Source organism: Rivibacter subsaxonicus (genome assembly GCF_004217215.1).
Lineage (GTDB): Bacteria > Pseudomonadota > Gammaproteobacteria > Burkholderiales > Burkholderiaceae_C > Rivibacter > Rivibacter subsaxonicus.
This window is the reverse complement of record NZ_SHKP01000004.1, coordinates 1,004,229-1,113,026: the sequence shown is the minus strand read 5'-3', so window position 1 is coordinate 1,113,026 and position 108,798 is coordinate 1,004,229. Positions and strand designations below refer to the sequence as shown.

Here is a 108,798-nt window from a genome sequence, read left to right as displayed (position 1 = left end):
GGGTCAAGGCCCCGGCCAGCAGTCGAAACAGCACCGCCTGTGAGCCTTCCTCAGGCCGAGACCGGGCTGTGGATCAGGCCGTGCAGCGCATCGACCACGTCCTGCACCGTGCGCACCGACTTGAAGGCCTCGGGCTGCAGCCGCTTGCCGACCAGCGGCTTGAGCTGAACGATCAGGTCGACCGCATCGATGCTGTCGATGTCGAGGTCGTCGTAGAGCTTCGCCTGCGGCTGCACGCGTGCCGGCTCGATGTCGAAGGTGTCCTGCAGGATCTGCGTCATCCGGGCCAGGATCTCGTCTTGGGTCATGGCGGGTCCTTGGAAGATTCAGCGGGTGCGCTGCGCGGCGACGAAGGCCGCCAGCGCGTTGACCGAGGCGAAGTGCTTGCGGGTTTCCTGGGCGTCGGCGCTCATCGCGACGCCGTAGCGCTTCTGCAGCGCCAGGCCGAGTTCGAGCGCATCGATCGAATCGAGGCCGAGCCCTTCGACGAACAGCGCTTGCGCGGCATCGATGTCTTCGGGCGCCAGGTCCTCGAGCGCGAGCGACGAGACGATCAGTGCCTTGATCTCGGTTTCGAGTTCAGGCGCGTGCAGGACGGTTGAGTTCATGGCTGAAGTAGTTGCGCAGGTGATCGTTGAAGAGGCGCGCCGCCTGGGCGTCGCTGGGTGCGGAAGCGGTTACGGCGGCGGTGTCGATGTCGCCCTGCACCTCGAGCCGGTAGTGGGCGCGGCGCACCGGCACCTGCCACCAGCGCTCGCCCTTGCGCAGCATCGGTGGCTCGGAGCGGATCAGCACCGGCGTCACCGGCAATCCCCCACGCACCGCGATGTTGGCCGCGCCGCGCTGCCAGCGCGGGCCCTCGCCCTGCACCGGCGTGCGAGTGCCCTCGGGAAAGATGATCAGGTTGCTGCCGCCGCGCACCGAGGCGATCGCCTCGTCCACCAGCGCCGGGCCACCGTCGTTGGTGATGAAGTCGGCGGTCTCGACCGGGCCGCGCATGAAGGGGTTGCGTCGCAGCGCCGCCTTGACCACGCAGTTGTGGTCGGGCACCAGCGCGATCAGCAGCACCACGTCGATCAGCGAGGGATGGTTGGCCAGCACCAGCAGCCCGCTGCGCTCCAGGCGCTCGGCACCATGGACCTCGACGCTGATCACGCCAACCGTGCGCATCAGCCACACGAAGGCGCGCATCGAGTGCCGGATCAGGGCCCGCGCCAATGCCACCCGCAGCCGCTGCTCGTGCACCGCCAGCGCGATCAGCGGAAACACCGCGAGGCGCAGCAGCAGGCCGCCAAGGCCGAAGCAGGCAAAGCAGAAGGCGGTGGCGACGGTGCGCCAGGCGCGATCAAGCAAGGACAGCATCGCGAGTCCTTGCGCTCTGTTGCACGCGCTCCCAGCGCCAGCCGCCGTGTTGCCAGGCGGCGCGCTCGTCGAGCAGGAAGCGCAGCGCCTCGAGGCCGTCCGGCAGTCGCGGCGCCGGCGGGTTCTCGCCAGTGCCAGCCCGCTGCAGGCGCAGGCGCGGCCGGTCAGGGTCGGTCGCGCTCGGCAGCGCGATCCGCCAGGCCCAGGCCCAGGCACCGATCGGCGGTTCGACAAAGCAGGCGTAGGCCGGCGGCAAGTCCTCGTCGTAGCACAGCAGCAGCACCTCGGGTGCACCGTCGTGCAGCAGGCCGAGCGCCTCGACGACGCCGGCCGCGGCCGTGTGTTCGGCGGCCGCCAACGCGACCATGTTGGCGCGGCTGCCGTCGATGATCGAGCCGGTGGCGCCGAGCGCGTTGTGGACCGAGAGCGCGAAGGCGGCCGGCGAGATCGCCTCGCCGCGCGCCAGCGCGCCGAGTTCGCCCAGCGCACGCTCGGTATCGCCGTAGCGCGAAGCCAGCACCACCGGCAGTTCGAGCGCCTCGGGCGCCGGCCCGCGCACCTCGTGCAGCACCTGCAGCGCGATGCGCCCGATGCGGTTCAGACGACGCCGCGCCATGGCCGGCACCTGCGGCAGCGCCGGCATCGCGCCGGCCGCTGGCGCTACCGGCGCGGCCGACCGCGCCCAGGCACGCCAGTCGGCGGCAAGGCTCAACCCGTCGGCCCAGGCCGACCATTGGCGGATGACGAAGTCCACGCGCGTCCGAATCAGCGCGACGGACCGCCGGTCCGTGTCTGATGGCCGTAGCGGCGGCTCGAAACCGGCTGACGAACGCCGCCGGTCCTCCCTCTGTAGCTCACGAATCTCTTTCTGTTCTGACGCGACTGGAAACCGCCGATTTTAGGTGAGCGTGTCCCCGCGCCCCGGGCGCCAGACGGGCAAAAAGCACGTTCGTGCACCAAGAATCGGCGACCGGTTCGCCGACCGTTCGCGCCCGCCGGCAGGCGCCTGGCGCGCGCCGGCGGCATCTGGTCGCAGCGGCCTTCGCCGCGGGCTGCCGCGGCGCGAGACTGCGCTCGACGCACACCTCTAAGATCGCCGCTCGTCGGCAGCTGCGGCGCCGATCAAGCGTAAACCCTGATGAACATCGTCCTACCCACGCTCCGCAGCAAAGCCCTGCACCAGCTGCTGCGCACCGCAGCCATCACTACGTCCCTGTGCCTGGGCGTCGCGCTGCTGCTGACGGCACTGGCCGGTGGCCGCGGCTTCGGGCTCAACCTGCTGTATTCGCTGTCGATCGGGCTGTGCTGCTGGTTCTTCATCGAGGGCGGCCATCGACTACTGGATCGGGTGCGCGGCGTCGCCGCCGATCCGGCCAATGCGGCTTGGCCCGGCTGGGCCTGGACGACCTTGCTCGTCGCGCTGGGCACGCTGGCCGGCTACAGCCTGGGCGCGACGATCGCCAACGCGATCAGCGGCCGCTCGGCACCGATGCCCTGGCAGGTGGACTGGCGATCGAGCTCGGCCTCGCTGGTCATCAGCTTCGCGACCGCCGCGGTCGCCACCCTGTTCTTCATGCTGCAAGGTCGCCTGCAGTCGGAGCGCACCCGCGCCGAGGCCGCCCAGCGCCAGGCCGCAGAACACCAGCTGCGCCTGCTCGAAAGCCAGCTCGAGCCGCACATGCTGTTCAACACCCTGGCCAACCTGCGCGCGCTGATCGCGCTCGACCCGCCGCGCGCGCAGGCCATGCTCGACCGCCTGATCGCCTACCTGCGCGCCACGCTGGCCGCGAGCCGGGCCGAGCGCCACACGCTGGCCGACGAGTTCGCGCGGCTCGAGGACTACCTCGCGCTGATGCAGGTGCGCATGGGCGATCGCCTGCAGGTGAAGCTCGAACTGCCGCCGGCGCTGGCGGCTCAGCCGGTGCCGCCGCTGCTGCTGCAGCCGCTGGTCGAGAACGCGATCCAGCATGGCCTCGAGCCCTGCTGCGGCGAGGCCAGCATCTGCGTGCGTGCCGAGCGGGTGGGCGCCCGGCTGGTGCTGAGCGTGCGCGACAGCGGCGTCGGGGTGGCGCCCGGCGCGCTCGATGCGCCGCCACGCCCCGGCCATGGCTTTGGCACCCACCAGGTGCGCGAACGCCTGGCCACGCTCTACGGCTCGCGGGCCGAGTTCAGCCTGCTGCCGGCCGCGGGCGGCGGCACCGAGGCGACGGTGCAGCTTCCCGCCGCCACCGCCTGAATCCGGACGACATCCCCATGCCCCAGACCAACACCCCGACCGCGCTGATCGCCGAGGACGAACCGCTGCTGGCCCAGGCGCTGGCCGCCGAGTTGCGCGCGCTGTGGCCCGAGTTGCAGCTGCTCGCCACCGCGCCCGACGGCCCGCAGGCCGTGCAGCAGGCGCTGGAGCGGCTGCCCGAGGTGCTGTTCCTCGACATCCGCATGCCGGGCATCGACGGGCTCGAGGCCGCGCAGCAGATCGTCGAGGACTGGCCCTGCGAGCGGCCGCTGCCGCTGATCGTCTTCGTCACCGCCTACGACCAGCATGCGCTGGCGGCCTTCGAACGCGCGGCGGTCGACTACCTGCTCAAGCCGGTGCAGACGCAACGACTGGCGCAGACCTGCGAACGCCTGCGCGGGCTGCTGGCGGCGCGCGCGTCTTCGGAGTCAACGGCGACGATCGATCCGGTGTTGCAGCAACTGCAGCGACTGCTCGCCGGCGGCGCGGCGGGCGCGAACGCCGCGCCGCGGCTGCGCGTGATCCAGGCCGGCGTCGGCAACACGCTGCACATGGTGCCGCTCGACGAGGTGCTGGTCTTCGAGGCGGCCGACAAGTACGTGCGGGTGCTGAGCGCCGGGCGCGAGCACCTGATCCGCCAGTCGCTGCGCGAACTGCTGCCGCAACTCGACGAGTCGGAGTTCTGGCAGGTGCATCGCGGCACCGTGGTGCGCGCCACCGCGATCGAGACCGCGGTGCGCGACCCGGCTACCGGCCGGGTGCATGTTTCCCTGCGCGGCCGGCCCGAGAAGATCGTCGTCAGCCGGCTCTACGCCCACCGCTTCAAGGCGATGTAGCGCCCGGTCGGCGCCGTTCAGCGCTGGCTGTAGCGGCGATCGTCGTGGTCGCGATGGCCGTGGGCACGGCGATCACCGTCCTGGTGGTCGCGTCGGTCCCAGCGTCCGTCGCGGCGCCCCTCCGGGCCGCGATCGCGACCATGGCCCCACCAGCCGGGCGCGGGACGATGGACCACCGGCGCAGGGGCGTACACCACCCGTGGCGCCGGCCGGTAGACCACCGGCGGCGGGCCGTAGACCACGCGCGGCGCCGGACGATAGACCACGGGCGGCGGCGCATAGATCACCGGCGACGGCGAGTAGTAGACCGGGGGCGGTGCGTACACCACCGGCGGCGCGTAGACCACCGGTCCGTTGCCGATGACGGCGCCGATCACCGGCAAACCGATGCCGACCGACCACGAGACGTTGCCACCGGCGTGGGCCGCGCCGTTGAACGCGAGCCCGGCCAGGGCGAGGCCGGCGAGGGCCAGCGGGCGGCGCAGTTGGAGTGGGCTGATCATGGTCTGCAAGCTCCTTGGTCCGGCATGTGCCGGCAAGCATTCAACGCGGCGCCGGGTCCAACGGTGCACCGGCCCGGCACGGCCCTTGTGACCGGGCGTAAGCGGCGCAGCCCGGTCTATAGAATCGGCCGCAACCCCAGCATTGATGCGGGCTCGCGTGCTCGCGGGTCCCTGCCCCGAGCCGCCAGCGATGTCCAACAAGCCCCCTGCCCCCGCCGTACCCGCCAAGCCGCAGAACTTCCTGCGCGGCATCATCGAACGCGATCTCGCCGCCGGCACCTACGCCGGCCGCCACTGGGCCGGCACGCCGGGCGACGCGGCGCACCAGGCCGCCGGGGCGCCCGACCCGGCCAGGATCCGCACCCGCTTTCCACCCGAGCCCAACGGCTACCTGCACGTGGGCCACGCCAAGAGCATCTGCCTGAACTTCGGTCTGGCGCGCGACTACGGCGGCATCTGCCACCTGCGCTTCGACGACACCAACCCCGAGAAGGAAGAGCAGGAGTACGTCGACGCAATCAAGGCCGCGGTGCAGTGGCTCGGCTTCGACTGGAAGGCGCAGGGCACCAGTCACCTGTTTTTCGCGAGCGACTACTTCGACTTCATGTACCGCGCCGCCGAGGCGCTGATCGGGGCCGGCCTGGCCTATGTGGACGAGCAGACGCCCGAGCAGATGCGCGCCACCCGCGGCGACTTCAACACCCCCGGCACCGACAGCCCGTTCCGCGCGCGCACCCCGGAGCAGAACCTGGCCCGCTTTCGCGAGATGCGCGACGGCCTGCACGCCGACGGCGCGATGGTGCTGCGCTCGAAGATCGACATGGCCTCGCCCAACATCAACCTGCGCGACCCGGCCCTCTACCGCATCAAGCGCGCGACGCACCACAACACCGGCGACCGCTGGTGCATCTACCCGATGTACAGCTATGCGCATCCGATCGAGGACGCGCTGGAGAACATCAGCCACAGCATCTGCACCCTCGAGTTCGAGGACCAGAGGCCGTTCTACGACTGGGTGCTGGACCGGCTCTGCGAGCTCGGCCTGCTGGCCCAGCCGCGCCCGCACCAGTACGAGTTCGGCCGGCTCAACCTGACCTACGTCATCACCAGCAAGCGCAAGTTGAAGCAACTGGTCGACGAGAAGCATGTAGCCGGCTGGGACGACCCGCGCATGCCCACCATCGCCGGCCTGCGCCGGCGCGGCTACACGCCGGAGGCGATCCAGCTCTTCTGCGAGCGCATCGGCGTGGCCAAGGACTACAGCTGGATCGACTACAGCACGCTCGACGGTGCGCTGCGCGACGACCTCGAGGGCAAGGCACCGCGCGCAATGGCCGTGCTCGAACCACTGAAGCTGATCCTCACGAACTGGAAGGAAGTCTTCGGCAGCGAGGCCCATCTCGAACCCTGCAGCGCGCCGGCCCATCCGCAGCGGCCCGAGCTCGGCACGCGCGATTTCAGTCTCGGCCCCGAGCTCTGGATCGAGCAGGACGACTTCAAGGAAGTGCCGCTCAAGGGCTACCACCGCCTGAGTCCGCCGCGCTTCGGCGACGACGGCGCCAAGGTCGAGGGCACGCTGGTGCGCCTGAAGTACGGCTACGTGGTGCAGTGCACCGGCGTCAAGAAGAACTTCGCCGGCGAGGTCGAGGCGGTCTACGCCAAGCTGATCCCCGACACCAAGAGCGGCACGCCGGGCGCCGACGCGGTCAAGACCAAGGGCGTGATCACCTGGGTCGGCGTGCACGACGCGCTGCCGGCCGAGGTCCGGCTCTACGACCGGCTCTTCACCGAGGCCCAGCCGGATGCCGGCGGGCGCGATTTCCTGAGCGTACTGAACCCGGCGAGCAAGAAGGTCGTCACGGGCTATGTCGAGCCCTCGCTGGCGAGCGCCAAGCCGGACGACAAGTTCCAGTTCGAACGCCACGGCTACTTCGTGGCCGACGCCAAGGATCACGCGCCGGGCGCGATCGTGCTCAACAAGATCACGGGCTTGAAGGACGGATGGGCCAAATGACTGATCCCCGAACTTTCGATCCTGATCTGCTGGGATACTCATTGCCAGCACCAGCACCAGCGTCAGCTATCGCGGCTCCGGTCGCGCAAAGTGACGAAGCGGTTCCTGAGCCGACAGTCTTTGATCCAATTGATGATGAGCAGGAAGTACCGTCGCACTACAGCATCACAGCGTATGGGGCGGACTACCCCGTTGATGGACTAGTCAAGCGGCTCGGCTCAGGTGACATCTTTGTCCCCAGCTTTGATCCAGAGACTCCGGTTGACGACGAAACACCTGGGTTCCAACGTCGATTCGTGTGGCTCAAAGCGCAGTGCGACCGATTTATCGATTCGCTGCTGCTTGGTTTCCCGGTCCCGGGAATTTTTCTCGTCAAGCAGAACGACGGTCGTCACATCGTGCTCGACGGCCAACAGCGGCTCAAGACGCTCGAGGCGTTCTACAAGGGTGTGATCCGCGGAAAAGAGTTCGTACTTGAGCGAGTACAAGAGAAGTACAGGGGACGAACGTACGCAACACTTGACGCCGAAGATCGCCGCAGACTTGATGACAGCATCATCCACGCAACGATCATTCGGCAGGACGAGCCCACCGATGACCAGAGCAGCATCTATCTGATCTTTGAGCGGCTGAATACGGGTGGAACAACGCTGCAGCCTCAAGAGATTCGGGCGGCGCTGTTTCAGCATGGATTGATCCCGTTCATTCGAGGACTCAATGCGAACGAAAACTGGCGCGCTCTGTATGGCCGAACGTCGCCGCGCCTGAAGGATCAGGAACTGATCCTTCGATTCTTCGCGCTGCTGTACATGCGAGCCGAGTACAAACGTCCGATGAAGGATTTCCTGAATCGGTACGCCGAATCGAACGGGCGCTTTCAGTTGCAAAGCCAAGCACAGATGACCGGTGTCTTCGAGGCAACCGTTCAGTCACTTGCTGCCGCGCTCGGCCCAACCGCGTTCCGATTCAACAGCGCACTGAATGCCGCGGTCGCCGATAGCATCATGGTCGCTGTCGCTGAATGTGCTTCGAGAGGTGAGGTACTCACAGCGGCTCAACTTCAGTCGGCTCATGCGTCACTGCTCGCCGACGAGTCGTATTTGGACCAAGTCAGTCGATCTACGGCCGACGAAGACAGGGTGCTCAGTCGCATAGCTATCGCCGTCAAGAAGTTCACTGCGGTGTGATGGTCGATGACTACGCGCGAGCTCGATGCCGCCCGGAAGCGTCTGACAAGTGCCTTCCTACGCGCGAGTGAACTGCCGGAAGGTGCGCTCGAACTGAGGTCTGACTACGCCAGATACCTGTGTGTTCTGGTGTCCGGATTTGTTGAGGTGGCCGTGTTCGAGATGGCGGCGGAGCATTGCCGTCGGCGCGCCTCCCCGACAGTCAGCAACTACGGCATCTCACAGCTAGGCAAGCTGCAGAACATCAAGTGTGAGCGCCTTGCGCAGCTCTTGAGTAGCTTCGATCCGTCTTGGCGCGCCGCATTCGAAGCGTTTGTTGGTGGCCCACGTAGCGACGCGCTGGACAGTGCAGTTGACCTAAGAAACAAGATCGCACATGGAGAGTCTGTTGGCCTGACCCTCAGTCGCGTCACAGATTATCGAGACCGAATCGTCGAGATCTTGGACTTCGTTGAGGAGCTATTCCTTCCCGCGGAAGTGCACCAGTAGCGATGCTTGAAGATTCCATCGTCGTACTGCCGGCACAGGCTAGTCGATGATCTTCACCAGTTGCCCCGGCTTGGGCTCCCCACCGCCGTAGACCCCGTTGATCAGCCGCAGCTGCCGCTCGGCCAGTTCGGCCGGTTGCAGCGGTGAACGCTTGGCCAGCTCGGCGAAGCCACCGCGCGGATAGGGCACGGCCCTGATCGTCCACGGCTCGGCCGCCTTGCGGTCGGCCGCGCTCATGGCCCGGAACGAGGCCTCGGCCTCGCGCAACTGCGGCAGCGCCCGCTCGCGCGCGGCGGCATCCTTGGCCGCGTAGAGCAGCAGGTAGTTGCTGTTGGCCGGCCCGGTCACGATCGTGGCTTGCACCGGCTGCGACTGACCCTGCTGGTTCTGGCGCTGGCCGACGAAGTGGCTCGCCGCCAGGCCGTTGAGGCTGCGTTTCTCGACCTTGCCCTGGGTCGGCTGGATCAGACTCCTGATGATCTCCTCGTGGCTGCTGCCGGCCTTGGCCGGCACGGTCTTCAGCACCAGGCCGGCGTCGCCGGCCGCGTTGACCAGCGCCACCGCGTCCTGTCCGTTCTGGATGCGCCAGCCGGCCGGCGCGGTCAGCGCGATGCCGAGCGGCTCGTGATAGAAGTTCGGGCCACGCACCACGCCCTGCTCGCGGCTGCTGCCGTAGACCATGCCGCCGATCGCCTGCAGGTAGCGCTCGCGGCCGTCGTCGGCATAGGTGCCCGGTGCGGCGCTCTTGGCGTAACCGGCCGCGGTGGCCTTGATCGCGTCGAGCCGCTGCTCGTTGCTCGGATGCGAGGCCAGCCAGTCGCCGCCCTGGCGCGGCTGGCGACCGGCGGCGCGGGCCTGGTCGGCGGCAAACTGCTCCTGCATCTTCAGCACGCCGATCACGTCGACCATGTTCTTCGGGTCGTAGTGGTTGCGCACCAGGTAGTCGGCGCCGAGCCTGTCGGCCTGCAGTTCCTGGTCGCGGCTGTAGCTGGCGATGTAGCCGGCGGCCGCGCCCTGCGAAGCCTGCCCGACCAGCTGGCCGGCGCCGGGCACGCCGTAGGCCTCGGCCACCGCGCCGAGCACGCTGGCGGCCAGCACGCCGATGCCGGCGGCCTGCTGGCGGGTGGCGCGCTGGGCGCCGTGGCGGGCGGTCACGTGACCGATCTCGTGGCCGATGACGCCCGCCAGGTCGGCCTCGCTCTCCATCGTCGCCATGATGCCGCGCGTCACGTAGACATAGCCGCCGGGTGTCGCGAAGGCGTTGACTTCGGGGCTGTCGAGCACGGTGAAGGTCCATTGCAGGTTGGCGCGCTGCGAAGACTTCGCCAGCTTCTGGCCAAGCTCGTCGACGTAGGCCTGCAGCTTCGCGTCCTTGACCACGCCGTACTCGGCCAGCACGCCGGCATGGGCCTTCTTGCCCTCGGCAATCTCGGCCTGCTCGTCCATCACGGTCAGCTCGCGCTGGCCGCTGACGGGATTGGTGACGCTGGTGCAGGCGGCCAGCAGCAGCGCCAGCGGGATGGCACCCAGGCAATGAATGCGGCCTCGATGAGGCCGTCGTGGAATCGCGATCGTCGTCATGTTCGTCGTGGCATCGGCAAGACATTCTGACGCCCGCCTGAGATAAGCTTTTCGCATCTTCCTCTGGAGTTGCGATGACCTCGACCCTGTCCGACGTCCCGCCCGGCGCCAGGCCCGGCCTGTTCCGGCGCCTGTTCCGCTTCGTCAACACCAGCCGGTTGGTCGCGCTGAACCTGATCTTCCTGCTGCTGGTGGTCCTGCTGCTGGCGGCGCTGGTCGGGTGGTTCGTGAACCGCGGAGCGCCCAAGCTGCAGGACAACACCGCGCTGGTGCTCAAGCTCGACGGCAGCCTGGTCGAGCAGCGCTCGGGCAGCGTGCGCGACCGCATCCGCAACCGGGCCAGCGGCCAGACCGACGGCCAGGTCCAGCTGCGCGACCTGATGGCGGTGCTCGATGCCGCGGCCAAGGACCCGAAGATCAGCCGCGCGGTGCTGCTGCTCGACGACTTCAAGGGCGCCGGCATGGCCCAGCTGCGCGAGGCGGCCGCGGCGATCGATCGCTTCAAGGCCAGCGGCAAGCCGGTCATCGCGTGGGGCGCGCACTACGATCAGAAGCGGTACTACCTGGCCGCGCATGCCAGCGAGGTGCTGCTGCACCCGATGGGCGCGGCCTATGCCGACGGCTTTGGCCGCCTGCGCAACTACTACCGCGACGCCTTCGACCGCCTCGGCGTCAGCGCCAACGTCATTCGCGTCGGCAAGTACAAGAACTTCGGCGAGCCCTTCTTCGCCAACGCCCCGTCGAAGGCCACGCTCGAGTCGGACGCGTACCTCTACGACGCGCTCTGGGCCGGCTGGACCGGCGATGTCGAAAGGGCCCGCAAGCTGCCGGCCGGCAGCGTGGCCAAGCTGATCGACGGCCTGCCGCAGAACCTCGCCGCGGTCGACGGCGACATGGCCCGGCTCGCGCTCGACGCCAAGTGGGTCGATGCGCTGCAGACGCGGGACCAGCTGCGCGACCGCCTCGTCAAGGAGGGCGTCGAGGACAAGGAGCACAACACCTTCGTGCAGGTCGGCTTCGACGAGTACCTGCAGCGCATCAAGCCGCCGGCCGGTGGCGCCGCGGTCGGCGTGATCGTGGCCCAGGGCGAGATCAGCGACGGCGAGGCCGGCCCCGGCGCGATCGGCGGCCGCTCCACCGCCGAGTTGGTGCGCAAGGCGCGCCACGACGAGGACATCAAGGCCATCGTGCTGCGGGTCGACTCGCCCGGGGGCAGCGCCTTCGGCTCCGAGCTGGTGCGGCGCGAGCTGGAGCTGGCGCGCGCGGCCGGCAAGCCGGTGGTGGTGTCGATGGGCAACGTGGCCGCGTCCGGCGGCTACTGGATCTCGATGGCCTCCGACGAGGTCATCGCCGAGCCCAACACGATCACCGGCTCGATCGGCGTGTTCGGCATCCTGCCAACCGCCGAGGGCCTGATGAAGAAGCTCTCGATCAACACCGCCGGCTACACCACGACCTGGCTCGGCCAGGCCTACGACCCGCGCAAGCCGCTCGACCCGCGCCTTGCCGACGTGGTGCAGCTGGCGATCGGCCGCATCTACCAGGACTTCATCGGCCGCGCCGCCGAGGCCCGCAAGACCACGCCCGACAAGATCGACGCGGTCGCGCAAGGCCGGGTCTGGACCGGCGCGCAGGCGCTCGAGCGCGGCCTCGTCGATCGCGTCGGCAGCTATGGCGACGCGCTGCAGGCCGCTGCCACGCGCGCCAAGCTGGCCGACGGCGCCTACGCGGTGCGCTACGTGGAGCCCGACCGCAAGCCCTTCGAGCGATTGCTCGAATCGATCAGCGGCGCGGCCGTGCAGGCGCTAGGCCCGCAGCTCGCGCAGAACTGGCTGCCGCTGGGCGCGCCGCCGGCACTGGCGCGCGACATGCAGCGCGAGCTGCTGTGGCTATCGGAGCTGAGCGAGGGGCGCCAGCCCTTTGCCGGGGTGGTGCACTGCCTGTGCGGGCCGCCCTAGCAAGCGGCGCCGGCCGCAGCAATCAGCGCGGTCGCTTCATTGCCGCGCGCCGCGCGGCCAGGAAGACCTCCGCCTGCTGCTCGCCGTCGGCGATCATCGCCTCGATGTGCGCCTCGTCGCGGTCGAGCTTGCTCTCGTAGTCGAGCCTCGACGACAGCGTCTCGCTCATCTCGATGAACGGGATGTGGTACTCCCGATCGGGGTCCGAGGCGAAGCACTTGGGGATCTTGACCGGCCCGTCGATGTCGAGGCGACGCGCGAAGGCCGGGTTGAAGGCTCCGGCGAGGTAGAGCTCGTTCTTGAGCTGGATCGCCTCGATCTGCTGGAACAGCGAGCCGTTGCCGATCAGTTCGTTGCGCCGGCTGCTGATCTGGCTGGCGGTCTGCGGCACCTCGGCGCAGGTCGTTGGGTTGATCTTGATGACCCAGATCTCCTGCGCGATGTTCTCCTCGCCGACAAACTGGCCTTGCAGCGCCTCGCTGATCGGCGGGTTGTCGCTGAACAGGCCATCCCAGTAGGCGCCGCCATCGAACTCGACCGCCTGGAAGATGTCCGGCACCGCCGCCGAGGCCAGCAGCTGTTCGACGCGCACCGCCTCGTTGCGGCTGCTGAAGCGCGCCAGCTTGCCGGAGAGCACGTCGACCGCGCCGACCAGCAGCACCGGCCGCGCGTCGAGCGCGCCCCAGCGCCGCAGTTCGTCAAAGTCCAGATGCTTTTCGAGCAGGCCGCGGAAATCGCTGAAGTCGGGGCGCAGGCCGTGCGTGCTCCAGTGCATCAGCATCTGCATCCACGGCGAATAGGGGCTGGTGCTCAGGCTTGGCACGGCGCCGGCATTGCTCAGCCGCAGCGCGCCGACGATCTGCCGGTTGAGTGCCTTTTCCTGCGGCGTGGTCGCCATGTTGTCGCGCCAGAACTCGTAGACGCGCTGCCAGGCCGGGCTCTCGCCCTTGTGCAGCGCATACCAGACCAGCGCGGCGCAGATCGCGCCGCCCGAGGTGCCCGAGATGCTGACGATCTCGAAATCCTCGTTCACGCCGCCCTCGAGCAGGCCGCAGAGCGCGCCGGCGGTGAAGGCGGTCTGGCTGCCGCCGCCCTGGCAGGCGATGGCGATGCGGCGCCTGGCCTTGCCTGCGCCGCTCTTCGCGGCAGGCCGGGCGACGACCTTCTTGGCGGCCGCGCCGCGCGTTGCGGCGGCCGTCTTGCGTGATGTCGTCATGGCGGGGGCGATGGACTGGTTGCAGGCAACATGGCTTAGCACCAATCATGCCCCCGGCCGGCGGCTCCCCGCATGACAGGCGCGGCCAGGCCGCGCCGGCGAGGGCCTCAGCGTCGACGCCCCTTGCTCTCTGCGGTCGGTGCCGGCGCGCCCTTCTGCAGCCCTTCGGACATGCCGATCAGCACCCCGCTGACCAGCGCCGCGTAGCTGTCCATCATGGCCTGCGCGGCGCGCAGGCCCATCGCGCGACTGTCGCGCAGGCCGCTCTGCGTCTGCGCCATCAACTGCTCTACCGTGGCGGAGGCCTGCATGCCGGTGTCGCTGCCCTTGAGCTTCATGCTCTCGAGCACCTGCTGCCACGGTCCCTGCAACGAGCCGCCCGAGGACTGCGCGGCCTTGGCCACGCTGCCGAAGAAGGTCGACTCCATCTTCTCGAGGTCGGCCAGCGCACCCTGCAGCCGCTCGGACTGCAGGCCCACGCCCTGGTCGACGAACTGCTGCAGCGCGCGCCGGTTGGCCTCGACCGCCTGCAACAGCGCGGCATCCATGCCGGACACCGCCGCACCGAGCATTGCCTCGACCTCGGCCGGCCGGCCGCCATGCTGCTCGGCGCCGATCGAGGCGGCCTGGGTCACGCTCTTGAGCACGCTGCGGATGTTGGCCAGACTCAGCTCGCGTCCCTGCAGCGCGCCGAGCGTGGCCTGGCTCACCGCCTGACGCAGCGCCTCGCCCTGCTTGGCGCTGGCCTGCGAGAACATCTCGATCAGGGCGTTCTGGTCGATGCCGGTGCGGGTTGCCATGAGCTTTCTCCGGTTCGGGTTGATGGATCGGCAGGCGCAGTGTGACCCCCGCCGGCCGCCATCGGCAAGCGGGATCTGCGCAAAAAAGGCGCGGCGGCCGCCGACGCGACAATGCGCGCGTAGCCCGCTCCTGCGCCACCCGCCATGACCACCGCCGCTGCTCCCGATGCCGCCCTCGTGATCGCCGAGACCCGCGCGTGGGTGCGGCACGCCGTGATCGGCCTCAACCTGTGCCCCTTTGCCAAGGCCGTCGAAAGCAAGGGCCAGGTGCGCTACGTGGTCAGCGACGCCACCGACGAGGACGCGCTGCTGGCCGCGCTGTGCGAGGAGATGCACCGGCTGGCCAAGGGCGACCCGGCCGAGATCGACACCACGCTGCTGATCCATCCGCAGGTGCTGGGCGACTTCCTCGACTACAACGACTTCCTCGAGGCCGCCGACGCCGCCGTCGAGGAACTGGGCTACGCCGGCGTGCTGCAGGTGGCGAGCTTCCACCCCGACTACCAGTTCGAGGGCACCGAGGCCGACGACGTCAGCAACGCCACCAACCGTTCGCCCTACCCCACGCTGCACCTGCTGCGCGAGGACAGCGTGGACCGCGCGGTGATGGCCTTCCCCGAGGCCGAGTCGATCTTCGAGGACAACATGCGCACGCTGGAGCAGCTCGGCGCCGAGGGCTGGGCGGAGTTGCAGCAGCAGTGCCGGCGCGACGCGGCCGGCGGCGCTTCGTCCTAGGGGGAGCGCCGCGCCGAGCGGCGAAGCGTCGGCTCGGCCACGAGCCCGTTGCCTATCCTTGCTGATCGCTTCGTCGCCAGCCAGTCCCCCCGGACCGGCCGGCATCCACGAGGACCCGTCCAACGGAGATGCAGCATGGCCACCCTTCTTGAATCGCTGTCGCAGTCCCTCACGCCCGATGTCCTGGGCAAGCTCGGCGGCGCGGTCGGCCTCGATGCCAACCAGGTCGGCGCCGGGCTCGGCGTCATCGGCCCGCTGCTGACCGGCTCGATGGCGAAGAACCCGGCCATGGCCTCGGGCGGGCTCGACGGCCTGCTCGGCATGCTGCCCAAGGAGGGCGGCGGTGGCCTGCTCGGCATGCTGACCGGCGGCGGACTGGCCGCACTCGGCGGGCTGTTCGGCGGCGGCGGCGCGACGGGCGCGGGGGGTTCGATGCTGTCGGGCATCCTCGGCCCGGGTGTGGGCGCGATCGGCAGTTCGCTCGACCGCGCACTCGGCTTCAAGGTCAGCCCGCTGCTGATGATGGCCGCGCCGGTGGTGCTGCGCGCGATCCAGAAGTTCATGGCCGAGAAGAACGTGGACTCCGGCACCCTGGTCAAGCAGATGCAGCAGGAGCATGCGGGCTTCATCAGCCAGGGCGGCGAGCAGGCCCGGATCGTCGAGCAGGCCATGCTCGCCGGTGACGAGGCCGCGGCACTCAAGGCCCGCTTCACGGCCGAGCAGTGGGCCGCGCTGCGCGTCGCGCCCTTCGCGGCGGGGCGCCTGGTGATGCTGTCCGACAGTTCGGGGCCGGTCGGCAGCGTCCAGGAGATGGGCGCGACGGCCAGCGCGCTGGTAGGCGCGGTCAAGGAGGCCGATCCGGCTTCGCTGCTGGCGATGGTCTTCGATTCGACCCCAGAGCTCGACGAGCTCAAGGCGATCGGCAACGACAAGGCCCCGCTGCTCGAGTTGCTCAAGCGCGCCCACGGCGCGGTCGCGCAGCACGCGCCGGCCCAGGCCGGCGGCTACGCGCGGCTGCTGGTCGAGGTCGCGACCAAGACCGCCGCCGCCTCGACCGAGGGTGGCTTCCTGGGCATCGGCGGCGTCAAGGTCAGCGAATCCGAGCAGGCCGCGATCAACGAGATCAAGGCCCTAGGGCCTGTTAACGCTACCGGAGGGATCGCGTGACCCAGGAAACAAAGGCCATCAAGGCGCAAAGCGCAGCCGGGGTCGGCCCCCGGCGAGCTTTGCAACGCCGAGGGCCGCAGTTTCCTGGGATCACCCTTCGGGCCCGGGTCGCGCAGGCCCTAGCCGGCGTCGCCTGAGCCGGCCGCGAGTTCGAGTTGGGTCAGGTACAGCCGGGTGTCGAACTCGAGCTGGTGGTAGTCCGGCTCCATGTGCGTGCACAGCGCGTAGAAGGCCTTGTCATGCTCGCGCTGCTTGAGATGCGCGAGTTCATGCACGACGATCATGCGCAGGAAGGCCGCCGGCGCGTCACGGAACAGCGTGGCAACACGGATCTCGCGCTTGGCGACCAGGCGCCCGCCCTGCACCCTCGAGACCGCGGTATGGGTGCCGAGCGCGTTGCGGATCACGTGCAGCTTGTTGTCGTAGTGGACCTTGGCCAGCGGCCCGGCATTGCGCATGTGACGGCTCTTGAGCTCGTCGACGTAGTCGAACAGCGCGCGGTCGGTGCGCACCTGGTGCGGCTCAGGATAGCGCCGCGCGAGCATCGGGCCAAGGCGCTCGGTCTCGATCAGCTCACGCACCTGCGCCAGCAGCGGCTCGGGGTAGCCGCCCAGATAGCGCAACGGCGATGCCGGAGCGGCGGTGCTCATGCCAGGCCTAGCTTCTTGCGCGACGGCCCCGGCACCGTCAGCCACGCCGGCAGTCGCGCCTGCGGCAGGAGCTCGGCCACCGCGCGCGTGGCCTGGTCGATCGCACCCTGAGCGTAGGCAAAGGCGCCGGCGTCGGAATTGGCGATCGCGATGCGACCCAGGCCGCGTCGCGCGGCCGTGATGGGCAGCGGGCCGGCCGGCCAGTAGCGGTCCCAGGGCCGCATGTACTCGTAGGCATAGCCATGCGACCAGCGATTCAGCGTGATGGCCTCGATGTCGCGCGCGGCGAAGAAGCCGTGCGGACCGAGCGCTCGCTGCAGCACGTCGCGCAGTTCAGTCTCGAGCGTCTCGAAGGAGGTGCTCGTCAGCTGCCGGCGCCCAGCCGCGGCCTGCTCGCGCGCCGGGATACCCTGCTGCGGCCCGCCGACCACCGCGCTGAAATGCAGCAGCACCGGATCGTCCGGCGTCTGCGCAAAGCGATAGCTGCCGATGCTGACCGGAAAGTCGATGCCACCCTCGTCGAAGAAGCGACCCGGCATGCGAAAGCCGTGCAGGCCCGCCGCCTGCAGCGCACGCCAGTTCGACAGCAGCACGTTGGCGTAGACCAGCGGCACCTTGTGCTGGTCGTCGAGCGCGGTGGCCTGCGGCGCCGGCAGCTCCGGGCACAGCAGCGGGATCACGCGGCTCCAGCAGGCCAGCACCACCTGGCCGGCACGCACGGTACGGGCCTGGCCGTCGGCCCCGATGTAGCCCACGTCGACCGCGCGCCGCGCGCCGTCGACATGCGCCACCCGCACCACGCTGCTGTTCAGGCGCATGCGCACCGGCGCGCCGGGCGCGTCGAGCTGACGGTCGTCGCGCTCGGCCAGCACCAGGCTCTCGATGTCGGTGCCCGGCAGCGCGGCCGGGATCAGCTTGCGCAGCATCGCGCGCACCACGCCGGCGTTGCCGTCGGGGAAGTGATAGATGTATTCGTCGCTGCCGGCGAAGGCCTGGCGCCCGGTCGGGCTCATGCGCGGGTCGACCGCCTTGCCCAGGTTCATCGCGGCAAAGCCGGGCAGGCCCATTGCAAAGCCGTCGAGCGCGCTGGTGGCATCGGTGCCGACGCCGAACCAGCCGCGGGTGCGGCTGTTGAAGTAGCGCGTGAGCTCGGGATCGACGCGGCAATGGCGGGTGATGAACCGGTCGTAGCTGATGCCGGCCAGCAGCGTGCGCTTCTGGCTGCGGGTGCGGCCCGCAAGCCAGTCGCGCGGCGCGTCTATCAGGCGGATCAGGTCGGCCTGCGCGCGCGGGTTGAGCGGCGTCTGCGGCACCCACTGCGCCGCCCGGGCGCCGGGTGGCGGACGCACGAGGCGGTCCTCGCCCCACTGCTCGCGGTGAAAGAAGATGCCGCGCGCCTCGACCCCGTGTCGCTCGCCCCACTGCTTGTCGTACCAGTCGTGGAACTTTGCGAGATCGATGCCGATGTCGCGGATCAGCCGGTGCGTCGCCGGCGACCAGAAGCTCGGCGAGTCGAGCGCCTCCGAGCCGCCGTAGCCGATGATGCGGCGCCCGCTGGCGCTGACGAACTCGTTGCGCAACGCATGGCCGCCGATGTCGGCCTGCGGGTCGATCAGCAGCACGCGCGCGCCGGGCCGCTGCTGGCGCCACAGCACCGCCGCGGCGAGCCCGCTGATGCCGGCGCCGACGACGACCAGCTCGACCTCTTCGTCGCCCGGCCGGTGCGCCGGCAGCTCGACGCGCTGATGCGGGTTGCGCCACTGGTGCAGCGTGCGAAAGGCGGCGTCGGTCTGGCCGAGGAACTCGCCGCCGCCGTCCGTGGCCAGCCCCGTCGACGGCGCCAGCGCGGCCGAGCCGAGCGCGACGCCGTTGAGGAAGTCGCGCCGCGTGATGGGGCGCTCGAGTCCGAGCCTGGAGGACATGGGGGTCATGGAAGCGTGGCCGCGATCTTCGCCGAGCGCGACGCCGGGGCCAAGGAAAGCTACCGATGCAGCCATGCCGCGACGCAGGCAGGATCGCGGCTTCCCGCCGTCGACATCGCCCCCAGGAGCACCCCGATGAAGTTCTTCGCCGCGCTTGCCGCCACCCTGCTCGCCACCGCCTGCGCTGGCGTCGCCGCCCAGACCGACCCGGCGCTCGCCGCCGCCGCCAAGGAGCCCGGCGCGAACGTCTCGCCCAGCGGCCTGGTCTTCCGCTCGCTCAAGGACGGCACCGGCGCCAGCCCGGTGGCGACCGACAAGGTCAGGGTCCACTATCGCGGCACCTTCCCCGGTGGCAAGGAGTTCGACAGCTCGCTCGGCGGCAAGCCGGCCGAGTTTCCGCTCAACAAGGTGATCCGTTGTTGGACCGAGGGCGTGCAGAAGATGAAGGTCGGCGGCAAGGCCAGGCTGACCTGCCCATCGGCGCTGGCCTACGGCGAGCGCGGCGCCGGCGGCGTGATCCCGCCGAACGCGGTGCTGCAGTTCGAGGTCGAGTTGCTCGCCATCAACTGATCCGGCTGGCGACCCCGGCCGCCATCCGCGGGACAATCACGGCCACCCGGGCGGCGCCGCAGCGCGCCGTCGCCCATGCAACAGGAGTACCCATGGCACGCGCCATCATCAGGGCCACCGGCCTCTACACCCCGCCCGAAATCATCACCAACGCCGAGCTGGTGGTGGCCTTCAACGCCTACGCCGAGCGCATCAACCGCGAGCGCGCGGCCGAGATCGAGGCCGGCACCTTTACCGCGCTGACGCCGTCGAGCGAGGAGTTCATCGAGAAGGCCTCCGGCATCAAGCAGCGCTTCGTGCTCGAGAAGTCGGGCGTGCTCGACCCGAACCGCATGTACCCGCGCTTCAAGGAGCGCGCCGACGACGAGCTCTCGATCGAGGCCGAGATCGCGGTCCTCGCCGGCCGCGACGCGCTGGCCCGCGCCGACCGCGACCCGAAGGACGTCGACGGCGTGATCTGCTCCTCGGCCAACATGCAGCGCCCCTACCCGGCGATGGCCATCGAGATCCAGCAAGCGCTGGGCACCTCGGGCTGGGGCTACGACATGAACGTGGCCTGCTCCTCGGCCACCTTCGCGATCGAGGCCGCCGCCAATGCGGTCAAGAGCGGCAGCGCGCGCTCGGTGCTGGTGATCAGCCCCGAGATCACCTCGGCCCACCTCGAATGGCGCGACCGCGACTGCCACTTCATCTTTGGCGACGTCGCCACCGCGGTGCTGGTCGAGCGCGTCGAGGACGACGAGGCCTTCGACGGCTGGGAGATCCTCGGCACCCGCCTGATCACGCAGTTCAGCAACGCGATCCGCAACAACTTCGGCTTCATCAACCGCAGCGAGGACAGCGATCCCAACGCGCGCGACAAGACCTTCCGCCAGGAGGGCCGCAAGGTGTTCAAGGAGGTCTGCCCGATGGCGGCCGAGCACATCGAGGGCCACCTGAAGGACCTCGGCTTCACGCCCGCGACGGTGCGCCGCTTCTGGCTGCACCAGGCCAACCTCAACATGAACCTGCTGATCGCGCGCAAGCTGCTTGGCCACGACCCGAGCGCCGACGAGGCGCCGGTGATCCTCGACCAGTACGCCAACACCGCCTCGGCCGGCTCGATCATTGCCTTCCACCAGCACCAGGCCGACCTGAAGGCGGGCGAGGTGGGCGTGATCTGCTCCTTCGGCGCCGGCTACTCGATCGGCAGCGTGGTGGTGCGCAGGCACGCTGTTTGATCTGGCTCAGCATCAGGATCGCCGATGGGCCTCATTTGGCGCTAAGGTGGAGGCCGTGCGGACGGTCCGCGCCCTGACTTCCAGATCAAGGAGTGATTCATGAGCGACGCAGCGAATTCCACGACCGACAAGCTGATGCAGGACCTGAAGGTCGTGGTCGGCGACGCCGAGGCACTGCTCAAGGCCACTGCCGGTTCCGCCGGAGAGGGCGCCTCCGAACTGCGCCAGAAGGTCCAGACCAGCCTGGCCCAGGCCCGGCGCGACCTGCGCCACCTGGAGGAAGCTGCGATCGAGCGGGCCCGCGCCGCCGGGCGCGCCGCCGACGACTACGTGCACGACAACCCCTGGAAGGCGATCGGCGCCGCCGCCGGTGTCGGGCTGATCATCGGCCTGCTGATCAGCCGCCGTTGATGCGGCCCGCGCCGATGCCCGTGCGACCGGGGCCGCCTGCAGGGCCGAACTCCCTGCCGCAGGAACGGCGCGACGCGCCAAGGGTGCATCCATGAGCACCGGACTGCTGAACTCGCTCCGGCGCCTGGGCGCGACTGCGCTCGACCTGGTGCAGGTGCGGGTCGAGTTGCTGTCCACCGAGATCGAGCGCGAGAAGCTGCGGCTGATCAACACGCTGATCTGGATCGGCGCCGCCGTCGTGCTGGCCGGCACCGGGCTGGCGATGCTGGCGATGCTGGTCGCCGTGTACTTCTGGGACAGCTATCGGCTGACCGCGCTGTGCGTGCTGACGCTGGTCTACCTGGCCGGCGCGGTGGCGGCCGCCATCGTCGCCCGACGCCGCTGGCAGGCACCGGGTGGCGCCTTCGCGCTGACGGTCGAGGAGTTGCGACGCGACCAGCAGGCCTTGTCGGCAGCCACCGCCAGCCTGCGCGCCGCCGCGGCCGCCGGCGACTCGGCGCCGCAACCGCCGCAGCCCTGAGCGCCCGCAGTTCGATGCGCGCCCGAACCGAGGCCCTGGCCCTGCGCCAGCAGAACGTGCTGGCACGCAGTGCGGCCTTGCGCAGCCGTCTCGGCGAAGAGGCCGCCGCGCTCGAGCCCTCGCTCGTGATCGCCGATCGGCTTCGCCTCGGCGTGGCCTGGATGCGATCCCATCAGCTGCTGCTGGTCGGCACCGCGCTCGGTGTCGGCACGCTGCTGGTGATGCGGCGCCCGCGCATGGTGGTGGGCCTGGCCGGCACGCTGTGGTCGGCCTGGAACATTGCCAAGCGCAGCCTGCCGTGGCTGCAACTGGCGCGCGCGGTCTACACCGGTGCACCGCTGCCGCGGCGCGGCGCCGACGCGGCAGTGCAAGCCACGCACCCTCACCCCGGAGACAAGCCTTGACGACACTTCGCCGCCCCGACCTGACCAGCATCACCCTCGCCGTGCTGTTCATCGGCGCCCTGATCGTCGGTGCCTTCCTGATCCTGCAGCCCTTTCTGGGCGCCATGATCTGGGCCACGATGATCGTGGTCGCGACCTGGCCGATGCTGCTGTGGTTGCAGCGCAAGCTCTGGGGCCGGCGCAGCATTGCGGTCGCGCTGATGACGATCGCGTTGCTGCTGGTCTTCGTGGTGCCGCTGACGCTGGCGGTGGCCACCGTCGCCACTCACAGCGAGGAGATCGTCGAGACGGTGCGCTCGGTGGCCACCACCGCCTGGCCGGCGCTGCCCGAGCAACTGGCGCGGGTGCCGATCTTCGGGCCGACGCTCGTCGGCATCTGGCAGCAGGCCAGCCGGCTCGGCATCGGCGACGCCTTCAAGCAACTGCAGCCCTACGTGGCCGGCGTCTCCAAGTGGCTGGTCAGCGGCGCCGGCACCGCCGGCAACCTGCTGGTGCAGTTCCTGCTGACGCTGATCATCGCGGCGCTGATGTATGCCGGCGGCGAAGGCGCCGCCGCGGCCGTGCACCGCTTCGGTCGACGGCTCGGCGGCCAGCGCGGCGAGGATGCGGTCACGCTGGCCGGGCAGGCGATCCGCGGCGTGGCGCTCGGCGTCGGCGTCACGGCGCTGGTGCAGTCGGTGCTGGCCGGCATCGGCCTGGCCATCGCCGGCGTGCCGGCCGCTGGTCTGCTGACGGCCGTGGTCTTCATGCTCTGCATCGCCCAGCTCGGGCCGATCATCATCCTGCTGCCGGCCACGATCTGGCTGTTCTACCAGGATGCCACCGGCTGGGGTACCTTCCTGCTGGTCTGGACCATCGTCGTCGGCTCGCTCGACAACGTGCTGCGGCCGATCCTGATCAAGCGCGGCGCCGACCTGCCGCTGCTGCTGATCTTTGCCGGCGTCATCGGCGGCCTGCTGGCCTTCGGCCTGGTCGGCATCTTCGTCGGCCCGGTGGTGCTGGCGGTCGCCTACAAGCTGCTCAGCGCGTGGATGAACGAGCCGCCCGCGCCGGCCGAGCACTGAGCTTCAGGCCGTCTGCGCACGCGCGCCGAACAGGCGCCTGCACAGGCTGACACCGGCCAGCACCAGCCCGCCGGCGACGATGCCGACCAGCGCGTTGCCCAGCAAGGGTACGACGCTGCCGAGCACGCTGCCGGCGCTGGTGGCCAAGCCCTCGATCGCATGGTGCAGCGCCGGGATGCCATGCACCAGGATGCCGCCGCCGACCAGGAACATCGCCGCCGTGCCGAGCACCGACAGCAGCCGCATCAGGTGCGGTGCCAGCCCCACGATGCGCAGGCCCAGGCCGCGCTGAAGCCGCGCCCAGGCGCCGTCGCCGCTGCGACGGCTGAGCCAGAGCCCGGCGTCGTCGAGCTTGACGATGGCAGCCACCAGGCCGTAGACGCCGACCGTCATCAGCAGCGCGATGCCGGTCAGCACCGTGAACTGGCGGCCCAGCGTCTCGCCGGCGACCACGCCGAGGGTGATCGCGATGATCTCGGCCGACAGGATGAAGTCGGTGCGCACCGCGCCCTTGATCTTGGCCTTCTCGAGCGCGACCAGGTCGACGTTCTGGTCGACCAGCGCCTTCAGGTGCGCGTCGCGCTCGACCGCCTCGGACTTCGACTCCTCGTCGCTGCGATGCAGGAACTTGTGGGCCAGCTTCTCGAAGCCCTCGTAGCAGAGGAAGGCACCACCGATCATCAACAGCGGCGTCACGCCCCAGGGCGCGAAGGCGCTGATCGCCAGCGCCGCCGGCACCAGGATCGTCTTGTTGACGAAGGATCCCTTGGCCACCGCCCACACCACCGGCAGTTCGCGCTCGGCGCGCACGCCGGCCACCTGCTGGGCGTTGAGCGCGAGGTCGTCGCCGAGCACGCCGGCGGTCTTGCCGACCGCGACCTTGGTCATGGCCGAGACGTCGTCGAGGATGGTGGCGATATCGTCGAGCAGGACGAGCAGGCTGGTTCCGGCCATGGTGGATGCGGGTTCTCGGGAAGCGATGAGGGTTGGCGACGCACGCGCGGCGCGCCCGGGATCGTACCGGCCCCGCGGCCCGGCGTTTGCCGGCATGCTCGGGGCAAAGCAACGATCGGTGCCAACGGCACCTGCCCCCTGCGCGATGAAGACGGCGGAGTACCTCGCATTCGATGCCACGGCACTGGCCGGCCTCGTCGCGCGCGGCGAGGCCACGCCGGCCGAACTGCTCGACGCCGCGCTCGCGCAGATGGCGCGCGTGAATCCGGCGATCAACGCGGTGGTGGTCTCGCTCGAGGAACAGGCCCGGCGCCAGCTGGCCGGCCCCGGCCCGCTCGAGCGCCCGCCCAACGGCCCGCTAGGCGGGGTGCCGATGCTGATCAAGGACGCCGTCCAGCACTACGCCGGCACGCCGACCTCGGTCGGCAGCCGCGCCTTCGCGCTCCAGCCGGCGCAGCAGCATTCGGCCATCGCGCGGCGCCTGCTCGGCGCCGGCGCGCTGATCTTCGGCAAGACCAACTCGCCCGAGCTGGCGCTCAAGGGCGTGACCGACCCGCAGCTCTTCGGCCGCAGCAACAACCCCTGGAACCTGGAACACACGACCGGCGGCTCCAGCGGCGGCTCGGCGGCGGCGGTCGCGGCCGGCATCGTGCCGATGGCCGGCGCCAACGACGGCGGCGGCTCGATCCGGATCCCGGCCGCCTGCTGCGGCCTGTTCGGCCTGCGCCCGTCGCGCGGAAGGGTCAGCACCGCACCGCAGGCCGGCGAGATCTGGGAGGGCGCCTCGAGCGACCTGGTGCTCTGCCGCAGCGTGCGCGACGCCGCGCTCGCGCTCGATATCCTGGCCGGCCACGAGCCGAGCGACCCGATCCCGGCGCTGCCGCAGCCGCAAAGCTTTCGCGCGCTGGTGCAGCGTGCGCCGCGCTCGCTGCGGATCGGCTTCTCGACCGTCTCGCCGATCGGCTCGCCGGTCCACCCTGAAGCCGTCAAGGCGGTCGAGCAGACCGCAGCGCTGCTCGCCTCGCTTGGCCACGAGGTCAGCGAGGCGGCACCGGTCTACGACGGGCGCGAGCTGGCGCGCTGCTACCTGATGCTGTACTTCGGCCAGGTCGCCGCCGCCATGCGCGATGGCCTCGCGGCCGGCGCCTCGAACGCCGACTTCGAACTGCTGACGCGCGTGCTCGGCGCGCTCGGCGAAGCCACCAGCGCCGGCGCCTATGTGCGCAGCCACCAGCGCTGGAACGACTTCTCGCTGGCACTGGCCGAGTTCCACCGCCGGCATGACCTGTTCCTGACACCGACGCTCGCCCATCCGCCGATCCGCCACGGCCAGGGCGATCCGCCGCACTGGCAGCAGAACCTGCTCGCGCTGCTGCTCGGCAGCGGCGCGCTCGGCCTGCTCGCGCGGCTGGGCTGGCTGACCGGCACCATCGACCAGATCGCGCGCGACAACCTCATGTACGTACCCTTCACCCAGCTCGCCAACCTCACCGGCACGCCGGCGATGAGCGTGCCGCTGCACTGGTGCGCCGACGGACTGCCGCTGGGCGTGCAGTTCATCGGCCGCCTCGGCGACGAGGCCACGCTGCTGCAGCTCGCGGCCGAGCTCGAGGCCGCTCAACCCTGGTTCGATCGCGTGCCAGCGCTGGCCACGGCAGGTCTGGGCTGAGTTCATGGCCGCGACCGACCCGCGCCTCTACAGCGCCGCCGCCGAGCGCAATCGCGGCCCGATCCTCGAGGTGCTGCAACGGGTGCTGCCCGCCCACGGCAGCATGCTCGAGATCGCCAGTGGCAGCGGCCAGCATGCGCTGCATTTCGCGGCCGGCCTGCCCGGCTGGATCTGGCAACCGAGCGATGCCGATGCCTCGGCGCGCGCCTCGATCGCGGCTCACGCGGCCGCGGCCAAGCTGCCAAGGCTGCTGCCGCCGATCGCGCTCGATGTGTTGCAGCCATCCTCGGCAACGGCCGCAGCACTCGGTGTCTTCGACGCGGTCTTCTGCGCCAACCTGCTCCACATCGCGCCCTGGGCCGCCTGCGCCGGGTTGATGCAATTCGCTTCGCGGCACCTGCGACCTGCGGGCCGGCTGCTGGTCTACGGCCCCTTCATCGTCGAGGGCATCGACACCGCACCGAGCAATCTTGCCTTCGACCGCGACCTACGCTCGCGCGACCCGGCCTGGGGGCTGCGTCGCCTGGACGAGGTCGAGCGCGAGGCACGCGGCTCCGGCCTGCAAGCGCTCGAGCGCTTCGCCATGCCGGCCAACAACCAGCTCCTCGTCTTCGAGCGCGTGGCCTGAGGCGACAATCGCGCCCTCCCCGGACAGCCGCATGCACCAGCGCACCATCTTCGACACGCCGATCGTCAACACGCTGCTGCGTGGCTTCTCGATCGGCTTTCTCAAGCTCACCGGCTGGAAGGTCGAAGGCCAGCTGCCGCCCGGCGGCTACAAGTGCGTGCTGATCGCCGCGCCGCACACCAGCAACTGGGACCTGCCCTACACGCTGATGGTGTCCTTCGTGCTGCGCCTCAACGTCTACTGGATGGGCAAGGACACGCTCTTCAAACCGCCCTTCGCCGGTGTCATGAAATGGCTCGGCGGCATTCCGGTGCACCGGGACAAGTCCAGCAACCTGGTCGCCGCCTCGGCCGAGGCGATCAGGGAAGCCGACGGCCCGCTGGCACTGGTGGTGTCGCCCGAAGGCACGCGCAGCAAGACCAACTACTGGAAGACCGGCTTCTACTGGATCGCGGTCGGCGCCGAAGTGCCGATCGTGATGGCCTACATCGACTACGGACGCAAGGTGGCCGGCCTCGGGCCGGTGCTGGTGCCTACCGGCGAGGTCGAGCACGACATGCAGGTGGTCAAGGACTTCTACTCGACCATCCGCGGCAAGAACGCCAGGCAGTTCGAGGCATGACGATCCAAGCTCGCAACCCGTTGCACGGCATCACACTCGAGGCCATGCTGAACGAACTGGTCGAGCACTTCGGCTGGGATCAGCTTGGCCGCGAGATCACGATCCGCTGCTTCACCAGCGAACCGAGCATCGCGTCGAGCCTGAAGTTCCTGCGCAAGACGCCGTGGGCGCGCGAGAAGGTCGAGAGTCTCTACCTGTTCATGCTGCGCGAGCAGCGACGCAACGCGAGCCAGGATCGCTGATGGCCAGCCTCACGCAGATCGAGTTCGCGGTGCGCGGCGAGTACATCACCCTCGACGCGCTGCTCAAGGCGGCGGGCTTCGCCGGGAGTGGCGGTGCGGCCAAGGCGATGGTCGCCGCCGGCAAGGTGCAGGTCGACGGGCAGCAGGAACTGCGCAAGACCGCGAAGCTGCGCCCCGGCCAGGTGGTGGCACTGGCCGGGGCGCGGGTCCGGCTGGTGGCCGGATGAGACGAAGCCTGGGCGACGCTCAGCGCTTGCCGGCCAGCTTGATATCGCCGGCATCGACCGAGCCGCGCGCCGGCATCGAGCCGTTGATCTCCTGGTAGGCGAAGTCGAGTTCGCCGGCGGCGCGGGCACGCGCCAGTTCGGCGGTCACGATCGAGCGGCTGAACTGCCCGCTCGGCGTGGACTTCATCGCCACGACGGGCGGCATGCCGCCGATTTCGGCGGTGGCATGGTCGATCTCGCCGGCGGCGCGGGCGCGCTGCAGTTCGGCGGTGACTTCGGCACGCGTCAGCGGCGCGCTGCTCTGGGCCTGGGCGGCGATGGAAGCAAAAGCGGCGACGGCCAGGATCGACAGGGTGGCAATGGTCTTCACGGAGTTTCCTTTCGAGGGAGAAAGTGGAGGAGGCCGATGAAGACTAGTTTTTGCACCTCGCTGTCGTTAGCGACCTATTGCCGCCAGGGTGGTGACAAATTCACCTCTCAGCGCTCCTCGTCGAGCAGCCGCACCTTGATCTTGCGGCCCTTGACGGTGCCGGCGTTGAGCTTCTTCACCACCGCCTGCGCGATGCCGCGCTCGACCGCGAGGTAGGTGCTGAACTCGCCGATGTTGATCTTGCCGATCTGCGCGCCGGCGAAGCCCAGGTCCTTGGTCAACGCGCCGAGCAGGTCGCCGGCGCGAATCTTTTCCTTGCGGCCGCCGGCGATCTGCAGTGTCACCATCGGCGGCAGCAGCGGCCCGCCGGGCGCGGGCGTCAGCTCGGCGAGTTGATGCCATTCGGCCTCGGCACCCTGCATCACTTCGATGTTGCCGACGCGCCCCATCTCGTCGAGGCTGGCCAGGCTCAGCGCCCAGCCCTGCTCGCCGGCGCGGCCGGTGCGGCCGATGCGATGGGTGTGGATCTCGGCATCGGGCGTGACCTCGACGTTGATCACCGCCTCGAGTTGCGCGATGTCGAGCCCGCGCGCGGCGACGTCGGTCGCCACCAGCACCGAGCAGCTGCGGTTGGCGAACTGCACCAGCACCTGGTCGCGCTCGCGCTGGTCGAGGTCGCCGTGCAGCGCCAGCGCACAGACGCCCTGCGCCTTGAGCACCTCGCCCAGGTCGCGGCACTGGGCCTTGGTGTTGCAGAAGGCCAGCGTGCTCTGGGGCCGGTAATGCGCCAGCAGCAGCGAGACGGCATGCAGGCGCTCGTCCTCGCGCACCTGGTACCAGCGCTGGCGGATCGTGCCGGCGGCGTGCTGCTCGGCCACCTTCACGGTCTGCGGATCGCGCAGGAAGCGACGCGCGAGTTCGGCAATGCCCTCGGGGTAGGTCGCCGAGAACAGCAGCGTCTGGCGCTGCGCCGGGCAATGCTTGACCACCGCGACGATGTCGTCGTGGAAGCCCATGTCGAGCATGCGATCGGCCTCGTCGAGCACCAGGGTCTGCAGCGCCTTCAGTTCGAGGCTGCCGCGCTCCAGGTGGTCGAGCACCCGGCCCGGCGTGCCGACCGCGATCTGCGCGCCATGTTCGAGGCTCGATAGCTGGCCGCGCAGCGCAACGCCGCCGCACAGCGTCACGACCTTGATGTTGTCCTCGGCGCGCGCCAGGCGGCGGATCTCCTGCGTCACCTGGTCGGCCAGCTCGCGCGTGGGGCACAGCACCAGGGCCTGAGTCGCGAAGCTCTTCGCATCGAGGCGCTGCAGCAGCGCCAGCGCGAAGGCGGCGGTCTTGCCGCTGCCGGTCTTGGCCTGTGCGATCAGGTCCTTGCCGGCCAGTGCCAGCGGCAGGCTCGCGGCCTGGATGGCGGTCATCTCGGCATAGCCGAGCTGTTCGAGGTTGGCGAGCGCGGCGGCGCTCAGCGGCAGGGTCGAAAACGATGCGTTCATCCCGCATTATCGGGAAGGCATGTTCTTGACCGATGGCTACTGCACCAGCTCGAGGATCTCGATCTGCTCCGGCACCGTCTGGAAGGTGCCGGTGCCGGCCGGCATCGACATCAACGGCTTGAGGTTCGCATCGAACAGCCAGACGCTGGGATAGACCAGCTGGCGCGCGCGCTCGTCGCCGATGCTGCGCTGGAACTCGGCATAGGGCAGGCTCGCCCCACTGCCCTTGATGAACAGCGGCACGACACCCCCGTAGCGCAGCGAGCTGCGCAGGTCGACCACGATGTACTTGCGCTGGAACAGCGGCACCAGCTCGGCGGCGTTCCTGGTGAGGAAGGCCTCGTAGCGCCGGCAGTACGGGCACTCGGCCGCGCCGAGATAGACGTAGAGCGACTTGCCCTCCTGCCGGGCGCGGGCCTGCGCGGGGCCGAGATCGAACTCGGCGCGTTCGGGCAGCCCCGTGGCCTCGATCACCAGCGGCGCGTAGGCGCCCGGAATGCCGGCCGCCTGCGCCGCCCAAGCCACCAGGCCCAGCAGCAGTGCCAGCAGGCCGGCACGGCCGCGCTTCGGGCTCATGGCCGCAGTGCCGCTGCCGTTGGCGCTGCCGTCGTCGCTGTCGCCGCCGCGGCCTGGCCGGTGTCGACCCGCAAGGTGCCGACGAAGCGGCCTTCCTTGCTGTCCTCGGCCTCGACCTTCAACTCGCCCGGCCCCTGCGGCACGAAGTTGAACCTGAAGCTCGGGTTCTCGCTGACCGAGAAATCGAGATCGGCATCGAAGAGCTTGCGGCCGCCATAGCTGGCGCGGATCGAGCGCACGAAGTGCGGCGGGATGAACATCACCGTGATGTTGTTCAGCTCGAAGCCGGTGTCGTTGGGATGCACCACCGTCAACTCGACCGGCGTCGGTGCGCCGGCCTTGACGCCCTCGGGCAGCTTGAATTGCATCTTGCCGATGTTGTGCAGCTGGTCGCGGTTGGGCGGCGCCGAGCAACCGCCGGAAGTCTTGACGTAGCGCGAGTCCATGTGCAACTCGCCGTTGGAGAGCTCGGCGATCACGCGCACATGGCTGTACTCGTCGACCCGCAGCCGCGTCTCGAGATCGGCCTGGCCGATCTCGGGCGTCAGCTCGAAGGCGGCCGCCACCGGCGAAGGGTTCTTGTCGATCAACAGCGTCAGCCGCTTCACGTAGAGCGCGGGCGTCTGCGGCAGCAGCGAGACCACCTTGACCGGCACCGAGGCACCATAGGCCGCGCGCAGCGGCACGATGAGCTTGACGCGGCCCGAGTCGGTGGCGATCTCGCGCTGCTGGAACAACGCGGTGCGCAGCTTCTCCCATTCGGGCGAGGAGTCCGCGTGGCCCACGTTGCTCGGCAGGCCACCGACCGCGGCCAGCGCGGCGCCGCAACCCAGCGCCAGCGCCGCCGAGAGGGCGGTCCTGCGACCCGGAATCAAGGCCTTGCGATGCATCGGCGCTCTCCGTGCGGACTACTTGAACAACTGCTCGCGCTCGAGCCGCACGAACAGGATCGTGGCGTTGCGACGATGGGTCGACTCGACCTGGTCCCAGTCACCGAAGGCGGGCAGCGTGGCGGCGTCGGCCACCTCGCTGAGCGCGGTACCGGCGCCCAGCAACTCTAGCAGCCGGGCCTGGAGCGCGCCGAGGTAGCGCGCGTTGTCGGCGATCGCCGCCGGTGCCGCGACCGGCCCGTGACCGGGGACGATCTGCCGGACCGGCTGCCGACCCAGCGCCACCAGCGCCTTCTGCCAGCCGGCGACGTCGCTGTCGAGCAGGTCCGGAATGCGTCGGTTCTCGACCAGTCCGCCGGCGAAGAGCACGCCGGATTCGGCGTCGAGCAGCGCCACGTCGCCCGGACCGCTCGAGTGGCCGAGGAAGATCACCTGCAGCGGGCGGCCGATCAGCTCGAGTCCATGCGACTCGTCGAACTCCTGCTCGGGCTTGACGATCGCGGTGCCGCGCATCTCTTCCTCGCCGAGCGTGCGCTTCAGGTTCTTGAGGCAGGTCTCGCAGCGCGCCGCCATCAGCCGCGAAGCGAGCCGGTGCATGCGCACCGGGATGCCGCGCTCCTGGAAGGCCAGCGCGCCGAACAGGAACTCCTGCTTGGTCTGGGTCAGCAGCAGCAGCTTGATCGGTTGATCGGTGGTGCGCGCGATCGCCGCCAGCAGCGCCTGGCCGTGGCGGTAGGAGGTGCCGCTGTCGATCGCGACCACGCCCTGCGGCCCGACGATGAAGCCGGCATTGCCGATGCGTCCGCGGTTGGCCGGCTCGACCTCGCCGCCGCTGCCCGCAAGCATGTAGACGCCGGGCGCGATCCGCGTCACGGCTGCCGGCGGTTCGACGGCATCGGCCGCCATCGCCCGACCCGCCAGCCCGGCCAGCAGCAACAGCAGCCACGGCAGCAGCAATGCGGCCAGGGCCCGCCCGCCGACGGCTTCAGGTGAACGTCGATGTCGCACCGGGGTGATTCTGCGTGACAAGGCGCCGCGATCCGGCCGAGGCACCCTGCCCATGACTGACGTGTGCCTTCGACGCCAGGCTCGCTAGAGTGCACGCGGGCACCGCCAGTCCGGCGCGGCATCCACGAAACCTGCAGCAGTCCAGGAGGACCGATTGGAGCCCGACCTCATTTCCACCGAGTTTGCGGCCTGGTGGGCCGCGCTGCTGACCACGGTCTCCGCGCCCCGAGGCGCCTTGGCCGTCGGCGCCGAAGTGCTGGCCTTCGTGCTCGCGCTGCTCGGCGCCTATGCCCGCACCATGGTGCCGCTGCGCTGGCTGGCGGCTGCCGCCGGCGTGGCATCGCTGGTCTACGCCGTGCTCTATCCGGCGCCGGTGACGCTGATCACCGCGGGCATCCTGCTGCCGATCAACGTCTATCGGGTGATCGAGATCACGCGGCTGACCCGACACGTGCGACGCGCCTGCGTGGACGCCGACATGGCAGGCCTGTGGCTCAAGCCCTACATGCACGCGCTGCACCTGCAGCCGGGCCAGGTCCTGTTCAAGAAGGGCGACGAGGCCGATCGCCTGTACATGCTCGTCGAAGGCGAGGCGCAACTGGTGGAGATCGCCCAGGCCATCGAGCCGGGGCGCATCTTCGGCGAGATTGCGCTGTTCTCGCCCGAGAAGACGCGCACCCAGAGCGTGCGGGCATTGAGCGCCTGCACGCTGCTGGAGATCGAGGCCAGCACGGTCAAGGAGCTGTACTACCAGAACCCCGCATTCGGCTTTCACATGATCGAACTGCTGGTGGGGCGCCTCACCACCGACGTGCACCGGTTCGAGCGCCAGCTCGCGGCCGGCCAGGCGCAACCGAGCGCGTGAGCCGCGCTGGCGGCAGAACTGAACTTTCGGGCCGGACCCCGGGTCAGACCGGAGCTTGGGCGCAGGCCGTATGCTTGCGCCTTCTCCATGGAGCCTGATCGATGAAAAGCTGGTTGATTGCACTTTCCCTGGCCATCGGCGCGACGATGTCGCTGGCGCCGATCGATGCCGAGGCCAAGCGTCTGGGTGGCGGCAAATCGGCCGGCATGCAGCGCCAGGCGCCGGCCAAGCCGGCCGACAGCCCGAATGCGACCCCGGCCCAGCCGGCGCAGCCTTCCAACGCGGCCGCACCGGCAACCGCCGGGGCGGGCGCGGGTGCCGCGGCCGCCGGCAAGCGGTCCTGGATGGGTCCGATCGCCGGCATCGCCGCCGGCCTGGGCATTGCCGCACTGATGAGCCACCTCGGCATGGGCGAGGCCTTCGGCAACTTCCTGACCGTGCTGCTGCTGGCCGGCGTGGCCTTCTTCGTGATCCGCTGGCTGATGGGCCGCATGAGCAGCAAGCCGAACGCGGGCCCGCAACTGGCGGGCGCTGGTGCCGGGGCAGCGGCTCCAACCCGGCAGATCGACCTGCGACCCCAGCAGGGCACCGAGACGATGCAGCGCACCACCGCCGAGCCGGCGGCAGCTGCGCTGGCTCAGCCGACTGCCGCCGCGGCAGTGGCGGCGCGTCCCGAGGGCTTCGATGCCGAGGCCTTCGAGCGCATCGCCAAGATGATCTTCATCCGCCTGCAGGCCGCCAACGACGCCGGCGCAGTCGAAGACCTGCGCAAGTTCACGACGCCGGAGCTGTTTGCCTCGCTGCGCCTGGACCTGCAGGAGCGCCACGGCGCGGCCCAGCAGACCGACGTGCTGCAACTCGAGGCCAAGGTGGTCGACACCGCGCAGGAAGACGGCCAGTGGATCGCCACGGTGCGTTTCCGCGGCCTGATCCGCGAGCAGAGCGAGTCGGCGGCCGAGCCCTTCGATGAGCTGTGGCATCTGGTGCGTCCGCTCGACAACAGCCGCGAGTGGGCCATCGCCGGGATCACGCAAGCCGCGTGAACCCCTGAGGCGCAATGACGACGGCGGCTTCGGCCGCCGTTTTTCCTTGCAAGAATCCGCACTTCAGCAGCCCTAGCTACCGATTTCCCATGCCCACTTCGCTTCCGCCCGGCCTGCGCCGCCGCTCCCTGCTTGCCGCCGGCCTGGCCGGCGCCGCCGTCACCACCCTGCCCGGCTGCGCCGGCACGGCAGCCACCGACAAGGCGGCCGCGGCTGCTCCCGCAGCCGCTCCGGCCGGCGCGGTGCTGCAACCCAACGCCAACCTCTTCGCCCAGGGCATCACGCCGGTGCCGATGGCGCTGGTCACCAAGGTCGCGCCCTACACCGAGTTCCGCGGCCACGGCTTCGTCGACTGGCATCCGCAGCGCGATGAGATGGTGGTCGCCCATCGCCGCGCCGGCGCCAACACCGCGCAGCTGTTTCGCGTCGCCGCACCGCTGGCCGAGCCCGAGCAGCTGACCGACTTCGCCGACCCGGTGACCGAGGCCACGTTCGAGCCGCGCGCCGGCAAGTACCTCGTCTTCTCGCGCAGCAGTGGCGGCAACGAGGCCTACCAGCTCTACCGGCTCGACCTCGACGGTCGCGTCGTGACGCCGCTGACCAACCCCGACGAGCGCCACGAGGCACTCGGCTGGCTGCGCGGCAGCGGCCAGCTGATCCACAGCTCGGTGCCGCTCGACCGCACCGCACAGGGCGGCACCCGCGCCAACCCGAGCACCTCGATCTGGATCCTCGACCCGCTCAAGCCCGAGGGCCGGCGCAAGCTGGCCGAGCTGCCCGGCGTCGGTTGGTTCGGCGGCGTCGTCGCGCGCGACGACAAGCAGGTCGCGGTGGTGCGCTACATCTCGGCCAACGAATCGCAGATCTGGTTGCTCGACGTCGCCAGCGGTGCCTCGAAGCAACTGCTGCCGGCGGCCGGCGAGACGCTGCGCGCGAGCCACTTCCCGGCCGCCTTCGCGCCCGACGGCAAGAGCCTGTTCCTGAGCAGCGACCGCGCCAGCGAGTTCCGCGAACTGATGCGCCTGGACCTCGCCAGCGGCACGCTGCAGCGCGTCTCGGCGCACATTCCGTGGGACCTGTCGCGTGCCAGCCTGAGCGACGACGGCAGCCGCATCGCCGCCACCTTCAACGTCGACGCGCAGCAGGAACTGCGCCTCTTCGATGCCCGCAGCGGCAAGGAACTGCCGGCGCCGAAGCTGCCGGCCGGCAGCGTCAGCCAGCCCGAGTTCCACCCCGCCAGCGCCCGCCTGGCCTTCGCGCTCAACAGCGCGCAGAGCCCGAGCCAGCTGTTCACGCTCGACACCGGCGGCACCGTCAAGCAGTGGACCCGCGCCTACACGCCGCCCGGCATCGACACCGCGGCCTTCCCCGACCAGCGCATCGTGCGCTGGAAGAGCTTCGACGGGCTGCCGATCAGCGGCGTGCTGAGCATGCCGCCCAAGCGCTTCAAGGGCCCCCGCCCCGTGATCATGATGGTCCACGGCGGCCCCGAGGCGCAGGCCGACCTCGGCTTCATGGGGCGCTGGAACTATGTCGTCAACGAGCTCGGCATCGCGATCATCCAGCCCAACGTGCGCGGCTCGGCCGGTTACGGCAAGAGCTTCCTCGCGCTCGACAACGGCTTCAAGCGCGAGGACTCGGTCAAGGATCTCGGCGCGCTGCTCGACTGGATCAAGACCCAGCCCGAGCTCGACGCCTCGCGCGTGCTGGTCACCGGCGGCAGCTACGGCGGCTACATGAGCCTGGCCACCAGCGTGCACTACGCCGACCGCATTGCCGGCGCGGTCGACGTGGTCGGCATCAGCAACTTCGTCACCTTCCTCACCAACACCGAGAGCTACCGGCGCGACCTGCGCCGCGTCGAGTACGGCGACGAGCGCGACCCTGCGATGCGCGAGTTCCTCGAGAAGATCTCGCCGCTCAACAACGCCCAGAAGATCAGGAAGCCGCTGTTCGTGGTGCAGGGCAAGAACGACCCGCGGGTGCCGGTCACCGAGGCCGAGCAGATCGTCGCCAAGGTGCGTGCGCAGGGCACGCCGGTCTGGTACCTGCGCGCCGAGAACGAGGGTCACGGCTTCGCCCGCAAGGAGAACGCCGACTACCAGTTCTACGCGACGGTCGGCTTCCTCGAGCAGACCCTGCTGCGCTGATCGGCGCATCGACGCGAGGCGGCCATGGGCGTGCAGCTGAACCACACCATCATCTGGTGTCGTGACAAGCAGGCCTCGGCCGCCTTCCTCACCGGACTGCTTGGCCTGCCGGCCGCGGTGCCCTTCGGGCCGATGCTGGTCGTACGGCTCGACAACGATGTCTCGGTCGACTTCTACGAGAACGACGGCGAGATCTCGCTGCAGCACTACGCCTACCTGGTCAGCGAAGCCGAGTTCGATGCCATCTTCGCGCGCATACGCGAGCGCGGCCTGTCCTACTGGGCCGACCCGGCCAAGCTGCAGGCCGCCGAGATCTACCGGCTGCATGGCGGGCGCGGCGTGTACTTCGACGATCCCGACGGGCATCTGCTCGAGGTCATGACGCGGCCCTACCCGGTCGGTGCCGCCTAGGATTCGGTGATGGGCCTGCGCGCGCTGCCCCTGCCCGATGCGGTGTCCGGCCGCGTCTGGCTCGGCCCGATGCCGGGCCGCCTCGAGCCCTGGCCGGAGTTCCTGGACTTGGCGCGGGCTGCCGGGTTGACACAGGTGCTGTGCCTGACGCCACGCGACGAGCTGGCGCGACTCTCGCCCGCCTACGACACCGCGATCCGCACCGGCGCCCTGCCCTTTGCCTGGCAGCCGCTGCCGATGGATGACTACGGCCTGGCCGCCGACGCGGCCCGCTTCGTCGCCGGCATCGAGACCGCCGCGCTGGCGCTGGAGCGCGGCGAGGTGCTGCTGCTGCACTGCGCGGCCGGCATCGGCCGCACCGGCACCGCGGCCGCCTGCCTGCTCAAGCGCCTGGGCCTGCCCACCGAGCAGGCGTTGCGGCGCGTGCAGCAGGCCGGCTCGAACCCGCAGAGCGCGTTGCAGTCCGGCCTGATCGAGCGCTTCTGAGCGAGTGCCGATGGGAGTCGAGCCGGGCTTCGAGTGCCTGCACGAGGACGAGTCGCTGCTCGTCGTCCTCAAGCCCGCCGGGCTGCTGGCCGTACCCGGCCGCGGCGCCGACAAGGCCGACTGCCTGAGCGCCCGCGTGCAGGCGCGCTGGCCCGAGGCGCTGGTGGTGCACCGGCTCGACGAGGCGACGTCGGGCCTGATGCTGTTCGCACGCTCGCTCGAGATCCAGCGCGCGCTCGGCCGCGCCTTCGAGTCACGCGCGGTCGACAAGCGCTACGAGGCGATCGTCGGCGGCCACCTCGGGGCGCTCAATGCGGACGACGCCTGGGGCACGATCGACGCCCCGCTCGCGGCCGACTGGCCCAACCGGCCGCGCCAGCAGGTCGACGCGCGGCGCGGCAAGCCATCGCAGACGCGCTGGCGCTTGCGAGGCCACGCGCAAGGCCACACGCGCGTCGAACTGCAGCCGCTCAGCGGCCGCACCCACCAGCTGCGCGTGCACCTGGCCTGGCTCGGCCACCCGATCCTCGGCGACCGGCTCTACGCGCCGCCGGCGCTGCAGGCGGCGGCGCCGCGCCTGCTGCTGCATGCCACCGCGCTGGGCCTGGACCATCCGCGCAGCGGTGTGCCGCTGCGCTTCGCCAGCGCGGCGCCGTTCTGAACCCGGGCTCCCGCCCGGGGCACCGGCTCAGTCGGCAGCAAAGCAATAGAAGCGGCCGGCGCCGCCGACGCGCACCAGCGCCTCCTGGCTGCAGCCGGGCGTCTGGTGCGAGAAGTTCCACGAGGTGGCCCAGTTCTCGGGCAGCGGACCGACGCGGTCGTGGTGCCCGACGATCGCCGAACCCTCGCCGCTCTTGGTCCAGGCGCCGCAGGTGGTATCGGTCTGCGGCGCGAAGGCGGTGCCATCGGCGCGCGAGCCGGTCAGCATGTCGTGCTCGAGGGGCTTTTCGCCTCGCCCCGGCACCGCGTTGCCGCGTTCGTCGAGCGCGCTGGTCTTGCTGATGTTGTTGCCGTTGTGCAGATGACCGAGGTCGCGCGCGATCAACTCGCCCTTGGCATTGAACCAGGGGCCCTTGCCGATGCGGTCGCGCGCGTTGACCGAGGGCACGGCCGGGGTGGTGGCCGAGGCGAAGGCGCCGGGCACGCTGAGGTAGGCGCGCCAGGTCTTGGCACCCGCACCGGCCGCGCCGGCGAGCTTCTGGCACAGCGCGTCGGCGCCGGCCAGGCCACCGAGGTCGCCCCCCTTGCCGCTGCCGGTGCTGGTGACGAAGAAGCTCATCGGTCCGGTCGGTGGCTGGGTCGCACAGGCGGCCAACAGGGCAGCCGCCGCGGCACCCAGGGCCAGGACTCGCAGTTTGCGCATGGTCAGTCTCCTTCGGGATCGGGAACGAGGCTGCGTGTATACCGCGCGCGCCGGCGCAGCGTGGCTCAGGGTGTTCCCGGGCACCCGAGGCACTCGCGCGGCGCCGCCGTCGAGGGCCGCGCCAACTCGAGCACGCCACAGGCGCCGGGCAACCCTGCACCGGCGTCTCGAGCCGCTAGGCGCTGGCTATGCTCGCGCCCGCGCCGCGGCGCCCCGCCGGCAACATCACGCTCATCCCAGCCCCATGTCCAGATCCAGAATCACCGTGTCGCTCCTGAGTTCGGCCCTCGCGCTCGGCGCCGCCGCAGGCGCACTGGCGGCCAAGCCCTCAACGAGCGCACCCGCAACCAGCACGATGAACACCGCAGCGGCCGACAGCTCGCCGGACGGCGCCTTCGACGCCGTTGGCACCCGCTTCATCGAGGCGCTGTGGCGCGTCGATCCCGAGGCCGCCGTGGCCGCGGGCCGCTACGAACTGGCCTCGACGCTGCGCATTCCAGACGACGCCGCACGTGCCCGGCAACTGGCCTTCACCGAGGAGTGGCTGCAGACCTTCGGCCGCATCGACGCCACGCGGCTGTCGACGCGCCAGCGCACGGACCTCGGCCTGCTGCTTAACAAGCTCGAGTCGGACCGCTGGCACATCGGCAGCTTCCGCGAGCATCAGTGGAACCCGGCCGTCTACAACGTGGCCGGGCCGATCGACCTGATCCTCGCCACCGACTACGCCCCCAGGCCGCAGCGCCTGCGCGCGCTGCTCGCGCGCATCGACGCCATCCCGGCCTACTACCGCGCCGCCCGGGCCAGCCTCGATCGACCGACGCGGGAACACACGAAGCTGGCGATCGAGCAGGCACCCGGCGTGCTCGGCGTGCTGGCCGATCTGGGCAAGGCGGCCGAGGCTTCGACGCTGAGCCCCGCCGAGCGCAAGCTGTTCGCGCAGCGCCTGGCGGCGGCGAAGGCTGCGGTGCAGGACTATGCCGACTACCTCGTCGGGCTCGACCAGCGGCTCGCGACCGAGGGCAGCGCGCGCTCGTTTCGCATCGGCAAGGCGCTGTACGAGCCCAAGTTCGGCTTCGACATCCAGTCCGGCAGCAGTGCCGAGCAGACGTACCGCAAGGCGCTGGCCGCACGCGAGCAGTTGCTGACGCGCATGGACGCGCTCGCCGACGAGCTCTGGCCCAAGGTGATGGGCGATGCGCCCAGGCCAGCCGATCGCACGCAGAAGATCGGCCTGGTGATCGAGCGGCTCTCGGCCCGGCATGTGGCGCGCGAGGACTTCTTCAAGGAGATCCGGCGCCAGATCCCGGAGCTGCAGGACTGGGTGGTCCGCAACGACCTGCTGACGATGGATCCGAAGAAGCCGCTGGTGGTGCGCGAGACGCCGCTCTACCAGCGCGGCGTGGCCGGCGCGGGCATCGAGGCGCCCGGCCCCTACCGGCCGCAGGACCGCACCTACTACAACGTCACGCCCTTCGACGGTCTCAGCGCCGCCCAGGCCGAAAGCAACCTGCGCGAATACAACCACTGGATCCTGCAGATCCTCAACATCCACGAGGCCATCCCCGGCCACTACACGCAGCTGGTTTACGCCAACAAGTCGCCGTCGCTGGTGAAGTCGCTGTTCGGCAACGGCGCGATGGTCGAGGGCTGGGCGGTCTACAGCGAGCGGATGATGCTGGAGTCGGGCTACGGCGAGCACGCACCCGAGATGTGGCTGATGTACAGCAAGTGGAACCTGCGCAGCGTCACCAACACCATCCTCGACTACAGCGTGCATGTGCTCGGCATGAGCGAGGCCGAGGCGATGGACCTGCTGACGCGCCAGGCCTTCCAGACCGAGGAAGAGGCGCGCGGCAAATGGAGGCGCGTGCAGCTCAGCTCGGTGCAACTGACCAGCTACTTCAGCGGCTACAGCGAGATCATGGCGCTGCGCGAACAGCGCAAGCAGGCGCTCGGCGAGAAGTTCAGGCTCAAGGACTTCCACGAGCAGCTGCTCGGCTACGGCAGCGCGCCGGTGCGCGTGATCCGGGAGCTGATGCTGCAGTAGCGGGCGCGCTAGGCACCGTCGCGCGGCGGGCCTGTCTTATGATGATTCGCGATGTCCTTCGCGCGCACCAAGGTCCTGCAGCCACGCCCGCGCGCCGGGCTGCTGATGGCACGACCACGGCTAGAGCAGGCACTGCTGGCAGCACTCGACAGCCATCGCGCGCTGCTCGTCTGCGCCCCGGCCGGCTACGGCAAGACGGCGATGCTGGGCCGCGCGATCGAGCAGCTGCCGGCCGGCCATGCCGCGGCCTGGGTCTCGCTCGACGAGGGTGACGACCTGCACCGGCTGCTGGCCTGCCTGATGGCCGCGCTCGAGCCCTTCGACCCGCCGTGGCGCACCTCTCCCGAGGGCCTGATGACCGCCGCGACCCGGCCCGGCGGCAACGCCCGGCAGGCGGTCGCCGCCGAGATCGTCAACACCCTCGACGCCTGCGACGTGGCGCACGGCGTGATCGTGCTCGACGACCTGCACCATCTGCACGACGAGGCCAGCATCGCCTTCCTCGACCACTGGCTGCAGCGCATGAGCCCGCGCTGGACGGTGGCGATGGCGGCGCGCCACGAGCCGCCGCTGCGGCTGGCGCGCTTGCGCGCGGCCGGCGAACTGATCGACTTCGGCGAGTCGCAGCTGCGCTTCGCGCGCGACGAGGTGCGCTCGCTGGTGGCCGGCGCCGGCATCGACGCCGAGGCCGCCGACGCGCTGCATGCGCGCACCGCCGGCTGGGCCGCCGGCCTGCGGCTGGCACTCAACGGCGCCCGCGGCGGCAGCGCCGGCAGCACGATCGACCGCCAGGCCTTCGACTTCCTCGCCACCGAGGTACTGGCGCGCATCGACCCCGCGCTGCGCGAGTTCCTGTTGCTGTCCTGCGTGCTGCCCGAGCTCGACGCGGCGCGCTGCGCCTTCGTCACCGGCATCGCGCAGCCGGCGCGCTGGCTCGAGCAGATCGAACGGCTCGGGCTGTTCGCGACCGTGGTCGAGGACGACGCCACGCCGACGCTGCGCCTGCACGAGCTGTTCCGCGAGGCGCTGCAACACCGGCTGCGGCTCGAGCGACCCGACGAATGGCCGCTGCTGCTGGCGCGCGCGGCCGAGGTCGAGCCGGACCCGGTGCGGCGCCAGGCGCTGCTGCTGGCGGCCGGCCGGCCCGAGCAGGCAGCGCAGTCGCTGCGCGCCGGCGGCGCCAGCATGCTGATCACCCAGGGCGGCATCGAGACCCTGCTCGGCCTGTGCCGCCAGTTCCCGCCCGAGTTCGCCGCCACCAGCCCCGAGTTGCAGCACGTTGCGGGCATGGCCAAGTGGACGGTCTGGGACGCCCGCGCCGCCGAGCGTCACTTCACGCTGGCCGATGCGCTGTTCGGCGCGCGCGGCGACCCGGTTGCGGCGCAGATCGCGCGCGGCCAGCGTGCGATCACGCTGATCGGCCTCGGCCGGCTCGGCGACGCCGGCGCGCTGATCGCCTCGCTGTTCGAGCAGCCGCTGGCCGGCGAGGCGCGCATCGTCGCGCTGCTGGCGCGCACCTGGCACACGATGGAGTGCGGCGCCTTCGACGCGGTGGCGCCCTGCTTCGAGGCGCTGGTGGACGCGCTCGAGGAACGGCCCAGCATCGACAGCTGGTTCTACGGCGTGCCACCGCCGCGCCAGACACCCTGCCGCGGCATCGAGCCGGCGCTGGCGCGCTGGGCCGCCGGTGCGATGGCGGTGGCCGGCGACCGCCCGCTGCCGCTGCGCACCTCGGCGCTGCACACCCGCGCCTGGCTCGCCCTGTGGCAGGGCCGGCTCGACGAATGCGGCGAGTTGCTGGAGCGCGCCGAGGCCGACGCCCAGTGGGTCGGCCAGCATGTGGTCGCGCGCAGCCACGGGCTGGCGCTGCGCGCGATGCTGGCGGCGCTGCGCGGCGAGCGTGAGACTGCGCTGCAGGCAATGCGCACCCGCATCGGCGAGCACCCGGACAGCTACGGCGACTGGGGCCTGTGGCATCTGCTGTTCTTCGCCTGCCGCGTCGCCTCGGCCTGCGCCGACGCGGCCTCGCTGCGCGAGTGGCTGCAGCGCCTGCTCGCGCTGCAACCCGGGCTGCCCGACGCCGACGCGGCGCGGCTGCGTCCGTCGCAGGCCATGCAGGGCACGCTGGCGGCGCTCGAAGGTCGGCGCGCGCAGGCGATCGCGCTGTGGCGCGCGGCACTCGAACACGAGGAGCAGATCGACCTGCTCGGCCAGGCCGGCGACGTGCGCGCACGGTTGGCGCTGGCGCTGGCGCAGGAGCAGCAGCCGCAGCAGGCGGCCGCGGTGCTGGCGCCGCTGCTGGACAAGCCCGAGGCGCGTCCGGGTGGCACGCTGCTGGCCGCCGACGCGCTCTGCGCGCTGGCGGCGCTGCGCTGGAAAGAGTTGCTCGACGGTCGGCAGCAGGCCCTGCTCGCGCGCTGGGCCGAATCGCTGCAGGGCCGGCGCGATGCGGCCTGCTGCGCGCAGCTGGACGCCGACTGCGCAGCGCCGACCGCGCGGGCGTCCGCCGCCGAGGGTCCGCTGAGCACGCGCGAACTCGAGGTGCTGGCGCAGATCGCCGACGGTGCGAGCAACAAGCTGATCGCGCGTTCGCTCGACCTGAGCCCGCACACCGTCAAGCGCCATGTGGCCCACATCCTCGGCAAGCTCGACCTCGCCTCGCGCGGCCAGGCCGCGGCCTGGTACCACGCCGAAGCGGCCGCGGCGCTGCGCCGGCCGCGCTGAGCCGGCTCAGCCGGGGAACGAGGCAAAGGGACCCTTGGGTTCCTGCCCCGGCGGCAGGTAGGCCGGCGCCGGCTGGCCGGCTGGGCCGAGCGCACGCACGTAGTGGTAGATCGCGCGCAGGTCGGCGTCGGACATCGCGTGCAGGTTGAACCACGGCATCGGCGGCCGCGGCTGGAAGCTGCGCGCGGTGCGCAGCCACGAAGCCTCGTTGTGCTGCTGCATGTAGAGCCGCAGGTTGCTGGGGTAGGTCGTGCCCCAGGGCCCGCGCCAGCCGAAGCTGTCCCCGGTGAGCCACAGCTTCTCGTCGACCTTGCCGGCGTTGGCGAGGTAGCCCGGCGTGTGGCAGTCGTTGCAGCCGGTGATCCGCACCAGGTAGCGCCCGTGATCGACCAGGGCCTGGCGCTCGGCGCTCGCGCCCTTGGCCGACGCCGTCTGCTGCGCCAGTGCCGGTGGCGGTGTCAGGCCTTCGGCGACCAGCACGACCCAGGGGGCAGCCTGCACCAGCAGGACCGCGGTGGCGCCGAGACCGCGTCGGATGAAGTTCATGGTGCTCTCCAGGTGATGCGTTGAGGGACGCCTTCAGTCTGGTCGCTGCCGGTTCGGCCGCCATCGGCCGCATGGGCCATCGCGAAGAGCCATCGGGGATGGCCGCGTCCGCCGACCGATGGCTCTTCGGCGTGGCTCCTGCGGCCGATGCCGCATCGCGCCGCGTTGCCGAGACTGCTTGCCAGGCACCGCGAATCCCAGCCGCAGCGCCCCGCTCCCCCACCCACGAACCCGAGAGCCCACACCATGGAACTGACCGCCACCGCTCCCGTCGCCAGCGCGAGCCGCCACGCGCGCCACGACACGTACCGCAACATCCACAAGGCGCTGCGCGCGCTGATGTTCGACACGCTGGCCCGCATCGGCCGCGTCGACATCGAGGACAGGGAGGATCTCGACGCCACGCTGGCGCGCCTCGACCGCCTGCTGGCGCACCTGCGCAGCCATGTGGCGCACGAGAACGAGTTCATCCACGCGGCCATCGAAGCGCGCCGACCCAGCGCGGCGCAGACCACGGCCGGCCAGCACGTCGAGCACCTGGCCAGCATCGCGGCGCTGGCCGACGAGGCGCAGGCGCTGCGCGCCGCCGCCGTCGACCAGCGGCCACCGCTCGCGCTGCGCCTGTACCGCCACCTGGCGCTCTTCATCGCCGAGAACCTCGAGCACATGCACTTCGAGGAAACGACCAACAACGCCACCCTGTGGGCGCTCTACAGCGACGCCGAACTCGACGAGATCCACGGACGGCTGGTCGCCCACCTCGACCCGCGCATCCTGACCGAGGTGCTCGGCTGGATGGCAGCCGCGCTCAACCCCCAGGAACTGGCCGAGTTGGTGATCGGGATGCAGCGCGAGGCGCCGCCCGAGGCGATGCGCGCGGCGCTGGCCGAGATCCGCCCGCGCCTGGACGAGCGTTGCTGGGCCCGGCTCGCGCGCGCCATCGGCCTGCCGCCGGCGCCCGGCCTGGTCGAGGCCTGAACCCTTCCCGCACTCTCGAACCGAACGGAGATCGCCCCATGAACAGCCGCCCCACCCTCCATCCCTCCGTGCTGCTGCCGCTGCTGGCCCTGCTGCTCGCCGCCCAGCCGCTGCTGGCCGGCGAACGCTGCACCGACATGCCAACGAGCGGCAGCAAGCCCGCCGCCGCGCAACGCGCCAAGGCAGCGCCCGCGCCGAAGGCCGACACGGTCGACCCGACCGTGGTGCTCGACGTCAACCACCCGCAGTTTGCCGAGCGCATGGTCGAGCACTACCGGCGCTGGGTCGCCGAGCAGGACGCCGCCGCGCGACCGGCCGAACTGGCGGCGCGCTAGCCAGGCGCTCAGCCGGCCGCGTCGAAGGCAGTGCGCACCCAGCCGAGCAACTCGGCGTCGATCTCGGCCGCGCTCGACAGCCGCACGCTGTACTGGCACATGCCGCCGGCCGGCAGCGACTTGAGCCGCGCCGCCGCCGGCAGTTCCTTCGCGTTGAGGCCGAGCTCGAGCTGCTCCTTGGTGGCCGGCCCGAGCATCGCGAACTGCTTCTTGCGGCGCAGGCTGATGTAGCTCTTCTTCGGCGCCTTCTCGTGCGGGCCGAGCTTGTCGATCTCGGCGCTCAACTGCTCGTGCAGCGCACGCAGGTGGGCCTTGGGTCCGGCGTAGATGGCGGCCAGCGGGTCGGCACCGGCCGTCGCCGGCGCCTCGGCCTGCGCTTTGGCCAGCAGCGCGACGGTGTTCGCGTCGCCGTAGCCGAGGCCGAGGCGCTGCATCAGCATGCTTCGCTGCTCGCCGATCTTGGCCAGGCCGCTGGCCTGGATCAGCCGGCACAGGGCCTCGAAGCTCTGGCCGGTTCGCGCCTCGATGTTGCGCAACTGGGTGGCGGTGGCGGCTTGCGGATCGGCCATGGTCGTCTCCTCGTGGTGGTCGGGATCACAGGGGCCAGTGTTCGCTGCGGGTGCGCCCCGGCAGCACGAACTCGAGCCAGTCGAAGGCGATGTACATCAAGCGCGTTGCCAGCGGTGGACGGCCGCGCTCGGCGATCGCCTTCAGGTTGCGCAGGATCGTGTCGCCGCCCTGCTGCATGCTCTTGGCGGTGCGGGTGCCGGCCGGCATGCCGCTCACGCGCAGCGTGACCTGAACGCCGCCAGCCACCGGCTTGAGGTCGTAGGCCACTTGGCAGACCGGGTCGTCGTACTGCGTGAAGCGGTGGCTGTGGACGAAGCGGCGCGGCGGATCGAACTCGAGCACCTCGCCGACCACCATCACGTGCTTTCCGCTGCCGGTGCGCATCTGCATGGCTGCACCAGGAACCAGACCTGTGGTGTGCAACCAGGCGTTGAACACCGCGCCCTGGGCCTCGTCGGTCTTGGTCAGCTCGCGCCAGACGCGCTGCAGGTCGGCCTCGATGACGATGCGGAAGATCGCGTCCGCGGAGGTCATGTGCTCAGCCATGGCGGCGTCCTTTCTTGGGCGGGGTCGGAAGGCGGGTCACTTCGGCGCCCTCGGCGCTGAACTTGAGCTGCGTCAGGCGCGCGGCCCAGTAGGCGCTGAACTCGGTGGTCCAGCGCTGGTGGATCCACTGGATCGGCGTCGGGTTGAACCACAGCAGCCGCTCGCGGCCCGAACGCTCGGCAATCACCAGGTCGGCCGCCTCGAGCGTCGTGAGGTGCTTCATCACCGCGAAGCGGCCGATCTCGTTGTCGAAATGCTCGCAGACGCGGTTGACGTTGCAGCCGGGCTCGCGCTTGAGCACGTCGAGGATGCGCCGGCGCGGCTCCGAAGCGAGCGCGAAGAACAGCGCATCGAGCTGGTCGGCATCGGGGGCTGGATCGCGTCTCATATGTGACCATATAGTCACCTATAACACCCAGCATGTCAAGCCGGACCCTGCGTTCGGTGGGGCTCGTTCAGCGCCGCTTCGGCCTCGGCGGCGCAGCCGGCGCTGGCTCGAGGGCCGCCAGCGCATCGAGCAGCGCGCGCACGCGCGCCGGCACCATGCGGTTGCCCGGCATCACGGCGTGGATCGGCATCGGCGGCGGGCGCTGCGGCGCCAGCACTTCGACCAGGCGGCCGGTGGCAATCTCGTCGATGCACATGTTGTCCGGCACCTGGGCCAGGCCGAGCCCGAGGACGGCCGCCTGCACCATCGCCTCGCCGTCGTTGAAGCGCAGGCCCTGCGCCGGCTGCAGTGCCACGGGGCGGCCGTTGGCAACGAACTGCTGCGGCCGGTCGCGGCCACTGCCGGGCATGCGAAAGAGGATGTGCCGATGCCCGGCCAGTGCCTCCAGCGTGCGCGGCGTGCCGTGGCGCCGCAGGTACGAAGGTGCTGCCACCATCAGCAGTTGTTGGCTCGCGAAGCGGCGCGCGACCAGCGTCGAGTCGTGCAGTTCGCCGACGCGGATGGCGACGTCGATGCTGTCCTTGACCAGGTCGACGTAGGCATCCGACAGGCGCGCGTCGAGCTCCAGCCCCGGGTGCTGCTGCAGCAGCCGCGCCAGCAGCGGCAGCATCACGCGCCGGCCGAAGACGATCGGCATGTCGATGCGCAGCGTGCCGCTCGGCGCGGCGCGGGCGCCGGCCGCCTCCGACTGCAGTTCCTCGAGTTCGGCCAGCACCCGCTGGCAGCGCTGGAACAGCCGCTCGCCATCGACCGTGAGGCTGACCTGGCGCGTGGTGCGATGAAACAGCCGCAAGCCGAGCGAGGCCTCGAGGCGTGCCACCGCCTTGGCCAGCGTCGACGGCGAGGTTCCCATCTCGCGCGCCGCGGCCGCGAAGCCGCCGCGCTTGGCGGTCTCGGAGAAGGCCAGCAAGGGCTGTAGTCCGTGCATCGCGGTGACCCTCATTGAAGAAGAATGTTCTTCAATCTTAGGCCATACACCCCTCTTCTCCGGGCTCGGATCGCTGGCAATACTGGCACTGCCCGAGCCGCCGCGGGCAATGCCAGTTCATCGTTCATCCACCGACTTCATTGCAGGAGATCCGCATGTACGTCCACACGCAAGCCGCACCGCGCGCCGCCGCCATCCCGGGCATCGCCCACGCCACCTGGGCCGGCCGCGACGAGGGGCTGCAGCAACTCTCGCTCTGGCGCCAGACGCTGGCGCCGGGCGCCTGCACGCCACCGCACCACCACGACTGCGACGAGGTAGTTCTCTGCCAGGCCGGCTGGGGCGAACTCCACGTCGACGGCCAGGTGCAGCGCTTCGGCGCCGACAGCCTGGTCGTGCTGCCGCGCGGTCGCCCGCACCAGCTGTTCAACGTCGGCCCGATGGCGCTCGAGATCATCGGCATCTTCGGTGCCTCGCCGGTCGGCACCTTTGCGCCCGACGGCGAGGCCCTGGCACTGCCCTGGCGCAGCTAGGGAGCGGCGCGCGGATTGGTACGGGTTGTGCATGCCGCGCCGGCATGCCGACCCGCCGCCGCAGGAGTGCCTCATGTTGGACAAGACCACCACCACGTTCTCGCACGTCAAGCCCGCCGACACCGACTGGCGCAGCGACGGACTGCGCGATTTCTTCCTCTACCGCGACCTCGGGGTCGCCGCCGCCACCTCGGGGCGCGTCATCGCGCACCTCGTCAAGGCCAACATGGCCCCAGAAAAGGGCACCGGCTGGCACCGACACGAGGCGGAATTCCAGATCGTGTTCATGACCAAGGGCTGGGCGAAGTTCATGTACGGCGACCAGGAGACCCTGGTCGAGGCCGGCGACTGCGTGCACCAGCGCCCCGGCATCGTGCATTACCTGTTCGACTACTCGCCGGACATGGAGTACCTCGAGATCGTCGGGCCGGCCGATTTCAAGTCGATCGACATGCCGGCACCGTGTGAGGTGCCGACGCCGACATCGTGGAAATAGCGCCGCTCTAGAAGTCCATGTCGAGCTCTTCGATGTCGTCGGGCTCGAGCTTCGCGGCGGCGACCCACTCCTTCATCTCTGGCATCGCCATGATGGTCTGGCAGTACTGGGCGCAGGGCTTGGGCAGCTTGACGTCGTAGGTGAGAAAGCGCGTGGCCACCGGCGCGAACATCGCGTCGGCCATGCCGCGCTGAGTGCCGAACAGGAACGGCCCGCCATAGGTGGCCAGGCACTCGGTCCAGATCTCGACGATGCGGTCGATGTCGGGCTGAGCGCCGGCCCAGACCTTGTGGTTGGGGAAGCGCGCCTTCAGGTTCATCGGCAGCGAGGAGCGCAGGTTGGCAAAGCCCGAGTTCATCTCGCCGCTGACCGAGCGGCAATGGGCACGCGCGATGCGATCGTCCGGCATCAGGCCGGCATCCGGGAAGATCTCGTCGAGGTACTGGGCGATCGCCAGCGTGTTCCAGACCGCGGCACCCTCGTGGCGCAGGCAGGGCACGCGGATCGACGGCGCCAGCAACAGCAGTTCCTTGCGCACCTCGGCGTCGTCGGGCGAGACCATCACCTCGTCGAACTCGAGGCCGGCAAAGCGTGCCATCAGCCAGCCGCGCAGCGACCACGAAGAGTAGTTCTTGCTGCTCAGCGTGAGGGTGGTGGCGGAGGCGCCGACCCTGGCCTTCTTCGCGGCGGGCTTCGGTCTTGGCTTGGCCAAGGCCTTGGCCGCCGGCTTTGGCTTTGCCTTCGTCGCGGGCTCGGCGGTCGCGGTCTTGGGCTTGGATCGGGGCGCGACGGCCATGGTCGGATCTCCTGCACGGGAGCGGCCCAGCAGAGATTGCAAGGGTTGTGCCACGGAGCGGAAACCGGCCTCGCTGGCGCGCTACTTGCAGCAAGCCATTGTCAAACACCGCTGACAGGAGAACTCATGATGTACCAGGCCTACCAGGCGCAATCGGATGCGATGTGGCCGGTCCGCACCTGGGCCCGGATGTCGGTGCCGGTGCTGAGGGACCCGCGCTTCGACGCCATCGCCGCCCACGCCCCCACACGCGAGACGGCCGCCGCCTTCGAAGTGCTGCAACTCGCCGAGGTCACCCACCGGCGCCCGCCCTGGCACATCGACAGCGTGGCGAGCAAGGGCGAGGAGGTCCCGGTGAGCGAGGAGGCCGTGCTCACCACGCCCTTTGCCACGCTGCTGCGCTTTCGCAAGGCGGGCGGCGCGCGCGAACCGAAGGTGCTGGTGGTGGCGCCGATGTCGGGCCACTTCGCCACGCTGCTGCGCGACACCGTCCGCACGCTGCTGCAGGACCACGACGTCTACGTCACCGACTGGCACAACGTGCGCGACGTGCCGCTGGCTGCCGGCCGCTTCGGCCTCGACGAGTACACCGAGCACCTGATCGACTTCCTCGCCGCGATGGGGCCTAACGCCAACGTGGTCGCGGTTTGCCAGCCCTGCGTCGCGGCGCTCGCCGCGGTGGCGCTGATGTCGGAGGACCAGCATCCCGCCACGCCGGCCAGCCTGACGCTGATGGCCGGGCCGATCGACTGCCGCATCAGCCCGACCGAGGTCAACAAGCTCGCCACCACCAAGCCGATCGAGTGGTTCGAGAAGAACCTGATCAGCCACGTGCCCTGGCGCCACGGTGGTGGCGGGCGGCGCGTCTACCCGGGCTTCGTGCAACTGTCGGCGTTCATGAGCATGAACAGGCAGCGCCACCTCGACGCCTTCAAGGAGTACTACCGGCACCTGGTCGACGGCGAGTTCGACAAGGCCGAGGTCACGCGCACCTTCTACGAGGAATACATGGCGGTGGCCGACCTCTCGGCCGACTTCTACCTGGAGACCGTGCGCCTGGTGTTCCAGGAGTACGCCCTGCCGCGCGGCGAGCTGCGCTTTCGCGGCCGCAAGGTCGACCCGGCGGCGATCCGCCGCACCGCGCTGCTCACCGTGGAGGGCGAGCGCGACGACATCTGCGCGATCGGCCAGACCCTGGCCGCGCAGGACCTCGCCAGCAGCCTGCGACCCTACATGCGCACCCACTACGTGCAGCCCAACGTCGGCCACTACGGCGTGTTCAGTGGCAGGCGCTGGCAGAACCACATCTACCCGTTGGTGCGGGACGTGATCCACATCTCCCAATGAGACCGGCCCCACGGCGTGCATGCACGCCGTGGGGCCGGTGGGCCGGCGCAGCTTTCTGCCGCGCTGGCGGGAGCTCGATGGCTCAGCAGCTGGCGGTGGCGCAGTGCTTGACGGCGCTGTTGAGGGCCAGGTTGACGCTCGGCTGGGCGTCGCGGTGAGCGACGATCTCCACGCGGTCGAGCATGACGGTCGGCGTGTCGGCCGAGGCCATGTCCGCCAGACCCGCGACCTGCAGCGTGCTCAGGGCAACGGCGGCAGCGGCGATGGCGGTGCGGGTGCTCAGCGAGGTCATGGCGGCGAGGGTCTGGGTGATCATGGTGTGCTCCTGCGGGGTTCTGTTGAAGGGCTGTCGTTGTTCGATGACTGAACTATCGGCGCCACCCTCGCGAGCCGCCTCCCGTTTGCGACGAAGCGCCGCCTGCGCGGGCTGAATTGCAGCCAGGCCGGAACGAGCCGACCCCGCCGGCCACCGGCCGCCGCTTCGAGCACGCCGCGCAGATCGCAGGCGCGGCGCGGCCGCCTCCTGAAACTTGGGGACGACAGAAGCCCCGACGAGGAATAGCGTCTGCACCCCGACACGCATGCGGGCAGGCGCGCGGGGTTTGGGCAGTCGTGAAGTGCATCGCCGCCAGACGGCAAGCGCCTCCACCCGCGCGTCCAGGCCCTAACCGGGGACGGCCATGAACGACGATCCGCAGTGCGACCTCGTGCTCGAGGGTGGCGTCACGAGCGCCGTGGTCTACGCCGGCTTCATCGCGCGGCTGGCGCGCTACTACCGCTTCGTGCGGCTGGGCGGCACTTCCTCGGGTTCGGTCGCGGCGGCGGCGGCAGCACTCGCCCAGCGCGCCAAGCTCGAGATCATCAAGAGCAAGCAGCAGGACCCGCAGGACTTGCGCTCGCCCGACATGCCATTCGACGAGCTAGGCAAGTTCGCCGACCAGATGGCCCAGCTCGGGCCGCGGCGGGAGACCCGGCTGTTCCACCTGTTCCAGCCGCAGGACGCGACCCGTCGCGGCCACCGCATCGTCATCGCCTGGCTGCGCCATCGCCAGCACGACTGGCTGGGCGAGGTGCTGGCAACGGCCGTGCTCGCCTTCCCGCTCGCGGCCCTGATCGGCGCCCTGCCGGGGCTGTGGTTCATCGCCACCCTCGTCTACACGCAGGCGATGATCCGCGCCTGGCCCTGGCACTGCTGGATCAGCCTGCTGCTCGGCATCGCGCTGCTGGTCGGGCTGGCGCTACTGGCGGCCGTGGCCTGGGCCGCGCTCAGCACGCTGCGTGGCCTGCACGGCAACTTCTTCGGGCTCTGCAACGGCATGCGCGGCGCCGGCTACGCCGACGACGGCAGCGCACTGACACCGGAGCTGCACAAGCTGTTCAACGAGTTGCTGGGCCGAAGACCAGACCAGAAGCCAGCGGTCTTCGGCGAGGTCTGGGGCGCCAACGCGAGCGGCAAGCGCGAAGTCGACCTGCAGATCGTCACCACGATCGTCAACATGCAGCGGCCGCTGCGCATTCCGGGCGCACCGGGTACCGAGCCGCTGGGCGGCTACTTCTACGATCCGCAGGAGTGGCAACAGCTGTTCCCGCAGCCGGTCATGGACTGGTTGCGCGACAGCAGCCGCCTGCCCCTCGGTCCGCCCGTGCATGCCGCGGCCGGCGGGGTGCGCGGCGTGCGGCTGCTGGCGTTGCCGCCGATGCGGGCGTTGCCGATCATCGTCGCGGTGCGCATGAGCGTGGCCTTCCCGGGCCTGCTGTCGGCGGTGCCGATGTACACGGTCGACGGCGAGCTCGGCCGCCGCACGGAGCCGCCGGGGCCAGGCGGCGAACCTGGCGAGACCTGGTTCCTCGCGCAGAAGGTCTGGTTCGCAGATGGCGGCATCACCAGCAACTGCCCGGTGCATCTCTTCGACGCCCCGCTGCCGCACCACCCGACCTTCGCGATCCGTCTCGGCGCGCTCGCCGATGGCGAGCGGCGTGTCTGGCTGCACGACGATCCGCAACCGCCGGCGCGCGTCGACCAGGCAAGGAAGAGCCGCGCGGGCCAACTGGTCACGTGGTTCGTCACCCGCATCGTGATGACCGCGGTCAACTGGCGCGACACCTTGCAGACCGAGCTTCCCGGCTACCGCGAGCGCATCGTCACCGTCAGGCTCAGGGACGACGAAGGCGGCCTCAACCTGACCATGCCGCCGCGGGCCATCCGCAGGCTGTCGCGGCTCGGGGTGGCGGCGGCGGAGCGCCTGCGCGACGCCTTCGCCGGGTCACGCGTCGATGGCCACGTCAACGCCTGGGACCGCCATCGCTGGATCCGGCTGCGCTCGACGCTGGCAGCCGCCCAGAGCTACCTGCGGGATCTGAACCGGCTCGACGACGCGCATCGAGACGCTTACCGCGCGCTGCTCGAGCAGCAGCCCTCGGCCGATCCGCGCCTGGCCGACGACGCGGCATCGGCCCATGTGCGCTCGCTGCTCGACGCGCTGGCGGCGCTCGAGCCGAAGCTTCCAGAAGCAGCGCCGGTGGCGAGTGGCCGCGGCAACGACCGGCCCTGGGAGCACCCGGCACCGCGCTACGGCACGCCGGAGCTCGGCAGCAACGAGCCCGCGCCCGCACCCCGGCTGCACATGACGGCGCCCTGGTAGCGGCGACCAGCAGCCCCCGGCACTGGACCACCGACAACCGATTGGAGGACCGATCGTGGCAACCCAACTCAGGACAACCGGACTGCAGGGCGTCACCGACCTCACCGTGCTGGCGCCGATCAAGCAGGGGCTCGTTCCGGACGCCTTCCGCAACGTCAGCTACGTCGAGCGCCTCAAGGTGGTTCTGGCGGCGATCAACGCCGTGCGCCAGGCGCTGCGCGAGTCGGCGCTGCAACCGAGCCCCTTTGCCGACCTGATCGGCAACTTCCGCGGCATCCATTTTTTCCGCTTCGCGGTGATCCCGCCCAGGACGCCCGGCACCGAGCACCAGCTGCTGCTCAACGTCACCTTCGACGGCGGCTGGGAGCCCTACATGCGCATCATCTGGGGGCCGCTGGGCACGCTGCTCGACCTGGTCTTCTGCCACTGCAAGGACTATCCGCTGGCCTGGTTCAACAGCTTCGACAGCTACATGGCCTGGGTCCGCGCCAACGAGGTCGAGAGCAACTTCTTCTTCAGCGACTCGGCGGCCACGGTGGCCGACACGCACTACCTGCGTCTGCTCGAGGAAAAGGTGCGCAGCGACGGCGGCGCGTCCGGCGCCGACCTCGCCGCCTGCGGCGTGGCACTGTCCGCGCGGCCGCCGGCGGCAATCCCGGGCGTCTACGCGGTCGGCAGCTCGTTGCGCGTGCTCAAGCTCTTCCATGACTTCAGGGAGCAGTTTCCGAACACCACCGACCCCTCGACCCGCCCGCCGTCGCCGCAGGACGCACTGCTGCTGCGCTTCACGCAAGACCTGCTGCGCGACCTGCACCAGTGGAATGCCCAGGGCCTGTTCGATCCCGGCCGGCCTTTCGACCAGATCGGCGCGGTCTTCCGACTGGAGCGCCAGTGGCTGATGCTGCCCACGGCGCCGCGCACGCAGGAGCCGGAACGCCGGCCGGTGCTCGATCGCGGCGATATCCAGGTCGGCATCGATGCGCCCTACCCCGATGGCAGCTACCACGGCGTGCTGGTGCTGCTGCGCATCACCGCTCCCGCCGCGGCGCGAACCTGGCTCCGCGCCTTCATCACCACAACCACCAGCGCGGCCGCAGCGGCCGCCATGCCCCCACCCGCGATCTGCCGCAGCATCGCGATCACCTATGCCGGTCTGCAGCGCTTCGGCGTACCGCAACCGACGCTCGACCTGCTGCCGCGCGAGTTCCGCGAGGGCATGGAGGTGCGTGCCGGCATCCTTGGCGACCTGCGCGCCAACCATCCGGACGCCTGGCGGCGACCACGTCGCAACTGGCCACAAGTGGCGCCGCCGGTGCCACCGGCAGCGGCACCGCCGCCGCCAGCGCTCGAGCTGTCAACCGTGCACCTGCTGGTGCAATTGCGCACCGACCAGTTGCCCGGCTTCCCCGGACCCGGCGGTCTGTCGATCCCGCCCAACCTGGTGCCGGAGATCGATGCGCTGGGCGCTGCCGGCACCGGCCTGGACGTGCTGTTCGTGCAGCCGATGAAGAGCCGGGCGCCGCGGCCGGGCGAGCCGGCCGCGCCCGACGCCTTCGGCTTTGCCGACGGCATCAGCCAGCCCACGCTGAAGCCGGAGCTGCCGCCGCGCGCCTACTGGAGCGACCAGGTCAGGACCGGCGACCTGTTCCTCGGCTACGGCAACAGCCGCGACGACGGCCCGCTGCCCGTCGGCGACGTGCGCAACGCCCTGCTCGACAACGGCAGCTTCCTCGTCGTGCGCAAGCTGCGCCAGCATCCGCAGCGCCTGGACGCACTGGTGGCCGCGGCCGCCGCGCGCCTGCGCCCCAACGACCCGCCGGCAGCGCAGGCCGCCTTTGGCGAGGTGATCAGGTCCAAGCTGGTCGGCAGGCGCAGCGACGGCACGCCGCTGGTCGCGCCACCGGGTGGCGGCTACAACGACTTCGACTACCGCAACGATGCGCGCGGCGCGCAGTGCCCGTTCCAGGCCCACATCCGGCGCGCCAATCCGCGCGAGCGGCTGCCCTTGAAGCTGCCGGCGCGCATCGCGCGCCGCGGCATGTCCTACCAGGACGGCGCCGAGCAGGGGCTCATCTTCATGGCCTACAACGCCAGCATCGCCGAACAGTTCGAGGTGATCCAGCGTTGGCTCAGCGGCGCCAACAGCAGCGGCCTGTCCTCCGAGCAGAGCGACCCGCTGCTCGGCGTGCCCGAGGCCGGCCGGCGTCGGATCTATCGCTTCGAGCACGCGGGCGAGGTGATGCGCGTCGATCTCGGCGCCGATCCGCTGGTCACGCTGGAGTGGGGGCTGTATGCCTTCGCGCCCTCGCTGACGGCCTTGAAGGAGATCGAGAGCGGCACCATCCTGAGTCCGGCGTTGCCCAAGGGACCGGCGCCACCGCCGCCGGCGGCCGATCCGATGGTCGCCATGCTCGACGACGAGGACCCGCTGGTTCGCGCGCGTGCCTGGACCGAGGTCCGGACCTCGCACGGCGGCCTGCATCACCTGCCGGGCTACGGCCTGCTGGTGGGCGACAAGGGGCGCGTGCTGGCCACGCTGAAGGACAAGGGCAACAACTTCTCGGCCGTGGGCTATGGCGATCGGATGGAAAGCACGATCGGGCGCGGCTTTCTCGGCATGGACGACGTCGGCCAGCATGCCGGCCATGCGGTGGAGGCACCCGGCGTCAACGCGGCACTCGAGTCGATCAATGAGGCCGCCGCCTTCGACCTGGCCTTCAAGCGCACGCAGACCCGGCTGAACGAACTCTGGGCAGGGGCCGTGGCCTTTGGTGGCAGCGAGGCGCAGGTCAATCTGGTCGAGCTCTCACGCACGGTGATCGCAAGGCTGTGCAGCGACTGGTTCGGCCTGCCCGATGCCGCCGCGGCGCTGATGGTGGCGGCCCCGCCCGCGCAGGACGCGGTGCTCGACAACGTCGCGCGCTGCCCCGCGCACCTGCTGGCGGTCTCGCGCTATGTCTTCTCGCCACGGCCCGCCAACACCGTGAAGAATCGGGCGCTCGCGCAGGGGCCGCTGGTCAAGAAGGCCGTGCTGAACATGCTGCAGCAGTTCGACATGGGCATCGGCAACCCGACCCCGCTCGTCGCGGCCATCCGGGCGGCGCTCGGCAGCGATCTCGAACGGCAGGCCAGCACGATCGGCGGCGCGATGCTCGGCTTCGCGCCCACGGTCATCGCCAACCTGGTGCCGGTCCTGTTCGTCTGGACCGAAAGCCGCGCGCTGTGGACGCTGCAGCAGACCCTGCTGTCCGCCGCGCCGGCGGTTTCCTACGTCAGCGCCGACGCGGTGCTGCGCTCCGCGCTGCTGTCGACGATGGTGCTGGCGCCCTCGCCCAACGCCGTCTGGCGCACCGCGATGCAGGCCGGTGCGCTGGGTGTCGCGGGCTGCCCGGTCCGCGAAACCGTGGTGCTGGGCCTGTCCTCGGCGCTCCAGGACGGCGGCGATCCGGTCCTGCTGTTCGGCGGCTCGCGCGCGCCCAACCACCCGGCTCACACCCTGCATGCCTGCCCGGGCTACAAGATGGCGGTCGGTGTGATGCTCGGCTGCGCCGCTGCGCTGATGGCCGCCGGTTCGCTCAGGGCCACGCCGGACCGGCGCGTGCTGATGCTGTCGAAGCTCTAGGTGCTCGAGCGCAGCCGCTCGGCCTGCTGCGCGTGCCAGTTCATGCCGAGGGCCAGGCACTCGGCGCGCGCCGCTTCGAGCAGCGGGCCGGCGCGCTCGGACTGGCCGAGCGCGAGCGCCACCTCGGCCTCGCACAGCAGGTTGACCGCATGTTCATGCGCCGACCCGCGCGCACTCGCCACGCGGCGCGCCCGCGCCAGCCAGCGCTCGGCGCGTATCGCGTCAGCGGCCTTCGATTCGAGCCGGGCCATCGCCCGACAGGCCATCGCCACGCCCAGCAGGTCATCCTGGCGCCAGCGCCGCAGCGCCTGTGCGGCTTGCAGGCGCGCCTCGCGCCTGCGGCCGCTGCCGGCCAGGATGTCGCTCAGCCAGCCGTGGTTGAACGAACTGAACAGCGTGACGCCGCGCGGCACCAGCCAGTCGGTGGCGTGCTTGAGTTCTGCCAGCACCTCGGGGCGGGGATCCAGCATCCAGCGGGCATAGGCGCCCGCCGCGCGCCCCATCGACAGCGTGAACAGGCTGCGCACGCGTTCGCCGATGCGGCAGGCCTCGTCCGCGCTCTCGCTGGCCGCCTGCCACTCGCCCTGCCAGAGCAGCGCCGCGGCACGCAGGCCGTGGATCGAGGCGAGCACCGCGTGGCCGGTGCCCTGCACCACCTCGAGCGCCTCGTCGAAGCAGACCTTGGCCGAGGCGAAGTCGCCACGGTCGGCCAGGATCGCGCCCTTGGACGCCAGCGTGTAGCCCAGGCCCACGGCCTGCGCCGGTCCACCGGGATGGGCGCGGCTGATGGCGATCGCCTCGTCGAGCAGGATCAGCGCGGCGTCGTATTGCGCGGCCGCCGCCTTGACCTGGCCCAGCGTGGCGCGCACCTGCACCCCGAGGCGCGCATCGCCGGCCGCGGCGGCGGCGGCCATGGCCAGCTCCAGTTGCTGCATCGCGCTGCGCGCGTCGCCGAGCGAGTAGTGCACATAGCCCAGCCAGTAGGTTGCACGGGCGAGCGTCGCGCCATCGCCGCTGGCTCGCGCCAACGCGACCGCGCGCGTGAACAGCGGCAGGTCGCTGCGCGCCGGATTGAACACGCTGGCCAGCGCCAGACGCTGCGAGATCGAGTTCCAGCGCGGGGCCAGCTCCGCCGAAGGCTCGCAGCGGTCGAGTGCCGCCAGCGCCACCCGGTAGCGGGCCTGCGCGCGGTCCAGCGCCGAGGCGGCGAGCGCCTTGTCGCCGGCCTGCTCGGCAAAGCGCGCCGCCTGCTCGACCACGCCCGCGGCGTCGAAGTGGTAGGCCAGCGCCTCGCAGTGGTCTTCGCCGGGCGTGACGGCACTGCCCTGCTCGAGCAGCGTCTGCGCGATGCGCAGGTGCAGGGCCTTGCGCTGGTGCAGTCCCACCGCCTCGTAGATGGCATCGCGCGCGAGGGCGTGCTTGAAGCGCAGCGTTCCGGGCTGCTCGCCCGGGAACAGCAGGTCGAGCTGGGCCAGCTGGCGCACCGAGGCATGCTCGGCGGGCAGGCCGGTGATGGCCTCGAACAGCCAGACCGGCATCACGTTGCCGATGATGGCGGCGCTGCGCACCAGGGCCGCCTGGGCGTCGGGCAGGCGTGCCACGCGCGACTCGATCAGCACGTTGAGCCAGGCTGCGCCACGTTGCAGGCGGCCGCTGCGGCGCACCTCGGCGTCATCGACGGCGCAGTGGCAGAGTTCCTCGATGAAGAGCGGGCTGCCGCCGGCGTAGTAGCGGATCTGGTCGACCAGGAAGGGGTCGGCCCCGGGCAGCAGTTGCCCGATGTATTGCGCCGCCTCCGCACCGGTGAGCGGCTGCAGTTCGATGGCGTGCTCCGACGGCGGCATCGGCTGCTCGGCACGGGCCGTGCGCGTGGTGACCAGCGTGACGATGCCGTCGCCATCGAGCTGGTGGATGGCGGCCAGCGCCTGATGGGTGGCGTCGTCGGCCCACTGCCAGTCGTCGATGAACAGCACCTGCGGCTGTTGCCGCGCCAGCGCCGCCATCAGCTTGCGCAGCGCGCGCGGCGTGGCGTCGGGTGCCCCGGCGCGCCGCGGCCGCTCGGCCTCGGCCGGCTGATCGTCGATGGCGAGCACCTGCAGCAGCGGCGCGCGCAGGTTCCTGAGCTCCGGCGCGATGGCGACCAGGCGCTCCTCGACCTGCGCGGCGGCGGTCGCCATCGGCATGTCGGAGCTGAGGTCGAACAGGGTTCGCAGGATGTGGATCAGCGGCTGCAGCGGTCGGGTGCCGTGCTGGCTCTCGCAGTAGCCGCGGTGCACCCGGCAGCCCGCGTCCTCGCAACGACGCAGCCATTGTTCGGCCAGGCGCGTCTTGCCGAGTCCGGCCGCGGCCGACAGCGTGAGCGAGGCCGGGCGTCCCGCCAGCGCCGCCTGCAGGGCCGTCTCCAGGCGCTCCATCTCGGCCTGGCGGCCGACGAAGGGCAGCGTCCCGCGGGGCGCCAACGCCCTGAAGCGGCTCTCGCCCCCGGCTCGACTCAGGATGCTCAGCACCGCGACCGAACTCGACAGTCCCTGCAGGTCGAACAGCCGCCGCCCGCCGGTCACGAACAGTTGGCGCTCCGGCCCCAGCGTCTCGTCGCTGACCAGGATCTCGTCGGGCTGCGCCGCGTCCGAGAGCCGCGCCGCAACGTTCGGCGCATTGCCCATCAGCTCGAAGCGCCCGGACATCAGGTCGCCCTGCGCCAGCAGCACCAGGCCGGCGTGGATGCCGCTGTGCAGGCGCAGGGTTGCGCCGTCCGGCAGCGGCGGGTCGGGCCGGATCGCACGCACCGCGGCATGCAGTTCGAGCGCGGCCTCGGCGGCGCGCCGGCCGTCGTCCTCGAGCGCCTCGGGGTGGCCGAAGATCGCCAGCACGCCGTCGCCCTGGATCCGCACCACCGTGCCGCCATGCCTCGGGATGACGCTTCGGTAGGCCTCGCGCAGCTGGCCGATGATGTCGGCGTAGTGCTCGGCCTCGAGCGCCGCCGCCAGCTGGGTGGAGCCGCAAAGGTCCGAGAACAGCAGCGTCAGGAAGCGCCGCACGGCCGGTTGTGCGGGCGGCTCGGCAGGATCGATCGCGGCTGTCACCATCGTCGGCTCCGGTGCCGCGCGGCCTGCGGACGGGCCGCGCCCTGCTTGGCGGGAAGTCGGCACGGCGATCGTGCGGCCGGCCGCGTGTTCCTTCACGTCCGTTGTCATCGGTTACCACCCGGTGCAGCGCGCCGGTTTGTAGCCGGCGACATGTTAGTCCCATACTCGCATACGGATACCGCCACCAATACCGGCCAACCGGGCCGACGGCCGGTGCGGCAGCGGGCCAGGAGGGGCTTGGCGACCATGCAACCCGCGGAGATCAGCTCATTCGCCGACGTCTCGATGCCCGAGTCGCTGCGCCTGCTGGCCGAGCGGGCCGAGCTCAGGCGCTACCGCAAGGGCACGCTGCTGATCGAGGAAGGTGATCGCGGCGACACGCTCTACATCATCCTGGCCGGCTCGCTGCGCGCCTTCGCCATCGGCGAGCGCGACCGCGAGATCACCTACGGCGTCTACGGGCCGGGCGAGTACATCGGCGAGATGAGCCTGGACGGCGGGCCGCGCTCGGCCAGCGTCATCGCGCTCGAAGCCTCGGTCTGCGCGGTCGTCACGCAGACGACCCTGCTCGCCTTCATCGCGGAGCGGCCGGCGTTCGCGCTCGAGCTGATCGCCAAGCTGATCCGCCGGGCCCGGTCCGCCACGCTGAGCGCCAAGCAGCTGGCGCTCAACGATGTGTACGGGCGGCTGGCCGCGCTGCTCAACGCCCTGTCGGTGGCCCTGCCCGAGGGCGGGCGGCGGGTCGAGGAGCGCCTGACGCATCGCGAACTGGCCAGCCGGCTGGGCTGCTCGCGCGAGATGGTCAGCCGCTTGATGAAGGACCTCGAGACCGGCGGCTTCGTCGCCACCGATGGCGCGGGGCTCAGGCTGCTGCGCGCCTTGCCGGCGCGTTGGTAGGCAGCCTGCGCCCCGCCGGGCTGGCGATGCCGCATCAGCGGCTGGCCGAGCTGAGCGGCTCGCCGCGGACGCCGGCGAACTTGGCAACCAGCATCGCGAACTGCGGCGACGCGCGCATGCGCTCGTAGCGGGCCTGTGCCTGCCGGTATTCGGCGCTGAAGCTGGCGGTCGGATCCTCGCTCTTCTGCAGGTCGGCCAGGCCCGACTCGCGCCAGATCTGCAGATCGGCCATCACCTCGGCCCGGGTCAGCGGCTTGTCGAAGGCAGCGGCGTCGCCCTCTGCGGCCTGGGCCGAGCCTAGCGTGACCAGGCACATCGACAGGGTCAAGGCAGCCATGGCGGACTTCGTGTTCAAGGCGTTCATTGCGATTCCTTTCGGTGGACGGACTGGACATCGCCCGCGTGAGCGGGCTCTTTGTTCCCGAGAAGTGGCGCGACCGCTGTGGAGTGCGCTTCGCACGATGGATTGCATCCGGGTGAGAGAAGGCTAGGTGGCGTGGATGTCTGCTGCCTCGATCCATCTGGGGAGAAGGTGCCCCTGCGAGGCACTGCTTCACCTCAACTGAGGACATCGCGGCGCGAGCGATATCGACGCCGGGCACGCACAGGCGCGCACGACGAAGCACGGCGCCGATCCTGCCGCGGATCGGCGCCGTGCTTCGTGCTTCAGTACCGTCGGCGCGACGCCGACGCGGCGCTCAGGCGGCGCGACGCGACGTCTCGTTGACCAGTGACGGGCCGCCGCAATGCGCGCGCAGCACGCTCATCAGCGGCGGCAGCGAGGCGATGCGACCGAGCAGGTCGGGAATGCTCGCCGCGCCGGTCTTGGTGCGGATGCTGCTGATCTGGGTGCGCACCGTCGACAGCGCCACGCCGTTTCGGCGCGCGGCCTGCGTCGGCCGCACACCGTCGCAGAGCGCCTGCAGCACGCGCGTCTCGCCGTAGGAGAGCTGGTGGTTGCGCGCGAAGCTCTCGACGGCGAGTTCGCCGCAGACCTTGCGCTTCTCCAGCATGACCAGCACCGAGCGCGCGCTGTGCGTGCTGGGCAGGTCGAGCGGCACCACCGAGACGCACATCGGCCGGGCGCCATCGCCCAGGTTGAGCATCTTGCGACGGCCCTTCTCCAGCGCGTCCTTCAGCGCCGCGTACAGCGCGCCCTCGTCACGCGCATGACGGGCACCGAGCATGCTGCCGCGCAGCAGCAGCAACTCGGCATCGCCCAGCGTCTGGCGCGCTGCCGCGTTCATGTGGAAGGCGCGGAGATCGCCGTCCAGCAGCACCATGCCGTAGTCGATCTCCTCGATGGCCGCGGCGATCAACGCCCACATCCCCGCGGCGGCCGATCGTCGTTCCGGTCCGCTGTACGCGGCGGCCGGACGGTCGTGGGATGGCTGCTGAGGCCGGGAGCGCGAGATCAGGTCGAACATGCTGGTTCCCCTAGTTGGGAGTCGCGCCATTGCCGACTCACCGGGGAAAGACTAGTTCGGGGCCACCGCTGCGGCTGGGCAGTCTGCACCCGGCGGCAGGTGAATATTCACCTGCTCCGGCGCAACGCAAGGCCGGCTCAGCGCTCGACCGGCGGCGGTGGCGGCGCGGGAACCTCGCGCACCTCGACGTCGACCACCTCGCCGCGGCCGACGCCGGCGCCCGGGCCAGGTCGTTGCGGCATCCGGAAACGGCGCGCTTTGATGCGGCCGCCGCTGAGCAGCGCCGCCAAGCCGAGGAACAGCGCGCCGATCAGCCCGGCCACCAGCAGGCTGAACGCGAAGATCGCACCGGCGACGAACAGGACGGCACGCGTGAGGCCGCGGCCGATGCTGGAAAAGAAGTCTTGCATGGCCCTATTGTCGGCTCTGGCCCGCCACGGCGCCGCCGCGCTCGCGCGCGTGCCGCGCAGGCACCAAAAAATGGGCCACGCACCGTGCGTGCACGGGGCGTGGCCGAGGAAGCAGCGCAGGAGTCTTTGGGTTGCGCTGAAGAGGGATCGATTGCCTTGATGGGAACGGATCAGCAGTTCGGCGTCGCGCAGCGATCGGTGAGGTTCTGTGCGACGTTGACCGGTTGCTGCAGGTCGCGATGCCCCTCGATCACGACGCGCTCCAGCATCACGGTGCGGGTATCGGGCGAAGCGATGTCGGCCAGACCCGCCAGCTGCAGCGCGCTCAGTGAAACGGCGGCAACGGCGACGGCGATGCGGGTGCTCAGTGAGGTCAGTGCGGCGAGGGTCTGGGTGATCATGGCGTGCTCCTGGGAGGTCTGTTGTTGAAGGCTGTCGTTGTTCGATGGCTGAACTATCGGCGCGGCCTGCGCAAGGCGCCTGCGGTTTGCGACGAAGCGCCCCCTGCGCGGTCTGAACTGCAGCCAGCCCGGAACGAACGACCCTCGCGGCGGCGCCCTACACTGCCGCCACCCCTTTCGAAGAGACGCCGCTGCGACCCGCAGCGGCGCCCGTTTGTGACCGCTGCATGACGCTTGCCGGCCTGATTTCCCGTTTCGTGCGCAGCCACTGGGCGGCCTACGCCGCCTCCGCGCTGATGCTGTTCGGCGTGGCCCTGCTGACCGTGTGGCTGCCGCGCCAGGTCGGCCTGCTGGTCGACGGCCTGGTCGCCAACCGGCTGACGCCGCAGACGCTGGCGCTCGAACTCGCCAAGCTGGTCGGCGCGGGCCTGGCGATCTACTTCCTGCGGGTCGGCTGGCGGCTCAAGCTCTACGCCGCGGCCTACCGGCTCGGCGTCGAACTGCGCGCGCGGCTCTACCAGCGGCTGACGCTGCAGGGCCCGCCGTTCTTCCAGCAGCGCCGCACCGGCGACCTGATGGCCAACGCGACCAACGACATCGACGCCATCGAACTCGCCGCCGGCGAGGCGATGCTGGCCGGCTTCGACGGCACCATGACCCTGGTGCTGGTGGTGGCAGCGATGGCGATCGTGGTCGACCCGAAACTGGCGCTGGTGGCACTGCTGCCCTTCCCGCCGATGGCGCTGGCCTTCTGGTGGATCTCGCGCCACCTGCACGACGCCTCGCGCGACGCGCTCAACGCCTTCTCGCACCTCAACGACCATGTGCAGGAAACGCTGTCGGGCGTGCGCACGCTGCGCGCGCTCGGCCTCGAGCAGCGCTCCTCGGCCCGCTTTGCCGAACTCGCCGCCGACGCCGCCCGCGCCAGCGAGCGCGCGCAACGCTGGGAAGCGACCTACGAGCCGGCGGTCGGCGTCTCGCTGACCTTTGCCGTGGTGCTGACGCTGGGCTACGGCGGCTGGCGGGTCTGGCACGGCGAGCTGACGATCGGCGAGCTGACCAGCTTCAACCTCTACCTCGGCCAGCTGATCTGGCCGATGTTTGCCGCCGGCTGGGTGCTGAGCCTGATCGAGCGCGGCCGCGCCGCCTGGGGCCGGCTGCAGCCGGTGCTCGATGCGCCGCTGACGCTGGTCGACGAGGGCACGGAAACGCCCGCGCCACAGGCGCCGATCCGGCTCGAGCAGGTGCGCTTCGCCTACCCCGGCCAGGCCAGGCCCGCGCTCGACGGCGTCTCGCTGCTGCTGCCGGCCGGCCACACGCTGGGGTTGGTCGGCCCGACCGGCGCGGGAAAAAGCAGCGTGCTCAAGCTGCTGCTGCGCCAGTGGGATCCGCAATCGGGCACGCTGCACTGGGGCGCGACGCCACTGAACCAGCTCTCGCTGCAGGCCCTGCGCGAGCAGGTGGCCTGGGTGGCGCAGGAGGCCTTCCTGTTCTCGGCGACGGTGGCGCAGAACATCGCGCTGGCCAAGCCCGATGCGACGCGCGAGGAGGTGGTGCGCGCCGCGCGCATGGCCTCGCTGCACGAGGACATCGAGCGCCTGCCGCAGGGCTACGACACGCCGGTCGGCGAGCGCGGCGTCACGCTCTCGGGTGGGCAGCGCCAGCGGGTGGCGATCGCGCGCGCGCTGCTGGCCGACCGGCCGCTGCTGCTGCTCGACGACGCGCTGTCGGCGGTCGACACCCTCACCGAGTCGCGCATCCTGGCCCACCTGCGCGAACAGCGCGTCGGTCGCAGCGTGATCATCGCCAGCCACCGACTCAGCACGGTGATGGACGCCGACCACACGCTGGTGCTGCAGCATGGCCACGTGGTCGAGTCCGGCAGCCATGCCGAGTTGCTGGCGCGCGGCGGCTGGTACGCCGCTCAATGGCAGTACCAGCAGCTCGAGCAGCAGCTCGAGGCCGAGGAGCCGACGGCGGAGGAAGACGATGTCGTCGCCTGAGCTCGCCAACCCGGTCGAGGCGGCGACCGCGCCCCCACCCGCGCCGGCCCAGGCCCGGCGCGACGCCTTCGCGCTGCTGTGGAGCGCGGCCCGGCCCGACATCGGCCAGTTGCGCATCGGCGCCTTCGGCCTGGCCATCGCGGCCGGGCTCGAGGCGCTCGGCCCGGTGCTCGGCAAGCTGCTGATCGATCGCCACCTGCTGCCACAGGCGGGTCGCGGCGATCCGGAGCTGCTGCAGATCGGCGGCCTGCTGCTCGGCGCGCTGCTGGCCGGCTGCCTCGCGTCGCTGATCCGCTACGGCCAGCTGGTGCGGCTGGCCGGGCTGGCGATGCGTTCGGTGCGGCGGCTGCGCGAGCAGGTCTACGGCCATGTGCTGCGGCTGCCGATGGCCTATTTCGACCGTGCGATCACCGGCCAGCTGGTGAGCCGCGTCACCAACGACACCGAGGCGGTGCAGCAGCTCTACGTGCAGGTGCTGTTCGTGATGCTCGACAGCCTGATCCTGCTGCTTGGCCTGCTGCTGGCGATGGCCTGGCTCGATCTCAAGCTGATGAGCATCGTCGCGGTGCTGCTGCCGGCGGTGGTGGCGATCGTCTGGCTCTACCAGCGGCTGTCGGCGCCGGCGGTGGCGCGCTCGCGCGAGCTGCGCAGCGAGCTCAACGCGCAGATGGCCGAGAGCATCGCCGGCATGGCGGTGCTGCAGGCCGACAACGCCGCACCCCGCTTCGCGCAGCGCTACACCGGCGTCAACGAGGCGCACTACGCCTCGCGCCGCATCGAGCTGCGCGCCAATGCCTGGCTGCTGCGACCGGCGCTCGACCTGCTCAACGTCGCGCTGCTGGCGTCGGTGATCGGGCTGTTCGGGCTGCGCCAGTTCGAGGCCACCGCCGGCGGCGGCCTGAGTGCGGTCGAGATCGGCGTGCTCTATGCCTTCATCAGCTACGTGAGCCGGGTGGTCGACCCGCTGATCCAGATCACGATGCAGTTCTCGCAACTGCAGCAGGCGGTGGTGTCGGCGGCGCGCGTCAACGTGCTGCTGCGCGAGGCCGAGGCGGCCCAGCCGGCCAGCACGGCCGAGGTCTCGCGCGGCGCGGTCTCGGTGCGCGACCTGAGCTTTGCCTACCTGCCGGGGCGGCCGGTGCTGCATCACCTGAAGCTCGAGATCGAGCCGGGCGAGTTCATCGGCGTGGTCGGCCACACCGGCAGCGGCAAGAGCACGCTGCTGTCGCTGTTGTTGCGCTTCTATCCGGCGCCGGCCGGTGCGCTGTGCGTCGACGGACTGCCGGTCGAGGCGCTCGGCGAAGAGGCCTTCCGCGCCGCGCTCGGCCTGGTGCCGCAGGAGCCCTTCCTGCTGGCGGCCAGTGCGCGCGAGAACATCGCGATGGGCCGCGCGCTGAGCGACGCGCAGGTGCGCGCCGCGGCCGAGGCGGCGCGCGCGCACGACTTCATCGCCGCGCTCGAGCAGGGCTACGACACCCCGCTCGGCGAGGGCGGCGCCCGGCTCTCGGTCGGCCAGAAGCAGCTGATCGCGATCGCGCGCGCGCTGGCCGGCGCACCCAAGATATTGCTGCTCGACGAGGCCACCAGTCACATCGACAGCGCCACCGAGCGCGAGGTGCAGCTTGCGCTCGACGCGCTGCGCGGGCGCGTGACGACGATCGCGATCGCGCACCGGCTGTCGACGATCCGCGACGCCGACCGCATCGTCGTGATGAATCACGGCCGCATCGCCGAGCTCGGCCCGCATGATGCGCTGATGCAGATCGAGGGCGGCATCTACCGCCGGCTCTACGAGCTGCAGCGGCTGGAAGAAGACGAAGAGATCAACGAGGAGGACGCCACATGAACCGCTTGTTCCCACTGCGCCGCGCCTGGCTCGCGGCCAGCGCCGCGCTGGCGATGCTGGCCATCACCGGTTGCGCCACCGTCGACGCGGTCGACAAGAAGTACGCCCGCACCGAGGACCTCGCGGTCGCCGAGCGCCAGGTGCGCTCGCACGAGAGCGACTTCGCGAGCACGATGGCCGAACGCGACTTCGCGGGCTTCCAGAGCTTCCTGTCGGAGGAGGCGGTGTTCTTCTCCGGCCCGCCGGGCGCCGAGGCGCTGCGCGGCAGGGCCGCGGTGGCGGCCCACTGGCAGCGCTGGTTCGAGGGGCCGAAGGCGCCGTTCTCGTGGTCGCCGGAAAAGGTCGAGGTGCTCGAGTCCGGCACGCTGGCGATCTCCACCGGCCCGGTCTACGACCCGAACGGCCGCCAGATTGCGACCTTCACCTCGATCTGGCGCAAGGAAGGCGCCGCCAAGTGGCGCGTCGTGTTCGACAAGGGCTGCAACTGCGGCGACCGGCGCTGATGCGCGCCTAGACGGCTAGCGTGTAGACCTCGGCGGCGCCGCGCTCGGCGGCGCTGTGGCCCTCGAGCGCGCGATCCCACTCGGCGCCACCGGCGCCCCTGGCGGGCACCAGTCCTGCCGTCATCTGCGCGGCTTCCTCGGTCGCGGCATCGAACTCGGCCACCTGCTCGCGCGTGTCCAGAAAGAGGCGCGCGATGGCAACCCCTCCGGAGTCGATCACGACCAGGTAACGCGCCGGCTTGCGATGCTCGGTCTGGGCATGCGCACGCGGCGACTCGCTTCCGAAGCCTTGGTTCATGCCCACATGGTGCCACCGCCGGCGCGCGCCGGGGGCCTCACTCGATGGTGACGTTGGCCTGCTTGACCAGCCTGGCGAATTTCTCGGTCTCGCCCTTGATCTGCTGCGCCATCTGCTCGGGCGTGTTGCCGATCGGCTCGGCGCCGATCTCCTCCATGCGCTTCCTGAAGTCGGGCGACTGGATGATCTTGATCATCTCGGTCGACAGCCGGGCCACGATGTCCTTGGGCGTGGCCGCCGGCGCCAGCACGCCGAACCAGGTGCCGATGTCGAAGTCCTTCAGCCCCGCCTCGGCCAGCGAGGGCACCTCGGGCAGCGAGCTCGACCGCTTGGCGGTGGTGACCGCCAGCGCGCGCAGCTTGCCGGCCTTGATGTGCTGCAGCACCGGCGTGATGGTGTCGAAGGACATCGTGACCTGGCCGCCCAGCAGGTCGGTCGTCAGCGGGCCGCTGCCCTTGTAGGGGATGTGCAGCAGGTTCGTGCCGGTGAGGTTCTCGAACTGGGTGCCGATCAGGTGCTGGGCCGTGCCGTTGCCGTTGGAGCCGTAGCTCAGCTCCGGCTTGGCCGACTTGGCCAGCGTCACGAGCTCGGCCACCGACTTCGCCGATGAACTGGCGTTGACGACCAGCACGTTCGGCACCATCGCGATCGTTGTCAGCGGCGCGAAGTCCTTCTGGAAGTCGTAGGGCAGCTTCTTGTAGACGCTGCTGGCGATCGTGTGGTGCACCGCGCCCACCAGCAGCGTGTAGCCGTCGGGCCGGGCCCTGGCGACGAAGTCGGCGCCCAGCGTCGCGCCGGCGCCTGGCTTGCTCTCGACGATCACGGTCTGGCCAAGGCTGAGCGTCAGCTTCTCCGCGAGCGCGCGGGCCAGCACGTCGGTGGTGCCGCCGGCCGGGAACGGCACGACCAGCGTGACCGGCTTGCTGGGCCAGCTCTCGGCCCGCGTTGCGCCCGCAACAGCGGTCAGCGCGATAGCGGCGCCGGCCGCGAGCAGCGCGCGGCGCGTGAAGGGATGCGGGCGATGGCAAGCCTTGCCGGTAGAACGGGCCATGGTCTTTGTCTCCTGTCGTTTGAATGAGGTCCCGGCGCGCCTCAGCGCGCGGCAGCCGCGAGCTGGCGGCACACGGCCTGGGTCACGTCGACGGTGTTCGCCTTGCCGCCCAGGTCGCGCGTGTGCAGCGCGGGCGTGGCGGTGACGGTCTCGATGGCCTGCATCAGCCGCTGCGCGGCGCCGCGCTCGCCCAGGTGTTCGAGCAGCATCACGCAGGACCAGAAGGTGCCCACCGGATTGGCCAGGCCCTTGCCCATGATGTCGAAGGCCGAGCCGTGGATCGGCTCGAACATGCTGGGATAGCGGCGCTCGGGATCGATGTTGCCGGTGGGCGCGATGCCCAGGCTGCCGGCCAGCGCCGCGGCCAGGTCGCTGAGGATGTCGGCGTGCAGGTTGGTCGCGACGATGGTGTCCAGGCTCGCAGGCCGGTTGACCATGCGCGCGGTCATCGCGTCGACCAGCTCCTTGTCCCAGCGCACGTCCGGGAACTCGCTCGCCACCTCGGCCGCGATCTGGTCCCACATCACCATCGCGTGGCGCTGTGCGTTGCTCTTGGTGACCACCGTCAGCAGCTTGCGCGGTCGCGTGCGCGCCAGCTCGAAGGCGTAGCGCAGCACGCGCTCGACGCCGACGCGGGTCATGATCGAGACATCGGTCGCCGCCTCGATCGGATGACCCTGGTGCACGCGCCCGCCGACGCCGGAGTACTCGCCCTCGGAGTTCTCGCGCACGATCACCCAGTCGAGGTCCGCCGGCTGGCAGCGCTTCAGCGGCGCGTCGATGCCGGGCAGGATGCGCGTCGGCCGCACGTTGGCGTACTGGTCGAAGCCCTGGCAGATCTTCAGCCGCAGGCCCCACAGCGTGACGTGGTCGGGGATGTGCGGGTCGCCGGCCGAGCCGAACAGGATCGCGTCCTTGCCGCGCAGCGCGTCGAGCCCGTCGGCCGGCATCATCTCGCCGTGCGCGCGGTACCAGTCGCCGCCCCAGCCGAAGTCCTCGAACTCGAAGCCGAAGCTGCCGTCGGCGGCCGCCAGGGCCTCCAGCACCTTCTGGCCGGCGGGCACGACCTCCTTGCCGATGCCGTCTCCGGGAATGGTGGCGATGCGATAGGTCTTCATGGCGAGTCCGTGTTCAAGAGAGTTGCGCTGGAGATGACTCTAGGTGCCGCCACCCTGGCCGGATGAGCGCTAAAGTGAAAGCATCGTCAACCTCAAGTTGACGATGGAGACGCGATGGGACCCGGCATCCAGCCCGCAGACCTGGGCTTTCTGGTCACGCTGGCGGCCAACGGCAGCCTCAGCGCCGCGGCGCGCGAACTCGGGGTCTCGAAGGCGGGCGTCAGCAAGCGGCTGGCGACGATCGAGGCCCGCACCGGCGTGGCGCTGGTCAACCGCAGCACGCGGCGCCTGAGCCTCACGCCCGAGGGCGACGCGGTCGTCGAGCGCGCGCGGCGCATCCTCGGCGACATCGAGGAGCTCGACCAGCTGCTGGTGCGATCGAAGCAGCTGCCGAAGGGGCTGCTGCGCGTCAATGCGACGCTCGGCTTCGGGCGCAGCCACGTGGCGCCCGTCATCTCGCGCTTCGTGCGGCGGCATCCGGAGGTCGAAGTCCAGCTCCAGCTGTCGGTCAACCCGCCGCCGCTGACCGACGAGGCCTTCGACGTCTGCATCCGCTTCGGCCCGCCGCCCGACGCGCGCGTGATCGCGCGCAAGCTGGCCGACAACCGCCGCCTGCTGTGCGCGGCGCCGGCCTACCTCGAGCGCAACGGAAGCCCGAGGACGCCGCAGGAGCTGGTGCGCCACAACTGCATCGGCATCCGCCAGGGCGACGAGGCCTACGGCACCTGGCGGCTGTCGAGCGGCCGCGGCGCGCGCCAGCGATCCGAGACCGTGAAGACGCGCGGCAACCTCGCGACCAACGACGGCGAGATCGCCGTCAACTGGGCACTCGAGGGCCACGGCATCGTGATGCGCGCCGAATGGGACGTTGCCCGCCACCTGCACAGCGGCCGCCTGGTGCCGGTGCTGCCGCAGTGGGACACGCCCGAGGCCGATGTCTACGCCGTCTACCCGCAGCGCCTGCAGCTGTCGACGCGCGTGCGCGCCTTCGTGGAGTTCATCGCCGAATCCTTCGGGACGCGGCGGTCGGAGCGGCAACGCGCCGAGGCGGCGACGGGTTCAGCGGCGAAGGGTTGAGTTGATTCGGTGACGGGTTCCGACCCACAGCAGCCCGACACGTCCCGGGGAAGCGGACATCACTGCGCGTGGGCCCCATCGCACACGACCCGTGTGGGCGTCCTAGGATTCGCGAGCGTTGGCGAGCGCGTAGTCCACGAAAGCCTTCAGCTTTGACGGCTGCTGCCGCCGGCTGGGGTAGTACAGGTAGAAGCCGGGGAAGGTCGGCGAGAACTCGGCCAACACCTGCTTCAGACGCTTGCTTCGCAGGTGCGGGCGCGCGAGCGGCTCGAAGGTGTACGCCAGCCCGATTCCGTCCAGAGCAGCCTCCGCAGAGAACAGCGAATCGCTGATCGTCAGACTGCCGGCGATCTCGTAGTCGACAATCCGATCGTCGACCTTCAGCTCCCACTTGTGGATGGCCCCGCTGCCTGTGAACCGAAATCGCACGCAGCGGTGATGAACCAGGTCGGACGGGTGCTGCGGCGCCGGATGGCGTCTGAAATAGTCCGGTGAGCCGACGATGGCCACCGACACCGGGCCACCGAGCGGGACGGCGACCATGTCCTTCTGGACGCTCTCGCCCAGCCGAACGCCGGCGTCGAACCCCCGCTCGACGATGTCGACATAACCCTCGTCATTGCTCAGCTCGACTTGAACGTCCGGGTGGGCCTTCAGGAAGCCGGCCAGCAGGGGCTGCAGCACCATGGCCACGGAGATGCGGGCGGCGTTGATGCGCAGCACACCCGACGGCCGACCCTGGAGCGCATGCAGCTGTTCCCCGGCTTCCAGCACGTCGCCCAGCGCCGGGCCGATCCGCGACAGATACGCCTCGCCGGCCTCGGTCAGGCTGACGCTGCGCGTCGTCCGATTCAGCAACCGAACGCCGAGCCGGGCCTCCAGCGTGCGGATCGCCTGGCTCAGCGCCGAGGGCGAGACCTCCAGCGCCGCAGCGGCGGCAGAGAAGCCGCGGTGCTGCGCCACCTTCCAGAAAGCGAGCAGTCCGTCGAGCTGATTGAGCCGCATGCTTTGAAGAATACCTTCATATGGTCTTCAGAGTTAGGCCATTTTTCTTCTCAGTCGCTCTCCCTAAAGTGACGATTAACGAGAAGGGAATCTGCATCGTGCCCAACCTGTTCGACCCATACACGCTCAAGGGCGTGACCCTGCGCAACCGCATCGCCGCGTCGCCGATGTGCCAGTACATGGCCAGTGCAGGGCTCGTCTCCGACTGGCACCTGCCGCACTACACGGCGCTGGCGCGCGGCGGTGCGGGGCTCGTCGTCGTCGAGGCCACCGCCGTGTCGCCCGAGGGGCGCATTACTCCGGGCGACCTCGGCCTGTGGAGCGACGAGCATCTGCCCGGGCTGGCGTCGATCGTGGGCGCGATCTCGAAGGCGGGGGCCGTCCCTGGCATCCAGCTCGGCCACGCCGGTCGCAAGGCCGGCTGCCTGCCGCCGTGGGAGGGTGGCGCACCGCTGCCAGCCGATCACGCCAAGGCTTGGGAGCCCATTGCGCCGTCCGCATTGCCGTTCATGCCGGAGCAACCGCATGTGCCCAGGGCCATGACGATCGCGGAGATTCGGCGGGTTCAGCAGGACTTCGCCGCGGCAGCCCAGCGCGCTGCGCAGGCCGGCTTCCAGTGGCTCGAGTTGCACTTCGCGCACGGCTTCCTGGCGCAGAACTTCCTGTCGACACACTCGAACCAGCGCGACGACGCCTACGGCGGTTCGCTCGTCAACCGAGCGCGCTTCCTCGTCGAGACGGTCGCCGCGGTGCGGCGTGTGTGGCCGACGGCCTTGCCGCTGACGATGCGCTTGGGCGTGGTCGAGTTCGACGGCCGCGACGACGAGACGCTGGCCGAGGCTATCCAGGTGTTGAAGTGGCTCAAGGCCGAAGGCGTGGACCTGGTCGACGTCGGCATCGGCTTCTCGACCCCTGGCGCCGTGCCGTGGTCGCCAAACATGCTCGTGCCACTGGCGGCGCGAATTCGCGCCGAGACTGGGCTGGCCGTCACGACCAGCTGGTTGATCACCGATGCCCGCCAGGCGGACAGCTTCGTGCGTGACCGCCAGGTCGACCTGGTGATGCTGGCCCGGCCGCTGCTGGCCAATCCGCACTGGCCGTATGCCGCGGCCCGCGAGCTGGCGATCGACCGGCCAGCCTCGGTGCTGCCCACCCCCTACGCGTTCTGGCTGCAAGGCTGGAGCGGAGCATGAACCACCCTGAACCCAAGGACATCTCGATGGACAAGCACAGCACAAGCGCCGGACCGGCGCCAGCGATCCACCGCCCCCTCAGCCGCCGCGACCTCCTGGTCGGGACCGCCGTCGCCGGCATGGGACTGGCCCTCAACTCTTCGTCATGGGCCGCATTGCCTGATCAGCCCAACGCCAACACCCAACGGAGCACCCCCATGCGCACACGAAAACTCGGCACGCTCGAGGTCTCTGAGATCGGCGCCGGATGCATGAGCATCAGCGCCAACTACGGGCCGCCCGCCGACCGGCAGCAGGGCATCCAGGTGATCCGCACCGCCGTCGAGAAGGGCGTCACCTTCTTCGACACCGCGGAGGTCTACGGCCCGTACACCAACGAGGACCTGGTCGGCGAGGCGCTCGCGCCGTTCCGCAACCAGGTGGCGATTGCCACCAAGTTTGGCTTCGACCTGAACGCTGGCGGCCTCAACAGCCGGCCGGCGCATATCAAGCAGGTGGTCGAGGCGTCGCTCAAGCGCTTGAGGACCGACCGCATCGATCTCTACTACCAGCACCGGGTCGACCCCAGCGTGCCAATCGAGGATGTGGCGGGGGCCATCAAGGACCTCATCGCGCAGGGCAAGGTCCTGCACTTCGGCCTGTCCGAGGCGAGCGCCAAGACCATCCGCCGAGCGCATGCGGTGCAGGCGGTATCGGCCGTGCAGACCGAATACTCGTTCATGGAGCGCGACGCGGAGCGCAATGGAGTGCTCCAGGCCTGCGAGGAACTTGGCATCGGCTTCGTGCCCTGGGGCCCGGTGGGCATGGGATACCTGACCGGCAAGGTCGATGCGCGGACGGTACTCGATCCCAAGACCGATCTTCGAACGGGGTTCGATCGCTTCTCTGCTGAGAACTTGGCAGCAAACCGGGCCGTCGTCGAGGTGCTGCGGCAATTCGGCGTCAAGAAGAACCTCTCGCCAGCACAGGTCGCCCTGGCTTGGCTAATGGCGCAAAAGCCTTGGATCGTGCCTATCCCAGGGACGCGTCGCCTGGACCACCAGGCCGAGAACCTGGGCGCGGTGGCCGTTCAACTCACGCCGATCGAACTGCGTGCGCTCGATGCTGAGTTTGCGAAGCTCAAGGTGCATGGCGGACGTATGAACGCGGAGCAGATGCGCATTGTCGATCAATCTGTGTGATCTGTGGCCGTTGGGGGGACTCGACTGACCGCTGTGCTGCTGCCAGCGCGGTGTCGCCTTATGGCCGGGACTGTCAGTTCGCTGTCAAGCCCGGCAGCTGACCTTGGCGGAGGGACTGACCGAACGACCGCTGTTGACAACCTCGACCATCGTCTGCCGACCCCATGCAGCCCTTCACGAGCCCAGCGCTCACCGCGCAAGAGCGGTCGTTCGGTTCGCGCCAGAACGCGATGGCACACCATCGCGAAAGCGAGATCACTTCGACTAGCGCGAAAGGAAGGCGAGCGCCTTGGGCACGAAGTCGGCATGGAACTGGAACACCGCGCCGTGTCCGGAATCGGGATAGATGATGAGTTCGCTGTTCGGAAGGCGCCGCGCCAAGTCGTGCGTGTTCTTTGTTGGCACCATGCGATCGCTGTCGCCGTTCGCAACGAGAACAGGTTGGTGAACGCTTGACAGATCCGCGGGCTTCTTCGCGCCCCATCGGCGCAGCGCCTTCAACTGGGCCTGCAGCGCGGCCACGGTGATTGCCTTGTCGCGGTTTCCGGAGCGTTCCTTCAGGCGCTGCAGAAACTCCTTGCCCGCACGGATTCCGGTGGGCGTCCTGGTGAAGAACAGAAACTGCTTCGGATCCTGGAAGCTGAGCCAGCCCCGGACCATGTCGAAGTAGGTCACCCGGGCCACCTTGCTGATGCCTTCGCCGCCAGCGGGGCCCGTCCCCGTGATGATCAGCTTGCGCACGAGTCGCGGCTCCATCAGCACGATCTCCTGAGCGATCATTCCACCCATCGAGAACCCGAAGAGGTCGACCTGAGCTAGACCCATGGCCTTGATGAAGGTGATGGCGTCCTTGGCCATCTCCTCCATCGATGTCGCCGGAGACCCACTCGACGCGCCGACGCCTCGATTGTCGAATGTGATCACGCGATGCTTTGCCGCGAAGCCGTCGACGACTCGAGGGTCCCAGTTGTCCAGAACGGCAGCCAGGTGGATGAGGAACACGACCGGCGTGCCGGGGTTGTCCGTCCCGAGTTCTCGGTAGGCGAAATCCACGCCACCTGCGGTGATCGTCCGCGTTGGAACGTCCTTCCAGGTGACGCTCAATCTGTGCGATGCGTTCATGTTGCTCTGCTCTCAGGTCGCAAGGACCGGATAGTCGGTTCGCCCTTCGGGCCAGGGGTGTGGAACGTCGGCTTGTCCGCAGCGTTCAACGATGCCGTTCGAGATCGTGTCGTTGCCGGAGGGCGGGGCAGGCGATCGAGTCCGGTCTCAGGAAGCCTGCGGTAGATAGCTGGGCCTGGCCGCCGTCATCCCGCGCTTGAGCTGCAGGGTGAGTTCATCGGCCAGCACCTCATCGAGACCTGATTCGAGTCCGTCGAGCGCGCGCTTGACGATCTGCTCAGCGCTGGACTTCGGCACATCGAAGCCGCGCGTGAGGTCGGTATCGACGTAGGCCATGTGCAGTGCCAGCACCTGGGTCTTCTGCGCCGCCAGTTCGCCGCGCAGGGCATTGGTTAGCGACCAGGCCGCTGACTTGCTGGCCGAGTAGGCGGCCAGTTCTCCGCCGTTCACCCATGAAGCGGCCGACAACACATTGAGCAAAGCACCACCGCCGTTGGCCTTGAGAATCGGCGCAAAGGCCTTGCTCATGCGCAACATGGCGAAGAAGTTGGTCTCGAAGATGCGTCGCGCGACGGCTTCGCTGTCTGGCGCAAGGAATCCCCCGGGTTGGGCAATGCCGGCGTTGTTGATCACGAGCGTCACATCCGACGCCTGCGCTGCAGCGGCCGCCACGTCTTCCGGCTTGGTGACGTCGAGTCGCAGAGGCTGAACACCGGCTTGCGTGACGGACGCGGAGTCGCGTGCGCCGGCGTAGACCTTGCGGGCACCGCGGGCGAGCAACTCGCGCGCGAACGCCAGGCCGATGCCGCGATTGGCACCCGTGACGAGGACGACAGCATTCTCGATCTTCATAGGGATCTCCAAGGATGGATGGGGAACCTGGCTCACTTGAGCTTGACGACGACCTTGCCTTTCGCGCGGCCTGCTTCGACGTAGGCGAGGGCTTCGTTGGTCGACTCGAAGGGGAACACCCGATCTATGACGGGGCGGATGGCCCCAGCCTCGATGAGCCGGGTGATCTCGCGCAGTTGGCTGCCGTTCGCCTTCATGAAGAGAAACGAATAGCCGACGCCTCGGGCTCGGGCCTTGCGCCTGACGCCTGAGCTCAGCAGCCGGATGACCAGCTTCACGAACCCGGGTGCCGCGATTTCCTTGCCGAACTCGGGGTCAGGCGGCCCGGAGATGGAGATGAGCTTCCCGCCACGCTTGAGCACCCGAAGAGACTTTTCGAGCGTCTTGCCGTCCTGGCTGTTCAATACGACGTCGTAGTCGCGCAAGACATCCTCGAAGTCCTGCGTCTTGTAGTCGATGACGACGTCTGCACCCAGGCTCTTCACGAGCGCGACATTGGTCGTGCTCGTCGTCGTGGCAACGGTTGCGCCCAGATGCTTGGCCAACTGGATGGCGAAAGTGCCCACGCCGCCGGAGCCGGCCTGAATGAAGGTCTTCTGCCCCGGCTTCAGGTTGGCCTTCTCGACGAGTGCCTGCCATGCCGTCAAGCCCACCAGGGGGATGGAAGCGGCCTCTTCCATCGTCAGGCCTCCGGGCTTGAGCGCAAGCGATGCCTCCTTGACCGGGACGAACTCGGCGAACGTGCCGATCCGGAAATCATCCGCCCGCGCATAGACCTCATCGCCCGGCTTGAACTGCCGCACACGGGGGCCGACCTTGACGACCACCCCAGCTACGTCGTGGCCCAGGACGAGGGGTAAGCGATAGGGCAGGATGAGCTTGAACTCGCCGTCCCGGATCTTGGAGTCCAGCAGGTTCACGCCGGCGGCATGAACCTCGACCAGGACCTCGTCGTCGCGCAACTCCGGACTCGGCACATCTGCCAACCGCAGCGCGCGCTTCTTTCCATAGCGCTCGAGAGTGAATGCTTTCATGGGTCTTCCCTAGTCCTGGCGCATCCAGGTTTGCGAACGGCCCAGCGTTGGCACACCGATGTAGCCGCGCACGCTGAGCGTCTTGCCGTTGTCGGTCAGACGCACTTTGCTGCGATAGACCTTGCCGTTGTCCGGGTCGAGGATCTGGCCGCCGACGTACTCGTCGCCTTCCTTGGTCAGACCACTCAGGATGACGAGACCGACGACAGGCGCGTTCCTGTTCGTGCCTTCGCACTTGTCGCACTTCGGATTCGAGTCATCGCTCGGGGCCGGGAACACCTTCTCGATCCTGCCCTGCAGCATTCCGTTCGATTCGGTGATGCGGATCAGGGCCCGCGGCATGCCGCTGACGTCGTCCAGGTTCCTCCAAAGACCAGTGGGCGATGGTCCCTCGGCCCAGGCGAGCGGGGCCGCAAGTGCAACGAGCAAGGCGATTGCCCGGAAGGAGCGGGCGGCTCGTTTGGCCGTGTGTCGCATGATGCATGTAATGTGTAATGACGAACGAAAGGGCCACGTGCATCAGTGGATTCAGCGATCGGCGGGGGTCAGGTGCTTGAGCGCGGCCTCGCGCAGGGCGTCCGACAGGCCCGGGTCATCGACCACGCGCGCCAGCAACACAGCACCCACCATGCTGGAGACAGTCACCAGTGCGCGCTGGTGGGCGCCGGGCTGCCCCCAGTCCGGCAACTGGCGCGCGACAAGGTCGATCATTTCCTTGATATGCCGGGTCGCCACTCGACGCACTTCGGGAGTCTGGCGCGATGTTTCAGAGCCCAGCGCGACCAGAGGGCATCCCCTCTCTGCATTCTCAAGGTGCTCCCTGGAGAGATAGGCATCAAGCAAGGATGCCAACGCCATGTCGGGCGGCACGCCGGCCACGGCGTCAGCCGCGGCGGCAGCGGACTCCGCGCACGCCCTCCCCGCCGCTTCGGCCAACATGGCCTCGCGTGACGCGAAGTGAGCATAGAAGGCGCCATGCGTCAGGCCGGCCTCCTTCATGATGTCCGCGACTCCGGTACCGTCGTAGCCACTGCGACGGATCGCGCGGGCGGCCACGGACAGGATGCGCTCGTGTGTGGCGTCCTTGGCCGCTGCTCTCGCGCTTGTTCTCGTACTTCGCATGATGCTCATCATGCTTCATTGTTGGCGAGTTGCACAGCGATGTTTTCGCGGCAAGGTCGATCGCCGGAAGCGCGAACCATGCGCAACTGTTCAAGCCCGGCCGCAATGCGGCGTGATGCCCAATGCAGCCTGAGCCTGATTGGACAATCGCGTTGAAGCCATTGCACGGCGGTACGCCGCAATGCAGTCGCCTGAAAGTGCCCGCTTCCGGCCGTTCAGCGATAGACGCCCGTCACTGACCGAGAACCCCTGGCGCCCGCGTCGATGCCCTCGTCCACCGCCCTCCTCAACACCGCCCCGACCGCCGGCTGCGCGGCTGCAACTTGTCGAGTTCGGCGATCTGCTGCTTCAGCAGTATCAGCAGCGAGCGGGCCTGGTCGACAGGCAGGCGCAGGCAGCTGGCGGCGGACTCCTCGTCGCGCGCCGAGCGAGGCAGCACCAGCGCGTCGATGTTGAGTTCGATCAGGCCTTTGTCGTGCCTCATCGACTTCAGGCGCTGCACTTCGATGTCGTAGGTCTTCACGCGCGTTCTCCAGCATTTGGCGTCAAGGCCGAATTGTCGAGGCACGCGCCGTGGCCTGCGGGCCTGCTGCCCGGCCGCATTTGACCGGCGGCCCCCATATCCGGTCCACTCGCCCCGACGCGCACGCCGTGGCGCGATGGAGCCCATCGACATGACCCCGTTCGGCGGCCGCCTGGTCCGCACCTTCCTCACCGGCCTGATCGCCGTGCTGCCGCTGGCAGCGACGATCGCGATCCTCGTTTTCACCGCGCGCCTGATCGAGGACTGGCTCGGCCCGCGCAGCCTGGTCGGCGGCCTGCTGATGTGGCTGGCGCCGCCCTTCGCACGCTCCGAAGTGGCGAGCTACAGCCTGGGCCTGCTGATCCTGCTGGTGATGATCTTCGGGCTCGGCCTGCTGGTCGAGACGCGCTTGGAGCGCGGCCTGCGGCGCGGCGTCGAGGCGCTGATCCGGCGCATCCCGCTGGTGCGCAACATCTACGACATGAGTCATCGCTTCGTCGACCTGCTCGCGCAGAGCCCGGACGACGGCCTCAAATCGATGAGCCCGGTGTGGTGCCACTTCGGCGGGCCCGAGGCCAAGGATGGCGGGGTCGCGGTGCTCGGCCTGCTGTCCACGCCCGAGCCGCTGCTGCTCGGCGACAAGCCCTATCTTGCGGTGCTGGTGCCCACCGCGCCGGTGCCGATCGGCGGCGGCCTGCTCTACGTGCCGCAGCCGTGGGTGGTGCCGGCCGAGATCGGCATCGATGCGCTGACCAGCCTCTACGTCTCGATGGGCGTGACCTCGGCGCAGCACCTGCCGAAGGCACCGACGGCAGCGAAGTAGCGCCCGTTCGCCGGCGAGCCTCAACGCTCGCCCTCCCCGCGCTTGAGGCGCAGCGCCACCTTGGCCTGGCGCCCGCGCGCCTTCCAGACCGAGACCAGTTGCTGGCGTTCGAGCGCGCTCATCGTGTCGCGCCGCGCCTCGCGCAGCAACTTGCGCCAGTTGGCCAGCCGATCCGGATGCACCGCCGCGCGCACCGCGCAGCCCGGCTCGTCGGCATGGCTGCAGTCGCGAAAGCGGCATTGCGCGGCGAGCGCCTCGATGTCGGCAAAGCTGGCCGCCAGCGCCCCCTCGTCGAGGTCGGGCCGCAGCGCGCGCAGCCCCGGCGTGTCGATCACGCAGCCGCCGCCGGGCAACCGGTGCAGCGTGCGCGTGGTGGTGGTGTGCTGGCCGCGATGGTCGTGCTCGCGCACGGCCTGAATGCGCTGCACCGGCGCGCCGCCGTCGGCGCGCAGCAGCGTGTTGGTCAGCGTCGACTTGCCGGCGCCCGAGGAGCCAAGCAGCACCAGCGTGCGGCCGGCACCGAGCCAGGGCGCCAGCGTCGCCGCGGCAGAGGGCAGCGTGCCGTTGACGGCGACGATGGAGATCGGCTTGCCGCGGTGCGGGCCGAGTCGCTGCTGCAGCGCCTCGATCTCGTCGCCCACCAGCGCGGCGCGCGCGGCCTCGTCGGGCGCAACGCGGTCGGCCTTGGTCAGCACGACCACCGGCTCCACGCCGCTGGCCAGCACCAGCGCCACGTAGCGCTCGAGCCGGCGCGGGTTGAAGTCGAGGTCGAGGCCCATCACCAGCAGCGCGACATCGACGTTGCTGGCCAGCACATGGCGCCGGCCCTCGGCGTCGCGCCGCACCAGATGGGTCAGCGGCGGCACGCGCAGCTCGACCCACAGCGGGCCGGCCGCGTCGTGCTCGTCGGCGCTGGCCAGCACCCAGTCGCCAGTGGCGATCTCGGTGCCGGCCTCGGCCAGCTGGCGCGCCAGCCGCGGATGCAGTCTGGCATCGAGCTCGGCCTCGCCGTCGTGCAGGCGCAGGCTGTCGCGGAAAACGGCGCTGACGCGCAGCAACTGCCCGCTGTCTGCCAGTGACTGGTGGTCGCCGTCTTCGACGAGGGCTTCGAGTGCAGCCGCCAATGCCGGCTGCCAGCCGATGGCACGCAGCGCATCGGCGTTGCGTGCCACTCGGCACGCGGGGTCGTTCGGTTCGAACATGATGATGAGGATTCTTCGCAGAGCTTGAACTCCGGCCACGCGTCGCAGGGACACGCGGCGGAGCGATCGGCGGCGTCCATGCGGACGCGCGCCACGGTGTGAAGTCCGTGGCTCGGCGGGAAGAATCCGGATCGGCAGCCGGCCCGCGTTGAGCGGACCTCGACTGCCGTGAGCGACGCGTCAGGCGCTGTCGCGCACCACGCTTCCAGCCGGGCGACGGAGGGCGGGGGCAATGGGCTTGTTCATGGCGGCTCGCTCCTTGGCTGGGTGGTGGGACCGGCGGCTGGCGCCGGCGGTGGGGCATCGTGCTTGCCGATGCGGGCCGCGAGTGTGCATGCCCGAGCCGTCGGCGTCAACCGCTGCCGCTAGGATGTTGCGCCCGACGACACGCGAAGCACCACGCCGAGGAGAACAACATGCGCATCGCCCCTCTTTCCGCCGTCCTGGCGTTGCTCGCGGGCCTGCTCGTCGGCGGCACCGCAGCGGCGGCCGAGCGCGGCATCGACAAGGAGGTCGTCATCGACGCCTCGCTCGACGAGGCCTGGGCCGCGTGGACCACGCGCGAGGGCATCACCAGCTTCTTCGCGCCCGAGGCGGTGATCGAGCCGCGCGTCGGCGGCGCCTTCCACATCCACATCGATCCCTACGCGGCACCCGGCGCCAAGGGCGCCGACACGATGCGCTTCATGGCGCTGCAACCCAAGCAGATGCTGAGCTTCGACTGGAACGCGCCGCCGCACCTGCCGCAGGCGCGCGAGCAGCGCACCTTCGTCGTCGTGCGTTTTGCGTCGGTCGGCGACAAGCAGACCCGCGTCAGCCTGCACCACACCGGCTGGGGCGACGGCGGCGAGTGGGACAAGGCCTACGCCTACTTCGACCGGGCCTGGGGCGGCGTGCTCGGCAACCTGAAGAAGCGCTTCGAGACCGGGCCGCAGGACTGGACCGAGTGGCGCGCCAGCCTGCGCAAGATGCACGAGGAAGCCGCGGCCAAGGCCGGCGCGGCCAGCAAGTGATGGCCAAGAGCGGCGCCGGCATCGAAGACCGCGCGAGCTTCGACATCGTCATCGACGCCCGCTCGCCGGCCGAGTACGCGCTCGACCACATCCCGGGCGCGATCAACTGCCCGGTGCTCGACGACGAGGAGCGCCGCATCGTCGGCACGCTCTACGTGCAGGTCTCGCCCTTCGAGGCGCGCAAGGTCGGCGGCGCGATGGTCGCGCGCAACATCGCACGCCACCTCGAAAGCGCGGTCTTCAAGGACCAGCCCAGGAGCTGGAAGCCGCTGGTCTACTGCTGGCGCGGCGGCCAGCGCAGCGGCAGCTTCACCGACTGGCTGCGCCTGGTGGGCTGGGACGCACAGCAACTGCAGGGCGGCTACAAGCGCTGGCGCGCGCACGTGATCGCGCAGATCGCCGAGCGCATGCCACGGCTCGAACTGCGCGTGCTGACCGGCGCCACCGGTAGCGCCAAGACGCGGGTGCTGCATGCGCTGGCGGCGCTGGGCGAGCAGGTCATCGACCTCGAGGCGCTGGCCGGCCATCGCGGCTCGGTGCTGGGCTCGGTGCCGGGCGTCGAGCAGCCCTCGCAGAAGCGCTTCGAGACGCTGCTGTGCGAGGTGCTCGACAACATCGATCCGGCACGGCCGGTGTTTGTCGAGGCCGAGAGCCGCCGCATCGGCCGCATCGCGGTGCCCGACCCGGTGCTGCTGCCGCTGCGCGCGGCGCGCTGCGTCGAGATCGAAGCCACGCCGGCGGCGCGCCTGGCCTACCTGCTGCGCGACTACGCCTTCCTCGGCGACGACCGCGCCGCCCTGCAGGCCAAGCTGGCGCAACTGCATGGCCTGCAGTCCAACGAGACGCTGGCACGCTGGCAGCAGTGGGCCGCGGAAGGCGCGCTGGAGCCGCTGTTCGCCGAGCTGATGGAGAGGCATTACGACCCGCTGTACGAGCGCTCGCAGGGCCGCAACTACCTCGGGCTCGACAAGGCGCCGGCCTTCGCGACCGACGATCTCAGCGAGACAGGCATCGAGGAGCTCGCAAGGCGCATCGCCGACGCGGACTGAACTGGTCGACGCGAGCGCTTCGATACCTCAGCGCGAACGGAAGGTCGACTCCGCCAGCGCCTGCTGCACCTTCGCTTCGCTCGCCTCGTCGAGCGCCAGCACCACGCCGGCGCGTTGCTGCGCCGACCCGGCCCGCGCCAGCGCGGTCGGCAGCGCGGTCTTGAGCAGCTTGGCCTCGTCGGCCGCGAGCTGCGTGCGCCGATCGGCGCTGCCCTCGCCGCTGCACAGCACCACGAAGTCGAACAGCGCCGACGCCTCCCAGAAGCGGAAGGGCTCGGCCTCGAACAGCGGCTCCAGGCCCGGGAAGCGTCCGCCCTGGCGCAGCGCGAGCAGGATGCTGCGCCCGCGCGGCGAGCGGTCGAGAACAACGCACCAGTGACTGACGACCCCGGCGGCGCCGAACTCGCCGCTGTCGATGCGCTGCTGCAGTTCGCCCACTGCCTGCGCGCCCTGTCGGTTGCGACGCTTGGCTTCACCCATTGACTTCACCCATTCACTTCACCCATCTGTGTTTCATTGGCTGGCGGCCGCTTGCCCGCCCTGGCCCTCATCGATCAACCTGAACGTGATGCCGGCCGCGCGCAGCCGCTCGACCAGCACGTCGCCGAAGGCGATGGCCGGCGTCAGCAGGCCGCCGCGCTCGGCGCCGCCCGGCAGCCGCAGCGCATCGACCGCCAGCGCCAGCGCCGACTCGCAGACGAAGATCGTGGTCGCCCGGTTGCCGGGGTCGCCACGGCCTTCGACGCGGGCAAACATCTTGTGGCCTGCGCCGTCGAGCACGCGCAGGTCGCAGCGGAACGAGCCGCGCTCGATCTGCTCCGGCGTCGGCCCCTCGCCCGGCGCCTTGAGCCGGCCCAGCAGGCGCCGCGTCGGCGGCAGCCGCGCCGCCAGCGCGAAGCCGCCGGTCGCCACGCCGTAGGCCGCGGCCGCCGCCACGCCCGGCATGCCGTGGCCGAGGTGCAGCCACTCGCGGTAGGCAAAGTCGTCGGCATAGGGCGAGCCCTGCGTGCCGCGCAGCAGCCCGGCGCTGCGCCGCACGACGCGGGTGTTGACCGGACCCATGAAGAAGGGCGCGCGCCAGGCGCCGGTTTCCTCGTCACGCTCGGGCGTGGTCTGGTCGCGGTGTGGGCGCAGATCGACCGGCACGGTGCCGGCCGGGTTGAGCAGGAAGGGCTCTGCCAGCCGTGCCGCGTCGCCGGCATCGAACAGCGCCAGCGCCGAGGCCAGCGTGCCGCCGTTGAAGCCGCCGCGCATGCGGTGCACGCCCTCGATCCGCAAGGCCTGCGTGCCATGACGCTCGTGCAGCGCGCGCGCCAGGAACCAGGCGCCGAGGTCGGAAGGCACCGAGTCGAAGCCGCTGCAGGGCACGAGGCGGGTACCGTCGGCCGCGGCGCGCTCGTGATGGCGGTCGATCAGGCGCCGCACCCACGGCGTCTCGCCGGTGATGTCGCAGTAGTGGGTTCGCTGCGCGACGCAGGCATCGACCAGCGCGTCGCCAAAGCGCGCGAAGGGCCCGGCCACCGAGAGCACGACGCGAGCCGATTCGGCCAGCCGGTTCAGCGCGGCCGGGTCGAGCGCGTCGGCGACGATCACCGCCGGCGGCGCGGCGGCGTTGTGCAGCGAGGCGGCCAGCGCCTCGAGCCGGGCCCGGTCGCGGCCGGCGATGGCCCAGCGCAGGTCGGGCAGGTCATGCGCCTTCTGCGCCAGGTACAGCGCCGCCTGGCGGCCGACGAAGCCGGTGGCGCCGAAGAGGACGATGTCGTAGGAACGAGGCTTGGCCATCGGGCGCCACTCGTTCAATCCGGGGCGCGGTGGATCGGGTCGATCCATGCCACGTTCTCGGGCTTCTCGACCGGCTCGATGTCGAGGTTGATCGCGGTCGCCTCGCCGTCGCTGCGCACCAGCACGCACTCGAGCGTCTCATCGACGCTGGCGTTGATCTCCTGGTGCGGCACGAATGGCGGCACGTAGATGAAGTCGCCCGGCCCGGCCTCGGCGGTGAACTCGAGCCGCTCGCCCCAGCGCATGCGCGCGTGGCCGCGAACCACGTAGATCACGCTCTCCAGCGGCCCGTGATGGTGGGCGCCGGTCTTGGCGTTGGCATGGATGTGGACCGTGCCGGCCCACAGCTTCTGGGCGCCGGTGCGGGCGAAGGTGATCGCCGCCTTGCGGTCCATGCCCGGGGTCTGGGCGGTGTTGGGGTCGAGCTGGTTAGCGCGGACCACCTGCACGCCGTCGTGCTTCCACGTCTTCTCGCTCATCGCGCTCATCCCTTCATGCGCCGTAGCGCTCGCGTGCCAGCGCCGCCCCGAGGCCGAGCGCCTGCAGCTTGGCCAGCGCCACCGCGCGGTCCATCGGCGCCAGGCCGCAGTTGGTGCAGGGGATCAGCCGCTGCTTCGGCACGAACTGCAGCGCACGGCCGATGGTGTCGGCGACCTGCTCGGGCGTCTCGACCACGTCGCTGGCGACGTCGATCACGCCGACCATCACGTCCTTGCCCTCGAGCAGCGCCATCAGCTCGGGCGGCACGTGCGAGTTGTAGCACTCGAGGCTGACCTGCCTGATCGAGCTCTTGGCCAGCGCCGGGAAGACCTTCTCGTACTGGCGCCATTGCTCGCCGAGGGTGTGCTTCCAGTCGATGTTGGCCTGGATGCCGTAGCCGTAGCAGATGTGGACCGCGGTGGTGCAGCTCAGGCCCTGCGCCGCGCGCTCGAGCGCCTGCACGCCCCAGCTCGCGGCGTCGTCGAGGTAGACGTTGAAGGCCGGCTCGTCGAACTGGATGATGTCGACGCCGTCGGCCTGCAGCGCCAGCGCTTCCTGGTTGAGCAACTCGGCAAAGGCGAAGGCCATCTTGACGCGATCGCCGTAGAAGCGGTCGGCCACGGTGTCGACGATCGTCATCGGCCCGGGCAGCGTGAACTTGATGCGGTGCTTCGTGTGGGCACGCAGGAAGCGCGCCTCGGCTGCATGCACGCGGCCCTTGAGCTTCAGCGCCGACACCACCTGCGGCACCATCGCCTTGTAGCGGTCGGCGCGGATGCCCATCTCGACCTTGTGCTCGAAGTCGATGCCCTCGACCTGCTCGAGAAAGCCGTGAACGAAATGCTGGCGCGACTGCTCGCCGTCGCCGACCACGTCGAGCCCGGCGTCCTCCTGTGCCTTGAGCCAGAGCAGCGTCGCGTCGAGCTTGGCCTGGGCCAGCGCCGCGCCCTCCTCGCGCCACTTCGGCCACAGCTTGTTGGTTTCGGCCAGCCAGCCGGGCTTGGGCAGGCTGCCGGCAATGGCGGTCGGGAACAGCGGCGATGTGTAGTCCATGGCCTCTCCTCGATGGGGTGCGTGGCTCGCATGATAGGCAGCGTCCCGATGGACATCAGCGCGCACCGACCCTAGGCTCGGCCGATCTTCCCTACCGATCGGAGACGCGGATGCTGCGCAACCTGTTCAAGTGGTTCCTGATCAGCTTTGTCACGGTGGTGGCGGTGCTGCTGATCGGCGGCCTGCTGATGAATCCGAACTTCCGCGTCACGCGCCAGGTCGAGATCAACGCGCCGGCCGATCGCCTCTACGCGCTGGTCTCCGATCCGCGCGAATGGAAGCGCTGGAGCGTCTGGAACCAGCGCGACCCGAACATGCAGATCCGCTACAGCGGCCCGAACAGCGGCAGCGGCGCGGTCTGGGAGTGGCAGAGCAAGAGCGAGGGCGACGGCCGCATGAGCTTCACCACCGCCGAGCCCGGCCGCCGGCTCGGCTACGACCTGTTCTTCCCCGACTTCGGCACCACCAGCCGCGGCGACTTCCGCTTCAGCCCCAACGCCAGCGGTGGCACCACCGTGATCTGGGAGATGAACGGCGACATGGGCAAGAACCCGATGTTCCGCTGGATGGCGCCGTTCGCCGACCGCATGATCGGGCCAGACTTCGAGGCCGGGCTGAACAAGCTCAAGGAAGTCGCCGAGAAGCCGCCCGCCTGACGCGAGGGGCGCGCCGACTCACTTGCCGCGCTGGATCGCGAAGTAGTCGAGTTCGGTGTACGGGCGATCGGCGCAGTCGCGCTGCCAGGCATCCTTGCGGCCCATGTAGGCCTCGGCCTGCTTGTTGAAGGCCGGCAACTGCTCGTTGTAGGCATCGACCAGCGCGGTGCGTTCGCGCACCTTGGCGTTGAAGTCGTTGACCTGTTGCTCGTTGGTGGTGTCGACCGACTCGCGCGCGGTGGCGATCGCGGCGGTGACCTTGTCGACCTCGGCCTTGCGCGCGTCGAGCGCGGTCTGGGCCTGCACCACCTCCTCGCCGGAAGCCTTGAGCAGCGGCTGCTCCTTGAGGCAGGCGCGCAATTGATCGCGCGTCAGGACCTGGCCGGTCGGCTTGCCCTTGCCGAGGGTCAGCACGGTGCCGGAGGCCGCGGCCGCGGCGGGCTTGGCGGCCTGCTTGGCGGGTGCCGGATCGGCGGCCAGCAGCGGTGCGGCGGCGCCCAGCGCCAGCAGGGTGAACAACAGGCCGCGGGCGGGCCGGGAGACGATCGGAGACTTCATGCTGCACTTTCGATGACGGCGCGCGGCATGTCCGCCAGGAGACGGCGACCGCCGCGCGAGGCGCGCATCATGCCACCGCCCCGGCGGGCCGCCGGCGCCACGGCGACCGGCAAAAATAGAACGATCGTTCGATAATCCGGCAACCACTCGCTTCCCTCTTCACCATGAACCCGCAGTCCCCCGCCGACCGCCCGGCCCCCGCCCTCCATCCCTTCGGCCAGCTGCTGGCGCTGCGCCAGCGTGAGGCCGACGGCGTGCGCTTCACCATCACCACCGACTGGTTGCAGGGCCGCACCACCTTCGGCGGCCTGATCGCGGCACTTGGCGTGCAGGCGATGCTCGACTGCAGCGAGGGCACGTCGATGCCGCTGCGCGCGCTGCAGACCAACTTCGTCGGCCCGGTCGGCGCCGGCGAGACGACCGTGAAGGTGCAGCAACTGCGTGCCGGCAAGAACACGCGCCAGATGCAGGCCACCGTGCTGCAACGCGGTGCCAGCGGCGCCGAGGCCGTGGCCGCGGTGCTGCTGGCCACCTTCGGCGCCGCGCGCTCGAGCACGCTGCCGGCGCTGCTGCCGCGCGCGCCGGCGATCGCGGTCGGCCCCGAGCAGGCGATCCGCTTTCCGCAGATCGAGGGCGTGACGCCGGCCTTCATCCGCCACTTCGACCTGCGCTGGGCCGAGGGCGCGCCGCCCTACACCGGCGGCCAAGGTTGGGACACCAGCATGTACCTGCGCCTGCGTGACGATGACGGGGTCCACCCCGAGGTGCTCATCGTGCTGCTGGCCGACGTGCCGCCGACGCCGGCGATCGGCCAGCTGCGCAGCCCCGCGCCGGCCAGCTCGGTGACCTGGGCACTCGAGCTGCGGCCGACCGCCGCGATCGAGCCCGGCGCACCGTGGCGCATCGACATGGACACGCTGGCCGCCGCCGATGGCTACATCAACCAGCGCGGCCGGCTCTGGACGCCGGCCGGCGAACTGGCGGCGCTGGCCTACCAGGTGGTCGCGGTCTACGCGTAGCAGGCAGAAGAAGAAGCGATGAGCCTGTCCTGGTGCGCCATCGACTTCGGCACCTCGAACTCCGCGGTCGCGGTGCCGGATGCGGCCGCGCGCGGCGGCAGCCGGCTCGTGGTGCTCGAGGACAGCCAGCCGACGATGCCGACCGCGGTCTTCTACTTCGCCGAGCACCCACCGCTGGCGCCCGGCGCCGAGCCGCCGCGCGCGGTGGGCCGGGCCGCGATCGCGGCCTATGTCGACGGCTACGACGGCCGCCTGATGCGCTCGATGAAGAGCCTGCTCGGCTCCTCGCTGTTCGAGCAGAGCACCGATGTCGGCGGCGGCCATGCGCTGCGCTATCGCGACGTGGTCACCGGCTACCTGCGCCACCTGAAGGCGGCGGCCGAGCATGCGGCGGGTACCTCGCCGGCAGCCTCGGTCACGCGCGCGGTGATCGGCCGTCCGGTGTTCTTCGTCGACGATGACCCCGTGCGCGACGCTACCGCGCAGGCCGCGCTCGAAGCCTGCGCCCGCGACGCCGGGCTGCGCGAGTTGGCATTCCAGTACGAACCGATCGCCGCCGCCTTCGACCACGAGGCCGGCTGCACGCATGAAGAACTGGTGCTGGTGGCCGACATCGGCGGCGGCACCTCGGACTTCTCGATCGTGCGCGTGGGGCCGCAACGGCGCGACCGGCTCGAGCGCGCCGACGACATCCTCGGCAACCACGGCGTGCACGTGGCCGGCACCGACTTCGACCGCCGGCTCGAGCTCGAGGCACTGCTGCCGGCGCTGGGCTACCGCTCGCACGGCCCGGCCAGCGGTGGCCGCGCCGCGCGCGAGGTGCCGAGCGCCGTCTACCACGACCTCGCGACCTGGCACCTGATCAACACCGTCTACGCGCCGGCGCGGGTGGCCGAGCTGCAGCGCATGGCGAGCTGGTACGCCGACCCTGCGCACCACCGGCGGCTGATGCAGGTGCTGCGCGAGCGTCTCGGGCACGAACTGGCGGCACGCACCGAGGCCGCCAAGATCGACGTCGCGCAGCTGCATCATGGCGACGCCGCCAAACTCGACGAACAAGCCGAGGTGCGCATCGCGCTCGATGCGGTCGAGGCCGGGCTGTCGGTGCGCCTTGGCGAACGGCAGGCGATGGCTGCACTCGATGCCGAGCTGGAGCGCATCGTCGACGCGGCGCGCCAGACCGTGCGTGATGCCGGTCTCGCGCCGGCGCGCATCGACACGCTCTACTTCACCGGCGGCTCGACCGGCCTGGCGCCGCTGGTGGCGCGGCTGGCGGCGGCCTTCCCGCAGGCACGTGCGGTGCGCGGCGACCGCCTGTCGAGCGTGGCGCGCGGACTCGGCCTGCACGCGCTTAGGCTGTTCGGGCCCGTGGCATCGGCGCGATGACCGAGCCCGCACCCATCGCTGCGGAGGACGACGCGCAAGGGCACGCACCGCGCTCGCCGTCCGACCTGTTCTGGAGCTTCAGCGCGCTTGCGATGCAGGGCTTCGGCGGCGTGCTGGCGGTGGCGCAGCGCATGCTGTGCGAGCAGAAGCGCTGGCTCAGCAAGCAGCAGTACCTCGAGTTGCTGTCGCTGGGCCAGGTGCTGCCCGGGCCCAATGTTTGCAACCTCTCGCTGATGGTCGGTGACCGCTGGTTCGGGCTGCGCGGCGCCTTCGCGGCACTGGCCGGGATGATGCTGTTTCCGCTCGTGCTGGTGCTGCTGCTGGCCGCGCTTTACGGCGAGTTCGCCAGCCATCCGGCGGTGGCCGGCGCCTTGCGCGGCATGGGCGCGGTCTCGGCCGGCATGGTCATCGGCAGCGCACTCAGGCTGGCGCGACCGCTGCGTCACAGCGCGCTTGGCCTGCCAATGGTGCTGGCGCTCGGTGGCGCCTGCTTCGTCGCGATCGCCTTGCTGCGCTGGCCGCTGGGCTATGTGCTGCCCGGGCTCGGCATCGTGGCCTGCGTGCTCGCGTGGAAGCGGCTCGGGGATTCGTCCCCATGACGGCGCTTCACTGGATCGGCTGGGACACCTGGTTCGCGCTGTTCAGTCACTTTCTGCTGCTGTCGATGCTGGCCATCGGCGGCGCGATCACGGTGGCGCCCGACATGCATCGCTGGATGGTCGGCGAGCAGCAACTCATCACCGACGCCCAGTTCACCTCGTCGATCGCGATCGCGCAGGCCGCGCCCGGCCCCAACGTGCTGTTCGTCGCCGTGCTCGGCTACCAGGCCGGCGGCCTGGCCGGCGCCGCGGCCACGCTGCTCGGCATCATGCTGCCGTCGACCACCATCGCGCTGGCGGTGGCGCGCTTCGGCCAGGCACGTGCCGACTGGAAGAGCATCCGCGCCTTCAAGCTCGGCATGGCGCCGATCACGCTGGCGCTGATGCTGGCCACCGGCTGGCTGCTGGCGGCCTCGGGCGCCGACTGGCGCTCGCTCGCGCTCACCGCGCTGGCGGCGCTGGCGGTGTGGAAGACGCGGCTGCACCTGCTGGTGCTGATCGGCGTCGGTGGCCTGGCCGGTGCGCTGGGCTGGGTGTGAACGAGCCCGCCGCTTCAACGATCTTTACGCTTCGATTGCGGGCGCGATACGCGGGCGGCGCACATTGAGTGCCGTCCCAACGATCCGGAACCTTCATGCAACGACTCACCCTTGTGCTGGCCGCCCTCGCCGTCAGCGCCCCCGTCCTGGCGCAGGACACGTCGACCACCCGACCTGCCCGCCGCGACCGCGCCGAGATGGCAGCGAAGTTCGCCGAACGCTTCAGGGCCGCCGACAAGGACGGCGACGGCGCGCTGACGCGCGCCGAGGCTGAGGTCGGCATGCCGCGCCTGGCCCGCCATTTCGACGAGATCGACAGCACCAGGACCGGCCGCATCACGCAGCAGCAGGTCGGTGCCTTCATGGCGGCGCATGCCGGCCAGCGCGGCACGCGCCCGGGACCGGCGGCCAGCGGCCCGACGAGCTGACTCCCAGCAGCGCGGCGGCGGCGCGGGCACACTGGAGTCCCGCCACCCGCCGTGTCCCCATGACCGAAGCACTCGCGATCCGCAACAACCTCGAGGCGCAACGCTTCGAGGCCACCATCGACGGCCAGCTGGCCGTCTGCGACTACCAGCGCCAGGGTCACCACCTGGTGCTGCCGCACACCCTGGTGCCGCCCTCGCTGCAGGGTCGCGGCATCGCGGCGCAACTGGTGCAGGCGGCGCTCGACTGGGCGCGAACCGAGGGGCTGAAGGTACGGCCGGTGTGCAGCTACGTCGCGGCCTACATGCGCCGGCGACCCGAGACCCAGGACCTGCTCGCGGCCTGATCGCCGCACACGGACTCAGGCTGGTGGCGCCCCCACCACCCGCGTCACCAGCACCTGGTCGATCTTGTAGTCGTCCACGTCCATCACCTCGAAGCGCAGCCCGGCGTGCTCGACCACGTCGGTGCGGCGCGGGATGCGGCGCAGCATCACCATCATGAAGCCGGCCAGCGTGTCGTACTGGCCGGTGTGCGGCAGCTCGTCGAGGTCGAGTGCGCGCAGCACGTCGGGCACTGGCGTCACGCCGTCGATCAGCCAGGAGCCGTCGTCGCGCTGCACGATCTGCTGCTCCTCGGGGTAGGGCGTGACCATGCTGCCCATCACGGTGCTCATCACGTCGTTGAGCGTGATGACGCCAACCACCAGGCTGTACTCGTTCATGATGACCGCGAAGTCCTCGCGCACGGTGCGGAACTGCGTGAGCACCTCGGCCAGCGTCAGCCGGTCGGGAATGATCAGCACCTTGTGCAGCAGGCCGGGCTCGGTGAGCGCGATCGGCTTGTCGGCAATCATGCGGCTGAGCAGGTCCTTGGCATCCACATAGCCGGCCGGCTTGTCGATCGAGCCGTTGCAGACCAGGTAAGTCGAGTGCGGCTCCACCGCGATGCGCGCACGGATCAGCTCGGTCGCGTCATCGCTGTTGAACCAGACGATGCTGCTGCGCGCCGTCATCGCGCTCTCCACCGTGCGCGTCTCGAGTTCGAAGACGTTGACGATGACCTGCTGCTCGTGCTCGTCCATGGTGCCGGCGGCGGTTCCAGCCTCGGCCATCGCGAGGATGTCGTGGTGCGTCACGCGGTCGTCGCGCGTCTGCGGCAGGCCGAAGAGTTTGAACATGCCATCGGCCAGGCGCTCGAAGATCCAGACCAGCGGCGCCAGCAGCGCGATCAGCCAGCTCAGCGGACCGACGATGCGCATCGCCACCTGCTCCGGTCGCACGATGCCCACGCGCTTGGGAAACAGGTCCGCAAACAGCAGGAACAGCGCGGTGACGGTCGAGAACGAGATCAGGAAAGCCAGCGTCTGCGCCGTCGCGGGTTCGACCACGCGTTCGAGCAGGCGCGTGTAGACCGGGCTCAACACACCCTCGCCGACGATGCCGCCGAGGATCGTCACCGCGTTGAGGCCGATCTGCACCAGCGTGATGTAGCGCCCGGGCTGCTCCTGCAGTTCGAGCACGCGCGCGGCGCGCTCGTCGCCGTCGTCGGCGAGCTGGCGCAGCCGCATGCGGCGCGCCGAGGCGATCGAGATCTCGCTGATCGAGAAGAAGGCGCTGGCCAGGATCAGGCCGGCGATCAGGAGCAGGCTGGCGGCGGGGCTCATGGTGCGCGGCAGTGTACGGGGCGCACCGGCCGCGCCGGCCGCAACGAGGTGCTGCAGCACGGCGCGAATGCGGGGGCGCCGCCGGCCCGGCGACTCAGCCCGTGCGCCGGTCCTCCTGGTCCTGCAACACGCGCCACAGCACCTTGCCGGCGCCCGACTTCGGCAGCGCGTCGACGAACTCCACCTCGCGCGGGTACTTGTAGGCCGCCATGTGCTCGCGCGCCCAGGCGACGATCTCCTCGGCGCTCACGTCCTGGCGGTCATGGCGCTTCACGACCACCGCCTTGACGCTCTCGCCGCGGTAGGCGTCACGGGTGGCGATCACGCAGGCCTCCTGCACTGCCGGGTGCTTGTAGAGCATCAACTCGACCTCGGCCGGCCAGACCTTGAAGCCGCTCGCGTTGATCATCCGCTTCAGGCGGTCGGTGAGGAAGAAGTAGCCGTCCTCGTCCATGCGGCCGAGGTCGCCGGTGCGGAAGAACTTGTGCCCCGGCAAGGCTGGCAGTTCGACGAAGGCCGCCGCGGTGGCCTCGGGGTGCTTCCAGTAGCCCTTGAACACCATCGGGCCGCGGGTGACGATCTCGCCGACCTCGCCGATCGGCATTTCCTGCAGCGTGATCGGGTCGACCACGCGCGAGTCGACGCCGAAGATCGGCATGCCCAGGCATTGCTGCTTGACGCGCTCGGGCGGGTTGCCATGGCTGGGTGCCGCGGTCTCGGTCAGGCCGTAGCCCTCGCCGAAGGCGATGCCGAACTCGTCGAGCAGGCGCTGCGCCACCGCGGCCGGCATCGCGGCGCCGCCACCCGAGAGGTTGCGCAGGCTCGAGAGATCGAATTGGGCGTAGTTGGGGCTGCCGAACAGATCGATGATCATGGTCGGGATGCAGACCCAGTGCGTGACGCGATAGCGCGAGATCAGCGCCCCGGCCAGCTCGCGGTCCCAGCGCGGCATCAGCACCACCGTCGCGCCGGCATAGACCGCGGCGAGCACGCCGTAGACCATGCCGGTGATGTGGAACATCGGCACCACGCCCAGGCTCACGGCTTCGGCGCCGGCATGCGCCCACTGGCCACCGACGGTGTTGCTCATCAGCGTGCGGTGGGTATGCACGCAGCCCTTGGGCAGGCCGGTGGTGCCCGAGGTGTAGGGCAGCATCGCCATGTCGTCGGGCAGAGCGGTGTGCGGGCCGGGCGCGTGAGCCGCGGCAACGGCCTCGGACCAGCGCGTGCAGCGCGCGCCGCCGGCCGCCGCGGCATCGGGCAGTGCCACGTCCGCACGTAGCCAGGCCCCCATCGCCGGCGGCGGTGCCAGGCCCGGCTCGTAGCGATCGGGCAGCGCGTCGGCATGGCGCGCCACCAGCAGGTGCTGCAGGCGCTGCGCCTCGGGCAGTGCCGCGTTGGCCGGCGCGACGACCGCCTGCGCCAGGTCGGCGCTGCAGATCGCCACTCGCGCATCGGGATCGACGATGTAGTGGCCGAACTCGTCGGCCTTGTTCATCGGGTTGACCGGCACCACCACCGCGTCGGCACGCAGGATGGCGTAGTAGGCGGCGACGAACTGCGGGCAGTTCTGCATGAACAGCACGACCCGGTCGCCCTTCTTGACGCCGGCCTCGTGCTGCAGCCAGCCTGCCAGCGCCAGCGATTGCGCATGCAGTTCGCGGTAGCTGAGCGCCTTGCCGAAGCAGATGTAGGCCGGCTTGTCCGGAAAGCGCGCCGCCGCGGTCTCGAGGTTGAACCAGAGCGTGGTCGACGGGATCGACAGCGCGCGCGGCAAGCGCCGCGGCCAATGCTTCAGGTGCGGGCGATCGGTGGGCAATGCACTCATGCTTGTCTCCTGCAACGGGCTGCGATGGCCCGGATGGCGGCACGATCTTACGCAGCGGCACAGGCTATGCTGCCGGCCGGTTGCAACATCACAACCCATTCTTCATTCGCAGCGCGCGAGTCACCAAAGAGACAGCATCATGAGCATGACCACCACCCCGAGCGGCCTGAGTTTCGAGGACACCAGCGTCGGCAGCGGGGCCACCGCCACCCCCGGCCAGACCGTGCGCGTGCACTACACCGGCTGGCTGTGGAAGGACGGTGCCACCGGCGCCAAGTTCGATTCCAGCAAGGACCGCGGCCAGCCCTTCGAGTTCGATCTCGGCGCCGGCATGGTCATCAAGGGCTGGGACGAGGGCGTGGCCGGCATGCAGATCGGCGGCACGCGCCGCCTGCTGATCCCGGCCGCGCTCGGCTACGGCGCACGCGGCGCCGGCGGCGTGATCCCGCCCAACGCGACGCTGCTGTTCGAGGTCGACCTGCTCGGCCTGCGTTGAACCGTTCACCGGCGGCGGCCCACGACCGCCGCCTGATGCAGACCGGCATCCTCCAGGCCGCGCTGGCCTACGTCTGCTGGGGGCTGTTCCCGCTCTACTTCAAGGCGCTGCAGCAGGTGCCGCCGCTTGAGATGCTGGCGCACCGGGTGGCGTGGTCGCTGCTGTTCGTGATGGCGATCCTCGGCTGGCAGCGCCGCTTCGGGTGGCTGCCGGCGGCGCTGCGCGACCGGCGCACCGTCGCCACCTTCGCCGCCAGCAGTGCGGTCATCGCCCTCAATTGGTTCGTCTATATCTGGGCGGTGACCAACGGCCGCGTGGTCGAGGGCAGCCTCGGCTACTTCATCAACCCGCTGGTCAACGTGCTGGTCGGCGCGCTGTTCCTGCACGAGCGGCTGCGGCGTGCGCAATGGGCCGCGGTGGCGCTGGCCGCGCTCGGCGTGCTGTGGCTGACCTGGCAGGCCGGCCACCCGCCGTGGATCGCGCTGGTGCTGGCTTGCAGCTTTGCCAGCTACGGGCTGCTGCGCAAGACCGCGCCACTGGGCGCGCTCGAGGGCCTGGCCATGGAGACGCTGCTGCTCGGGCCGCTGGCGATTGCCGCGCTGTGGTGGTGGAGCGCAGCCGGAACCGCGGTGTTCGTCCAGAGCGATATCGGCACCCAGGCGCTGATCGCCGCCGCCGGCCCGATCACCGCGATCCCGCTGCTGCTCTTCGCCGCCGGCGCGCGCCGCATCCCGTTCTCGCTGCTCGGGCTGTTGCAGTACATCGGCCCGACGCTGCAACTGCTGCTCGGCGTGCTGCTGTTCGGCGAAGCCTTCGGCCCGGACCGGGCGATCGGCTTCGCGCTGATCTGGGCCGCGCTCGCGCTCTACAGCTTCGAGAGCTGGTGGCGCAGCCGTCGAACCACGGCTTGAGTCAACTCAGCCGTCGTAGGCAACGTCGACGCACAGCACGCGCAACTGCTGCTGGCCGTCGACCTGCACCGGAAAGGCGATCGATCCGGTGACGCACTGGTGCAGCCCGTCGACCGTGCGGTACGGTCGCGTGACCTGCACCTTGCCGACCGCGTCGATGGCACGCCGGTAGTAGGCACGGCGCGACCAGCGCGCACCGTCGTTGGCCTCGACCGGCACCATAGAGCGCGAGTACTCGGGTGCCTCCGGCGCGCGCACGCCCAGGCCCATCTGGCGCCCGCTCTCGTCGAGCAGGTAGCAGATCTGGGTCTGCGGCAGCGCCAGCAACTGGGCGGCAGCAACGGCGAGCGGCTGGCCGGCGCCGAGCAAGGCCGCGCCGGCCAGCAGGCCATCGCGGTAGGGCCGGATGCGCGTCACGCGCCAGTCTCGATCGTCGCGCCAGCGACGCTCGAAGGCTGCCCAGGCGCGGCTGATGACCGCGGTCGCCTCGGCGTCGGCGGCCAGCCTCGAGCCCGAGTCGGCGAAATGACGGCCCTGCACCAGATCGACGTCGGTATCGATCGCCACATAGGCCTCGACCTCGGTCTCGACGCCCTCCATCAGGACCAGCGCACCGCACTCGTGCAGCAAGGACACCATCTGGCTGACGATCCTGAAGGCCTGGCGCTCGCGCGCCGCTCGCGCCACCAGCGAGCGATCGAGCTTGACGATCTCGGGGCGCAGGCGCCAGACGCGGTCGAAATTGCTGTGACCGGCGCCGAAATCGTCGAGCGCGATCAGGCAACCCCGTCGCCGCGTGTACTCGACCGCGGCATCGAAGTCGTGTGCGTCGCCCAGCGCGTCCTCGAGCACTTCGATCACGAGCTGTTCGCCGCGCAGGCCGAAGTGCTCGAACCACTGCTCCTGGAAGCCGTCCGCCTCGAGCTGCGCCGCGCGCAGGAACACCTGCGGATGCAGGTTCAGGAACAGTCGCTGGTGCGGCTGCGCCATGCGCAGGTAGTTGGCGGCGTGCACGCTGCGCGCCAGCCGATCGCGCCAGAGCAGCGTCTCGAAGCTCTCGCAGCCGAAGTACTGCGGAGGCGCCACCGCGCGGCCACTGGCATCGGTGGCACGCAGCAAGGCCTCGTGCCCCACCACCCGCCCGTGCGACAGGCTGAAGATCGGTTGGAAGTGGCTGCGCAGCAGCAGCCCGGCATCTTCGGCAACGACGGCACCGGCCTGATCCAGGAGTCGGTCGCGGATGGCTGCAAACGAGGAGGCAGGCGATACGTCGAGAAGGCGTTCGAGGGACATCTGTAGGGGCATTTTGCAATGCTGACAGCCCGAGTCTGCAACATCCGGCCCGCGCCCCGCCCGCGTGGCTGACGGTTGGCCTACGCCCGGGCGCGTGGCGCGGCCCACAATGACCGGCCATGAACACCGAAGCTGCACCGGATCCCACCGCCTCGGCCGACACCGACGAAGCGCCGCCGGGCGATGGCGGCGATGCATCGAGCCGGCCGCTGCTGGCCACCAGCGCGGCCTTCCTGCTGCTCGGCCTGCTGCTGGTGCTGCTCGCCTACTGGCTGCTCGACCCCCGCCCGCCGCGCCAGGTAACGCTGGCGACCGGCCCCGAGCAAGGCGCCTACGCCGCCTTCGGCGAGCAGTATCGAGAGCAATTGCGCCGCCAGCGCATCGAGGTCACGCTGCGCCCTTCGGCCGGCGCCGCCGAGAACCTCAAGCTGCTGGAGGATCCGGACTCCGGCGTCGACTTCGCTTTCGTCCAGGGCGGCGCCGACCGGCTGCGCCAGCCCGACGAGCCGCTGCCCGAAGACCTGGTCGCGCTCGGCAGCCTGTTCTACGAGCCGGTCTGGCTGTTCTACCGGACCGACAGCGCCAAGCGTCTGCTTGGCCGACCCCAGCTGCACGGCATGGCCGAGCTCAAAAACTGGCGCCTGAACGTCGGTGCGCCGGGCAGCGGCGCCGCCAACCTGGCGCTGCGCCTGCTCGATGCCAGCGGCCTCGAGCCGCAACAGCTCACGTTGGCGCAACTGCCGCCGACGCCGGCGGTGGTGGCATTGATCGATGGCGAGATCGACGCGCTGCTGTTCGTCTCGGCGCCCGAGTCACCGCTGGTGCGCATGTTGCTGCAGACCCCGGGCGTGGGCCTGCTCGACTTTGTGCAGGCCGAGGCCTACACGCGGCGGGTGCCGGTGCTCTCCAGCGTGACGCTGCCGCGCGGCGTGATCGACCTCGCGCAGGATCTGCCCCCGCAGGACGTGCACCTGGTGGCGCCGACCGCGATGATGGTCGCTCGCGAGAGCTCGCATCCGGCGCTGCAACAGCTCTTCGTGCAGGCCGCGCGGCGCATCCACGGCGAAGCGGGCTGGTTCCAGCGCCGCGGCGAGTTCCCGACCCCGCGCAACGTCGAATTCACGTTGTCGAAGGAGGCCGAGCGCTTCTACCAGTCGGGGCCGCCGATGCTCCAGCGGCACCTGCCCTTCGGCGTCGCCAACCTGGTCGACCGCATGTGGGTGGTGCTGGCCTCGATCATCGTCGTGCTGATCCCGCTGTCGCGCGTGATCCCGCCGCTCTACGAGTTGCGCGTGCGCTCCAAGGTGTTTCGCTGGTACGGCCGGCTGCGCCAGATCGAGGCCCGGCTCGCGGCCGAGCGCAGCGTCGACGTGGCACGGCTGCGGCGCGAGCTGGACGCGCTCGACGCCCGGGTCGACCGCGTCAAGGTGCCGCTGGCCTACGCCGACGAGCTCTACGCGCTGCGCGGCCACATCCAGCTGGTGCGCAAGCGGCTGATCGCGCTCGGCGGCGCCCGGCCCGAGGCGCCTGCCGCCTGATGGCCAGCCCGTCGCGTCCCCATGTGGTGGTGGTCGGCTGCGGCTTCGGCGGCCTCGAGGCCACGCGCGCGCTGGTGCGCGATGGCTTCGAGGTCACGCTGGTCGACCGCAGCAACCATCACCTGTTCCAGCCGCTGCTCTACCAGGTGGCGACCGCGGGTCTGTCGGCGCCGTCGATCTCGGGCGCGATCCGCCATGTGCTGCGACGCGAGATGCGCAGCGGCCGCCTGACGGTGCTGATGGGCGAGGTCACGGCGGTCGATGCCGCGGTGCGCTGCGTCGTCATCGACGGCCACGAGCGCGTCGGCTACGAGCACCTGATCCTGGCCACCGGCGCGACCCACAGCTACTTCGGCCATGACGACTGGGCCGCGCACGCGCCCGGCCTGAAGACCCTGGCCGACGCCTTCGACATCCGCCGGCGCGTGTTGCTCGCCTTCGAGCGCGCCGAGCGCAACGCCGCGCAGGCCGGCGACGTCGACCCGGCCGACCTCAGTTTCGCGGTGGTCGGTGCCGGCCCGACCGGGGTCGAGATGGCCGGCGTGCTGGCCGAGATCGCGCGCCACACGCTGCGCGGCGAGTACCGTCGCATCGACCCGCACAGCGCCCGCGTCGTGCTGCTCGAGGGCGGGCCGCGGGTTCTTGCTGCCTTCGCCGAAAGGCTCTCGGCACGCGCGCAGGCGCAGCTGGCGGCGCTCGGCGTCGAGGTGCTGACCGGGGCCCAGGTCACGGCGATTGACGACGCCGGCCTCGACTACCGCCGGGCTGGCGACAACGGCGACCGCGAGCACCGGCTGCCGGCGCACACCGTGATCTGGGCCGCCGGCGTGGCCGCCTCACCGCTTGGCCGCCAGCTGGCGCAAGCCACCGCCTGCACGCTCGACCGCGCCGGCCGGGTGCTGGTCGAGCCCGACCTGAGCCTGCCCGGCCACGCCGAGATCAGCGTGATCGGCGACCTCGCCGCCGCGCGCAGCGTCGACGCACGTGGCGAGTCGGTGCCGGTGCCCGGCGTCAGCCCGGCGGCCAAGCAGATGGGGCGCACCGCGGCGGCCAACATCCGCCGCCGCGAGCAGGGCGAGCCGACCAAGCCATTTCGCTACATCGACTACGGTTCGCTGGCCACGATCGGTCGCAGTTCGGCGGTGGCGACGGTCGAGCTGCCGCGGCTCGGACGGCTGAACTTCAGCGGGCTGCCGGCATGGCTGTTCTGGCTCTTCGTGCACCTGTACTTCCTGATCGGCTTTCGCAACCGGATGCTGGTGCTCGGCGACTGGGCCTGGGCCTACTTCAGCTTCGAACGCCGGGCGCGGATCGTGATCGAAAGCCCGCCGGCGGCACCGTCCGGACCGGCCACTTAAAATCGGCGAGTTGCGCTCGCGGCCGACCCGGCCCTGCAGCGCCCGGCCCGACCAGGGCCTTCAAGGAACCGCAACCGCCATGGACACCCTCACCTCCCCGATCCGCCTGCGCCTGGACCACCTGCGCGAGGCGCTCGCCGAACACGCCGTGGCCGCGGTGCTGATCCCGTCGAGCGATCCGCATCTCAGCGAGTACCTGCCGGGGCACTGGCAGGGCCGCGCCTGGTTCTCGGGCTTCACCGGCTCGATGGCGACGCTGGTCGTCACGCCCGAGCGCGCGGCGCTGTTCGCCGACAGCCGCTACTGGGTGCAGGCCGAGGCCGAACTGGCCGGCAGCGGCATCGAACTGGTGAAGATCGCCACCGGCGCCAGCACCGAACACGTGCAATGGCTGGCCCTGAACACGCCGCGCGGCCAGACCGTGGCGGTCGACGGCGCGGTGATCGGCCTGGCCGCCGCCGGCGCGCTGCGAACCACGCTCGAAGCGGCCGGCGTGGTGCTGCGCACCGATCTGGACCTGGTTGGCCTGGCCTGGCCCGAGCGTCCGGCGCTGCCGGCGGCCAAGGTCTACGAACACCTGGCGCCGCAGGCCACCGAGAGCCGCGGCGAACGCCTTGCGAGCGTCCGTGCGGCCATGGCCGCGCGCGGCGCCACGCATCATCTGGTCAGCACGCTCGACGACCTGGCCTGGCTGTTCAACCTGCGGGGCGCCGACGTCGACTACAACCCTGTGTTCCTCGCCCACGCGCTGATCGGCCCGAGCCAGGTCGAGCTCTTCATCGGTGCCGGCAAGATCGACGCCGCGCTGGGGCAGCGGCTGGCCGCCGACGGCGTGCAACTGCGACCCTACGAGAACGCGCGCACCGCGCTCGCCGCGCTGGCGGCCGACGCGGTGCTGCTGCTCGATCCGAGGCGCGTCACGCTGGCGCTGCGCGAGGCGGTGGCGGCCGGCGTGCCGGTGGTCGAGGCGATCAACCCCAGCACGCTCGCCAAGAGCCGCAAAAGCGCGGCCGAGGCGGTGCACATCCGCGAGGCGATGGCGCGCGACGGCGCGGCGATGTGCGCCTTCTACGCCTGGTTCGAGTCCGCGCTCGGCAAGCAGCAGATCAGCGAGCTGACGATCGACGAACACCTCTCGGCCGAGCGCGCGAAGCAGCCGGGCTACGTGAGCCTGAGCTTTCCGGTCATCGCCGGCTTCAACGCCAACGGCGCGATGCCGCATTACCGCGCCACGCCCGACTCGCATGCGCTGATCTCGACGCCGAACGGCGTGGTGGCCGACGGCCTGCTGCTGATCGACTCCGGCGCCCAGTACCTCGGCGGCACCACCGACATCACCCGCGTCTGGCCGATCGGCACGCCTTCAGCGGCGATGAAGCGGGACTACACGCTGGTGCTCAAGGGCACGATCGCGCTGTCGCGCACCCGCTTCCCGCGAGGCACGCCGAGCCCGATGCTCGACGCGATCGCGCGCGCGCCGATCTGGGCCCAGAGCCTGGAGTACGGTCACGGCACCGGCCATGGCGTGGGCTACTTCCTCAACGTGCACGAAGGCCCGCAGAGCATCAGCAAGGCGGTGCCCACGCCCGAGATGGCGATGGAGCCCGGCATGATCACCAGCATCGAGCCCGGCCTCTACCGGCCCGGCCGCTGGGGCGTGCGCATCGAGAACCTGGTGTTCAACGTGGCAGCCCCGGCCGACGAGTTCGGCGAGTTCCTGGAGTTCGAGTCGCTGACGCTGTGCCCGATCGACACCCGCTGCATCGACCTGGCCCTGCTCAACGGCGAGGAGCGCGACTGGCTCAACAGCTACCACCATGTGGTGCGCGAGCGGCTGGCGCCGCTGGTCGACGGCGCCGCGCTGGCCTGGCTGCGCGAGCGCACCGAGGCAATCTGAGTCGATGAGCCGCAGCTTCCTCTTCCTCAACGCCAGCACCCGCGAGCCCGGCATCCTCGGCAACACCGAGGAACTGGCGCAAGCAGCGGCCGCGATGCTGCCGCCCGCGGTGTCGCAGCAGTGGCTGCGGCTCAACGAGATGCGGCTGTCGCGCTTCGTCGACGTGCGCCACGCCGGCGGCGTCTACCCGATGCCCGAGGGCGACGGCAGGCTGCTGCTCGACGCCACGCTGGCGGCCAGCGACCTGGTCTTCGTCTCGCCGGTCTACTGGTACTCGGTGCCGGCGCCGCTCAAGCTCTATCTCGACCATTGGAGCGCGTGGATGCGGGTGCCCGGCGTCGACTTCAAGCCGCGCATGGCCGGCAAGCGCCTGTGGGTCGTGACGACCAGCGGCCACCGCGCCAAGGCGCAACCGATGATCGACAGCTACGCGCTGTGCGCCGAGTTCCTCTCGATGGGATTTGGCGGCGCGCTGTGGGGCCTGGGCGGCGCGCCCGGCGCGGTGCGCGCCGACGAGGCGGCGCTGGCACAGGCCAGGCGCCTGTTCGGCGAAGGCGCGGCCGATTGATGTTCGTATCAGCGGGCGCCGCCGCTGGCCTGGGCCACGTACGCGGCGATAGCGTCGATCTGCTCGTCGCTGAGCTTGCCCTTGTAGGAAGGCATTTGCCCCAGGCCATCGCGCAAGGCCTTGGCTACGCGCGCCGCATCCGGCTTCAGTTCGTCGAGAACGGGGCCCACCGCCCCTTCCGCGCCTGCAGCCTGCAGCGTGTGACACACGGCGCAAGCAGGCACCGCGCCGCTCATGAACAGCTTCTTGCCGATTTCGAGCTGCGCGGACTGGTCGGCGGCAAGCACCGGCAACACAGGGAGCGCCAGGGCAAGGGCAAGCCAGCCGGCCGCGCCACAGCGTTGGATGGGGAGATCTGGCGCCAGACGGGCACGCATGCTCAGGCCACCGAAACGTTCACCGCATGGTCGGCCCAGCTGGCGTTGTTGTAGCCGCCAGCGTTTTCGAGGCGCTGTTCGGGCTGCACATTGCCCGCCACGTCGGTGGCACGACTGACCAGGGTGAAGCTGCCGGGTGGCAACTTGGCCGCCAGCACGAACTGGCGCCACGCGTAGCGGCCAAGGTCCGGCCCTACGAAGCGCGCGTCGCTCCATTTCTTGCCGCCGTCGAGCGACACCTCGACCCGACTCACCGCGTGCAGCCCGCCGAAAGCCACGCCGTGGATCTGCACCAGCCCCGCCTTCAGCGTGCTCGCCTCCGGGCTTGGCGAGTTGATCCAGGACTTGACGCTCATCTCCTGCACCGACGGCTGGCTCGGGTCGCCCTTGGCACCGGGTGGTGACAGCCGATAGCCGTGCGACATGATCTTGGCCTCGCTTTCCCTGGCGGTGAAGGCCAGGCGCTTGATGTACTTGATGTTGTTGACCCCGGTGTAGCCGGGCACGATCAGGCGCAGCGGGCCGCCATGGGCGAGCGAGATCGGCGCGCCGTTCATCTCCCAGGCCAGTAGGGCATCTCCCATGGCCTGTACCGGCACCGATCGCTCGACGATCACGCTCAACGGGTCCAGGCCCTCCGGCAACTTCTCGCCACCGGTGCCCGTCATGTAGGCCAGCCCCGGCGCCACGCCACCCAATGCTTCGGCCACGCGGCGCACCGGCACGCCACTCCACACCACGCAACCGGCCGCACCCACCGTCCACGGGGTGCCGCTGGGCTTGTTGGGGAAGAAGCCGCGACCATTGCCCGAGCACTGCAGCACCATCGCCGTGGTCTCGATGTCCATCGTCCTCAACTCGCGGAGCGTGAACTTGCGCGGCGTCTTGACGCCCTCGATCGTCAGCTCCCAGGCATCGCGGTCAATCACGACGGCCGGGTCGGGCGGGGGCAGGTTGTTGCGGACGTAAAGCTGCTCGGCCGGCGTGACGACGCTGGTGCCAAACACGCTGCGCCTAGTCTCGATGGTGCTGCTGCTGTGCACGATAAAGCTGGCCGGATCCTTCCAGCTTGCGAAGGCCGGCAGCGGCTTGGGCGCCGCCGTCTGAGCCAGACTGCCGCGCGCGAAGGTAGCCAGGCCGGCGGCGGCCAGGGCGCTGGCACTGCCTGCCAGCAGATGACGGCGCGGCAGCGAAATCGGGCATTCGTTCATCGTGTCTCCTTGGGAGCCGTCGATCCGGACGAGCTCGGATGCCTCGCCTCGGCGGCCGCGATCGACATGATCATGGTGCCCGTTTCAACGCAGGGGGCGAGGTGACAAACCCTCGGTGATCGCCGCGACCGCGCGGCGGAAGCCAACCAGCTCGGGGCCACGGCAGTCAGCCTGGCTTCAGTGCCAGACGATCGATGAATGCTTCCAGGCGAGCAACGCCTTGATCGGACCAGGCCAATGCCACATGCCCGTCCGGCCGCAGCAGATAGGCCGCGTCGCACTCGAGCCCGGCTTGCAAGGCGGCGGCGTCCCAGGCGAAGCGGTCGATGGGCAAGCCCAGCCGCCGAGCCGCTGCGGCCAACGACGGGCTCGCGCTGCCGTAGACGTGGATGCGCCACACCAGCCCGCGCAACGACCCGAAGTTCCCACCCTCCGCCGACGGCACCCACGGCAGTCGATCGCCGCCGTGCACCTGCCCCGCTTGCCCTTCGCTGGCCGCGCTGTTGCGGTAGTTGATGCGGATCTGCGAGATGGTGCGGAACATGGCCCGCCGCACCGGCGCCAGCTCGGTCGCCATCGGCGCCAGCAGCGGCAGCAGACGGGTTCGCAGCAGACGCCCGCCCCAGTGTTGGCTGACCATGCCCTGGAACACGCGGTCGGTGGTCTCGACCAGCTTGCGCGCAAAGGCGATGCGCTCGGGCTCGTAGCTGTCGAGCAGGCCCGGAGCGGCGCGGCCCCGGATGACCTCGGCCAGCTTCCACGCCAGGTTGAAGGCGTCGCCGATGCCGGTGTTCATGCCCTGGCCGCCGGCCGGACTGTGCACATGCCCCGCGTCGCCGGCGATGAAGACGCGGCCGACCCTGAAGCGCTCGGCGACCCGGTGATGGACCTTGTAGGTCGAGAACCAGTTGAGCTGCTCGACGCGCACGTCGACCAGCGACTCGATGAAGGGCTGCAGTTCGGCAAACGTCAGCTCGTCGTCGCGCCCGACCAGCGCCGGCGGTACCGTGCCGATCAGCCTCTTCATGCCGCTGCGTCGCACCGGCAGCACCAGCCCGAGCGCGCCGGCACCGAGGCTGGCGAAGAGGTCGTCGCTGCCGGGACCGGCCAGTTGCACGTCGGCCACGTAGAAGCGCTGCTCATAGGTGCCGCCGGGAAAGCCGAGGCCCAGGCACTGGCGCACCGCGCTGTGGGCGCCGTCGGCGCCGCACAGCCAGGCCGCGTGGCAGCTCTGCTCGCGGCCGTTGCCGACCAGCCGTGCACGCACGCCCTGGGCGTCCTGCTCGAGGCCATCGAGCTCGACGCCCCACTCGACCTCGACGCCCTCGGCGCGCAGCCGCTCGACCAGAAAGCGCTCGTGCTCGTCCTGCGCGAAGCACAGCGCAAAGGGATAGGGGCTGAGGCTGGCGCCGAGTTCGCCGAGCTGGAGCCGCACGAACTCGGTGCCGCCGGAACGCATGTGGATCTGCTCCATCCGGATGCCCTGCGCCAGCACCGCGTCGGCAATGCCGAGCTGGTCGTAGAGCTCGAGCGTGCGTGCCTGCACCGCCATCGCACGCGAGGCCAAGCCAGGCCCGGAAGCGCGATCGACGATGCGAAAGCGGATGCCCTGTCGCGCCAGGCACAGGGCCAGCACCAGGCCGGTGGGGCCGGCGCCGACGATCAGCACGGGTAGCTGCTGCTGCGTGTTGGCCATGCTGCGCTCCTCGAGATGGCGCAGTGTAGGCATCGCCGCCGCCGATCGGCGGGCAAGAAAAAAGCCGCCTGGTCGGCGGCTTTGATCTCAGTTCTCGTGCGAGAAACTGGCGGAGCAGGTGGGATTCGAACCCACGTCACGGCATAACCGTGAACCGGATTTCGAGTCCGGCGCATTCGACCACTCTGCCACCGCTCCTTGTTGGTGTCGCCGTGGTCGGCGAAGCTCGAAATTATAGCTCAGACGGCGAGGCGGTCCAGCCCACCCAGGTACGGCCGCAATGCGGGCGGGACGTTGATCGAGCCGTCGGCGTTCTGGTGGTTCTCGAGCACCGCCACCAGCGCACGGCCGACCGCGAGGCCCGAGCCGTTGAGCGTGTGCACCAGCTCGGTCTTGCCCTGGGCGTTGCGATAGCGCGCCTGCATGCGCCGCGCCTGGAAGGCCTCGCAGTTGGAGCAGCTGCTGATCTCGCGATAGGTGTTCTGCGCCGGCAGCCAGACCTCGAGGTCGTAGGTGCGCGCCGCGCCGAAGCCCATGTCGCCGGTGCACAGCGTGATCACGCGGTACGGCAGCTCGAGCTTCTGCAGCACGGCCTCGGCGTGGCCGACCATCTGCTCGAGCGCGGCGTCGCTGTCCTCGGGCTTGGTGATCTGCACCATCTCGACCTTGTCGAACTGGTGCTGGCGGATCATGCCGCGCGTGTCGCGCCCGGCGCTGCCAGCCTCGGAGCGAAAGCAGGGGCTGTGGGCGGTGAGCTTGATCGGCAACTGCGCGGCGTCGAGGATCTGCTCGCGCACGGTGTTGGTCAGCGTAACTTCGCTGGTGGGAATGAGGTACTGGTTCCTGGGCTTGACCTCAAGACGCTCGGCGCCATCGTCGCGCTCCTGCACATAAACGTCCGCACCGGAACTTCCTGCGGAACCCGGTGCGTGCGCAACTGCGCGTCTATACGCACCTGGGCTCGCAATCACGCCAAAGAGATCGTCCTCGAACTTTGGCAGCTGGCTGGTGCCCTCCAGGATCTCGCGGTTGACGATGTAGGGCGTGTAGCACTCGGTGTAGCCATGCTCCTGCGTCTGCAGATCGAGCATGAACTGCGCGAGCGCCCGGTGCAGCCGAGCGACCGGGCCGCGCAGGAAGGAGAAGCGCGCACCGCTGAGCCTGGCACCGGTCTCGAAGTCCAGCCCGAGCGGTGCGCCGAGGTCCACGTGGTCCCTGGGCGCGAAATCCATCGCGCGCGGCGTGCCCCAGCGCCGCACCTCGACGTTGCCGCTCTCGTCGGCGCCCACCGGCACGCTGTCCTGCGGCAGGTTCGGGATCGCCATCAGCATGCCCTGCAGCTCGGCCTGGATGGCCTCGAGTCGCACGGCGCTGGCCTTGAGTTCGTCGCCGATGCCACCGACCTCGGCCATCACGGCATTGACGTCTTCGCCCTTGGCCTTGAGCTGGCCGATCTGCTTGGACAGGCTGTTGCGACGCGCCTGCAGCTCCTCGGTGCGGGTCTGGATCGTCTTGCGCTCGGACTCGAGCGTGCGGAAGGCCGCCACGTCGAGAAAGGGCTGAGGGTTCTGGCGCCGGGCCAGACGCTCGACGACGGCGTCGAGGTCCTTGCGCAGCAGGCTGATGTCGAGCATGAGGATGCTTTCACTGAATCGGTTGTGGAAACGGCACCCGCGGGTGCCGTTCGCTCAGGGATGGCGAACGGAGAAGTTCAGGATCGGGAACTCGACCCGCCGCCCAGCTCCGCCATCGACTTGTCGCCCAGGCCCAGCGGCAGCGGGAAGTGCACGGTCTCCTTCACGCCTTCCATCTTGCGCACCGCACCGGCACCGAGCGCCTTGAGGCGGGCGATCACCTGCTGCACCAGGATGTCGGGCGCCGAGGCGCCGGCGGTGAGGCCCACGCGCAGCGGCTGGCCGTCACGGCGGGCGTCGTCGAGCCATTGCTGCTGCAGGTCGGAGGCGGCATCGATCATGAAGGCCGTCGTGCCCAGCCGCTGCGCCAGCTCGCGCAGCCGGTTGCTGTTGGAACTGGTCGGGCTGCCGACCACGATGACCAGGTCGACCGTGGGCGCCAGCACCTTGACCGCGTCCTGGCGATTCTGCGTGGCGTAGCAGATGTCCTGCTGCTTGGGCTCGCGCACCTCCGGAAAGCAGCGCTTGACCTCGGCCAGGATCTCGGCGGCGTCGTCGACGCTGAGCGTGGTCTGAGTGACCACCGCGAGCTTGGTCCCGCGCGGGCGCACGGCGGCGACATCGGCCACGTCCTCGACCAGGTAGATGCCCTCGTTGAGCTGGCCCATCGTGCCTTCGACCTCGGGGTGACCCTTGTGGCCGATCATGATGAACTCGTAGCCTTCCTTGGCGAGCTTGGCGACCTCGATGTGAACCTTGTTGACCAGCGGGCAGGTCGCGTCGAAGACGCTGAAGCCGCGCTCGGCGGCCTCGCGCCGCACCGCCTGGCTGACGCCATGGGCGCTGAACACCAGCGTCGCGCCGGGCGGCACCTCGGCCAGGTCCTCGATGAAGATCGCGCCCTTGGCCTTGAGATCGTTGACCACGTAGGTGTTGTGCACGATCTCGTGGCGCACGTAGATCGGCGCGCCGAACTTGGTCAGCGCCCGCTCGACGATCTCGATGGCGCGGTCGACGCCGGCGCAGAAGCCGCGCGGCTCGGCCAGCAGCACCTCGCCGACCAGGGTGTCGGTGTTTGCGGTCATCAGAGCACTCCGATCAGTTGGACCTCGAAGCGCACGGGCTGGCCGGCGAGCGGGTGGTTGAAGTCGAACAGCGCCCAGTCCTCGGCCGCCGGCCCGATCT

General features: G+C 70.2%; 112 protein-coding genes and 1 tRNA gene (2 of these 113 running past the window's edge). 57 read left to right on the top strand and 56 right to left on the bottom strand.

The window, feature by feature from the left end; translation table 11 throughout:
• The 5 genes in view from EV670_RS05205 to EV670_RS05185 are tightly spaced (at most 18 nt apart) and all read right to left on the bottom strand, a layout consistent with a single transcriptional unit that may run on beyond the window.
• Nucleotides 1–34: the 5' portion of a COG4648 family protein gene (locus EV670_RS05205; RefSeq protein ID WP_130430715.1), read on the bottom strand. It extends 533 nt beyond the left edge of the window; 34 of the gene's 567 nt are visible here — the first part of the coding sequence; the start codon lies at nt 32–34; the stop codon falls past the left edge of the window.
• A gap of 16 nt (nt 35–50) precedes the next feature.
• Complete coding sequence (locus EV670_RS05200) at nt 51–308, bottom strand: acyl carrier protein (protein WP_130430714.1); 258 nt, start codon at nt 306–308, stop codon at nt 51–53.
• 18 nt (nt 309–326) lie between these two features.
• Complete coding sequence (locus tag EV670_RS05195; RefSeq protein ID WP_130430713.1) at nt 327–608, bottom strand: phosphopantetheine-binding protein; 282 nt, start codon at nt 606–608, stop codon at nt 327–329.
• Nucleotides 580–1,362: a lysophospholipid acyltransferase family protein gene (locus tag EV670_RS05190; RefSeq protein ID WP_130430712.1), complete on the bottom strand. Its 783-nt coding sequence runs from the start codon at nt 1,360–1,362 to the stop codon at nt 580–582. The genes EV670_RS05195 and EV670_RS05190 overlap by 29 nt, the downstream gene beginning before the upstream one ends.
• On the bottom strand, nt 1,346–2,116 hold the full coding sequence (locus tag EV670_RS05185) for a beta-ketoacyl synthase chain length factor (protein ID WP_165393241.1): 771 nt from the start codon (nt 2,114–2,116) through the stop codon (nt 1,346–1,348). Before EV670_RS05185 ends, EV670_RS05190 begins: the two co-directional genes overlap by 17 nt.
• A 384-nt stretch (nt 2,117–2,500) precedes the next feature.
• On the opposite strand from EV670_RS05185, the gene EV670_RS05180 reads away from it, so the two are divergent.
• Both EV670_RS05180 and EV670_RS05175 read left to right on the top strand, forming a co-directional pair.
• Complete coding sequence (locus EV670_RS05180; RefSeq protein ID WP_130430710.1) at nt 2,501–3,598, top strand: sensor histidine kinase; 1,098 nt, start codon at nt 2,501–2,503, stop codon at nt 3,596–3,598.
• A gap of 17 nt (nt 3,599–3,615) precedes the next feature.
• Nucleotides 3,616–4,434: a LytR/AlgR family response regulator transcription factor gene (locus EV670_RS05175; RefSeq protein ID WP_130430709.1), complete on the top strand. Its 819-nt coding sequence runs from the start codon at nt 3,616–3,618 to the stop codon at nt 4,432–4,434.
• Between the two features lie 17 nt (nt 4,435–4,451).
• On the opposite strand, the gene EV670_RS05170 is transcribed toward EV670_RS05175, so the two are convergent.
• Complete coding sequence (locus tag EV670_RS05170; RefSeq protein ID WP_242616838.1) at nt 4,452–4,937, bottom strand: hypothetical protein; 486 nt, start codon at nt 4,935–4,937, stop codon at nt 4,452–4,454.
• 190 nt (nt 4,938–5,127) lie between these two features.
• On the opposite strand from EV670_RS05170, the gene EV670_RS05165 reads away from it, so the two are divergent.
• Genes EV670_RS05165 through EV670_RS05155 form a run of 3 tightly spaced genes read left to right on the top strand, consistent with a single transcriptional unit; the run spans nt 5,128 to nt 8,627 of the window.
• The gene (locus EV670_RS05165) at nt 5,128–6,951 is read left to right on the top strand and encodes a glutamine--tRNA ligase/YqeY domain fusion protein (protein WP_130430708.1); all 1,824 of its coding nucleotides are present in this window, start codon (nt 5,128–5,130) and stop codon (nt 6,949–6,951) included.
• On the top strand, nt 6,948–8,138 hold the full coding sequence (locus EV670_RS05160) for a DUF262 domain-containing protein (protein ID WP_165393240.1): 1,191 nt from the start codon (nt 6,948–6,950) through the stop codon (nt 8,136–8,138). The genes EV670_RS05165 and EV670_RS05160 overlap by 4 nt, the downstream gene beginning before the upstream one ends.
• A 6-nt stretch (nt 8,139–8,144) precedes the next feature.
• Nucleotides 8,145–8,627 (top strand): HEPN domain-containing protein, encoded by a 483-nt coding sequence (locus EV670_RS05155; protein ID WP_130430706.1) that lies wholly within the window; start codon nt 8,145–8,147, stop codon nt 8,625–8,627.
• Nucleotides 8,628–8,666: 39 nt separating this feature from the next.
• Here EV670_RS05155 and EV670_RS05150 read toward each other — a convergent pair whose 3' ends face one another.
• On the bottom strand, nt 8,667–10,208 hold the full coding sequence (locus EV670_RS05150) for a M48 family metalloprotease (RefSeq protein WP_130430705.1): 1,542 nt from the start codon (nt 10,206–10,208) through the stop codon (nt 8,667–8,669).
• Between the two features lie 74 nt (nt 10,209–10,282).
• Between EV670_RS05150 and sppA the strand changes: the two genes are divergently transcribed.
• On the top strand, nt 10,283–12,166 hold the full coding sequence (gene sppA, locus EV670_RS05145) for a signal peptide peptidase SppA (RefSeq protein ID WP_130430704.1): 1,884 nt from the start codon (nt 10,283–10,285) through the stop codon (nt 12,164–12,166).
• Between the two features lie 22 nt (nt 12,167–12,188).
• On the opposite strand, the gene EV670_RS05140 is transcribed toward sppA, so the two are convergent.
• Together EV670_RS05140 and EV670_RS05135 are read right to left on the bottom strand one after the other, a co-directional pair.
• Nucleotides 12,189–13,382 carry a patatin-like phospholipase family protein gene (locus EV670_RS05140; RefSeq protein WP_130430703.1) on the bottom strand — a complete coding sequence of 398 codons (1,194 nt, stop codon included), beginning with the start codon at nt 13,380–13,382 and terminating at the stop codon, nt 12,189–12,191.
• A gap of 107 nt (nt 13,383–13,489) precedes the next feature.
• On the bottom strand, nt 13,490–14,182 hold the full coding sequence (locus tag EV670_RS05135; protein WP_130430702.1) for a DUF6781 family protein: 693 nt from the start codon (nt 14,180–14,182) through the stop codon (nt 13,490–13,492).
• A 144-nt stretch (nt 14,183–14,326) separates the two neighbouring features.
• On the opposite strand from EV670_RS05135, the gene EV670_RS05130 reads away from it, so the two are divergent.
• Nucleotides 14,327–14,917 carry a DUF1415 domain-containing protein gene (locus tag EV670_RS05130; protein WP_130430701.1) on the top strand — a complete coding sequence of 197 codons (591 nt, stop codon included), beginning with the start codon at nt 14,327–14,329 and terminating at the stop codon, nt 14,915–14,917.
• A gap of 135 nt (nt 14,918–15,052) precedes the next feature.
• Nucleotides 15,053–16,084, top strand: a complete 1,032-nt coding sequence (locus EV670_RS18715) for a DUF937 domain-containing protein (RefSeq protein ID WP_207224999.1) — start codon at nt 15,053–15,055, stop codon at nt 16,082–16,084.
• Between the two features lie 119 nt (nt 16,085–16,203).
• Here the strand turns inward: EV670_RS18715 and EV670_RS05120 are convergent, their stop codons facing one another.
• Nucleotides 16,204–16,734 carry a M48 metallopeptidase family protein gene (locus EV670_RS05120; RefSeq protein WP_130430700.1) on the bottom strand — a complete coding sequence of 177 codons (531 nt, stop codon included), beginning with the start codon at nt 16,732–16,734 and terminating at the stop codon, nt 16,204–16,206.
• The gene (locus EV670_RS05115; RefSeq protein ID WP_207224998.1) at nt 16,731–18,656 is read right to left on the bottom strand and encodes an NAD(P)-binding protein; all 1,926 of its coding nucleotides are present in this window, start codon (nt 18,654–18,656) and stop codon (nt 16,731–16,733) included. The genes EV670_RS05120 and EV670_RS05115 overlap by 4 nt, the downstream gene beginning before the upstream one ends.
• A gap of 135 nt (nt 18,657–18,791) precedes the next feature.
• On the opposite strand from EV670_RS05115, the gene EV670_RS05110 reads away from it, so the two are divergent.
• The 6 genes from EV670_RS05110 to ydiK all read left to right on the top strand — a co-directional run bounded on the left by EV670_RS05110 (nt 18,792) and on the right by ydiK (nt 22,845).
• Nucleotides 18,792–19,226, top strand: coding sequence for an FKBP-type peptidyl-prolyl cis-trans isomerase (locus EV670_RS05110; protein ID WP_130430698.1), 435 nt, complete (start codon nt 18,792–18,794; stop codon nt 19,224–19,226).
• Between the two features lie 92 nt (nt 19,227–19,318).
• Nucleotides 19,319–20,446, top strand: a complete 1,128-nt coding sequence (locus EV670_RS05105; RefSeq protein WP_130430697.1) for a beta-ketoacyl-ACP synthase III — start codon at nt 19,319–19,321, stop codon at nt 20,444–20,446.
• A gap of 99 nt (nt 20,447–20,545) precedes the next feature.
• Nucleotides 20,546–20,857 (top strand): ElaB/YgaM/YqjD family protein, encoded by a 312-nt coding sequence (locus EV670_RS05100; RefSeq protein ID WP_130430696.1) that lies wholly within the window; start codon nt 20,546–20,548, stop codon nt 20,855–20,857.
• Nucleotides 20,858–20,948: 91 nt separating this feature from the next.
• Nucleotides 20,949–21,377 (top strand): phage holin family protein, encoded by a 429-nt coding sequence (locus EV670_RS05095; RefSeq protein ID WP_130430695.1) that lies wholly within the window; start codon nt 20,949–20,951, stop codon nt 21,375–21,377.
• Nucleotides 21,378–21,391: 14 nt separating this feature from the next.
• Nucleotides 21,392–21,781, top strand: a complete 390-nt coding sequence (locus tag EV670_RS05090; RefSeq protein ID WP_130430694.1) for a YqjK family protein — start codon at nt 21,392–21,394, stop codon at nt 21,779–21,781.
• On the top strand, nt 21,778–22,845 hold the full coding sequence (gene ydiK, locus EV670_RS05085) for an AI-2E family transporter YdiK (protein WP_130430693.1): 1,068 nt from the start codon (nt 21,778–21,780) through the stop codon (nt 22,843–22,845). The genes EV670_RS05090 and ydiK overlap by 4 nt, the downstream gene beginning before the upstream one ends.
• A 3-nt stretch (nt 22,846–22,848) precedes the next feature.
• On the opposite strand, the gene EV670_RS05080 is transcribed toward ydiK, so the two are convergent.
• Nucleotides 22,849–23,799: a DUF808 domain-containing protein gene (locus EV670_RS05080; protein WP_130430692.1), complete on the bottom strand. Its 951-nt coding sequence runs from the start codon at nt 23,797–23,799 to the stop codon at nt 22,849–22,851.
• A gap of 145 nt (nt 23,800–23,944) precedes the next feature.
• Here EV670_RS05080 and EV670_RS05075 point away from each other — a divergent pair, with 145 nt between their 5' ends.
• From EV670_RS05075 to EV670_RS05055, 5 genes are read left to right on the top strand one after another with little or no spacing between them, the layout of a single operon-like run.
• Nucleotides 23,945–25,468 (top strand): amidase, encoded by a 1,524-nt coding sequence (locus EV670_RS05075; protein WP_130430691.1) that lies wholly within the window; start codon nt 23,945–23,947, stop codon nt 25,466–25,468.
• A gap of 4 nt (nt 25,469–25,472) precedes the next feature.
• The gene (locus tag EV670_RS05070; protein ID WP_130430690.1) at nt 25,473–26,096 is read left to right on the top strand and encodes a DUF938 domain-containing protein; all 624 of its coding nucleotides are present in this window, start codon (nt 25,473–25,475) and stop codon (nt 26,094–26,096) included.
• A gap of 31 nt (nt 26,097–26,127) precedes the next feature.
• On the top strand, nt 26,128–26,718 hold the full coding sequence (locus tag EV670_RS05065; protein ID WP_130430689.1) for a lysophospholipid acyltransferase family protein: 591 nt from the start codon (nt 26,128–26,130) through the stop codon (nt 26,716–26,718).
• Complete coding sequence (locus EV670_RS05060) at nt 26,715–26,960, top strand: VF530 family protein (protein ID WP_130430688.1); 246 nt, start codon at nt 26,715–26,717, stop codon at nt 26,958–26,960. Before EV670_RS05065 ends, EV670_RS05060 begins: the two co-directional genes overlap by 4 nt.
• Nucleotides 26,960–27,187 (top strand): RNA-binding S4 domain-containing protein, encoded by a 228-nt coding sequence (locus EV670_RS05055; RefSeq protein ID WP_130430687.1) that lies wholly within the window; start codon nt 26,960–26,962, stop codon nt 27,185–27,187. Before EV670_RS05060 ends, EV670_RS05055 begins: the two co-directional genes overlap by 1 nt.
• Before the next feature lie 19 nt (nt 27,188–27,206).
• Here EV670_RS05055 and EV670_RS05050 read toward each other — a convergent pair whose 3' ends face one another.
• The 5 genes from EV670_RS05050 to EV670_RS05030 form a co-directional block, all read right to left on the bottom strand.
• Nucleotides 27,207–27,557 carry a DUF4148 domain-containing protein gene (locus EV670_RS05050; protein WP_130430686.1) on the bottom strand — a complete coding sequence of 117 codons (351 nt, stop codon included), beginning with the start codon at nt 27,555–27,557 and terminating at the stop codon, nt 27,207–27,209.
• Between the two features lie 107 nt (nt 27,558–27,664).
• Nucleotides 27,665–29,053, bottom strand: coding sequence for an ATP-dependent RNA helicase DbpA (gene dbpA / locus EV670_RS05045; protein WP_130430685.1), 1,389 nt, complete (start codon nt 29,051–29,053; stop codon nt 27,665–27,667).
• Between the two features lie 36 nt (nt 29,054–29,089).
• Nucleotides 29,090–29,629 carry a thioredoxin domain-containing protein gene (locus tag EV670_RS05040; RefSeq protein WP_130430684.1) on the bottom strand — a complete coding sequence of 180 codons (540 nt, stop codon included), beginning with the start codon at nt 29,627–29,629 and terminating at the stop codon, nt 29,090–29,092.
• Nucleotides 29,626–30,519, bottom strand: a complete 894-nt coding sequence (locus tag EV670_RS05035; protein WP_130430683.1) for a quinoprotein dehydrogenase-associated SoxYZ-like carrier — start codon at nt 30,517–30,519, stop codon at nt 29,626–29,628. The genes EV670_RS05040 and EV670_RS05035 overlap by 4 nt, the downstream gene beginning before the upstream one ends.
• A gap of 18 nt (nt 30,520–30,537) precedes the next feature.
• Entirely contained in the window at nt 30,538–31,548 is a 1,011-nt protein-coding gene (locus EV670_RS05030; protein WP_130430682.1) for an MBL fold metallo-hydrolase, read from the bottom strand.
• Nucleotides 31,549–31,681: 133 nt separating this feature from the next.
• On the opposite strand from EV670_RS05030, the gene EV670_RS05025 reads away from it, so the two are divergent.
• From EV670_RS05025 to EV670_RS05000, 6 genes are all read left to right on the top strand, one after another.
• Entirely contained in the window at nt 31,682–32,392 is a 711-nt protein-coding gene (locus tag EV670_RS05025; protein WP_130430681.1) for a Crp/Fnr family transcriptional regulator, read from the top strand.
• 101 nt (nt 32,393–32,493) lie between these two features.
• Nucleotides 32,494–33,435: a Tim44 domain-containing protein gene (locus tag EV670_RS05020; protein WP_130430680.1), complete on the top strand. Its 942-nt coding sequence runs from the start codon at nt 32,494–32,496 to the stop codon at nt 33,433–33,435.
• Between the two features lie 89 nt (nt 33,436–33,524).
• Nucleotides 33,525–35,585, top strand: a complete 2,061-nt coding sequence (locus EV670_RS05015; protein WP_130430679.1) for a S9 family peptidase — start codon at nt 33,525–33,527, stop codon at nt 35,583–35,585.
• Nucleotides 35,586–35,609: 24 nt separating this feature from the next.
• Nucleotides 35,610–35,996, top strand: a complete 387-nt coding sequence (locus EV670_RS05010) for a VOC family protein (protein WP_130430678.1) — start codon at nt 35,610–35,612, stop codon at nt 35,994–35,996.
• 9 nt (nt 35,997–36,005) lie between these two features.
• On the top strand, nt 36,006–36,482 hold the full coding sequence (locus tag EV670_RS05005; RefSeq protein WP_130430677.1) for a protein-tyrosine phosphatase family protein: 477 nt from the start codon (nt 36,006–36,008) through the stop codon (nt 36,480–36,482).
• A gap of 10 nt (nt 36,483–36,492) precedes the next feature.
• Nucleotides 36,493–37,143, top strand: coding sequence for an RluA family pseudouridine synthase (locus tag EV670_RS05000; protein WP_130430676.1), 651 nt, complete (start codon nt 36,493–36,495; stop codon nt 37,141–37,143).
• A 27-nt stretch (nt 37,144–37,170) separates the two neighbouring features.
• On the opposite strand, the gene EV670_RS04995 is transcribed toward EV670_RS05000, so the two are convergent.
• Nucleotides 37,171–37,845: a hypothetical protein gene (locus EV670_RS04995; RefSeq protein WP_130430675.1), complete on the bottom strand. Its 675-nt coding sequence runs from the start codon at nt 37,843–37,845 to the stop codon at nt 37,171–37,173.
• Nucleotides 37,846–38,089: 244 nt separating this feature from the next.
• Between EV670_RS04995 and EV670_RS04990 the strand changes: the two genes are divergently transcribed.
• A complete protein-coding gene (locus EV670_RS04990; protein ID WP_130430674.1) occupies nt 38,090–39,895 on the top strand; it encodes a DUF885 domain-containing protein in 1,806 nt (601 codons plus the stop codon).
• A gap of 51 nt (nt 39,896–39,946) precedes the next feature.
• Nucleotides 39,947–42,619 carry a helix-turn-helix transcriptional regulator gene (locus EV670_RS04985; RefSeq protein ID WP_130430673.1) on the top strand — a complete coding sequence of 891 codons (2,673 nt, stop codon included), beginning with the start codon at nt 39,947–39,949 and terminating at the stop codon, nt 42,617–42,619.
• A gap of 6 nt (nt 42,620–42,625) precedes the next feature.
• Here EV670_RS04985 and EV670_RS04980 read toward each other — a convergent pair whose 3' ends face one another.
• Nucleotides 42,626–43,165 (bottom strand): hypothetical protein, encoded by a 540-nt coding sequence (locus EV670_RS04980; RefSeq protein WP_207224997.1) that lies wholly within the window; start codon nt 43,163–43,165, stop codon nt 42,626–42,628.
• Nucleotides 43,166–43,411: 246 nt separating this feature from the next.
• On the opposite strand from EV670_RS04980, the gene EV670_RS04975 reads away from it, so the two are divergent.
• Both EV670_RS04975 and EV670_RS04970 read left to right on the top strand, forming a co-directional pair.
• Nucleotides 43,412–44,143, top strand: coding sequence for a hemerythrin domain-containing protein (locus tag EV670_RS04975; protein ID WP_130430672.1), 732 nt, complete (start codon nt 43,412–43,414; stop codon nt 44,141–44,143).
• Between the two features lie 38 nt (nt 44,144–44,181).
• Entirely contained in the window at nt 44,182–44,478 is a 297-nt protein-coding gene (locus EV670_RS04970) for a hypothetical protein (protein WP_130430671.1), read from the top strand.
• Nucleotides 44,479–44,486: 8 nt separating this feature from the next.
• Here the strand turns inward: EV670_RS04970 and EV670_RS04965 are convergent, their stop codons facing one another.
• The 4 genes from EV670_RS04965 to EV670_RS04950 all read right to left on the bottom strand — a co-directional run bounded on the left by EV670_RS04965 (nt 44,487) and on the right by EV670_RS04950 (nt 46,970).
• Entirely contained in the window at nt 44,487–45,047 is a 561-nt protein-coding gene (locus tag EV670_RS04965) for a DUF5655 domain-containing protein (RefSeq protein WP_130430670.1), read from the bottom strand.
• 25 nt (nt 45,048–45,072) lie between these two features.
• Nucleotides 45,073–45,594, bottom strand: coding sequence for an SRPBCC domain-containing protein (locus EV670_RS04960; RefSeq protein WP_130430669.1), 522 nt, complete (start codon nt 45,592–45,594; stop codon nt 45,073–45,075).
• On the bottom strand, nt 45,587–45,982 hold the full coding sequence (locus EV670_RS04955; RefSeq protein ID WP_130430668.1) for an ArsR/SmtB family transcription factor: 396 nt from the start codon (nt 45,980–45,982) through the stop codon (nt 45,587–45,589). Before EV670_RS04955 ends, EV670_RS04960 begins: the two co-directional genes overlap by 8 nt.
• Nucleotides 45,983–46,049: 67 nt before the next feature.
• Nucleotides 46,050–46,970 (bottom strand): LysR family transcriptional regulator, encoded by a 921-nt coding sequence (locus EV670_RS04950; protein WP_130430667.1) that lies wholly within the window; start codon nt 46,968–46,970, stop codon nt 46,050–46,052.
• Nucleotides 46,971–47,125: 155 nt separating this feature from the next.
• Here EV670_RS04950 and EV670_RS04945 point away from each other — a divergent pair, with 155 nt between their 5' ends.
• Nucleotides 47,126–47,503, top strand: coding sequence for a cupin domain-containing protein (locus tag EV670_RS04945; protein WP_130430666.1), 378 nt, complete (start codon nt 47,126–47,128; stop codon nt 47,501–47,503).
• A 73-nt stretch (nt 47,504–47,576) separates the two neighbouring features.
• Nucleotides 47,577–47,999 (top strand): cupin domain-containing protein, encoded by a 423-nt coding sequence (locus EV670_RS04940; protein ID WP_130430665.1) that lies wholly within the window; start codon nt 47,577–47,579, stop codon nt 47,997–47,999.
• A 7-nt stretch (nt 48,000–48,006) separates the two neighbouring features.
• Here the strand turns inward: EV670_RS04940 and EV670_RS04935 are convergent, their stop codons facing one another.
• Nucleotides 48,007–48,795 carry a glutathione S-transferase family protein gene (locus EV670_RS04935; RefSeq protein WP_130430664.1) on the bottom strand — a complete coding sequence of 263 codons (789 nt, stop codon included), beginning with the start codon at nt 48,793–48,795 and terminating at the stop codon, nt 48,007–48,009.
• Between the two features lie 126 nt (nt 48,796–48,921).
• On the opposite strand from EV670_RS04935, the gene EV670_RS04930 reads away from it, so the two are divergent.
• Nucleotides 48,922–50,142 (top strand): polyhydroxyalkanoate depolymerase, encoded by a 1,221-nt coding sequence (locus tag EV670_RS04930; RefSeq protein ID WP_130430663.1) that lies wholly within the window; start codon nt 48,922–48,924, stop codon nt 50,140–50,142.
• Between the two features lie 82 nt (nt 50,143–50,224).
• On the opposite strand, the gene EV670_RS04925 is transcribed toward EV670_RS04930, so the two are convergent.
• Complete coding sequence (locus EV670_RS04925) at nt 50,225–50,458, bottom strand: hypothetical protein (RefSeq protein WP_130430662.1); 234 nt, start codon at nt 50,456–50,458, stop codon at nt 50,225–50,227.
• 364 nt (nt 50,459–50,822) lie between these two features.
• Between EV670_RS04925 and EV670_RS04920 the strand changes: the two genes are divergently transcribed.
• Together EV670_RS04920 and EV670_RS04915 are read left to right on the top strand one after the other, a co-directional pair.
• Nucleotides 50,823–52,784 (top strand): patatin-like phospholipase family protein, encoded by a 1,962-nt coding sequence (locus tag EV670_RS04920; RefSeq protein WP_130430661.1) that lies wholly within the window; start codon nt 50,823–50,825, stop codon nt 52,782–52,784.
• A 55-nt stretch (nt 52,785–52,839) separates the two neighbouring features.
• Entirely contained in the window at nt 52,840–56,406 is a 3,567-nt protein-coding gene (locus EV670_RS04915; RefSeq protein ID WP_130430660.1) for a Dyp-type peroxidase domain-containing protein, read from the top strand.
• Here EV670_RS04915 and EV670_RS04910 read toward each other — a convergent pair.
• Nucleotides 56,403–59,492: an ATP-binding protein gene (locus tag EV670_RS04910; protein ID WP_165393239.1), complete on the bottom strand. Its 3,090-nt coding sequence runs from the start codon at nt 59,490–59,492 to the stop codon at nt 56,403–56,405. The two genes, EV670_RS04915 and EV670_RS04910, sit on opposite strands and share 4 nt — an antisense overlap.
• Nucleotides 59,493–59,738: 246 nt before the next feature.
• Between EV670_RS04910 and EV670_RS04905 the strand changes: the two genes are divergently transcribed.
• Entirely contained in the window at nt 59,739–60,389 is a 651-nt protein-coding gene (locus tag EV670_RS04905) for a Crp/Fnr family transcriptional regulator (RefSeq protein WP_130430658.1), read from the top strand.
• Nucleotides 60,390–60,423: 34 nt separating this feature from the next.
• On the opposite strand, the gene EV670_RS04900 is transcribed toward EV670_RS04905, so the two are convergent.
• The 4 genes from EV670_RS04900 to EV670_RS04885 all read right to left on the bottom strand — a co-directional run bounded on the left by EV670_RS04900 (nt 60,424) and on the right by EV670_RS04885 (nt 62,627).
• The gene (locus EV670_RS04900; RefSeq protein ID WP_278044407.1) at nt 60,424–60,753 is read right to left on the bottom strand and encodes a DUF4148 domain-containing protein; all 330 of its coding nucleotides are present in this window, start codon (nt 60,751–60,753) and stop codon (nt 60,424–60,426) included.
• A 334-nt stretch (nt 60,754–61,087) separates the two neighbouring features.
• On the bottom strand, nt 61,088–61,816 hold the full coding sequence (locus EV670_RS04895; protein WP_130430656.1) for a helix-turn-helix transcriptional regulator: 729 nt from the start codon (nt 61,814–61,816) through the stop codon (nt 61,088–61,090).
• 137 nt (nt 61,817–61,953) lie between these two features.
• On the bottom strand, nt 61,954–62,226 hold the full coding sequence (locus EV670_RS04890) for a hypothetical protein (protein WP_130430655.1): 273 nt from the start codon (nt 62,224–62,226) through the stop codon (nt 61,954–61,956).
• A 170-nt stretch (nt 62,227–62,396) separates the two neighbouring features.
• On the bottom strand, nt 62,397–62,627 hold the full coding sequence (locus EV670_RS04885; protein WP_130430654.1) for a hypothetical protein: 231 nt from the start codon (nt 62,625–62,627) through the stop codon (nt 62,397–62,399).
• A 227-nt stretch (nt 62,628–62,854) separates the two neighbouring features.
• On the opposite strand from EV670_RS04885, the gene EV670_RS04880 reads away from it, so the two are divergent.
• The 3 genes from EV670_RS04880 to EV670_RS04870 are packed head-to-tail and all read left to right on the top strand — an operon-like array spanning nt 62,855 to nt 66,979.
• Nucleotides 62,855–64,630 carry an ABC transporter ATP-binding protein gene (locus tag EV670_RS04880; RefSeq protein WP_130430653.1) on the top strand — a complete coding sequence of 592 codons (1,776 nt, stop codon included), beginning with the start codon at nt 62,855–62,857 and terminating at the stop codon, nt 64,628–64,630.
• On the top strand, nt 64,617–66,476 hold the full coding sequence (locus EV670_RS04875; protein WP_130430652.1) for an ABC transporter ATP-binding protein: 1,860 nt from the start codon (nt 64,617–64,619) through the stop codon (nt 66,474–66,476). The genes EV670_RS04880 and EV670_RS04875 overlap by 14 nt, the downstream gene beginning before the upstream one ends.
• Nucleotides 66,473–66,979 carry a YybH family protein gene (locus tag EV670_RS04870; RefSeq protein WP_242616837.1) on the top strand — a complete coding sequence of 169 codons (507 nt, stop codon included), beginning with the start codon at nt 66,473–66,475 and terminating at the stop codon, nt 66,977–66,979. The genes EV670_RS04875 and EV670_RS04870 overlap by 4 nt, the downstream gene beginning before the upstream one ends.
• Before the next feature lie 7 nt (nt 66,980–66,986).
• Here EV670_RS04870 and EV670_RS04865 read toward each other — a convergent pair whose 3' ends face one another.
• From EV670_RS04865 to EV670_RS04855, 3 genes are read right to left on the bottom strand one after another with little or no spacing between them, the layout of a single operon-like run.
• Nucleotides 66,987–67,277, bottom strand: coding sequence for a hypothetical protein (locus tag EV670_RS04865; protein ID WP_130430651.1), 291 nt, complete (start codon nt 67,275–67,277; stop codon nt 66,987–66,989).
• 37 nt (nt 67,278–67,314) lie between these two features.
• Nucleotides 67,315–68,328 (bottom strand): tripartite tricarboxylate transporter substrate binding protein, encoded by a 1,014-nt coding sequence (locus tag EV670_RS04860; RefSeq protein WP_130430650.1) that lies wholly within the window; start codon nt 68,326–68,328, stop codon nt 67,315–67,317.
• Nucleotides 68,329–68,369: 41 nt separating this feature from the next.
• Entirely contained in the window at nt 68,370–69,446 is a 1,077-nt protein-coding gene (locus EV670_RS04855) for a tartrate dehydrogenase (RefSeq protein ID WP_130430649.1), read from the bottom strand.
• A 114-nt stretch (nt 69,447–69,560) separates the two neighbouring features.
• Between EV670_RS04855 and EV670_RS04850 the strand changes: the two genes are divergently transcribed.
• Entirely contained in the window at nt 69,561–70,523 is a 963-nt protein-coding gene (locus EV670_RS04850) for a LysR substrate-binding domain-containing protein (RefSeq protein WP_130430648.1), read from the top strand.
• Nucleotides 70,524–70,625: 102 nt separating this feature from the next.
• On the opposite strand, the gene EV670_RS04845 is transcribed toward EV670_RS04850, so the two are convergent.
• Nucleotides 70,626–71,528, bottom strand: coding sequence for a LysR family transcriptional regulator (locus EV670_RS04845; protein WP_130430647.1), 903 nt, complete (start codon nt 71,526–71,528; stop codon nt 70,626–70,628).
• 98 nt (nt 71,529–71,626) lie between these two features.
• On the opposite strand from EV670_RS04845, the gene EV670_RS04840 reads away from it, so the two are divergent.
• Together EV670_RS04840 and EV670_RS04835 are read left to right on the top strand one after the other, a co-directional pair.
• Nucleotides 71,627–72,721, top strand: a complete 1,095-nt coding sequence (locus EV670_RS04840) for an NADH:flavin oxidoreductase/NADH oxidase (RefSeq protein WP_130430646.1) — start codon at nt 71,627–71,629, stop codon at nt 72,719–72,721.
• Nucleotides 72,722–72,918: 197 nt separating this feature from the next.
• Complete coding sequence (locus EV670_RS04835) at nt 72,919–73,902, top strand: aldo/keto reductase (RefSeq protein ID WP_130430939.1); 984 nt, start codon at nt 72,919–72,921, stop codon at nt 73,900–73,902.
• A 264-nt stretch (nt 73,903–74,166) separates the two neighbouring features.
• On the opposite strand, the gene EV670_RS04830 is transcribed toward EV670_RS04835, so the two are convergent.
• The 6 genes from EV670_RS04830 to EV670_RS04805 form a co-directional block, all read right to left on the bottom strand.
• On the bottom strand, nt 74,167–75,024 hold the full coding sequence (locus EV670_RS04830) for an alpha/beta fold hydrolase (RefSeq protein WP_130430645.1): 858 nt from the start codon (nt 75,022–75,024) through the stop codon (nt 74,167–74,169).
• A 147-nt stretch (nt 75,025–75,171) separates the two neighbouring features.
• On the bottom strand, nt 75,172–75,876 hold the full coding sequence (locus EV670_RS04825; protein ID WP_130430644.1) for an SDR family oxidoreductase: 705 nt from the start codon (nt 75,874–75,876) through the stop codon (nt 75,172–75,174).
• 32 nt (nt 75,877–75,908) lie between these two features.
• Complete coding sequence (locus tag EV670_RS04820; RefSeq protein WP_130430643.1) at nt 75,909–76,910, bottom strand: NADP-dependent oxidoreductase; 1,002 nt, start codon at nt 76,908–76,910, stop codon at nt 75,909–75,911.
• A 9-nt stretch (nt 76,911–76,919) separates the two neighbouring features.
• Nucleotides 76,920–77,387, bottom strand: a complete 468-nt coding sequence (locus EV670_RS04815; protein WP_130430642.1) for a DUF2147 domain-containing protein — start codon at nt 77,385–77,387, stop codon at nt 76,920–76,922.
• Between the two features lie 51 nt (nt 77,388–77,438).
• Nucleotides 77,439–78,044, bottom strand: a complete 606-nt coding sequence (locus EV670_RS04810) for a TetR/AcrR family transcriptional regulator (protein WP_130430641.1) — start codon at nt 78,042–78,044, stop codon at nt 77,439–77,441.
• A gap of 274 nt (nt 78,045–78,318) precedes the next feature.
• Nucleotides 78,319–78,555, bottom strand: a complete 237-nt coding sequence (locus EV670_RS04805; RefSeq protein WP_130430640.1) for a hypothetical protein — start codon at nt 78,553–78,555, stop codon at nt 78,319–78,321.
• Between the two features lie 151 nt (nt 78,556–78,706).
• On the opposite strand from EV670_RS04805, the gene EV670_RS04800 reads away from it, so the two are divergent.
• Nucleotides 78,707–79,378, top strand: a complete 672-nt coding sequence (locus EV670_RS04800; RefSeq protein ID WP_130430639.1) for a DUF502 domain-containing protein — start codon at nt 78,707–78,709, stop codon at nt 79,376–79,378.
• Between the two features lie 20 nt (nt 79,379–79,398).
• Here the strand turns inward: EV670_RS04800 and rsgA are convergent, their stop codons facing one another.
• Entirely contained in the window at nt 79,399–80,580 is a 1,182-nt protein-coding gene (gene rsgA / locus EV670_RS04795) for a ribosome small subunit-dependent GTPase A (RefSeq protein ID WP_130430638.1), read from the bottom strand.
• 416 nt (nt 80,581–80,996) lie between these two features.
• Here rsgA and EV670_RS04790 point away from each other — a divergent pair, with 416 nt between their 5' ends.
• Together EV670_RS04790 and mnmH are read left to right on the top strand one after the other, a co-directional pair.
• The gene (locus EV670_RS04790; protein ID WP_130430637.1) at nt 80,997–81,593 is read left to right on the top strand and encodes an SRPBCC family protein; all 597 of its coding nucleotides are present in this window, start codon (nt 80,997–80,999) and stop codon (nt 81,591–81,593) included.
• Nucleotides 81,593–82,642: a tRNA 2-selenouridine(34) synthase MnmH gene (mnmH, locus tag EV670_RS04785; protein WP_130430636.1), complete on the top strand. Its 1,050-nt coding sequence runs from the start codon at nt 81,593–81,595 to the stop codon at nt 82,640–82,642. Before EV670_RS04790 ends, mnmH begins: the two co-directional genes overlap by 1 nt.
• 27 nt (nt 82,643–82,669) lie before the next feature.
• Here mnmH and EV670_RS04780 read toward each other — a convergent pair whose 3' ends face one another.
• From EV670_RS04780 to EV670_RS04765, 4 genes are read right to left on the bottom strand one after another with little or no spacing between them, the layout of a single operon-like run.
• Nucleotides 82,670–83,122, bottom strand: coding sequence for a hypothetical protein (locus EV670_RS04780; protein WP_130430635.1), 453 nt, complete (start codon nt 83,120–83,122; stop codon nt 82,670–82,672).
• Nucleotides 83,123–83,155: 33 nt separating this feature from the next.
• Nucleotides 83,156–84,424 (bottom strand): saccharopine dehydrogenase family protein, encoded by a 1,269-nt coding sequence (locus tag EV670_RS04775; protein ID WP_130430634.1) that lies wholly within the window; start codon nt 84,422–84,424, stop codon nt 83,156–83,158.
• 14 nt (nt 84,425–84,438) lie between these two features.
• Entirely contained in the window at nt 84,439–84,903 is a 465-nt protein-coding gene (locus tag EV670_RS04770; protein ID WP_242616836.1) for a cupin domain-containing protein, read from the bottom strand.
• Between the two features lie 13 nt (nt 84,904–84,916).
• Nucleotides 84,917–85,939 (bottom strand): methionine synthase, encoded by a 1,023-nt coding sequence (locus EV670_RS04765; protein ID WP_130430938.1) that lies wholly within the window; start codon nt 85,937–85,939, stop codon nt 84,917–84,919.
• A 128-nt stretch (nt 85,940–86,067) separates the two neighbouring features.
• Between EV670_RS04765 and EV670_RS04760 the strand changes: the two genes are divergently transcribed.
• Nucleotides 86,068–86,613, top strand: a complete 546-nt coding sequence (locus tag EV670_RS04760) for an SRPBCC family protein (RefSeq protein WP_165393237.1) — start codon at nt 86,068–86,070, stop codon at nt 86,611–86,613.
• A gap of 18 nt (nt 86,614–86,631) precedes the next feature.
• Here the strand turns inward: EV670_RS04760 and EV670_RS04755 are convergent, their stop codons facing one another.
• Nucleotides 86,632–87,171, bottom strand: coding sequence for a hypothetical protein (locus tag EV670_RS04755; protein ID WP_130430631.1), 540 nt, complete (start codon nt 87,169–87,171; stop codon nt 86,632–86,634).
• A 164-nt stretch (nt 87,172–87,335) separates the two neighbouring features.
• Here EV670_RS04755 and EV670_RS04750 point away from each other — a divergent pair, with 164 nt between their 5' ends.
• The 6 genes from EV670_RS04750 to EV670_RS04725 all read left to right on the top strand — a co-directional run bounded on the left by EV670_RS04750 (nt 87,336) and on the right by EV670_RS04725 (nt 91,486).
• Nucleotides 87,336–88,190, top strand: a complete 855-nt coding sequence (locus tag EV670_RS04750) for an acyl-CoA thioesterase (protein ID WP_130430630.1) — start codon at nt 87,336–87,338, stop codon at nt 88,188–88,190.
• Nucleotides 88,191–88,208: 18 nt separating this feature from the next.
• Complete coding sequence (locus tag EV670_RS04745) at nt 88,209–89,576, top strand: Hsp70 family protein (RefSeq protein WP_130430629.1); 1,368 nt, start codon at nt 88,209–88,211, stop codon at nt 89,574–89,576.
• Nucleotides 89,573–90,175, top strand: a complete 603-nt coding sequence (locus EV670_RS04740; RefSeq protein WP_130430628.1) for a chromate transporter — start codon at nt 89,573–89,575, stop codon at nt 90,173–90,175. Before EV670_RS04745 ends, EV670_RS04740 begins: the two co-directional genes overlap by 4 nt.
• Nucleotides 90,172–90,714: a chromate transporter gene (locus EV670_RS04735; protein ID WP_130430627.1), complete on the top strand. Its 543-nt coding sequence runs from the start codon at nt 90,172–90,174 to the stop codon at nt 90,712–90,714. The genes EV670_RS04740 and EV670_RS04735 overlap by 4 nt, the downstream gene beginning before the upstream one ends.
• 95 nt (nt 90,715–90,809) lie before the next feature.
• Complete coding sequence (locus EV670_RS04730) at nt 90,810–91,142, top strand: EF-hand domain-containing protein (RefSeq protein ID WP_130430626.1); 333 nt, start codon at nt 90,810–90,812, stop codon at nt 91,140–91,142.
• Between the two features lie 59 nt (nt 91,143–91,201).
• Nucleotides 91,202–91,486, top strand: coding sequence for a GNAT family N-acetyltransferase (locus tag EV670_RS04725; RefSeq protein WP_130430625.1), 285 nt, complete (start codon nt 91,202–91,204; stop codon nt 91,484–91,486).
• 15 nt (nt 91,487–91,501) lie between these two features.
• Here EV670_RS04725 and paeA read toward each other — a convergent pair whose 3' ends face one another.
• Nucleotides 91,502–92,806 (bottom strand): polyamine export protein PaeA, encoded by a 1,305-nt coding sequence (paeA, locus tag EV670_RS04720; RefSeq protein ID WP_130430624.1) that lies wholly within the window; start codon nt 92,804–92,806, stop codon nt 91,502–91,504.
• 94 nt (nt 92,807–92,900) lie between these two features.
• A complete protein-coding gene (locus EV670_RS04715) occupies nt 92,901–94,634 on the bottom strand; it encodes a long-chain fatty acid--CoA ligase (RefSeq protein WP_130430623.1) in 1,734 nt (577 codons plus the stop codon).
• 139 nt (nt 94,635–94,773) lie between these two features.
• Here EV670_RS04715 and EV670_RS04710 point away from each other — a divergent pair, with 139 nt between their 5' ends.
• Nucleotides 94,774–95,130, top strand: coding sequence for an FKBP-type peptidyl-prolyl cis-trans isomerase (locus tag EV670_RS04710; protein ID WP_130430622.1), 357 nt, complete (start codon nt 94,774–94,776; stop codon nt 95,128–95,130).
• A 35-nt stretch (nt 95,131–95,165) separates the two neighbouring features.
• Nucleotides 95,166–96,041 carry an EamA family transporter RarD gene (gene rarD / locus EV670_RS04705; protein WP_130430937.1) on the top strand — a complete coding sequence of 292 codons (876 nt, stop codon included), beginning with the start codon at nt 95,166–95,168 and terminating at the stop codon, nt 96,039–96,041.
• Nucleotides 96,042–96,047: 6 nt separating this feature from the next.
• Here rarD and EV670_RS04700 read toward each other — a convergent pair whose 3' ends face one another.
• Nucleotides 96,048–97,334, bottom strand: a complete 1,287-nt coding sequence (locus EV670_RS04700) for an EAL domain-containing protein (RefSeq protein WP_165393236.1) — start codon at nt 97,332–97,334, stop codon at nt 96,048–96,050.
• 119 nt (nt 97,335–97,453) lie between these two features.
• Here EV670_RS04700 and EV670_RS04695 point away from each other — a divergent pair, with 119 nt between their 5' ends.
• The 4 genes from EV670_RS04695 to EV670_RS04680 all read left to right on the top strand — a co-directional run bounded on the left by EV670_RS04695 (nt 97,454) and on the right by EV670_RS04680 (nt 102,695).
• Entirely contained in the window at nt 97,454–98,872 is a 1,419-nt protein-coding gene (locus EV670_RS04695; protein ID WP_130430620.1) for a TAXI family TRAP transporter solute-binding subunit, read from the top strand.
• Nucleotides 98,872–100,230 (top strand): NAD(P)/FAD-dependent oxidoreductase, encoded by a 1,359-nt coding sequence (locus tag EV670_RS04690; RefSeq protein ID WP_130430619.1) that lies wholly within the window; start codon nt 98,872–98,874, stop codon nt 100,228–100,230. Before EV670_RS04695 ends, EV670_RS04690 begins: the two co-directional genes overlap by 1 nt.
• A 79-nt stretch (nt 100,231–100,309) precedes the next feature.
• Nucleotides 100,310–102,127, top strand: coding sequence for an aminopeptidase P family protein (locus EV670_RS04685; protein WP_130430618.1), 1,818 nt, complete (start codon nt 100,310–100,312; stop codon nt 102,125–102,127).
• A gap of 4 nt (nt 102,128–102,131) precedes the next feature.
• Nucleotides 102,132–102,695 carry a flavodoxin family protein gene (locus EV670_RS04680; RefSeq protein WP_130430617.1) on the top strand — a complete coding sequence of 188 codons (564 nt, stop codon included), beginning with the start codon at nt 102,132–102,134 and terminating at the stop codon, nt 102,693–102,695.
• A gap of 8 nt (nt 102,696–102,703) precedes the next feature.
• Here EV670_RS04680 and sorU read toward each other — a convergent pair whose 3' ends face one another.
• From sorU to EV670_RS04645, 7 genes are all read right to left on the bottom strand, one after another.
• A complete protein-coding gene (sorU, locus tag EV670_RS04675) occupies nt 102,704–103,072 on the bottom strand; it encodes a SorU family sulfite dehydrogenase c-type cytochrome subunit (protein ID WP_130430616.1) in 369 nt (122 codons plus the stop codon).
• Nucleotides 103,073–103,074: 2 nt separating this feature from the next.
• Nucleotides 103,075–104,283 (bottom strand): SorT family sulfite dehydrogenase catalytic subunit, encoded by a 1,209-nt coding sequence (sorT, locus tag EV670_RS04670; protein ID WP_130430615.1) that lies wholly within the window; start codon nt 104,281–104,283, stop codon nt 103,075–103,077.
• A 166-nt stretch (nt 104,284–104,449) separates the two neighbouring features.
• Nucleotides 104,450–105,979 (bottom strand): FAD-dependent monooxygenase, encoded by a 1,530-nt coding sequence (locus tag EV670_RS04665; protein WP_130430614.1) that lies wholly within the window; start codon nt 105,977–105,979, stop codon nt 104,450–104,452.
• Nucleotides 105,980–106,086: 107 nt separating this feature from the next.
• Nucleotides 106,087–106,177: transfer RNA gene (locus EV670_RS04660), tRNA-Ser, on the bottom strand.
• Nucleotides 106,178–106,218: 41 nt separating this feature from the next.
• A complete protein-coding gene (gene serS, locus EV670_RS04655; protein ID WP_130430613.1) occupies nt 106,219–107,613 on the bottom strand; it encodes a serine--tRNA ligase in 1,395 nt (464 codons plus the stop codon).
• 77 nt (nt 107,614–107,690) lie between these two features.
• On the bottom strand, nt 107,691–108,698 hold the full coding sequence (gene ispH / locus EV670_RS04650; RefSeq protein WP_207224995.1) for a 4-hydroxy-3-methylbut-2-enyl diphosphate reductase: 1,008 nt from the start codon (nt 108,696–108,698) through the stop codon (nt 107,691–107,693).
• Nucleotides 108,698–108,798, bottom strand: partial view of an FKBP-type peptidyl-prolyl cis-trans isomerase gene (locus EV670_RS04645; protein WP_130430612.1) — the 3' portion only. 352 nt of this gene lie beyond the right edge of the window; the window shows 101 of its 453 coding nt (coding positions 353–453); its start codon lies off the right edge, out of view; it ends in the stop codon at nt 108,698–108,700. Before EV670_RS04645 ends, ispH begins: the two co-directional genes overlap by 1 nt.

Coding starts and splice junctions, on each gene's coding strand:
- EV670_RS04890 (WP_130430655.1), bottom strand. CDS start 62,226: ATGCAAGACTTCTTTTCCAGCATCGGCCGCGGCCTCACGCGTGCCGTC.
- EV670_RS04855 (WP_130430649.1), bottom strand. CDS start 69,446: ATGAAGACCTATCGCATCGCCACCATTCCCGGAGACGGCATCGGCAAG.
- EV670_RS04970 (WP_130430671.1), top strand. CDS start 44,182: ATGAACAGCCGCCCCACCCTCCATCCCTCCGTGCTGCTGCCGCTGCTG.
- dbpA (WP_130430685.1), bottom strand. CDS start 29,053: ATGAACGCATCGTTTTCGACCCTGCCGCTGAGCGCCGCCGCGCTCGCC.
- EV670_RS04685 (WP_130430618.1), top strand. CDS start 100,310: ATGGACACCCTCACCTCCCCGATCCGCCTGCGCCTGGACCACCTGCGC.
- EV670_RS05000 (WP_130430676.1), top strand. CDS start 36,493: ATGGGAGTCGAGCCGGGCTTCGAGTGCCTGCACGAGGACGAGTCGCTG.
- EV670_RS04680 (WP_130430617.1), top strand. CDS start 102,132: ATGAGCCGCAGCTTCCTCTTCCTCAACGCCAGCACCCGCGAGCCCGGC.
- EV670_RS05110 (WP_130430698.1), top strand. CDS start 18,792: ATGAAGTTCTTCGCCGCGCTTGCCGCCACCCTGCTCGCCACCGCCTGC.
- EV670_RS05180 (WP_130430710.1), top strand. CDS start 2,501: ATGAACATCGTCCTACCCACGCTCCGCAGCAAAGCCCTGCACCAGCTG.
- EV670_RS04740 (WP_130430628.1), top strand. CDS start 89,573: ATGACCGAGCCCGCACCCATCGCTGCGGAGGACGACGCGCAAGGGCAC.
- EV670_RS05140 (WP_130430703.1), bottom strand. CDS start 13,382: ATGACGACATCACGCAAGACGGCCGCCGCAACGCGCGGCGCGGCCGCC.
- EV670_RS04980 (WP_207224997.1), bottom strand. CDS start 43,165: ATGAACTTCATCCGACGCGGTCTCGGCGCCACCGCGGTCCTGCTGGTG.
- EV670_RS05130 (WP_130430701.1), top strand. CDS start 14,327: ATGACCACCGCCGCTGCTCCCGATGCCGCCCTCGTGATCGCCGAGACC.
- EV670_RS04700 (WP_165393236.1), bottom strand. CDS start 97,334: ATGTCCCTCGAACGCCTTCTCGACGTATCGCCTGCCTCCTCGTTTGCA.
- EV670_RS05155 (WP_130430706.1), top strand. CDS start 8,145: ATGACTACGCGCGAGCTCGATGCCGCCCGGAAGCGTCTGACAAGTGCC.
- EV670_RS05200 (WP_130430714.1), bottom strand. CDS start 308: ATGACCCAAGACGAGATCCTGGCCCGGATGACGCAGATCCTGCAGGAC.
- EV670_RS05090 (WP_130430694.1), top strand. CDS start 21,392: ATGCGCGCCCGAACCGAGGCCCTGGCCCTGCGCCAGCAGAACGTGCTG.
- EV670_RS04820 (WP_130430643.1), bottom strand. CDS start 76,910: ATGAAAGCATTCACTCTCGAGCGCTATGGAAAGAAGCGCGCGCTGCGG.
- EV670_RS04925 (WP_130430662.1), bottom strand. CDS start 50,458: ATGATCACCCAGACCCTCGCCGCCATGACCTCGCTGAGCACCCGCACC.
- EV670_RS05175 (WP_130430709.1), top strand. CDS start 3,616: ATGCCCCAGACCAACACCCCGACCGCGCTGATCGCCGAGGACGAACCG.
- mnmH (WP_130430636.1), top strand. CDS start 81,593: ATGGCCAAGAGCGGCGCCGGCATCGAAGACCGCGCGAGCTTCGACATC.
- EV670_RS04875 (WP_130430652.1), top strand. CDS start 64,617: ATGTCGTCGCCTGAGCTCGCCAACCCGGTCGAGGCGGCGACCGCGCCC.
- EV670_RS04935 (WP_130430664.1), bottom strand. CDS start 48,795: ATGGCCGTCGCGCCCCGATCCAAGCCCAAGACCGCGACCGCCGAGCCC.
- EV670_RS05055 (WP_130430687.1), top strand. CDS start 26,960: ATGGCCAGCCTCACGCAGATCGAGTTCGCGGTGCGCGGCGAGTACATC.
- EV670_RS05100 (WP_130430696.1), top strand. CDS start 20,546: ATGAGCGACGCAGCGAATTCCACGACCGACAAGCTGATGCAGGACCTG.
- EV670_RS04920 (WP_130430661.1), top strand. CDS start 50,823: ATGAACGACGATCCGCAGTGCGACCTCGTGCTCGAGGGTGGCGTCACG.
- EV670_RS05040 (WP_130430684.1), bottom strand. CDS start 29,629: ATGAGCCCGAAGCGCGGCCGTGCCGGCCTGCTGGCACTGCTGCTGGGC.
- paeA (WP_130430624.1), bottom strand. CDS start 92,806: ATGAGCCCCGCCGCCAGCCTGCTCCTGATCGCCGGCCTGATCCTGGCC.
- sppA (WP_130430704.1), top strand. CDS start 10,283: ATGACCTCGACCCTGTCCGACGTCCCGCCCGGCGCCAGGCCCGGCCTG.
- EV670_RS04775 (WP_130430634.1), bottom strand. CDS start 84,424: ATGGCCAAGCCTCGTTCCTACGACATCGTCCTCTTCGGCGCCACCGGC.
- EV670_RS04690 (WP_130430619.1), top strand. CDS start 98,872: ATGGCCAGCCCGTCGCGTCCCCATGTGGTGGTGGTCGGCTGCGGCTTC.
- EV670_RS04965 (WP_130430670.1), bottom strand. CDS start 45,047: ATGGCCGATCCGCAAGCCGCCACCGCCACCCAGTTGCGCAACATCGAG.
- EV670_RS18715 (WP_207224999.1), top strand. CDS start 15,053: ATGGCCACCCTTCTTGAATCGCTGTCGCAGTCCCTCACGCCCGATGTC.
- EV670_RS05015 (WP_130430679.1), top strand. CDS start 33,525: ATGCCCACTTCGCTTCCGCCCGGCCTGCGCCGCCGCTCCCTGCTTGCC.
- EV670_RS05150 (WP_130430705.1), bottom strand. CDS start 10,208: ATGACGACGATCGCGATTCCACGACGGCCTCATCGAGGCCGCATTCAT.
- EV670_RS04895 (WP_130430656.1), bottom strand. CDS start 61,816: ATGTTCGACCTGATCTCGCGCTCCCGGCCTCAGCAGCCATCCCACGAC.
- EV670_RS05060 (WP_130430688.1), top strand. CDS start 26,715: ATGACGATCCAAGCTCGCAACCCGTTGCACGGCATCACACTCGAGGCC.
- EV670_RS04665 (WP_130430614.1), bottom strand. CDS start 105,979: ATGGCCAACACGCAGCAGCAGCTACCCGTGCTGATCGTCGGCGCCGGC.
- EV670_RS05010 (WP_130430678.1), top strand. CDS start 35,610: ATGGGCGTGCAGCTGAACCACACCATCATCTGGTGTCGTGACAAGCAG.
- EV670_RS04695 (WP_130430620.1), top strand. CDS start 97,454: ATGAACACCGAAGCTGCACCGGATCCCACCGCCTCGGCCGACACCGAC.
- EV670_RS04715 (WP_130430623.1), bottom strand. CDS start 94,634: ATGAGTGCATTGCCCACCGATCGCCCGCACCTGAAGCATTGGCCGCGG.
- EV670_RS04985 (WP_130430673.1), top strand. CDS start 39,947: ATGTCCTTCGCGCGCACCAAGGTCCTGCAGCCACGCCCGCGCGCCGGG.
- EV670_RS04830 (WP_130430645.1), bottom strand. CDS start 75,024: ATGAACGCATCGCACAGATTGAGCGTCACCTGGAAGGACGTTCCAACG.
- EV670_RS05120 (WP_130430700.1), bottom strand. CDS start 16,734: ATGAGCACCGCCGCTCCGGCATCGCCGTTGCGCTATCTGGGCGGCTAC.
- EV670_RS04960 (WP_130430669.1), bottom strand. CDS start 45,594: ATGGCTGAGCACATGACCTCCGCGGACGCGATCTTCCGCATCGTCATC.
- EV670_RS05035 (WP_130430683.1), bottom strand. CDS start 30,519: ATGCATCGCAAGGCCTTGATTCCGGGTCGCAGGACCGCCCTCTCGGCG.
- EV670_RS04880 (WP_130430653.1), top strand. CDS start 62,855: ATGACGCTTGCCGGCCTGATTTCCCGTTTCGTGCGCAGCCACTGGGCG.
- EV670_RS04885 (WP_130430654.1), bottom strand. CDS start 62,627: ATGATCACCCAGACCCTCGCCGCACTGACCTCACTGAGCACCCGCATC.
- EV670_RS04790 (WP_130430637.1), top strand. CDS start 80,997: ATGCGCATCGCCCCTCTTTCCGCCGTCCTGGCGTTGCTCGCGGGCCTG.
- EV670_RS05075 (WP_130430691.1), top strand. CDS start 23,945: ATGAAGACGGCGGAGTACCTCGCATTCGATGCCACGGCACTGGCCGGC.
- EV670_RS05165 (WP_130430708.1), top strand. CDS start 5,128: ATGTCCAACAAGCCCCCTGCCCCCGCCGTACCCGCCAAGCCGCAGAAC.
- EV670_RS04940 (WP_130430665.1), top strand. CDS start 47,577: ATGTTGGACAAGACCACCACCACGTTCTCGCACGTCAAGCCCGCCGAC.
- sorT (WP_130430615.1), bottom strand. CDS start 104,283: ATGAACGAATGCCCGATTTCGCTGCCGCGCCGTCATCTGCTGGCAGGC.
- EV670_RS05020 (WP_130430680.1), top strand. CDS start 32,494: ATGAAAAGCTGGTTGATTGCACTTTCCCTGGCCATCGGCGCGACGATG.
- EV670_RS05005 (WP_130430677.1), top strand. CDS start 36,006: ATGGGCCTGCGCGCGCTGCCCCTGCCCGATGCGGTGTCCGGCCGCGTC.
- EV670_RS04910 (WP_165393239.1), bottom strand. CDS start 59,492: ATGGTGACAGCCGCGATCGATCCTGCCGAGCCGCCCGCACAACCGGCC.
- rsgA (WP_130430638.1), bottom strand. CDS start 80,580: ATGTTCGAACCGAACGACCCCGCGTGCCGAGTGGCACGCAACGCCGAT.
- serS (WP_130430613.1), bottom strand. CDS start 107,613: ATGCTCGACATCAGCCTGCTGCGCAAGGACCTCGACGCCGTCGTCGAG.
- EV670_RS05095 (WP_130430695.1), top strand. CDS start 20,949: ATGAGCACCGGACTGCTGAACTCGCTCCGGCGCCTGGGCGCGACTGCG.
- EV670_RS04845 (WP_130430647.1), bottom strand. CDS start 71,528: ATGCGGCTCAATCAGCTCGACGGACTGCTCGCTTTCTGGAAGGTGGCG.
- EV670_RS05195 (WP_130430713.1), bottom strand. CDS start 608: ATGAACTCAACCGTCCTGCACGCGCCTGAACTCGAAACCGAGATCAAG.
- EV670_RS04990 (WP_130430674.1), top strand. CDS start 38,090: ATGTCCAGATCCAGAATCACCGTGTCGCTCCTGAGTTCGGCCCTCGCG.
- EV670_RS05105 (WP_130430697.1), top strand. CDS start 19,319: ATGGCACGCGCCATCATCAGGGCCACCGGCCTCTACACCCCGCCCGAA.
- EV670_RS04755 (WP_130430631.1), bottom strand. CDS start 87,171: ATGAAGTCTCCGATCGTCTCCCGGCCCGCCCGCGGCCTGTTGTTCACC.
- EV670_RS05065 (WP_130430689.1), top strand. CDS start 26,128: ATGCACCAGCGCACCATCTTCGACACGCCGATCGTCAACACGCTGCTG.
- EV670_RS04865 (WP_130430651.1), bottom strand. CDS start 67,277: ATGAACCAAGGCTTCGGAAGCGAGTCGCCGCGTGCGCATGCCCAGACC.
- EV670_RS04750 (WP_130430630.1), top strand. CDS start 87,336: ATGAACCCGCAGTCCCCCGCCGACCGCCCGGCCCCCGCCCTCCATCCC.
- EV670_RS04810 (WP_130430641.1), bottom strand. CDS start 78,044: ATGATGAGCATCATGCGAAGTACGAGAACAAGCGCGAGAGCAGCGGCC.
- EV670_RS04780 (WP_130430635.1), bottom strand. CDS start 83,122: ATGGGTGAAGCCAAGCGTCGCAACCGACAGGGCGCGCAGGCAGTGGGC.
- EV670_RS05135 (WP_130430702.1), bottom strand. CDS start 14,182: ATGGCAACCCGCACCGGCATCGACCAGAACGCCCTGATCGAGATGTTC.
- EV670_RS05170 (WP_242616838.1), bottom strand. CDS start 4,937: ATGATCAGCCCACTCCAACTGCGCCGCCCGCTGGCCCTCGCCGGCCTC.
- EV670_RS04930 (WP_130430663.1), top strand. CDS start 48,922: ATGATGTACCAGGCCTACCAGGCGCAATCGGATGCGATGTGGCCGGTC.
- EV670_RS04745 (WP_130430629.1), top strand. CDS start 88,209: ATGAGCCTGTCCTGGTGCGCCATCGACTTCGGCACCTCGAACTCCGCG.
- EV670_RS04950 (WP_130430667.1), bottom strand. CDS start 46,970: ATGCACGGACTACAGCCCTTGCTGGCCTTCTCCGAGACCGCCAAGCGC.
- EV670_RS04770 (WP_242616836.1), bottom strand. CDS start 84,903: ATGAGCGAGAAGACGTGGAAGCACGACGGCGTGCAGGTGGTCCGCGCT.
- EV670_RS04725 (WP_130430625.1), top strand. CDS start 91,202: ATGACCGAAGCACTCGCGATCCGCAACAACCTCGAGGCGCAACGCTTC.
- EV670_RS04850 (WP_130430648.1), top strand. CDS start 69,561: ATGGGACCCGGCATCCAGCCCGCAGACCTGGGCTTTCTGGTCACGCTG.
- EV670_RS04825 (WP_130430644.1), bottom strand. CDS start 75,876: ATGAAGATCGAGAATGCTGTCGTCCTCGTCACGGGTGCCAATCGCGGC.
- EV670_RS04730 (WP_130430626.1), top strand. CDS start 90,810: ATGCAACGACTCACCCTTGTGCTGGCCGCCCTCGCCGTCAGCGCCCCC.
- EV670_RS04975 (WP_130430672.1), top strand. CDS start 43,412: ATGGAACTGACCGCCACCGCTCCCGTCGCCAGCGCGAGCCGCCACGCG.
- EV670_RS04905 (WP_130430658.1), top strand. CDS start 59,739: ATGCAACCCGCGGAGATCAGCTCATTCGCCGACGTCTCGATGCCCGAG.
- sorU (WP_130430616.1), bottom strand. CDS start 103,072: ATGCGTGCCCGTCTGGCGCCAGATCTCCCCATCCAACGCTGTGGCGCG.
- rarD (WP_130430937.1), top strand. CDS start 95,166: ATGCAGACCGGCATCCTCCAGGCCGCGCTGGCCTACGTCTGCTGGGGG.
- EV670_RS04710 (WP_130430622.1), top strand. CDS start 94,774: ATGAGCATGACCACCACCCCGAGCGGCCTGAGTTTCGAGGACACCAGC.
- EV670_RS04870 (WP_242616837.1), top strand. CDS start 66,473: ATGAACCGCTTGTTCCCACTGCGCCGCGCCTGGCTCGCGGCCAGCGCC.
- EV670_RS04955 (WP_130430668.1), bottom strand. CDS start 45,982: ATGAGACGCGATCCAGCCCCCGATGCCGACCAGCTCGATGCGCTGTTC.
- EV670_RS04835 (WP_130430939.1), top strand. CDS start 72,919: ATGCGCACACGAAAACTCGGCACGCTCGAGGTCTCTGAGATCGGCGCC.
- EV670_RS05080 (WP_130430692.1), bottom strand. CDS start 23,799: ATGGCCGGAACCAGCCTGCTCGTCCTGCTCGACGATATCGCCACCATC.
- EV670_RS05160 (WP_165393240.1), top strand. CDS start 6,948: ATGACTGATCCCCGAACTTTCGATCCTGATCTGCTGGGATACTCATTG.
- EV670_RS04900 (WP_278044407.1), bottom strand. CDS start 60,753: ATGAACGCCTTGAACACGAAGTCCGCCATGGCTGCCTTGACCCTGTCG.
- EV670_RS04860 (WP_130430650.1), bottom strand. CDS start 68,328: ATGGCCCGTTCTACCGGCAAGGCTTGCCATCGCCCGCATCCCTTCACG.
- EV670_RS05190 (WP_130430712.1), bottom strand. CDS start 1,362: ATGCTGTCCTTGCTTGATCGCGCCTGGCGCACCGTCGCCACCGCCTTC.
- EV670_RS04945 (WP_130430666.1), top strand. CDS start 47,126: ATGTACGTCCACACGCAAGCCGCACCGCGCGCCGCCGCCATCCCGGGC.
- EV670_RS04800 (WP_130430639.1), top strand. CDS start 78,707: ATGACCCCGTTCGGCGGCCGCCTGGTCCGCACCTTCCTCACCGGCCTG.
- EV670_RS04735 (WP_130430627.1), top strand. CDS start 90,172: ATGACGGCGCTTCACTGGATCGGCTGGGACACCTGGTTCGCGCTGTTC.
- EV670_RS05115 (WP_207224998.1), bottom strand. CDS start 18,656: ATGTCCTCCAGGCTCGGACTCGAGCGCCCCATCACGCGGCGCGACTTC.
- EV670_RS04815 (WP_130430642.1), bottom strand. CDS start 77,387: ATGCGACACACGGCCAAACGAGCCGCCCGCTCCTTCCGGGCAATCGCC.
- EV670_RS05070 (WP_130430690.1), top strand. CDS start 25,473: ATGGCCGCGACCGACCCGCGCCTCTACAGCGCCGCCGCCGAGCGCAAT.
- EV670_RS04760 (WP_165393237.1), top strand. CDS start 86,068: ATGCTGCGCAACCTGTTCAAGTGGTTCCTGATCAGCTTTGTCACGGTG.
- ispH (WP_207224995.1), bottom strand. CDS start 108,698: ATGACCGCAAACACCGACACCCTGGTCGGCGAGGTGCTGCTGGCCGAG.
- EV670_RS04995 (WP_130430675.1), bottom strand. CDS start 37,845: ATGCGCAAACTGCGAGTCCTGGCCCTGGGTGCCGCGGCGGCTGCCCTG.